The organism is Clostridioides sp. ES-S-0006-03, assembly GCF_020662275.1.
Lineage (GTDB): Bacteria > Bacillota > Clostridia > Peptostreptococcales > Peptostreptococcaceae > Clostridioides.
Genome location: NZ_JADGMM010000001.1, coordinates 115344 through 230686 on the forward strand (window position 1 = coordinate 115344; position 115343 = coordinate 230686).

Here is a 115343-nt window from a genome sequence, read left to right on the forward strand (position 1 = left end):
TAGATATAGATGTAGAATGGGATTTTACTGATTATTATAAAAAGCTAAAAAAAGAAGAAAATTTTAGTATAACAGGAAAGTTTAAAACAGAAACATTAAATAAAGAAAAAATTATAATAAATGATGATGTTGTTCCTATTTTGAATATATCTGTTATAGAGAAAAAACCAATAGATAATTTGGAATTGGAATTTCAAAATACAAGAAATGGATATGTAGCTGCTTTGTATTATGACATGCCATATAGTGCAAGTAAAGTTTTTGTTGAATATTCAAGTGACGGAATAAATTGGATATCTGAAGAACAGGAGGATATTAGAGACCAAGCTATACTTTTCTTTGAAGATTTTAAGCTGCGTTGTTTTAGAGTAAGAGTGGAAGGAGGATTAAAAGAAGGGTATTCAAATATAGTTTTTAAACCAGGATTTATAACGGGAGGTGGCGATAGCCAAGAGACACCAGATGATGAACGGGAAAATGATGATATTGATGGAGACCGTGGTGGTGGCGGTAGAGATGACCCAGATAGAGAAGATTCTGAGATTATTGGAGATACAAATGACAATAATGAGAATGAAGCTATTGATAAGCAAAGACCTGAAGATTCTAATAAAGATACAGAATCTAATGATGAAGAAAAAGACAATAAACTTCAGCAAGATGAAAAAAATGATAAGTCAGATGAAAAAGATATTAAGACAGAGAATGAAACAAACAAAAACATTAATAATCAAGACAAAAACTTTAAGAGTAATGATTTAATCATGAAAAATAAAATTGAAAGTAGTTTAAAGGAAATATTAACAGAAAGTCATAATGAAAATTATAAATCTCCTCAAAATACATTTAATGACGATAATGCCTTAAATCGAGAAGATACTTCTGAAGTAGGTAAGTTTAATGATAAATTAGACTCTCCTTCTCAATCACAGAATAAAACTCAAAATTTTAATAGTGGAATCATCATTGGAATTGGAATTGTAGTTTTAATCATGCTATGTTCAATAATAGCAGTAAATCCTGGTATCATAAAGTATATAAATAAATTTATAAAATTTAAATAGTAAAATAAGTAAAATTGTTTAAAATAACTCAATTTTATTTGATAAGAGAATTAGTAGGAGAAAAATATGAGCAAAACAAACAAAGCTTTTATTCTTATAAATTTGTTAATTATGATTTTTGCACTTTTCCCAAATAAGAGTTTTTCCCAAGAAAATAATTGTCTGAATGATTTTAAAAGTTGGATTTTGAAAAATGAATATAATAATAAAAAAATAGTTTACACTCTTTCTTGTGATATGGTAATAGATGGTTATTTTGAACTTAGTATTCCATATGGAACTAAGATTACAATAGATACCAATAAGTATAAAATACTCATAAAAGATAAAGGGAACTTTTTTATCAATGGGAATGAATTAAATATAATTGGAGAAGGTGAAACAGACGGTGTAATTCATGTAGAACGAGGAGGAAAGCTAAGGATAGGGATAGATAATATAACTGCTTTAAATGGAACTGCTTTGTATGCAGAAGAAGAAGCTGATTTAATTATAGATACATATTATGGTGAGGTTGGAAACATAAAAGCAAGTGGAGAAAACGCTATAGGAATTTATTCGGAAAATAATGTTAGAGTAGACTGTAAAACGATTGAAGTTGATGGAGAAAATGCTATAGGAATTTATTCTAAGGGAGAAGTCGAAATAGAGGATACTTCAGTAATTGTCAATGATGATAATAAACAGCAAAGTTTAGGGTTAAGAAGTAACAATAAAAAAGGACGGTCAATTGTATCAGAGATCAAGAATGTCTATATTATAGGAGAGCAAAATACAATAATGCCAGATATACCTCAAGATGATGATTATAATATTATAAGGTGTAATTGCAGAGGTATTGGAGTCTTTGAAGAGGAAATAATGATAACAAAAGAAGATAAAATAGAAGATTTAAAATTTCCTCAAACTGTAACTTTAAAAACTTCTAGTGGAAAGTTTAAAAGGTTAGATGTGGACTGGGATTTATCAAATTACTATACTGATTTAAATAAAAATGCAGAGTTCGTGATAAAAGGAAAATTTAAAGAAGAATATCTAAATGAAAATAATATAGTGCTAAATCATAATGTTGCGCCTATTTTATATGTTCATGTTACAAATAAAGGACCTATAAACGATTTAGAAGTATCTTTTATAAACTCAAAAAAGGGTTATTCAGCTATTTTAGATTACAGTATGCCATATAATGCCAAGAAGGTATTTGTAGAATATTCTGATGATGGTATAAATTGGGTAAGCAAAGAATTAAATTATATTAGTAACCAAACTATACTTGATTTTGAAGATTTTAAATTGAGATGTTTTAGAGTAAATGTAGAAGGTGGATTAAGGGACGGATATTCAAATATATTTTTAAAACCAGGATTTGTGATGGGTGGAGGCAATGGTCAGATGACACCAGAAGATGACCGAGACGTTATTATAGATGGAGGTGATCGTGGAGGTGGTGGTAGAGATGACCCAGATAGAGATGGCAGTAGTGAAAATGAGGGTAATAACAATAAAAATAAAGAAGAAGATAATAATGAAAATAAAGAAAATACTGACAATGGTAGTAATGAAAATAATGATTCTAATGGAGGAAAACCAAATGATTCAGAAGATAACATAGGACCAAGTGCTGGTGGTGTCGATAATAAAAATCATCAAAATAATAAAGAAAATACTGATATAAATGCTGATAAAGAAAATGATTATGAGTATAAAAATAAATTTAATAGTAAAAATTTAATGATAGAAGATGATAGCAATTATAATTTAAAACAGAAATCAGTATTTAGCAATAATAATCAATATTTCTCTTATGGAGAGGCTTTTGTAAACGGAAATAAAGAAATAAACAATGAAAAATCAGGAGTAAATAATTATGATGAAATAGCAAATGACAATGAGAATCTTAAATCTATATTTAAAAAATATAATTTAAATAGAGAGATTTTCTTTTTACTTTGTATATTAACTCCAACTATGATTGTTTCTATATTAGCTGTAAATCCAAGTGTAAGAAAAAATGTAATAGAATTCATACAAATAAAAAAATAATTTTTAAAAAGGTATTATTTAGTAAATTATAAAGCTACTAAGTAATGCCTTTCATTATTATGAAAACTATATATAACTATTAATAAAATGATATATAATATACAGTTTGGTTAAATAGTATAAAAATAATAGAATATTGAAAAAAAATTGACAAATGAATATATAGGTATTAAAATATATTAAATATATACATAAAAAGTGATTTACCAACAAATAAATGAAATATATGTTAGCAACTAGTTCAATTTGTAAAAATGTAAGATTTATAAAAAAATAAGGGAGGATATTATTATGAGAGCAATTTTAACAGTGATTGGAAAGGATAAACCAGGTATAGTAGCAGGAATTAGTGATGAGCTATACAAGCAAAATATTAATATAGTAGATATTTCACAAAAAATACTTCAAGAATATTTTACAATGATTATGGTAGTTGATTTAGAAAAAGCATTAAATTCTTTTGAGCAAACGGTTGAAGATTTAATTGAAAGAGGAAAGAAATTATCAGTAGATGTAAAAATTCAAAGAGAAGAAATCTTTAATTCAATGCATAATCTGTAGTAAATAGTAAGGGGAGGTGATAACAGTGAATGTAGGAAATATACTTGAAACAATCAAGATGATAGATGAAGAACAGTTAGATATAAGAACTATAACTATGGGGATTTCATTACTAGATTGTATAGACCCTGATGGAGATAAAGCGAGAGAAAAAATATATAATAAAATTATGAATTCTGCTAAAGACTTAGTAAAAGTTGGTAAGGATATAGAACGTGAATTTGGTATTCCAATTGTAAATAAAAGAGTATCAGTAACTCCAATATCCATTATTGCAGGTGCAACAGATGAAGAAGATTATGTGAAATTCGCACAGACATTAGATAAAGCAGCAGAGGATTTAGGAATAGACTTTATTGGTGGATTCTCAGCATTGGTTCAAAAGGGATATACAAAAGGTGATAAGATATTAATTAAATCAATTCCAAGAGCTTTGGCAAGTACTAATAAGGTATGTGCTTCAGTAAATGTAGGTTCTACACGATGTGGTATAAATATGGATGCAGTAAAAGAAATGGGAGAAATTATAAAAGAAACTGCAGAAATGACAAAAGATGCAAAAGGATTTGGTTGTGCAAAACTAGTAGTATTTTGTAATGCAGTAGAAGATAATCCATTTATGGCAGGAGCATTCCATGGTGTTGGTGAAGCAGATAGAATTATCAATGTTGGTGTAAGTGGTCCTGGTGTTGTTAAGAGAGCTTTAGAAAAGGTAAAAGGAGAGCCATTTGATGTTGTTGCAGAAACTGTTAAAAAGACAGCATTTAAAATTACAAGAGTTGGACAACTTGTAGCGAAAGAAGCTTCTAGTAGACTAGATGTTCCATTTGGAATAATAGACCTATCATTAGCCCCTACACCTGCAATTGGAGATTCAGTAGCAAATATATTAGAAGAGATGGGACTTGAAGTTGTTGGTACTCATGGTACTACAGCAGCACTAGCTCTTTTAAATGATGCAGTTAAAAAGGGTGGAGTTATGGCATGTTCACATGTTGGAGGACTCAGTGGAGCGTTTATACCAGTATCTGAAGATGCAGGTATGATTGATGCTGTTATTAAGGGTGCTTTAAGTATAGATAAACTTGAAGCTATGACTGCAATTTGTTCTGTAGGTCTTGATATGATAGCTGTGCCAGGAGATACTACAGCAGGTACACTTGGAGCTATGATAGCTGATGAAGCAGCAATAGGTATGATTAATAATAAGACTACAGCAGTTAGAATTATACCAGCACCAGGGTGTGATGTAGGTGATATGGTCGAGTTTGGAGGTCTTTTAGGACGAGCACCAGTAATGCCTATAAATAAAAATTCATCTGAACTGTTTACTCAAAGAGGAGGAAGAATTCCAGCTCCTATACATTCATTTAAAAACTAAGTACATTACATATAATAATATTCAAATAAAGATTTATATGACAGAATTAAAGTTGTCTATGTGAGTCTATATATTGAAAGATTATAATTAAAATAATAAATTTTAAAATTTTTGTTGAGATTGTGATAACAACAAAGCGATACATAGACTTTTTAAAAGGTCATGTATCGCTTTTATTTTTTAATATTATCTAATTATTAAATAGAACTTTTTATGTACCTTAAAAGTTATGATATCTAATAGTAATAAATTATACTAACATTTATTTTTAATACATCAACTAAATAAAAAACTAAATAAAAAGTAAATTAAAAAAATAAAAAACTATCTAAATATTTAACACACATAATAATCATAAATAAATATAAAAATAAAACGCTTGCAATTAATAAAATTGCCTACAATATAAAACTTTATCATTTAAAATATTAACTTAAAATATTAATTTATAAATCTTATTATTTTTAAGCAATTTCTTTTTCTACATCAGTACCACGTATTTCACCAGCAGTAAGAACTTTAAAAGTACTGAATATTTTCGAGCCTAAAAATCCTGCAGCTACATTAAATAAGGCACATAAGCCAGCTGTTATGAGTACTTGATTAACTGGATTATAGGCAAACATTATAGCAAATCCAGCTACAGGTGTAGCTGTACCTGGAGTCATATTTACAAGACCCATCAAAGCTACAATGATACCAGAAAAAGCACCTCCAAAGAAATTAGTACAATATATAGGTATTGGATTTGCCGAAATTATGTCTGATTGAGTCAATGGTTCAATAGCAACAGATATAATATCTTTTTTAGATCCTAACTTCAATCTTGCAAATAATGTTGAGTTCATAAAAGCTGAACCAAAAGCACCTAATGCTCCTATTGCCATAGGAAGACCAGTAAGACCAATTATAGACGTAAGCGCCATTGAACTAAGTGGAGATGTACCAACTACTGTTATTAAGCCTCCTAATATAATTCCCATTACTATAGGACTAATATTAGTAGCCTCTATTAAAACTTGTCCGATTTGTAGTAGTGTACTATTAACTAATGGGTCTACATTTGATGCTATAAGACGAGATAGTGGTGCACATAGAAGGATTACAACTACTAAATCCACTCCAGGTGGTACCTTTTTCTCTATAAACTTAATTAAGAAAGAAACAAAGTATCCAGCAACGAATCCAGATAATATAGAAAAATCTAAACATGATAATCCTATTAAAACAGCATAAACTGGAGATACACCAAGAGCTAATGGCACAAGTATAGCAGCAGCAACTCCACCAAGGCTACCATTAGCGGCTCCAACACTTCTAAAAAATTCCATACCTAAAACGTCGCCAAGTAAAGAAAGATTGAATGCCTCGACTAAGAAAGTAGCACAAGCAGCACTTGCAAGAGCTCCCATAGCTTTCATACCATATGGAGCTTTGTAACTAAAAATTGTGAAACAACATAGAACCAATAAAAGTAAACCTGTTCCTAATAAAATTTCTGACATAAGAAAATCCTCCTTGTATTTTTTTTAGGACATAAACTTTTGCTTATGATAACGTTATCCTAATGTGTAAATAATTAACTAATTAATGACAACAGAACAAAAGTAATTTTAAATTTTAATTGGTTTTATATTGTATCTAAAAATAAAAATAACTATAAAGGTATATAAAGCAAGTTTAAAATCTAAGTTAAACTTATACTTTACAATATAATTATATATAAATAATACAATCTTGTATAGGAAGATTGATAAAAAATAAATTTAATATGAAAAAAAACAATTATTATCATATAAAAAAGGAATAAACCTTTTTTAGAAGAAGTATTTATAATGAAAGAAATTATATAGGGGGAGAGTCTTTGAAAAAGGTTAAATATACCAGATTAGTGATACTTGGTATTCTTATATATTTAGTATTTAATATTTTAATAATGATTATTAGTAAGAATGTAGATACATTAGTATTAAAATCTGAAGTAGTCGATGCAAAAATTAGTACAGAAGGTACTCTAGAAAAAGACTTTAATGACCAGAGTAGTTATTTATCAATATATGTTGATAAAGAAGATTATAAAAGATTTGAAAAAAATCAAGATGTCGTAATTGAATATGACAAACAAAAAATAGATGCAAAAGTTTACAAAATATATAAAAATAATAATAAAATAATGGTAAAATTAAAAATAAGTAACCAAATTATTGGAAATCAGGATACAAGTGTCGAAGAATTTGATATAATATATAATCAGATGGAATGTTTAAAAATACCTAAAACTTCTATAAAAACAAAAGACAATAAACGTGGTGTATATGTAATTGATGAACAATCACAAAGTGTAAAATTTGTCATACTAGAAGGGATAACTTATGAAAATGAATCTTCTGTATTTGTGGATTATTATAAAAATGACATAAATGGAGTTAAAAGTGTTAATCTATATGACAAAATAATTTTAAGACCTAACAAAATAAACACAAATATAAGGATAAAGTAGGTGATAATAATGGGTTCTGTTAAAGAGAATTTATCTGAAATAAGAAGTAAAATTGATGAAGCTGCAAAAAAAGTAAATAGAGATAGTAAAGAAATCACTCTTTTAGCAGTTACTAAAACTGTTGATGTAGATTTAGTTAATGAAGCAATGGAAGAAGGAATTACTTCTGTTGGTGAAAATAAACCTCAAGAATTAGCTAGAAAGTATGATATTATAGGTGACAAACTAAATTGGCACTTAATAGGAACTTTGCAAACAAATAAAGTTAAGTACATAATAGATAAAGTTTGTATGATACATTCTTTAGATAGAGTTGCATTATGCGAGGAAATTCAAAAACGGGCTGAGCAAATAAATAGAGAAATAGATTGCTTAGTACAAGTGAATATATCTAAAGAAGAATCTAAACATGGACTTGATAAAGGAGAAGTTATAGATTTTGTCAAAGAAGTGTCAGAAAAATATAAAAATATAAAAATAAAAGGTCTAATGACAATGGCACCTTTTGTAGCAGATGAAGATGAAATAAGAGGTGTATTCAAAGGTCTTAAAGATTTATCAACACAAATAAAAGAATTAAACATATCTAATGTAGGTATGGATGTTTTATCAATGGGAATGAGTCACGATTATGAAATTGCTATAGAGGAAGGGGCTACCATTGTTAGAGTTGGAACATCAATCTTTGGAGAAAGAAATTACAATAAAAAATAATTACTCAAATCTGAATAAATTCTAAGGAGGAAGTTAATAATGTCAAATGGAATAATATCTAAATTTAAGAACTGGATAGTTGATGAAGATGAAGATTATGTTGAAGATGAATATGAAGGTGGTATGGAAGATATAGTTCAAGAGGAAGAAATAAATGGAGGATTTAGTGCTGCAAAAGCAAATAAAATTGTAAATTTACATACAACTTCTCAAATGAAAGTTGTAATAGTTGAACCTAAAGTTTATGATGAAGCTGCAACTATAGCAGACCATCTAAAACAAAGAAGGGCAGTTATAGTGAATTTGGAAGGATTGACTAATTCTGAAGTTCGTAAATCTATATTTAATTTTATGAATGGAGCGGTTTATGTTTTAGATGGAAGTATACAAAAGGTTTCTAAGTCAATATTTATACTAGCTCCTAATAATGTAGATATAGATGCAAATATGAAAAAAGAATTAGAAAGCAAAGCATTCTTCCCTTGGCAAAATAAATAGTAAAAAGGCGGTTAATGTATGGGAACAATAAGAATTGCACTATATTATCTTTTAGACATAATAGCATGGATGATAGTTATAAAAAGCTTGATGACTTGGTTTCCAAATGGAAGACAAAGCAAAATTTTTGAGATTTTAGAAAATCTTACAGAGCCAATAGAAGGTCCAATCAGGTCTATAATGTACAAATACACAAATGGGCCGATAGATTTTTCTCCTTTAATTGCAATAGTATTATTGATGTTCCTAAGACAATTAGTATTGGTTATATTCTAAGGTGATAACATGGACAAATTGAAATTGACAAATCACATAAAGGATGTAGACTTGAAAAATAAAATGTTTAAAGTAATAGACAAGGCTAATAGTTGTATAAAAAACTATAATGTTAAGTCTACTGAGTTTCTTAATCCATATGAAGTGAGAAATGCTGTAGATATATTAAATTCTACTAATGAAATAAAATACAGTGTGGATGGAGGTTATGAACAAGCTGAAAGAAGCACTGTATTTATTTATCCATTTTACATGGAATATGAGGATATAGAAGATACTCTTAGATTTTTACAAATAGAAGGAAATTTTAAATTTAAAAGTATATCTCATAAAGATTATTTAGGAGCAATTTTGAATCTAGGTATAAAAAGAGACAAAATTGGAGATATAATTATACATGATAGTTTTTGTCAAGTAGTTGTAAGTAGTGATATTTGTGATTTTATAATCATAAATTTAGAGAAAGTTTCAAGAAATAGTGTAATTGTAAAGGAAATTTCCAGAGAAAATATTGTTAATAGTTCTTCAAAATATAAAGAAGTATCATTTACAGTATCTTCAGATAGGTTAGATTGTATCATAAGTAGTCTTTACAATATATCTAGGCAAGATAGTGCAAAATACATAAATGGAGAAAAAGTCCATGTCAATTATGAAAAGATAACTTCAACTTCTAAAATAATTAAAAATGATGATTTAATTTCTATTAGAGGTAAAGGAAGAGCTAAAGTAACACAAATAGGAGATATTACTAAAAAAGGAAGAATAAAAGTTCAAGCAAAATTAATTGTATAAGGACTAATTAAAATTATAGCTGGGAGGAAATGTAATGCTAACTCCAATTGAGATAGAAAATAAAGAGTTTAAAAAAGGTTTAAGAGGTTATAGAGATGAAGAAGTTGATGAGTTTTTAGATATTATCAAAGAAGATTATGAATCTCTATGTAGAGAGAATACAGCTCTTAAAGAAAAATTAGGATTATATCAAGATCAAGTAAATAAATATGAAAATATTGAAGAAACACTAAAAGCTACTTTAATAACTGCTCAAAGTGCAGCAGAAGACACTTGTAGTGCAGCAAATAAAAAGGCTAAGATAATCGTTGAAGAAGCAGATTTAAAGGCTAGACAAATTATAGAACAAGCTAATAATCGTGTTATAGAGATAAGAAAAGAGTATGATGCTTTAGTTAAAGAATTTAAGATATTTAGAAATAAATTTAAATCATTGTTAGAAGATGAAATAAGAAGTGTCGATGAGATTTTTTATGATGTAGATGAAAAATGTGTAAATGCATTTGAAGGTACATCAGTGTATAATTATAGTAATGATGAAGCTGCTACAACTTTAGAATAAACAATAATTTTACTGGATTTTAGGTAGAATTATTGTTTAAGTTTGAGAATACTATAACAAAAACACAAAATAGGATAAATATGTAAGAAAAATATAAATTATTATATTTTTCAAAAATATATTGACTATTCAAATTATTTGTTATAGAATTTCATATAAACACAGATAAATTTTTAAAAGCGTTGATAGAGACAATTATCTTTAGATAATTTTACAGAGAATTGGGTATGCTGAGAACCAAGGAATTTATAAAGATGAAAATCACTCTTGAGCTGCAGGCTGAACGATTAAACTTTATTAAGCTGTGCCGGTTAGTGCCGTTATACTATTAGAGTGTTATATGTGACTATTGTTAAGTTCACATATAGAATTAGGGTGGTAACGCGATTGATAACTCGTCCCTTTGTTTAAAGGGGACGAGTTTTTTATTATTCAAATTTACGTAAAAGAATAAAAACTTTGGAATTATAATAACTGTAGGAAAGGGTGATTTACATGGCAAAATTTAAGCCATTGGTGGACAGTTCTGTGAAACAAGCAGAAGCACAAGTTTTTGACTATTGGAAAGACATAGATATACTTGAAAAAACTCTAGAAAAAGGTAAAGACGACCCAAGTTTTGTATTTTATGAAGGACCTCCAACAGCTAATGGAAATCCTGGAGTACATCACGTTTTATCTAGAACACTTAAAGATTCTGTTTGTAGATATAAAACAATGTCTGGTTATCAAGTAAAGAGAAAAGCTGGTTGGGATACACACGGATTGCCAGTTGAAATACAAGTAGAAAAAGAATTAGGTCTTACTAGCAAGCAACAAATAGAAGAATATGGAATAGCTGAATTTAACCAAAAATGTAGAGAGTCAGTTTTCTCATTTGAAAAACAATGGAGAATAATGACTGAGAGAATGGCTTATGAAGTTGACTTAGATAATCCATATATAACTTTAGATAATAACTATATAGAATCTGTATGGTGGATATTGAATAAGTTCAATAAAGAAGGATATATATATGAAGGGCATAAAATACTTCCTTATTGCCCAAGATGTGGAACTGGTCTTGCTAGTCATGAGGTTGCACAAGGATATAAAGAAGTAAAGACAAATACAGTTGTAGCTAAATTTAAGAAAAAAGATGCTGATGAATATTTCTTAGCATGGACAACTACTCCATGGACTTTACCATCAAATGTTTCATTAACAGTGAATGCTGATGTTGATTACTTAAAAGTTAAAAAAGGTGATGAGGTATATTATGTATCTAAACCTTTAGCTAATAAAGTACTAGGTGAAGACTATGAAGTTTTAGAAGAAATGAAAGGTAAAGATTTAGAAGGCTTAGAATATGAACAATTAATGCCTTTTGTAGAAGTTGATAAAAAAGCATTTTTCATTACAGTAGGAGATTATGTAACTACTGAAGATGGTACTGGAATAGTTCATACAGCACCAGCATTTGGTGAAGATGACTACAATACAGGTAAAAGATACGATTTACCAGTTGTACAGCCAGTAGATGAAACTGGTAAATTTACAACTACTCCTTGGGAAGGTAGATTTGTAATGGAAGATGGGCTAGATGTTGAAATAATAAAATGGCTAGCTTCTGAAAATAAACTATATAGTAAAGAAAAAGTAGTTCATAATTATCCACATTGTTGGAGATGCCAAACTCCACTTGTGTACTATGCAAAACCAAGCTGGTATATAGAAATGACTAAGCTTAAGGATAAATTAATAGAAAATAATAATGGTGTAAAATGGTTCCCAGGCTTTGTAGGTGAAAAGAGATTTGGAAACTGGTTAGAAAATCTAAATGACTGGGCAATATCAAGAACTAGATATTGGGGAACTCCACTTCCTATATGGAGATGTGAATGCGGTCATACAGATTCAGTTGGTTCAAGAGCAGAATTAGCTGAAAAAGCTATAGAAGATGTAAACCCAGAAACTGTAGAACTTCATAGACCATATGTAGATGATATACACTTGAAGTGTGAAAAATGTGGAAAACCAATGACAAGAGTAACAGAAGTTATAGACTGCTGGTTTGATAGTGGAGCTATGCCATTTGCACAACACCACTATCCATTTGAAAACAAAGAAAACTTTGATGAGCTATTCCCAGCTGATTATATATCAGAAGGTATAGACCAAACTAGAGGTTGGTTCTACTCATTACTTGCAGTATCAACATTTGTATTAGGAAAAGCACCGTATAAGAGTGTCTTAGTTCCAGACCTTGTACTTGATAAAGATGGAAAGAAAATGAGTAAATCAAGAGGAAATACAGTAAATCCTATGCAGTTGTTTGATCAATATGGAGCAGATGCGCTAAGATGGTATTTACTATATGTTTCTCCACCATGGACTCCAACTAAATTTGATATGGATGGATTAAAAGAAATCCAAAGTAAATTTATAGGTACTATGAAAAATGTATATAACTTCTTTACTTTATATGCAAATACAGATGATATAAATCCAACTGAATTCTTTGTAGAATACAAAGATAGACCAGAACTTGACAGATGGATACTATCTAAATTCAATAATTTAATGAAAGATGTAGAAGAAAATTTAGAGATATTTGAATTAAATAAAACTTTAAGAATGATACAAGATTTCATAAATGATGATTTATCTAACTGGTATATAAGACGTTCAAGAAGAAGATTCTGGGCAACTGAATTAACAGAAGATAAAAAAGCTGTATACAATACAACTTATGAATTATTACATGGACTTTGCAGAGCTATAGCACCATTTGCTCCATATATGTCAGAAGAAATGTATAGAAACCTAACTGGAGAAGTATCTGTTCATTTAGCTGAATATCCTAAGTTTAATGAGAGTTTAGTTGATACTAAATTAGAAGAAAAAATGGATTTAGCTAAGAATCTAGTTACTTTAGGTAGAGCTTCAAGAGAAGTTGAGAGAATAAAAGTTCGTCAACCATTACAAAAAGTATTAGTAGATGGTAAATTTGAAGACACAATAAGTGATGTAGTTGATTTAATAAAAGAAGAGCTTAATGTTAAAGAGGTAGTATTTGCTAAAGATTTAGATGAATATATGAACTTTAGCCTAAAACCAAACTTTAAAGAAGCTGGACCAATATTAGGCGCTAAGATGAACTTATTTGTAGGAGCATTAAACAAGTTAAATGCACATGAAACTGCTAATAAACTTGAAAATGGTGAAACTTTAACAGTTGATTTAAATGGAGAAGCATTTGAATTTAATAAAGACTTAGTATTAATAGGTATAACTGCTAAAGAAGGATTTAATGTATCTGTTGAAAATAATCTTTTTGTTATACTAGATACTAAATTAACTGATGAGTTAGTTGATGAAGGATATGCTAGAGAATTTATATCTAAAGTACAACAATTGAGAAAATCTAATAACTTTGAAGTACTAGACAACATAGTAATAGATTACTGTGGTGATGATGAGATTGCTAAAGCTGTTGAGCATTTTGATGAATACATCAAGTCTGAGACTTTAGCTTTAGAAATAAATAGAGTGGATGATAAATCTTTAGAAGAACAAAACTTAAATGACCATATGACAGGTATAAAAGTTACAAGAAAATAAAAAATAACAAGCTGTTAATTAAGAGCCCTATAGAAAATGATTTGTAAATTTCTATAGGGCTTTTTTTAAAAAGATAGCTTATTTCTTTATTTAATTAATTGTTTTTGTACTTCAATAATTAAATGTTTTAATATTCCAAAATTTACAACAAATAAATTTATATAAATCATATAAATTATTTATAGCATATGATAAAATGTTAATGAATAAACGTTTAAGTGAGGATGAATAATATTTTAGAGTGAACTACTTCTGGTAAATTTATTTTTAAATTTATTGTGTATTATGCAGGGTGGTTTATTTATTATGCAAAGGGGTGCGTTTTGATGTATGGTGAAAGCAAAAAACTAAGTATTGATAATAACATATTTTTGCAATATGGTCTTATTATATTGGGAATGATTTTATCAACCTTAGGAATAAATTTATATCTAGCGCCAGCCAAGTTGTTAAGTGGAGGAGTAGCTGGAATTTGTGTTATATTATATAAGTTATTTGGTATAAATCAGGGATTATCTAGTTTTTTGATGAATATACCAATATTTATTATAGCTAAGAAGTATTTTGATAATAAATTTTTGTTAATAAGTTTTGTAAATATGTTACTATTTTCTGTTGCACTTGGTTTAACACAAGATATTGCTAAATATTTTCCAATAAATGATACTATGCTACAATCTATTTATGGTGGTGTTTTAACTGGTATAGGTATGGGATTGACCTTTAAAGCAAGAGCTACTGCTGGAGGGCTTGATATAATAGCAGCTATAATGAAAAGAAAGTACGATATACCAATGAAAAATACATTTTTATTTATTAATTTCTTTGTAGTATGTGCAGGTGCATTTTTATTTGGAGCAAAATTGGTAATGTACACTCTAATTACTATGTATATAATTTCTTTTACAATGGATATAGCAAAAGATTGCTTTGATAGAAAAAAATCTATACTTTTAATATCAAATAGATATGAAGAAATATCAAAAGTAATAATGAATAAGATGGGTAGAGGAGTAACTTTTTTAGAAGCAGAAGGAGCATATACGCAGAATAAGAAAAAAATGATTTACTGTATCATATCTGCAAATGAAGTAGGTAAATTTAAGGATTTAATTTATGATATGGATAGTGAAGCTTTTATTTCTGTAAACAATGTAGAAGAAGTAAAAGGTGGAGGTTTTAAGGATAAATTTTTATAAGATATAAGTGTTAAAAAATACCATATATCTTGTTATTGTACCTAGTTAGATGTATACTGTAACTAATGGGGCACATGAAGTGCTCAATAATATACTAGGAGGTATAATAATATGTTAAGAGAGAGATTTGTAGTAAGAAATCATCATAATCCACATGCTAATGGATGCTGTGGAACTGGAGGAGAAGGATGCTGTGGGGGAGATAACCATCAACATTCACACGAGCATTCTCACAGTCATGGACATGAACATGAGCATGTAAATGGTGTAGGTCATGACCATAATCATGATGATGGATTTTCAGGAACTCATGAGCATGGGCATGAACATACACATATACATGGGCATGAACATTTAGATGGGCATACACATCAACATAAATAGAAGTATTTTAAATTAATAAAATGATTTTTATTTTGTTATTCCATGAAGGTTTAAATAAAAATTATTCATAGCAAATAAAAAAGTGAGCTGTTAAATTAAAAAACTTTAATAGTTCACTTTTATTAATTATTAAAATATCAAGTTTAAATCCAATGGTTAACTAAAAAAGAAGCGATATTTTCATAAGGCATTTTTTCTGTTTTTAACAAGCTTTGGACAACTAAACCATCAACTATAGACATAAGTAAAAAAGAAAAGGATTCAGCATCCTGTTCATTCTCATCACCACTATATTTTTCAAGAGATTCAATAATTTCAGATTTAAGGGTAGCTCGCCATTCAATATATTTCAATCTCATTCTTTCTTTTAAATCATCATTTGAAGTAATAGCTTCACAAATAAGATACATATGTACTCTACCACGACTTTCTATAGTAGATATTTTTTCTAGTATTAAGTTGACCATTTCTATTTGAGAATTTTTGGATTTGACATTTTTTACACAGTTTAATATAGCACTAGTTATAACTTCTAAATGAGTATCAGCAATGTCATATATAATATCATTTTTAGATGAGTAGTGATAATATAGTGTACCCTTACTTATATTCACATCTTTTGCAATATCAGCAAGACTGGTATTTTGAACTCCATTTTTGGCTATTAAATTAGTAGCAGATAATAAAATAGCTTGTTTCATATTATTTGTTTTCATAAAACCTACCTTTCTATGTATATTTATAACAAATTAATAACATTATAAGCTTATAGAAAATTATTGTCAATAAAGCAAGAATCTATATCTATTGACTTTTTTTCATCCAAAATATAAAATAATAATTAAATCGGTCGTACGACCGACTGAATAAACAAAAACAATATCTTATAGTGAGGTTAATATGGATAAAATAAAATTGATAGTAGACAGTGCATGTGACTTACCTAATCATATAATAGAGAAATACAATATTGAAGTTATTGGTTTAAATGTATCTTTTGGAGAAGAGAACTATATATCTGGGAAGGAAATAGATAATGAAACTTTCTACAGAAAAATGGATGAAAGTAAATTATTGCCAAAAACATCATGTCCTTCACCAGATAAGTTTTTAGAAGCATATCAATGCGAAGAGGAAAGTATATTAGTAATTAGCATAAGTTCAGGATTATCTGGAACTTATAATAGTGCACTTTTGGCAAAAGACATGTTCGAAAAAGAAGGAAATAATAAAAAAATTGAAATTATAGATTCACTTAGTGGGTCAATTGGCATAGGACAATTAGTATTAAAAGCGGCAATATTAATAAAAGAAGGAAAAGAACTTGAAGAAATTGTTTCAATAATAGATAGATATAAAGACAATCCACCATTTTATGGAACTCTAGAGACATTAGAAAATGCTATAAAAGGAGGTAGAATAAATCCAATAGCAGGAAAAATTATAAATACATTAAATTTAAAGGCTATAATACAAGTTGCAGATGGGATTGTAACTCCAATAGATAAGGCAAGGGGTGAAGGGAATAGCTTGAAAAAACTGATTCAGTTAGTAGAATCAAAAATTATAGATAAAGAAGAGAAGGTTTTATTTATAGGACATGCTAACTGCCCTGAAAAAGCTCAAAAAGTAAGAGAAGCTATGGAAAAAGATGTTAAATATAAAGACGTTGTAATCTGTGAAGTTGGTTCAGTAATGGGAACATATACTTCAAAAGGTGCAATTTTGATAACTGCAATATAAACAACAAACTAAAAAGTTAAAGCTGTATAAAAATGAATAAAATCATTTTTATACAGCTTATTTTGATGTTATTAAGTTAATCTTACAATTAACCAACCACACATATTTCTTTGTCATATTTGTTTAGTATTTCGCAACCATCTTCAGTAACTAGTACTAAATCTTCTATTCTAACTCCAAACTCTCCTGGTAAATATATACCTGGTTCTATAGAGAATATCATTCCTGGTTGTACAGTATCTGTATTTATAGAAGATACATCTCCCTTATCATGAACTTCAAGTCCTATAGAGTGACCAGTTCTATGAGTGAAGTATTGTCCATATCCTTTTTCAGTTATGTAATCACGAGCAGCTGCATCTATATCACAGAATCTAACTCCTGGTTTTACAATAGCTTCAGCTCTCTTATTGGCTTCAAGAACTATTTCAAATATTTCTCTACCTTTTTCAGGTATTTCTTTATAGAATACAGTTCTTGTCATATCAGCACAATAATTATCTTTTATGCAACCTATATCTAATATTATTGCATCACCAGGTTTTACAAGAGCATTTCCTGGTTCTCCATGTGGATTAGCTCCATTAGGACCAAATCCTATTATAGGGTCAAATGAAAATCCATCAGCACCTAAGTCTTCATATATTTTAGATAATTTACCAACAAGTTGTTTTTCTGTAAGTTCACCAGAAACAGTAGCTTTAAGTTGTTCCATACCTTTGTCATTTAATCTTGAAGCTATTCTCATTAATTCTTTTTCTTCTTCATCTTTACACATTCTTAAAGTATCTATTATATAAGATGAGTTTACAAATTTACTTCCTCCACCTGATTCTATTAAGCTTAATAAGAATCTAGCTGGCCAGTTTTTGTCAACACCCATAGTAGCATTTTTGTCTACATGTTCAGTTACTATTTCTATTGGATTTTGAGTATCATTAAACCAAACCATTTCAACACCTAAATCTTCTGCAACTGGGAATAATTCATTTATAAATAATTTATTATTACCATTTAAATTTAAGTATAAAGCTAACAGTCTTTCACCTGGGTGGATTAGTAATCCTGTTAAATAAAATATTGAAGTAGGATCACTTACCAACATTTGAGAAATATCATCTTTTTTCATTTGTTCAAGTACAGCATTTAATCTTTGAGTCTTCATAATAATTTCCTCCTAATCAAAATTCGATACAAATCAATTTTAGCACTATTAAACAAAAATTAGTATACTTTTCTTCTAGAAATATAAAAAAATTTTAACATATATTTTTTATATTAAATTTAATTCCCTATTTTACATTAAAAGAAAAGTAAAATAAGTTTATATTGTGAAAATTTTATAAAAATAATAACTTGAATAAGTAAAAATATATATTTGAGATAGTTATATAATTATGAAAATTAATAAAAAAATTTTTATATTAAAATAATATTGAAACAATTTTAATAATTTAGTATCATTAAAGAGAAAGTGATAGAACTTTCAAAATTTATCACTTTTAGTAAATTTTGATTTCAAAATATCTAAATTTGAGGTATAAATATTTTTATTTAAAGTATTTTATAGGTTAAATTGAAGTATTTTATAGGTTAAAGTTATTTTAACTGTTATGAAATCAATTTTTAATTAATAAAGAGAGGGGAAATTATAATAGGATGGAAAAGAAAAAAATAGGCCTATGGAGTTTGGTATTTATGAATGTATCAGCTTTATATGGTATAAGATGGATAGCTAAGTCGACAGCGTCAAGCTTCGGTTTAGGATTAGGTGCAATACCTATGTGGTTATTATTCTCATTTATATATTTCGTACCAGGAGCTTTAATTTGTGCTGAATTAGCTTCTACATATCAAAAAGGTGATGGAGGTTTATATGATTGGGTTAAGGAAGCCTTTGGAGAAAAATATGGCTTTTTAGTTTCTTGGTTAAACTGGACAGCTAAAATATTTTGGTATTCTTCATTCCTAACTTTTTTAGCAGTAAATGTTTCTTATACAATAGGAAATCCAGCACTTGCAGATAATAAGATATTTGTACTTATATTATCTTTAGTAATATTCTGGATATTATCTATTATAGCAACTAAAGGAATAAGCTTTACAAAAATATTTACTAATACAGGTGCATTAGGTTCAACAATACCAAGTGCTATACTTATAATATTTTCATTTTTAGCAGTATTAGTATTGAAAAAACATGATATGGCTTCAACATATACAATAGCTTCAATGACTCCAAAACTTAATATGGATGCATTTGTTGCTATATCAGCTATAATGTTTGGTTTAGCAGGAGCAGAAACTGCAGCTAACTTTATAACAGAGATAGATAAGCCTGAAAAGAACTTCCCTAAAGCTATATTAATATCAGCTGGAATAGTTGCTTCATTATATGTATTAGGTTCTATTGCAATAACAATGATAATACCACCAGACCAAATTACTGCTTCTAAAGGTGTGTTAGATGCGCTTGCAGCTGTTTGTGAATCTTTAGGAATAGGTTCTTGGTTAGTTCAATTGATAGCTTTTGGTATAGCTTTTTCAATATTAGGAGCAATAGTTCTTTATATAGCATCACCAATAAAAATGTTATTTGGTAGTGTTAAAAAAGGAGTATTTCCAGATAGTTTGGTAGAAGTAAATAAACACAAGATACCTTCGAAAGCAGTTATACTTCAAGCAATAATAGTTACTATAATATTATTAGTGACTACATTAATGCCTTCTGTTGATGCTATATACAATGTTCTTGTAACTATGACAGCATTAACTGCATTATTCCCATATGTATTGTTATATGCTTCTTATATTAAGCTAAGAAAAGAGAGACCAGATGAAATTAGACCATATACTATGGCAAAATCAACAGGTACTTGTATAGGTTTAGCGAAAATGGTTTTAACTGTAACTGTAGTTGGTATATTATTATCAGCAGCACCAGTTATGCCTACATTTGCTGAAAATATCATATATGAAATAGAAATGATTGGTGGAGGTCTTCTAGTTATCCTATCTGGTCTATGGTTATGGAATAGATATGAAAAGAGAACAGCTAAATAAAAATGTATTTTAAATATATATTTTGGATATTATTATATATATAGTTGACAATTTATATCATAAGGAATATTATAAAATAAAGAAATTAATAAATTAAATCCTGGGATAAGAAAGAGTAAATAAATAGACTTTTACACAGAGAATTAAGGGTGCTGAGAACTTAATAAAAAGTATTTATTGAATGGGTCTTTGAGGAGTAATGTGAAATGCAGTTTAAGACTGTAGATTATCTGATATCGTGTGTGCACGTTATAGCACATATTAAGATATATATATTCAGCTTTGAGTATATATAAATTTAGGTGGTACCACGGAAAATATATCCGTCCTATTGATTTAGGACGGATTTTTTAATATATAAAATTTAGGAGGAAAGATGAACGTAATAGGAATTATAGGTGCAATGGATGAAGAAGTAAGTATATTAGTGAATTTAATGGATATTAAAGAAATTGTAAAAAAAGCTAGCTTAGAATTTCATAAAGGAACTTTAGAAGGAAAAAATGTTGTTTTAGTAAAATGTGGTATAGGAAAAGTTAACTCTGCTCTTTGTGCACAAATATTAATAAGTGAATTTGAAGTTGATGCTATTGTCAATACAGGTGTTGCGGGGGCTTTAAATGAAAATCTTAATGTCAATGATATAGTAATTTCAACTGATGCGATACAATACGATATAGATACTACTGCATTTGGAGACCCTAAAGGTGTTATACCAAGAATGGAAACATCTGTATTTAAAGCAGATGAAAGACTCGTAGAAGCTGCTTATAAATCTTCTGTAGAAGAAACAAAAACGCATAAAGTATTAAAAGGAAGAGTAGTAACAGGAGATATATTTATAAACTCTAAAGAATTAAAAGAAGAGTTAGTAAATGATTTTGGCGGGTATTGTGGAGAGATGGAAGGTGGAGCTATAGCTCATGTATGTTACTTAAATAATGTTCCATTTGTCATAATAAGAGCAATGTCTGATAAAGCAGATGGAAGTGCTGGCGTTGCATATGAAGTATTTGTACATGAGGCCGCCAACAATTCTAAAGATATCGTATTAAGCATGTTAAAATCAATATAAATATATAAGGAGGTACAAATCATATGAGTGAAAAAAAGGTTATATTTAGTGGTGCACAACCATCAGGTAAGATGACTCTAGGAAACTATTTAGGAGCTATAAAAAACTGGACTGAACTTCAAGAAAATTATAATTGTTATTATAGTATTGTTGATTTACATGCAATAACAGTACCTCAAGACCCTAAAGTTTTGAGAGCTAATACTATAGAATTACTTGCTCAATATCTAGCTTGTGGATTAGATCCAGAAAAAAATACTATATTTATACAATCACATGTTAAAGAGCATGTTGAACTTATGTGGATATTAAATACAATGACTTATATGGGTGAATTAAGTAGAATGACTCAATTTAAAGATAAATCACAAAAGAGTGAAGCAAATCTAAATGCAGGATTATTTACGTATCCAGTTCTTATGGCTGCTGATATACTATTATATCAAGCTGATTTGGTTCCAGTTGGAGATGACCAAAAACAACATTTAGAGCTATCTCGTGATTTAGCAAATAGATTTAATAATAGATTTTCACCTACATTTGTAGTCCCAGAAGGATACTATCCAAAAGGTGGAGCAAGAGTAATGAGTTTACAAGAACCAACTAAGAAAATGAGTAAATCTGATTCAAATGACAACGCATTTATATTATTGGCAGATGATTCAGATACTATAAAGAGAAAGATTAAGAGAAGTGTTACTGATTCTTTAGGTGTTGTAAAGTATACTGATGAACAACCTGGTATTAAAAACTTACTTGATATATATTCTAATTTAAGTAAAAAGAGTGTAGAAGAAATTGTAAACATGTATGAAGGTAAAGGTTATGGAGTATTTAAAGAAGATGTAGCTGAAGTAGTATCAGAAGCTTTAAGACCAATAAGAGAAAAATACGTTGACCTTCTTAATAATAAAGATTATTTAGAAAAAATCTATACTATGGGAGCTGAAAAGGCTGAAAAGCAAGCTAGAAAAACTCTTAGAAAAGTTTATAAAAAGGTTGGGTTTATAGAGAGAAAATATTAATTATATTATATATCTTCTTTAGTAAATAAATATTTAAAGTTATTAAAAAAGTATATGATAGGAAATAGAGAGGATATTATTAAGATAATATCCTCTTTAGTTTTGTAATAAAAAAAGATGAGCTTTTGCTCATCTCAAAGGGGTTAGATTATTCTTACTTTGGGGAAAGTAGAATAAAGGTAAAAGTTAACTGACGTTAACTTTGTTCTTTTTTGCATATCACTACTGAGCATAAAAAAATCAGAAAACCAGAGCCTTCTGAACTAACCTTGAACATACATCCATTATACTTTATACTCAATATGTAATTTATGAATTAATTTTAACTCTTATAAAGAAAATTGTCAATAATATATCAAAAAAACGTTTTAAAAAAATTTATATATATAATTAAATGAGTTTGATTTTATGTTTAACTGATATGATACAATAATTAAGGCAATTATTTTTTATGTATTTAATAAGCCATAAAAATAATACCAATAACATATGTAAAAATTATTTTAAATAGGAAAAATAAGAGGAAAAAACATGAAAACATCAATTTTAATAGCATTAATAGAAAAAACAAGCCTTATTGTAGTATTATTTCTTCTAATAACAAAGCTAAAAACATTTAAACAAATATTTCAAAAAGAAGAATATAGCTTAAATGATTTGATTTGTATATCTTTAGTTTTTACTTTTCTAGCTATATTTGGTACTTACAATGGCATAAATTATATGGGGTCAATAGTAAATACTCGAATAATATCTATAGTATCAGGAGGCGTTTTATTTGGACCAATTGTAGGTATTACAGCAGGTTTGCTATCAGGTATACATAGGTATTTTATGGATATTGGAGGTATAACATCCATGCCATGCCTTTTATCAAGTATACTAGCAGGTGTGTTATCAGGATTTTTGTATAAGAAGATACCAAAGAAGCATAGAGTGATATATGGAATACTAGTAGGTATGATTTCTGAAAGTTTTACTATATTACTTATATATTTAATATCACAGCCTCATTCTCTGGCAATTCAAATAATTAATGGAATATACTTGCCTCTAATTGTCGGACAAATTGGTATAGGATTTGTTATATCTATAGTTGAGGGAATTGAAAAAGATAAAAAGGATATAGAAGCAAGAAATAAAGCAGAAATAAAAGCACTTCAAAGGCAAATTAATCCGCATTTTTTATTTAATTCTCTAAATACAATAGCATCCTTTATAAGATTTAATCCAGATAAAGCTAGAGAACTCATAATAAATTTATCAACTTACTTGAGATACAATCTTGAATATAGTGATAACTTGATAGACATAAATAAAGAGATTGAGCAAGTTAAATCTTTTGTAGAAATAGAAAAGGCTAGATTTGGAGATTTATTAACTATAATTTATGATATAGATGATGTAAATATAAAAATTCCAAGTTTAATTATACAACCAATAGTAGAGAATGCAATTATACATGGAGTTTTGGAAAGTGGAAGAGCTGGTGTGGTAAAAATATCTATAAAAAAATTACAACATTCATTAGAAAATACTATTAGAATATCGATTGAGGATAATGGTATAGGTATAAGTGAAGAAGTTATAAATAATGTATATCAAGATAATATGCCAGAAAATAAGATTGGACTTTATAATGTTCATTTAAGACTTAAGCTAATGTATGGAAGTGGTCTTAATATGAGAAGAACTGATAAAGGAACTTTAATTATGTTTTACGTAAAGGAGTAAGAATATGAAAGCAATAATAGTTGAGGATGAGTTTCCAGCAAGAAAAGAATTGAGATATTTTATTGAAAATAAAAGCGAGATTGAGGTAGTAAGTGAATTTACTAATGGCATAGAAGTACTAGATTTTATTCAAGAAAATAAAATAGATGTAATTTTTTTGGACATAAATATACCTCATCTTGATGGAATGTTACTTGCAAAAACATTAAATCAATTTAAAGCAAGACCTAAAATAGTATTTATAACAGCATATGAAAATTATGCAGTAGATGCTTTTTCATTAGGTGTATTTGACTATGTACTTAAGCCTTATTCTGAGGATAGGATTACATCAATGTTGGATAAGTTAGAGAAAAGTGAAACAAATAGTAGTGAAATATCTAGTGATAATAATTATATATCTAGTGATAAAAAATGTATAATAAATCAAAATATAGAGGAAATAACACATAAAATTAGCCTTTGGAAAGGTGATAAATTGGTTGTAATAGATATTGATGATATATATTACTGTGAGGCTAATGAAAGACAGACATTTATATATACTGAAAAGGAAACATTTATACTAAAAGAGGGTATATCAGAAGTAGAAAACATAATAAATGATAAAACTTTTTTTAGAACACACAGGTCTTACATAGTAAATTTAACTAAAGTAAAAGAAATTATCCCATGGTTTAATAACACATACATATTGAAGTTAAAAGATAGTGATTATGAAGTAACTGTAAGTAGAAGTAGAATAAAAGAATTTAGGCTATTAATGCACATATAAAGTCATTTCATGTATTTAAATATGCACTTAATGTGATTAACATTTATATTAGTACAAAAAAGTATTACTATTTGAACTGGAAATAGTTTTCTTAAACTTATAAAAATTTATAAAGCAATTATAAAAAAACTAAGGGGATGAATTTATGGTAAGTTTTTTAGGTTCAATGGTGGTACTTATAGTAGGTTATTTTATTTATGGTACTTTTGTAGAAAAGGTTTTTGGAATTAATGATAAAAATCAAACTCCAGCTATAGCTTGTAGAGATGGTGTAGATTATGTTCCAATGAAATGGAAAAGAATTTTCTTAATTCAATTCTTAAATATCGCAGGTTTAGGTCCTATATTTGGTGCTATACAAGGTGCATTATTTGGGCCATCAGCATTTTTATGGATAGTATTTGGGACAATTTTTGCAGGTGGTGTACATGACTTTGCTTCTGGATATTTATCTATGAAGAATAAAGGTACATCTGCATCAGAGTTAGTAGGTCTTTACTTAGGCAATAGTGCAAAAATAGCAATGAGAATATTTAGCGTTATTCTTTTGGTATTGGTTGGAGTTGTTTTTATAACAGGTCCAGCAGGATTACTAAAAACATTAACAGGAGTAAATACACAAATATGGGTTGGAGTAATAATTCTTTATTATATAATGGCTACTGTTTTGCCAATAGATAAGTTAATTGGAAAAATATATCCTTTATTTGGAGCAGCTTTATTAATTATGGCAGTAGGTGTAGCAGGAGGATTAATAATAAAGGGATATAACATACCAAATATAAATTTACAAAATATGAATCCAAATGGAACACCCCTATTCCCATATTTATTTATAACAATAGCATGTGGGGCAATATCAGGTTTTCATGCAACACAATCACCACTTATGGCAAGATGTGTTGAAAGAGAAAGTGAAGCAAGACCAGTATTTTATGGTTCAATGGTTGCAGAAGGAATAATAGCTTTAGTTTGGGCAGCAGCAGCTATGTCATACTTCCATGGTATACCTCAACTTAATGTAATATTTAATGATGGTGGAGCAGCTACTGTTGTTAATACAGTATCTGTTGGATTGATGGGGCCTATTGGAGGAGCTTTGGCTATACTTGGTGTTGTAGCATGTCCTATAACTTCAGGTGATACAGCATTTAGAAGTGCTAGATTAACAATAGCTGATGCAATGAACTACAATCAAGATGCAGTTAAAAATAGATTTTTAATAGCTTTACCACTATTTGCAGTAGGTGTTGCTCTTACATTTATAGATTTTAATATAATTTGGAGATACTTCTCTTGGGCAAATCAAACACTTGCTATGATAATGTTATGGACTGGTTCTGCATATTTGGTTAAAGCAAATAAAAACCACTACATAACTACATTGCCAGCGCTTTTTATGACTGTAGTAACATTTAGTTATATAATGCAGGCAAAAGAAGGTTTTAGACTACCAGTAAATATATCTAATGGAATAGGTGTTGCTGTTGCAATAATTCTTGGTATTTTATTCTTTAAAAAAGCTAAAGATATAAAAGAACAAAATACTCATAAATTAGCAAGTTAATATAATTATTATAAAAAATAAAAATATAACATTTAAATGTGTTTTAAAAATTTGTAGGTGAATTTAAAATTTGCCTACAATTTTTTTTGAAAAAATCAAATCTTACTTTTTATTGTATTTTTAATTTAGTTTTCCACATACTATTTTTATGATATAAATATTAAAATTAGAGGTGTTAAAAATGGATACTAAAAAATACAAAGATAAATTATTGAAAGAAAGAGCAAATTTGACTAATTTAGTGGGAGATATGAAAGACAATACTTTATTTGGAGATACAAATAAACATACCAGTGAAAAGTATTCATCAGGAGAGTTATCTAGTTATGATAATCATATAGGAGATATGGGAACAGATTTATATATGCAAAATATGCAAAATAGTTTAATAAATCATGAAGAAGGTAGATTGTATCAAATAGATATGGCATTATCTAAAATAGAAAATGGGACATACGGACTTTGTGATTTATGTCATAATAAAATAGATTTAGAAAGATTGGATATACTACCTGATACAAATTTATGCAATGAGTGTGCAAAAAAAGAAGAGGATTTATTAGGACACGCAAGTGAAACTCCTGAAGTGGAGGATTCTAATTTTTATTCAACAGACCTAACAAATTTAACTGATTTAAACAAAAACGGAACATTAAGAGATTAAAAAATTGACATCATATATTGTTAGAACGAATTAAGAAAAGAGGTAATGACATGAAAAAAGTAATGTGGGGTATATGTATATGTGTATTATCAATAGTAGGCGTATATACATATAGTCATAATACACATAATCAAAATAGCGTAAAAGAAGCTTATAGTCTAAATGACAATATAAAGAACGATTATGAAGATGTAATAATCAAGCAAGGAAATGAGGACGAAAAAATTTTAGCATTGACTTTTGATGATGGGCCAGATGAAGACTTTACACCACAAGTACTTGATATACTAAAGAAAAATAATGTAAAAGCAACTTTTTTTGTGGTTGGAGAAAAAGTTGCATATAACAAGGAATTACTAAAAAGACAGTATGAGGAAGGGCATGAGATAGGTAATCATACATTTACACATATAAATGTTGAAAAAAATAGTTATAATAAAGTAGAAAAAGAAATAACAGATACACAAAATGCTGTAAAGAGTGTAATTGGAGTAGAGCCCAAAATATTTAGACCTCCATATAGAGCTATGAGCAAAAGTGTATGTGATATTATAGTTTCTAAAGGTATGAATATAATTCTTTGGTCAAACTTGGACCCTAGAGATTGGTCAAATCCTGGCGTTGATAGTATTATTAATACCATTCTTACAAAAGTACAAAATGGAAATATAATACTTTTACATGATTATAATAATAAAAGAAACAATAAGTCACAGACTATACAGGCTTTGGAAGTAGTAATTCCCAAGTTAAAAGAAAAAGGGTATAAATTTGTAACAGTATCTGAACTTATACAACATTTAGATAAAAATCAACAAGTACAAAAATAAAAGATATTTGTTTAAAGACTAATGATGCTTGTAAATCTAAAATACAAGCATCATTAATCTTTAAGCTATAAAATACACAAAAAGTATTGAATAATAGAGTATTTTGAAATTTTTTATACATAATAATGTAATTTTAAATTTGTAGCAATTTATAATATAGAAGGGTTAATATTATTTTTGATTAGTTTTACTAAAAAATTCAATTTTAACAGAGTTGCTCTTTATAGTATTTTTTTTGTATAATGGTAATAGTGAATTTCAATCAAAATTGATTTTTAAATAATTTATAGGGGGAAAAATCATTGTTATATGTGTTAATAATAATTCTGCTTATAGGATTAGACCAATTGTCTAAACTATGGGTGTTAAATAATTTGGTGAATGTATCTACAATACCAATAATAAAGAATGTATTTCATCTAACTTATGTTGAAAATAGAGGTGCAGCATTTGGACTATTACAAAATAATCAATGGATATTTATAATAGTTGCACTAATTGCAACAGTATTTGGGTTATATTATCTCAATACAAGAAAAGTACATACATCTGGAAAGTTGGGAATCATATTAATAATATCTGGTGCATTAGGAAATCTAATTGATAGAGTTAGATTAGGGTTTGTAGTAGATTATTTTGACTTTAGGATTATATGGGAGTATGTATTTAATGTAGCTGATGTATTTGTAGTTGTAGGAACTGTATTTTTATGTATATATGTTTTATTTTTTGAAAGTAAAAGTAGGTGATTTGATGGAGAATGTAAGAGAGTTTTTAGTGCTTGAAGAGGAAGAAGAGGTTAGACTTGATGTTTATCTAGCAGAACAATTAGGAGATATGTCAAGAAGCTACATACAAAAAATTATAAAAGATGGTAAAGTAAAAGTTAATAATAAAGTAGAAAAAGCAAAATATTTAGTTAAAGAAGAAGATAAGATTATTATAGAAATACCAGAACCTAAAGTTCTAGAGGTTGTAGCTCAAAATATACCAATAGATATTGTATTTGAAGATGATGATATTTTAATAATTAACAAGTCTCAGGATATGGTTGTTCACCCTGCTCCTGGAAATTATGAAAATACATTGGTAAATGGAATTTTGTATCATTGTAAAGATAAGTTATCATCAATAAATGGTGTTATTAGACCTGGTATAGTTCATAGAATAGACAAAGATACTTCTGGTCTTCTTATGGTAGCTAAAAATAATTATGCACATAATTTTTTAGCAGAACAATTAAAAGAGCATTCTATAACTAGGGAGTATGAATTTATATGTTATGGTGTAGTTAAAGAAGATAAAATAACTGTAGACAAACCAATAGGAAGAAATCCTAAGGATAGATTAAAAATGGCTGTAGTAAAAGATGGAAGAAATGCAGTAACTCATTTTGAAGTGGTAGACAGATTTGATAAATTTACTCATATGAGAGCTAGACTTGAAACTGGTAGAACTCATCAAATAAGAGTTCATGCCTCATCTATAAATCATCCGCTTTTAGGTGATAGTGTATATGGACCTAAAGAAAATAAGTTTAAACTAAAGGGACAAACTTTACATGCTAAGAAATTGGGATTTATACATCCTACCACTAAGGAATATATTGAATTTGATTCAGAATTACCAGAATACTTTAAGGAAGTTCTTAGAAAAATTAAATAAAAGTTTGTATGATATTATAAATCATCTAATTAGATTTATACAAGTGATAAAATTAGTGAAGTTTAGCTAAAATATTTTATATTAAAGTATTTTGATTAAAAAAGCTTGAAAAATTTGAAATATAAATATATAATTTGAGTTAATGGAGTATAAAAATTATCTTTAAACGATACAGAGATATCGTAAGACAATTGCTGAATTAGACTATATATTTTTTTATATAAAAGCTTCTTGTCTTGTGATGAGAAGTTTTTTGTTGTTTAAATTGAAAATTTTAATAAAGTGGTTCTATAAAAATTTAAGAGAGAGGAGTAGATTTGTCAAAATAAAAGAGAATATATTTTTTTGACAATAGTTATGATATGGTAGAAAAAGCTCAATTAATGGATGAAAAGGCTATAGCAAGAGCAATTACTAGGATAAGTCATGAGATAATTGAAAGAAATAAAGGTGTAGAAAACCTAGTTTTAGTTGGAATAAAGACTAGAGGTGTACCAATCGCAAATAGAATATCTAAAAAAATAGAACAAATAGAAGGAACAAAAGTAGATACTGGTGATATTGATATAACACTTTATAGAGATGACTTAGAAAAAATTAATGTTGAACCAGTAGTCAAAGGAACATATCTAGATTTTAATGTAGATGATAAAACAGTAGTTTTAGTTGATGATGTGTTATATACAGGAAGAACTGTAAGAGCAGCACTTGATGCTATTATTGATATAGGAAGACCTAAATCAATACAATTAGCAGTATTAGTGGACAGAGGACATAGAGAATTGCCTATAAGAGCAGATTATGTAGGAAAAAATGTCCCTACTTCAAGACATGAAATTATATCTGTTAGTTTATTAGAAATTGATGGAGAAGATTCAGTTACAATCAAAGAATAGTGGTTTTTTAATATTATATAAAAGCTCAGCATTGTATAGTCATGGAGGAGGATAAAGCTTACATATATTGCACAAAATAAATAATACAAGTTTATTAATGTGTATATTAATGTAGTCTCTATTCTCCTTTATTTTGGTTTTCAATGTCGTAAAATGTAAAAAAATGATAGTTTGTACAGTAAGTATATAGAGATTAAAAAATAGAATCTAGGGAATTATAATTAATTAAAAGATATTAATTGAACAAAGGATTTATTCATATATAATAATTTTTGGAGGTTTTTATGAAAAAAACGATAATGTCTTTACAACATTTATTGGCCATGTTTGGAGCGACAGTATTAGTTCCCATTTTAACAGGCTTTAATCCATCAGTTGCAATTTTTTGCGCTGGTGTTGGTACATTGATATTTCATTTTTGTACAGAAGGAAAAGTACCTGCATTTTTAGGTTCAAGTTTTGCTTTTATTCCTGTTATACTAGCAGCTAAAGAAGCTTATGGAGGAGATTTGGCATATGCTCAGGGTGGTATAATAGTAGCAGGATTAATTTATATTATAATGTCAATTATAGTAAAATTAGTTGGGGTGGATAAAATTAAGTTATATTTTCCAGCACAAGTTACAGGAGCTATGATAGCAGTTATAGGTTTGAATTTATTACCAACGGCTTTTAATATGGCTTCAGCTAATTTTATAATAGCTTTTTTGACTTTAGCAATAGCAATTTTGACTAATAAGTTTGGTAGAGGATTTATAAAACAATTAGGTATATTAATAGCTGTTTTTTCTGGATATATAATATGTTTGGTACTAGGATTAGTAGATATAACTACAATTACAGAAGCAAGTTTACTTGCTATACCTGACTTTACAATTCCTAAATTTAGCTTAGGAGCAATTGTGATTATATCTCCAGTTGTTTTAGCTGTATTTATGGAGCATATAGGAGATATGACTACTAATGGTGCTGTTGTAGGAAAAAACTTTATAGAGAATCCAGGATTAAACAGAACATTACTTGGTGATGGATTTGCAACTATAGTAGCAGGATGCTTAGGTGGACCAGCTAACACTACTTATGGGGAAAACACAGCAGTACTGGCGATAACTAAAAACTATGACCCTTCAATACTTAGACGTACAGCAGTATTTGCTATATTGCTTGCATGTGTAGGGAAGTTTGGAGGATTTCTTCAAAGTATACCAGGTTCAGTTATGGGTGGAATCAGTATAATGTTATTTTCAATGATAACTTATGTTGGATTAAAAACTATAAAAGATAGTTCTTGTGTAGAAAGTAAAGTAAATATATTGATAATAGCAGTTATATTATTGATAGGTCTTGGAACAACTTACTTATCTAATAAAGGGATTTCTATAGGAATTCCTATAACAAGTACTGTAAAGATAACTGGTCTTAGTTTGGCTGCGATTGTAGGTATTGTACTAAATAGAATATTGAATAATCAAGATTTTAAAGTTGAAAAATAATAATTAATTAAGTATATATTATTTTAAATAATCAATTTTTTATAGACATTGGCAATCAATGTTGATATAATGATTAAAAATAAATAAAAGAAAGGGTAAGGTAACTGGGAAGATGAGAATATAATCTATTTTTTATAATTTAAAGTATTGTAAATTTTGAAAAGCCTATATTGGTGGCTTTATTTATAATGCTTAAATTAAGGAGAGTAGATTATAGTCTATACGTTTAGTTATTGTGCCTATTTATGTAAATCTCTCCTTATATTTAAGTATACCAGGGAGGGATTTTTTTATGATGTTAATAAAAGTAGAAAATTTAAAAAAATATTATGCTGATAAATTAATTTTGGATATAGATAAACTTGAAATATTAGAGAATGAGAGAATAGGTTTAGTGGGTTCAAATGGTCAGGGAAAAACAACTTTATTAAAAGCAATATTGGGTGAAATAGAAATTGATGAAGGTTGTGTTTATCTTACAGATAGCTATTCATATATAAGTCAGAGTGAAAATAATATTGAAAAATGTAATGATAGTAAAGAAAAAAGTCTTATTAAATGCGCCAGATAAATTTGAAGATTATTTATCTGGAGGAGAAAAAGTTAAGCTAAAGATAGCAGATGCACTGAATAATAAGAAAAATATAATAATAGCAGATGAACCAACTTCAAATTTAGATAAAAAGAGCATAGATATTTTGGAAAATATGTTTAAGAGACATAAAGGAGCATTATTATTAATATCTCATGACAGACGTTTTTTAGATGAATTATGTACAACTATATTGGAATTGGAAGGTGGGAAATTAAAAGTTTATAAAGGTAATTACACTGATTATTTAGAACAAAAGGATGCGGATGCAAAAAGAGCTGACTTTGAATATCATGAATATATAAATGAGAAAAAAAGATTGGAGAAAGCTCTTTTAGGCAAAAAAGCTTTAAGTGATGGTATAAGGAAGACTCCAAAACGAATGGGGAATTCAGAAGCTAGACTCCATAAAATGGGTGGTCAAACAAATAAGAAAAAAATAGATTCAAGTGTAAAAGCATTAAAAAGTAGAATTGAGAAATTGGAAGTAAAGGATAAGCCTAAAGTTTGTACAGATATGAATATTAAAATACAGGATGGTATGGAAATAATCAGCAAAAACTTAGTGGAATTAAAGGATTTAAGTTTAAATGTAGAAAATAAACTTTTATTGGATAATATCTCTTTCAAGGTAAAAAGAGGTAAGAAAATAGCTTTATTAGGCGATAATGGATGTGGAAAAAGTACTCTGATAAAAGAAATACTTAGTAATAAAAATGATTGTATAAGGATAAATAACAAAGTAAAGATAGGTTATTTTGACCAAAATCAAGATTTATTAGATGAGGAAAAGAGTATTTTGTACAATATCAAAGCAAATAGTTCATTTGCTGAGTCTTTTATAAGAATAAATTTAAATTTATTTGGATTTAAAGGTGATACTGTTTATAAAAAAGTTAAAGTTCTTAGTGGGGGTGAAAAAGTAAAGATAGCTCTATGCAAAATAATACTAGAAGATAATAATTTTTTAGTTTTTGATGAGCCAACTAATTACTTGGATATAAAATCTATGGAAGCATTGGAAAAAGCATTGATAAATACTGATAAAACTATGCTTATAGTATCTCATGATAGAGTATTTATATCTCATATTTGTGACTATTTTTTAGAAATAAAAGATAAGAATATAAAGGAGTTTGATTGTAACTATAGTGATTATATCATTAGTAGAAATAAAAAAACTTCTAGTAGAGAAAGTAAAGTTAAACAAGAAAATCTTTTAGTATTAGAAAATAGACTTACAAACATTATATCTATGCTGTCAATAGAAAAAGATAATGCAAAAAAAGAGTGTTATGAATTAGAATATAATGAGCTATTAGAAAAAATTAGACGTATAAAAAATAATGCTCAAAATTAAACTAATCGTTGTTTTTTTATAAAAATAGAAATTAATCAATTTAAATATAAGTATTGATTATTAAAAAACTAAAAATAAACAAATTTAAAAGTGGCATTCTTATACAATAAGAATGCCACTACTTTTAGTTAATATGATAAATATATTATTATTTACCAGTCAGAAATTTTTATATCTATGAGATATATTTTATTCGGATTTAATTTTAAGCTTAGCTACCATTTCTTCTTCAGGAGTAACATAAATAGTACTATTAGTTTCATAGATAACCATACCAGGTTTAGAACCACTAGGTTTCTTTACATTTTTTTTCTTTGTGTAGTCCACAGGTACTTGAGAAGAAATCTTTGATTTGCTAAAAAATGCAGCTAACATAGCTCCTTCAAATATAGTATTATCAGTAATTTCTTTACCAGCACATTTTATTATTACGTGAGAACCTGGAATATTTTTTGTATGCATCCATAAGTCATCATTATCAGCAAGCCTTAATGTAAGATAATCATTTTGTTTGTTGTTTTTTCCAACCAAGATTTTAAATCCATCAGAAGAAATAAATTCATGAGGTTTTGTAGAAGGAATAGTGTCTTTTTTACTACTTTTCTTTTGGGCTTTGATATATCCAACTTTACCAAGTTCTTCTTTTATATCTTGTAATTCAGCCAAATTTTCACAGTTTTCAATACTCAAAATTATGTTTTCTAAGTAATCTATTTCTTCTTTGTTTAATGAAATTTGGTGAGATATTTCAACTTTGGCATGTTTCATTTTAGTATACTTTTTAAAATATTTTTGAGCGTTTTCAGATGGAGTCAAATTTTTATTTAATTCTATTGTTACATTTTTACACTCTTCATCATAGAAGTTGGCAACATCAACACTTTCCATCCCTTTTTCTACCATATATATATAAGATGTAATTAGTTCACCCTTTACTTTATAAATATCTGCATTTTCAGACTCTAATAATTCTTCTTCTTGTTTTCTAAGTTTGTTATAAAGTCTATCCAGTTTAACAGATATGCTTTTCTTTAAGTCAGATGAACGTTGATTGATTCTATCTTTAATATCTTTAGTTCTGTAGAAATCCTCTAGTATATTAGAGATGCTTTCTTTATTGATATATGATAAATCATTAAACAATGTAAGATTGACACAACTGAAATCAACGACTTTATCTAATTTTTTATCTATAACAATACAAGGTGAAAACTTATTAGAATTTATATCATTAAATAAACTACAAAATTCTTTGTATAAAGAATCAAACTGTTGACTAGATATATCTTTGCTAATAGCGTTTTGATTTACATCTGCTCTATAACAAATTTCTTTGGCGATAGTAGGGCTTATACCTAAAAATTTAGAATATATAGACTTAAAAATAGGTCCATCAAATTCATTTAGATTGTTAATAAAAGAATCTTTAGATATGTTATCAAGAGGGTTAAGTTTATCTTGCTTTGGTGGCAATGAGTAACTATGTCCAGGTAAAACCTGACGAACTCTACTTATACTAAAAGGCACTCTTTTTATAGAATCTATAATTTTATCATCTTCATTATGAGTTACTATTATATTACTATGTCTTCCCATAATTTCAATTATAATATTTTTGATTGTCTTTTCTTTTAATTCATCTAAAGATTCAACACTGATTTTTATTATTCTTTCAAAACCAATTTGAGAAATTTCTATAATATTTCCACCTTGTATATATTTTCGAAGCAACATACAAAACATAGGCGCCTTTAGCGGATTTTCTTTTTTATAATTGCTTGTTAAATAAACCCTAGGATTTGAAGCACTTGCACTTAAAACCAATCTAAAATTTTCTTTGTTGTTTCTTATATTAAAAATTACTTCATCATCTTCAGGTTGATGAATCTTATCTATTTTTCCACCTGTAAGCTTTGATGATAATTCATCTACTATTGAATGTATAACTAATCCATCTAATGCCATGTATAGCACCCCTTTCTTTGACCAAAATAAGTCAGTAAATTAATTATACACATAATATATGCTCTATGACTAGGGGGAATTTAAACAACATGGATTAATGTGTAAATTTTATAATTATTTATACTTACAGGATATACTCACAAGAGAATAGGAAGTATATTTTTAAATTAATAATTTAAATTTGCTTAAATATAAAACAAATGTAGTATAATTAGTGTGTAAAGAATAACTTATAAAAGTATATAAACTTTACAAAGCTAAATAAATATTAAAGCTGTATAGTATATGAATATGAAAGAAGGTTGAAAAAATGAAATTTATTGATTTAAGAAGTGATACTGTTACTATGCCTACTGATGAAATGAGAGAAGCCATGGCAAAGGCTCCTGTTGGAGATTCAATCTTTAGAGATGACCCTACTGTAAATAAACTTGAAGAATTAGCAGCAGCTAAAGTTGGAAAAGAAGATGCTATTTTCCTTCCAAGTGGAACTTTTGGAAATCAGTTAGCTTTGTTTACTCACTGCCTAAGAGGTCAAGAAATCATTATTGGTAAAGGGTATCATATTGTGACTCATGAAGTTGGAGCACCTGCTGTAATAGCTGGAGTTCAACTTAGAACTATAGATGAAGATGAAAGTGGAGCTCTTAATCCTGAGCTTGTTGAGAAGGCTATTAGGAGAGATGATATACATGAACCACAAACAGGTCTTATATGTGTAGAAAATGCATATTCAGGTGGAACTGTTGTAAGCCTTGACAATTTAAAAGAAATTAAAAAAATAGCTGAAAAACACAATTTACCAGTGCATTTAGATGGAGCAAGATTATTCAATGCAGCATTAACTTTAGGTGTAGAAGCTAAAGAAATTGCACAATGTTGTGACAGTGTTATGTTCTGTGTATCAAAAGGTTTAGCTGCACCAATGGGTTCTATTCTTGCTGGAAGTAAAGAATTTATAGCAAAAGCTAGAAGAAAGCAAAAAGTTATGGGTGGAGGCATGAGACAAGTTGGTATAGTTGCAGCAGCTGGTATAATTGCCATTGAAAAAATGACACTGAGATTAAATGAGGACCATGATAATGCAAAATATTTAGCTTGTGAGTTGGATAAAATTGAAGGAATTGAAGTAAATAACACTAGTCCAGACCTGAGTATGGTATTCTTTAAAATGAGTGAAGATGTAATAAAAGAAGATGTTTTAATAAAAGAGTTTTTTGAAAGAAATATAAAAATCAATAAAATGGAAAATGGGGAGTATAGATTTGTAACTCATGTAGATATTACTAGAGAAGATTTAGATTATGTTTTAAAAACACTTAAAGAATTAATAGGTGTATGCTAATTAGGTATGTTCAAAAAACTAAATAGAAGATGCTAAATATTTTATTTAAAAAATTCATATACAGTTTAAATAAACTATACATAAAATTCATATAGAAATATTATTATATAAACATAGAAAGAACTAGCTTAAAAACATAATATAATTACCCTAATTGTAATGGCAACTCTCCCTCACATCCTCAAATTATAGTTGTCATTACAAAACTTTTCCCATAAATTATAAGTTTATGGGAATTTTTTTATGTTATAATAGTTTAAGTGTTAATTTACAAAGGAGCGATACTTATGAAATTTTGGAAACTACATGGAATAGGCAATGATTTTATTGCAATAGATGGAAGATTTGACCAAATAGATTCATCAAATTATACTGTTTTAGCAAAAAAAGTATGCCATAGAAGATTTTCTGTAGGTGCGGATGGGTTACTAGTTGTAAAAAATTCAGAAATTGCAGATGTAGAAATGGTGTATTATAATTCTGATGGTTCAAGAGCAGCTATGTGTGGAAATGGACTTAGATGTTTTTGTAAGTTTGTTTATGATAATGGCATAGTTAAAAAAGAAAACTTTACAGTAGATACACTAGATGGTGTAAAAAATATAAAAATAAACAATATAAATGGAGAAATAAATACTATAAAAGTTAATATGGGAAAAGGAAGTTTTTTAGCTAAAGATGTTCCTGTGTTAACTGACGAAGAACGTTTTGTGCAAGAAAATATAAAAGTTTTAGATAAAGAGTTTAAGATTACATCTATGTTGATGGGGGTTCCTCACACTGTGGTTATAGTGGATGAATTAAATGTAGATGAAGTTTGTAAATATGGAAAAGAGATTGAAAATAATAAAATATTTCCGAAAAAAACGAATGTAAATTTTGTAAAAGTAGAAGATAAGTATAATATACATGTCTATACTTGGGAAAGAGGTTGTGGATATACTTTAGGATGTGGAACAGGTATGACTGCATCAGCAATAGTATGTAATTTACTTGATATGGTAGAAAATAGTGTAAATGTGACTTCTCAAGGTGGAACAGTACGAATAGATATAGGAGAGTTTTCTTATATGACAGGTCCAGCAGTAAAAATATGTGAAGGTGTTTTGGAGGTTTAGGTAATGGCTATAAGTATGACTGGTTTTGGAAGAGGAGAATACAAAGACGACAACTATTATTTTTTAGTAGAATGTAAAACAATAAATCATAAATATTCAGATATAAATATACGTCTTCCAAGAAAAATTTCATTTTTAGAGGATAAAGTTAGAAATTTAGTAAAAAACTATGTAAAAAGAGGAAGAGTTGATTTATACATAAAATTTGACTTATTAGGCAAAGAAGATGTAAACTTAAATTTTGATGAAGGATTAGCATCTCAATATATAGATATCTTAAAGGAAATAAAAGACAAATTTGATATTATAGATGATATTAGTGTTATGAATGTTGCAAGATTTACTGATATTATAAAAATAGAAGAAAAAGATGAAGATGAAGATTTATTATGGTCGATGTTAAATCAAGCTGTAGAAGATGCAATGATAAAACTAAGAGAAATGAGAAGTGAAGAAGGTAAAAAATTAGCTGAAGATATTACCATGAGATGTGACTTATTAAAAAATCATATAGAAGAAATTGAAAAATATTCAAGTAGTGTTGTAGAAGACTATAGAGAAAAACTAAATTCAAGAATAAGTGAAATGCTAGAAGACCCAAGTATAATAGATGAAAATAGGTTAGCACAAGAAGTTGCAATATATGCAGATAAAAGTAGTATAACAGAAGAGATAGTTAGGTTTAAAAGTCATATTGGTCAGCTTAAAAAAACTATATTTAAAGACGATTCTATAGGTAGAAAAATTGATTTCTTAATACAGGAGATGAACAGAGAAACTAATACAATAGGTTCAAAATCATCTGATATAAATATAACTAATTTAGTAGTAGAAGTGAAAAGTGAGTTAGAAAAAATAAGAGAACAAATACAAAACATAGAGTAAGAATACAATATTAGAAGGGGAATATTTAAATGTTTACAAAAAAAGGATTATTGCTAGTTGTATCAGGTCCATCAGGTGCAGGAAAAGGTACTATTTGCAAAGAATTACTTAGAGAGAATGATACAATAAAACTTTCTGTATCAGCTACTACAAGAAAACCAAGAGCAGGAGAAGTTGATGGAGTAAATTATTTCTTCATAAGTAAAGAAAAGTTTGAAGATATGATAGGAAAAGGTGAGTTTTTGGAGTATGCTCAAATTTATGATAATTTTTATGGAACTCCAAAAGCAGCAATAATGGAATGTTTAGAAAAAGGACAGGATGTGCTACTAGAAATTGAAATGCAAGGAGCAAAACAAATAAAAGAGGTTTGTCCAGAAGGAGTATTTATATTTGTATTACCTCCATCACTTGAAGAGTTAAAAAATAGAATTGTTGGAAGAGGTACAGAGACAGAAGAAGAAATAGAAAAGAGATTTAGTTGTGCATATGAAGAAATAAAAATGATTAAGGATTATGATTATTTTATATTTAATGAAGATGTGAAAACATCTGCTAAAGAAATAGAAGGTATAATATCATCTGAAAAGAATAAAGTTAGCAGATATAAAAATATTATAATAGAGAAATTTAAGGAGGAATTATAATTATGTTAAAACCATCTATCAATGAGGTACTAGAAAAAATAGACAACAGATATTACTTAGTAGGGACTGTTTCAAAGAGAGCAAGAAAGTTAATTGATGGAGACGAACCATATGTTCCAAACAAAGCTAAGGAAAAACCTGTATGTGTAGCTACTAAGGAAGTTGCAAGTGGAAAAATAACATATAGATTATTGACAGAAGAAGAAATAGAGATAGAAGAAGCTAGACACTACGCTGAGCAACATCAACAAATTTCAGAAGAGGAGTAAGGTCATGCTAAAAAATAAGACTGTTGTAATTGGCATAAGCGGCGGAATAGCTGCATACAAGGCTTGTGATGTTGTAAGTAAATTAAAAAAATTAAATGCAAATATCCATGTTATAATGACAAAATCAGCAACAGAATTTGTTAGACCACTTACACTTCAATCACTAAGTCAAAATTATGTAGTAGAAGATATGTTTGAAGAACCAAAATCTTGGGAAGTTGAACATATATCATTAGCAAAAAAGGCAGATTTGTTTCTAATAGTACCAGCAAGTGCAAATGTTATAGGAAAAATTGCAAATGGTATAGCTGATGATATGTTAACAACTACTGTTATGGCAACAAAAGCACAAGTTTTAATAGCACCAGCTATGAATACTAATATGTATGAAAATCCAATTGTCCAAAAAAATATAAAAACTTTAGAGGAATTTGGATATAAATTTATAGAACCAGAAAGTGGAAGACTTGCATGTGGAGATATTGGAGCAGGAAAACTAGCTAAATCAGATTTAATAGTAGAGGCAGTTTTAGCCAATCTTACGAAAGAGCAAGATTTGAAAGGTCAAAGTATAATAGTTACAGCTGGACCAACTGTAGAAAGTATAGACCCAGTAAGATATTTAACTAATAGGTCTTCTGGTAAAATGGGATATTCTGTAGCTAAAGAGGCTATATCTAGAGGTGCTGATGTAACATTAATATCAGGTCCTACAAATCTCTCTATTCCACAAAACCTTAAAAAATTTGTACAAATAGAATCAGCACAAGATTTGTATGAGGCAGTAGTATCAAATTTAAAAGAAAATAAAATAGTAATTCAAAGTGCAGCAGTTGCAGATTATAAGCCAAAAACTTATTCTGACAAAAAAATTAAAAAGAATAATGATGATTTATCAATAGAATTAAGTAGGAATTATGACATTGCTTATGAAATAGGAAAAATAAAGGAAGATAGGATATTAGTTGGATTTGCTGCTGAAACTAATGACTTAATAGAACATGCCAAAGGAAAAATTGAAAAGAAAAATTTAGATTTTATTGTGGCAAATGATTTAACTAAAGAGGGAGCTGGCTTTAGAACTGATACTAATATTGTAAAAATAATAGATACAGAAGGAAATATTACTGAGTACCCTAAAATGAAAAAGGAAGAAGTAGCTAATGTTATATTAAATAAGATTAAAGTGTTACTTGAGAAATAAGAACTTTTTTAAATATGATATTTGTGTATTTTATCACAGCTAAAGTGGCTGAAAGCTGCAATTTACTTTTAGCGAGTAAAAACTCGCAAATGTCAGTTAAATTGTGGTTTTCAGCATTTATTTTGCTGTAAAGTATAAAATATGATTAATAGTTAATTATTAAGATATATCTAATATTAGTAATAACTTGAAACTTTTTAGATATGCTGAGATTTTTTTGATATGTTATGAAATGTGTTAAAATATGAGCAGTAGATTAATTTTAAGTAGGAGTTTTACAATGAAAAAATATGCAAAGGTAATAGTTAGAAGCAATACTATATACACAGACAATTTATTTACATATCAAATTCCTGTATTTTTAGAGGAAGTTATAAGTGTTGGGCATAGAATATTAGTGCCATTTGGAAGAGGTAATAAACCAACAGAAGCCTTTGTATTTCAACTTACAAATAATTTAGATGAAAAAATAAAGACTAAAGAAATCATAGATATATTAGATGAAAATCCAATATTTAGAGAAGAAGATTTAGAGTTGGTTTACTGGATGAAAAATAGATATTTGTGTACTTATATAGAGTGTATAAATTTGATATATCCAAAAGGATATAAACTAAATAATTACAAAGTAGTTTTACTAGGTGAAAAGCTAAATGGATTAAGTGAGACTGAATTATATGAAAAGATATCAAAGCTGAGTGATAAAAATAGAGAGATAGTAGAAAAAGTAGTTGGTAGTAAAGGAAAAATTAAGGTTGATAAGTTAAAATATATAGCGAATCTAAATAATTATCTATATACAATGAATAAAAATGGAATTATAAAATTATGTTGGGAATACAAAAATCATAAAAATGAGAAGAAAGTATGCTATGTATCTTTGAGTTTAGAAAATGATAAAATTGATGATTATATAGAACAAAATAAAATAAGCATAGGAAGCAAGCAAAAAGAGATATTAAATTTTCTTAAAAATAATGAAAATGTAGAGATAAATGATTTATTGGATTTATTAAATGCTTCAAAGCAGAGTATAAACTCTTTGAGTAAGAAAGAGTTAATAACTTTAGAATTTAAAGATTATTATAGAGAGCCAAAAAGTATTTACAAATCTATATCAAAAAGTATAAAATTAAACAATGAGCAACAACAAGCGGTTGATGAGATAAATTCAAGTATGTTTATAGATGATAAAAAGCCATATTTAATTCATGGTATAACTGGAAGTGGAAAGACTGAAGTTTATATGGAAATAATAGAATTTGCATTAAGCCAAGGTTTAGATAGTATATTTTTGGTTCCTGAGATAGCATTAACTCCCCAAACGATAGATAGATTAAAGAGTAGGTTTGGCGATTTAGTTGGAGTGTTTCACAGTAAACTATCTGAAGGAGAAAAACACGACGTTTATAAAGCTGTTAAAGCTGGCAAGATAAGAGTTTTAATTGGTGCTAGGTCAGCACTATTTGCTCCTTTTAATTCTTTAGGATTGATAATAATTGATGAATTTCATGAGTCATCATATAAGTCTGAAAAAAATCCTAAGTTTAACGCTATAGAAGTAGCTAGATTTATGGCATTAAAAAATAATCTAACTCTTATTTTAGGTTCAGCGACACCTTCAATTGAAGAGTATTATAGAGCAAAAACTGGTGAATATAAACTTATAAATATAAAAAATAGAGCAAACAATAAACCACTTCCAAATATTGAAGTTGTAGATATGAAAGATGAATTAGATATAGGTAATAGAAGTATATTTAGTTTAAAACTTCAAAGAGAAATTAGTTGTGCGATTGAAGAAAATAGTCAGGTAATACTATTTTTAAATAGAAGAGGTTATGCAAATTTTGTATCATGTAGAAAGTGTGGCTATGTGTTTCAATGTGAAAATTGCGATATATCTTTGACATATCATAAAAAAAGTAATATTGGAAGATGCCATTATTGTGGATATGAAAGAGAAATTCCAAAAGAATGCCCAGAATGTGGAAGTAATTATGTTAAGCCATTTGGAGTAGGAACTCAAAAAATTGAGGAAGAGTTAAAATGTATTTTTCCAAATATAAAAACTTTGAGAATGGATAAAGATACAACATCAAAAAAGGGTTCATTAGAGGAAATACTAAATAAGTTCAAAGATAAAGAAGCAGATGTATTGATAGGAACTCAGATGTTAAGTAAAGGATTGGATTTTGATAATGTAACTTTAGTAGGTATTTTGTCAGCAGACATGATACTAAATTTTCCTGATTTTAAAAGTTTTGAAACAACCTTTCAGTTGATAACTCAAGTTTCTGGAAGGGCAGGAAGAGCAGACAAAGAAGGTAAAGTAGTACTTCAAACATATGATACTGAGCATTATGCTATTAAGCATGCCATAGAGTATAATTATGAAGGTTTTTATGAAGATGAGATAAAGATAAGAAAGGCATTTGGATATTCTCCTTTTAATAACATGTTAAGCGTAGTTGTTAGTGGTGAAGATGAAAGATTAGTTATAAAAAATATAAAAAATATGCATGCATCTTTGATTTATTTATTAGAAAAAAGGGGTATAAACGACTTAGGGTTTATATTAGGACCCAATCCATGCTCAATATCAAAAATAAATCAAAATTATAGATGGCAAATACTCTTTAAAGATGAAAATATTGAAATTAATCTCTTAAAGGGTATAATAAAATATATATGTATAACAAAACGAGATTTGATATTTAATAAGAATATTAATGTATCTATAGATATTAATCCAAATAGTGTATTATAAATTTAGGAGGAAGTGTAATGGCTTTAAGACAAATAGTTCAAATAGGAGAACCAGTACTAAGAAAGAAATCAAAAAAAGTTGAAAAAATTGATGCAAAAATAATACAATTGTTAGACGATATGGCAGAAACTATGTATGATGCAGATGGTGTTGGACTAGCTGCACCTCAAGTTGGAATTTTAAAAAGAGTTGTAGTAATTGATATTGGAGAAGAACTTATAGAACTTATAAACCCAGAAATAATAGAAACATCTGGAGAACAAATAGATGATGAAGGTTGTTTAAGTGTTGTTGGAGAATCTGGAGAGGTTAAAAGACCAAACTATGTAAAAGTTAGAGCTTTAAATAGAAATGGAGAAACAATAGAGCTAGAAGGGGAAGAACTTTTAGCTAGAGCGTTTTGTCATGAAATAGACCATCTAGAGGGAATACTGTTTGTTGATAAAATAGAAAAATAGTAGGGGTTGATTTGATGAAAATAGTATTTATGGGAACTCCTGATATAGCAGTTCCTTGTTTACAAAAAATAATAGATGAAAAGTATGAAATACTAGGAGTTGTAACTCAGCCAGATAAACCAAAAGGAAGAGGTAAAAAACTTGGCATGAGTCCAGTAAAAGAACTTGCAATTGAAAATAATATACCTGTATATCAACCAATTAAAGCTAGAGACAAAGATTTTATAGATACAATGAAATCTTTAAAGCCAGATGTAATGGTAGTTGTAGCTTTTGGGCAAATACTTCCAAAAGAAATATTAGAAATTCCTAAGTTTGGATGTATAAATGTCCATGTTTCTTTACTTCCAAAATATAGAGGTGCGGCGCCTATAAATTGGGTAATAATCAATGGCGAAGAAAAAACTGGTGTTACAACTATGTATATGGATGAAGGGTTAGACACTGGAGATATGATATTAAAGACAGAAGTAAATCTTGATGAAAATATAACAGCAGGAGAACTTCATGATAAAATGATGAATATAGGAGCAGAAACTTTAAAAGAAACATTAAAGTTGATAGAAGCAGGAACTGCTCCAAGAGAAGTACAAAATCATGAGGAATTTTCTTATGCACCAATAATGAATAAATCACTAGGTAATATAGACTTTTCAAAAAATGCTAAGGAAATACACAATCTAGTTAGAGGTGTAAATCCATGGCCAAGTGCTTATACTACTTATAATGGTGTAACGATGAAAATCTGGAAAACTAAAGTATTAGAGGAAGAAAGTAACAAAGAAGCAGGTACAATAATTGAGGTAAATAAAGATGGCATAAAAGTAAGTACTAAAGATAAGGTGCTTTTAATTGAAGAAATTCAGATGCCAAATAAAAAGAGAATGCTAGTTGGAGAATATATAAAAGGAAATACTATAGAAATTGGTGTAGTATTGAGTTAGGTGAAAAGTATGACAGATATAAAAAAGTATTTAACAAGTGTTGGTATCTTAGTCTTAATATTAGGGATTTTAATGGGAGTTGCAAACTTTTTTATAATTAGTTTGACTCAAATATTTTCCTTAGGAATAAATGCTGTAGTAATATCACTAATACTTATAATACTATGCTCAACAATAGTTACGTATAGAGTAATTAAAGGAAAAAATGTTAACTCAAATATAATGAAAATAAATTTTAAAATTGTTAGTGTATTATTTCCCATTATATCTTTTATTGCATCATCATTTGGTATGTCAAAAAGTGAAATTAGAAGAATATATATAAAATTAAATAATGAATATATATACAGTAATAAATATAATTTTAATCCAGAGGATATAATAATTTTAATACCTCATTGTATTCAAGAGAATAGTTGCAAACTAAAAGTTACTAATGATATAGATAATTGTAAAAAATGTGGAAAATGCAATATAGGAGAATTAGCTGAGCTAAATAAAAGTGTTAAAGTAAAAGTATTTGTAGCTACAGGAGGGACTCTAGCTAGAAAAATTATAATTGACAATAAACCTAAAGCTGTTATAGCTGTTGCATGTGAGAGAGATTTAACATCTGGAATACAAGATATAAAAAAAATTCCTGTTTTAGGAGTATTTAATAAAAGACCTAATGGACCTTGTATAAATACTAATGTAGACATAGTAGATATTGAAAAAGCTATAAGCTTTTTAACAGGAAAAGAGATATTAGCTTGTAATTAAACTGTTTTTAAGTTATGTGAATATTAAAGAGGATGTATAATAAAAATATATTTTAGGAGAGTGTTATTTATGTACCCTGTATATGGCGGCTTTTGGGGATTTGACCCAACGATGATTATATTAATTCCAGCTATATTATTCACTGCATATGCTCAATTTAAAGTGAGCTCAACAACAAATAAGTATTTAAGAGTAAATACACGTAGAGGATATACTGGAGAACAGACAGCAAGAAGAGTACTTGATTCAAATGGTTTGTATGATGTAAGGATAGAAATGGTTAGAGGTCATTTAAGTGACCACTATGACCCAAGAAGAAAAACTGTAAGATTATCAGAAGATGTATATTATGGAACATCAATAACTTCTGTTGCAGTAGCTGCACATGAATGTGGTCATGCAATGCAACATGCTAAAGGTTATGCACCTCTTCAAATAAGAAGTAGTTTGGTGCCAGTAGTAAACTTTGCTTCAAGTATTTCTTGGTTTTTAATATTTCTAGGATTTATTATGGCTGGACCATTTCTAAAAATTGGGATACTATTGTTTTCAGCTTCAGTACTATTCCAAATAATAACATTGCCTGTAGAATTTAATGCTTCTAGTAGAGCAATTGTTCAACTTGGAAATCTAGGTATTATAGATGAGGGTGAGGTAAGACAAAGTAGAAAAGTGCTTTCAGCAGCAGCTTTAACATATGTTGCAGCAGCACTAGTTTCAATACTTCAATTACTTAGATTGTTACTAATAGCTCAAAGAAGAGATGACTAAAAATAAAGTGGGTTGTTTAGAAACAACCCTTTTTTATGTTTAATAAAAGGGAGAAATTTATATGGATGCAAGAGAAATTGGATTTAAAGTATTATGTGATATAGAGAAAAATAATAACTATTCAAATATTGCAATAAATAAGCATTTTAAAAACTTAGAAATAAGCGATATGGATAGAGGACTTGCAACAGAGTTAATCTATGGAGTAGTAGAAAATAAATATTACTTAGATTATATAATTAATAAACTTTCAAAAATAAAAGTAAAAAAAATGTCAACTTATGTTAAAATCTTTTTAAGAATGGGAACATATCAAATTTTATTTTTAAATAGTATATCAGATTATGCAGCAGTTAATGAAACTGTTAAGTTATCTAAAAAATATGATAAAAAATCTTCTGGTTTTATAAATGCTATTCTTAGAAATGAAATAAGAAATAAAGATACTATAATGGACATAACTGAGGAAGATAGTGTAAAATACTTATCTATAAAGTATTCTTATAACTCTTGGATTATAAAAAATTGGATAGAAAATTTTGGACAAGAATTTACTGAAGATTTATTAGAAGCAAACAATGAAAAACCTAGTATTTATATAAGAACAAATACACTTAAAATTAGCAGAGAAGAGCTTATTGAAAAATTAAATGAAAAGGGTATTATGTGTTTGAAAGTCCCTATGGTGGAAGAAGCTATAAAAGTCGAAAAATTAAAAAATATAGAAAATAATGAGTTATTTAAGGCTGGTTTATTTACAATTCAAGATATAAGTTCTATGATAGTAGGGAAAGTAATTAATCCAAAGGAAGATTCATTGATTTTGGATGTATGTAGTGCTCCTGGTGGAAAATCTACTCACTTAGCCACTTTAATGAATAATACAGGTCAAGTAATAGCTAGAGATATTTTTGAGCATAAACTAAAGCTTATAAAAGCTACTGTAAATAGACTTGGTCTAAAAAATGTATGTGTAGAAGGATTTGATGCTTCTGAAATTGATGAAAATAGCATAAATAAATTTGATTATGTTTTAGCAGATGTTCCTTGTTCTGGTCTTGGTATAATAAGACGTAAACCAGAAATTAAATATAAGAAAGAAGAAGAGTTGGAAGATATTACTTCTATACAAAAGAAAATATTAGAAAATGCATCAAAGTATGTTAAAATTGGAGGAACTTTAGTCTATAGTACATGTACAGTTCAAGATATGGAAAACATAAATATAATTACTTCTTTTATTGAAGAATATAATAATTTTGAATTGACTCCAATTGACACAGTAAACGTAGATTTAGACAATCAAGATAAAGGATATTTAAAAATATATCCTAATATTCATGGTATAGATGGGTTTTTTATAGCAAAATTAAAGAGAATAAGGTAGTGAATAGAATGGAAGAGAAAAAAATAGTATTAAAAAACTTTACTGAAGATGAACTCAAGGAATTTATGAAAACTATAGATGAAAAACCTTTTAGAGGGAGCCAAATATTTTCTTGGATATACAAAGGTGCAAAAACTTTTGATGACATGAATAATATACCAAAAAGTTTGAGAAATAAATTAGAAGAAGTTTCATGTATAGGTCATATAGATATAGAATTAAAGTTAGAATCTAAGGTAGATGGCACAAAAAAATATTTGTTTTTATTAGATGATGGAAATATAATAGAAACTGTGATGATGGATTATGACAGTAGGGTCACTGTTTGTGTTTCTAATCAAGTAGGTTGTAGAATGGGATGTAACTTCTGTGCATCTACAATGGATGGATTGATTAGAAACTTAGAACCATGGGAGATTTTAGACCAAGTTATTAAAATTCAAGAAGATACTGGAAAAAGAGTATCAAATCTTGTCTTAATGGGAAGTGGTGAGCCACTTGACAATTTTGAAAATACAAAACAATTTTTAAAAATAATTAATGAAAAAAATGGTCTTAATATAGGGTATAGACATATAACTCTTTCAACTTGTGGGATAGTGCCTAAAATGTACGAGTTGGCTGATTTGAAAATAGCTATAAATTTGGCTTTATCACTTCATTCACCATATGATGAAGAAAGAAGAAAGATTATGCCTGTAGCAAATGCATATTCTATTAAAGAAATACTAGATGCCTGTAGATATTATATAAAAAAGACAAATAGAAGGGTTACATTTGAATACTCTCTTATAAAGGGTGTAAATGACTCAGAAAATGAAGCAAAGGCATTAGCAAAGCTTTTAAAAGGTATGCTATGCCATGTAAATTTAATACCAATAAATAAGGTTGAAGAAAGAGAATATGAAAAGCCAGACAAGGCATTTATTTATAAGTTTAGAGATAGTTTAGAGAAAAATAATATACCTGCTACAGTTAGAATGTCTATGGGTTCTGATATTAGTGGAGCTTGTGGCCAATTGAGAAGAAAATACAAGTAATATGTAAGGAGGAAGTCGTATGGTTTATAGTTGTGCCTCCCATATAGGAAAAGTAAGAAAAAACAATGAAGACTATTGTGAGGGAGAAGTTATAGATACAGAACATGGTCCAATAGGAATATTTGCCATAGCTGATGGAATGGGTGGACATAAAAAGGGGGAAGTCGCCAGTAAGTTAGCAGTAGAAAATATAATTGATTTTCTAAAAGAAAACTTATTACAGCATGATAATGTAAAAATAGACTATATAGATGATATACTAAAACAGGCTTATAATAATGTAAACTCAATTGTGCACAAGAAATCTATGGAAGATATAGCATTTGAAGGAATGGGAACTACATTAGTTACAGCTATAGTGTATAATAATGTCTTATATGTGGCAAATGTTGGAGATAGCAGATGTTATTTGTTAACAGATGAAAAATTTGATAAAATAACTATAGACCATTCTGTGGTTGAAGAACTTATGATGGCTCATGTTATTACAGAAGAAGAAGCGAGAAGACATCCACAGAGAAATAGAATAACTAGAGCAATTGGAACAGATGATATGGTTGTTGTAGATATTTTTAAGAAGGAAATCAAAAAAAGTGATATAATACTTCTTGCAACAGATGGATTAACTGGGTTTATTTATGACGAAGATATAAGAAGTTTAATATTAGATTACGAATATGAGAGAATTAGTGATATAAGTGATGAATTGATAAGCATGGCCAATGATGTTTCTGGTAAAGATAATGTTTCGGTGATAGTAATAAAAGTATAATTAGGACGGTGATATTGTGGGAGATACAATTTTAGGAAATCGATATGAAATCATCAGGAAGATTGGTGATGGAGGAATGGCCTTTGTATATGAGGCTAAAGACAGATTATTAAACAGGACTGTTGCACTTAAAGTACTCAGACCTGAATTTGTAGATGACGATGAATTTTTAACAAAATTTAAAAGAGAAGCAGAAGCAGTAGCAAGCCTTTCACATCCAAATATAGTAAATGTATATGATGTTGGGGAAGATGGAAAAGTTCACTACATTGTAATGGAATTTGTAGATGGAAAAAATTTGAAGGAAATTATACAGGATGAAGGGATATTAGACGAATATACCGCACTGGATATAACAAAACAAATAGCTATGGCACTTAGTGCTGCACATAAAAAGGGGATTATACATAGAGATATAAAACCTCATAATATTCTCATATCCAATGAAGGAAGAGTAGTAAAAGTAGCTGATTTTGGTATAGCCAAAGCTGTCTCAAATTCAACTATGACTAATATTGGTAGTATAATAGGCTCAGTACACTATTTTTCACCAGAGCAAGCTAAAGGAAAGTTTGTAACTAATAATGCAGATTTGTATTCTTTAGGTATAGTTTTATATGAAATGCTGATAGGAAAAGTACCATTTAGAGGAGATAGCCCAATTTCTATAGCACTTCAACATATCAATGATGATATAGATTTTACATCAGAAGAAAAAGTTAGGATTCCTCAAAGTGTAAGAACTACAATAAAAAAGCTTACAGAAAAATCTAGTGCAGATAGATACCAAACTGCTGAAGAGTTAATAGAAGATATAGATTATATAGAAAAAAATATTGACTTAGATTTTATAAAGGAATACGATGATTTTGCAACGAAGAAAATTGATGAAAAAGAGATTAATAAAGCTGTAAATCCAGTACTTGCAAAGCCAGTTCCGGAAAAAGTAGTTAAACCTATAGAAGTTGCTGATTTAGATGAAGATGAAGATTATTATGATGATTTTTATGAAGAAGAAGATGAAGACGATGAAGATGAGGAAGAGATAATGAGAGCTAAAAAGAATCAAAAGCCTAAGAATACTCAAAGTAAGAGGGCTAAGAAAAAGAAGAAAAAACAAGAAAGTCCTAAAGCTAGAAAAAGACTAAAAGTAGTCGCGGCAGTTTTGATAGTAATCTTATGTGCACAAGTATTCTTAGCATATAAATTTTTATTTGCTGGAGGATTTGGTAGTAAAGATTTAACTGTTCCTAATCTTGTGAATATGACATTAGAGGAAGCACAGAGTGCAGTTGAAAAAGAAGGATTGTCCTTAAGTGTAAAAAGTGAAGAGTATAGCAGTGAGGTAGATAAAAATTGTATAATATCGCAGACACCTGAAGGTGGAAGTACAAATATTAAAAAAGGTGACACCATAAATGTCGTTGTAAGTAAAGGTGCAAACGAAGCTTCAGTTCCCAATGTAGTAGGTATTACTTTAACTAATGCAAAAAAAATTATAGAGGAAAATAAATTGAAAGTTGGAACTGTCAAGTATGAGTATAGTTCAGTATATAAAGAAGGTACAGTTTTAAGTCAGAGCCCTAGTTCTGGTTCATCAAGTGTTCAAGAAGGTGATGAAATAGACCTATATGTTAGCAAAGGCTCAGAGAAATCAAATACGCCAACACCAACAACACCAAATAAGACTCCAACAACACCAGATGAGAATGATACAACAACACCTGGTTCAAACTCAGGAAATAGTGGAGGAAGCTCAGGAGGTTCAAACTCAGGAAATAGTGGAGGAAGTTCAGGAGGTTCAAACTCAGGAACTAACGGAGGAAATTCAGGAAATAGTGGAGGAAACTCTGGAAATAGTGGAGATAATTCAGGAAATAGTGGAGGAAACTCCGGAAATAATGGAGATAATTCAGGAGACTCAAACTCCGGAAATAGTGGAGATAACTCAGGAGGTTCAAACTCAGGAAATACTGGAGAAACTCCATCAGGAACTGGTGGAAATATTGGTAAATCAGAATAAATAGTAGCTAAAAATAAAAAGCTGTCCTTTTATAGAAATTATTTTCTTTAAAGGGGCAGTTTGTTTTGTATAAAATATTAGATTAATTATAAGGGAGATAAATATTTATGAATAAAAACAATAAAACAGTTTTGGTAACAGGAGGCTCTAGAGGAATTGGAAGAGCAATATCTAAAATATTTGCAAAAGATGGGTATAATGTATTAATAAACTTTAATAAATCAGAAAATGAGGCTAAAGAATTATATACTGTATTAAACGAAAAGGGTTTTTCTGTAAAATTATTTAAAGCTAATATTTCAAATAGAGAAGAAGTCGAAAATATGATAGATTATTGTATAAAGGAGTTTGGAGGATTAGATGTACTTATAAATAATGCTGGTATAAGCCAAGATAAGTTATTTACAGATATAACTGATGAAGATTGGGATAATATGATGAATATTAACTTGAAAGGAAGTTTTTATTGTTCACAAATTGCTTTAAAATACATGATATCAGAAAAAAAAGGAAACATAATTAATATATCTTCAATTTGGGGTATATCAGGTGCTTCTTGTGAAGTACATTATTCTGTATCAAAAGCAGGTATAATAGGAATGACAAAGGCATTAGCTAAAGAAGTTGCTCCATCAAATATTCGAGTAAATAGCATAGCACCAGGAGTTATTAATACAGATATGTTATCTGAATATAATGAAGATGAGATAGATGTTCTTGTAGAGGAAACTCCTTTAATGAGATTAGGAACACCAGAAGATATAGCAAATTGTGCTATTTTTTTAGCATCTGATAAATCAAGTTTTATTACTGGTCAGGTAATTAGCCCAAACGGAGGATTTGTTATTTAAAAAAAATGTGGTATTATATAAAAATAGGAAAGAATAACACTATATACTACTCATAAACAGTATAGGTTTATATAATTTTATAAAGGGAGGTATTTGATGCTAGAAGGAAAAATTATAAAAGGGATTAGTGGATTTTATTATGTAGATACAGAAAAAGGTCTTTATGAATGTAAGGCTAGAGGTATATTTAGAAAGCAAAAAGTAACACCTTTAGTTGGTGACAGAGTTAAAATAAGTGTTGTTGATGAAGATGAAAAAAAGGGAATTGTGGAAGAAATAGATAGTAGAGACACAGAACTTATAAGACCACCTATAGCAAATGTAGATAAGGCACTAATAGTATTTGCAATAAAAAATCCTAAACCAAACTTATCTCTTTTAGATAGATTTATAGTTTTGGCAGAAAAAGAAAATTTAGAAACTGTAATAATCCTTACAAAAGCAGATTTAGATGATGATAACATATTAGAGCATGTTAAAAAGATATACGAGCTTAGTGGATATAAGGTTATTCCTGTAAGTAATGTCACTAAGTTAAATATAGATAAAGTAAAAGATGAATTAAAAGAAAATGTAGTAGTATTTGCAGGACCGTCTGGAGTTGGAAAATCGAGTTTATTAAATGAAATAGATGAAAATTTTCAACTGCAAACAGGTGTAGTAAGTGATAAAATAAAAAGAGGAAAACATACCACTCGTCATGCTGAACTTTTAAAGTTGGAGTTTGGTGGAATGGTTGCAGATACACCAGGTTTTAGTTCACTTGCACTTGAAGACATAGAAGAAGTTGAACTTAAAGATTATTTTATAGAATTTGATAAATTTAATGATTGTAAGTTTGGTTCAAAATGTATTCATGAAAATGAACCTAATTGTGCTATAAAAGAAGCTGTTGCAAATGGAGAAATATCTAAAGAAAGATATGATAGTTATATACAGCTACTAAATGAAATAAGACAAAATAACAGTAGGAGGTATTAGAAACATGATTAAATTAGCACCATCAATATTATCAGCAGATTTTGCAAAATTATTAGAGGATGTAAGAAAAGTGGAAAGTGCAGGATGTGAATATCTTCATATCGATGTAATGGATGGACATTTTGTACCAAATATCACACTAGGACCACTTGTAGTTAAAAGTTTAAAAAAAGAGAATATAAATATGGTATTTGATGCTCATCTAATGATAGAGAATCCAGACCAATATATTGAAGAGTTCGTAAAAGCAGGATGTGATATAATAACTGTTCATCAGGAAGCTTGTACACATCTACATAGAACTATACAAAATATAAAATCACATGGAATAAAGGCAGGTGTAGTGCTTAATCCAGCAACACCAATAGATACTATTAAACATGTACTATCTGATTTAGATATGGTGCTTTTAATGTCTGTTAATCCTGGATTTGGAGGACAATCATTCATACCTTGTGTGTTAGATAAAATTAAAGAATTAAAAACACTTATAGATAGTAAAGGATTAAATATTGATATAGAAGTTGATGGTGGTATAAGTCCTAAAAATGTGGCTGAAGTTGTGCAAGCAGGAGCTAACGTAATAGTAGCAGGCTCTGCAATATTTGGAAGTGATGACATTCAAGAAACAGTTAATTTATTTAGAAAGAATGCTTCTCTTGAAGAATTAGTTTAGACTTAGGTATGAAAATCTGTATTGTTTTAAATGGTGAAATTGAAGATTATAAAATTACAAGAGATATTATACTTAAAGAATGTTATGACTGCATAATATGTGCAGATGGAGGAGCAAATCACACCTACAAAATGGATATAATACCAGATTATATCTTGGGAGATTTAGATTCAGTAGAAGAAGACAAGATAAATTTCTATAGAAATCAAGGTGTTAAATTTGAAAAATTTCCATCTAAAAAGGATGAAACTGATACAGAACTATGTCTTTTTTTAGCTAAAACTCTTAAAGCTAACCATATTGATTTTTTTGGTGCTTTAGGTGGGAGAATTGACCATACCCTTGCAAATATAAAGCTATTATATTATTTAAAAGAAGATGGCATATATTCTAGGATACTCTCAGATAAAGAAGAGATGTATATAGTTGAAAATGAAGAATTTACCTTGTTTGGAAACAAAGGAGATACTATTTCTGTAATAGCTGTAAAAGGAGATGCTAAAGGAGTAACACTTACTGGCTTGGAATATCCTTTGGATGATTATTATATGAAGTATTCAGTACCTATTGGAATATCCAATGTTATGTTAGGGAATTCTTGTAAAATTAAAGTAGAGCAGGGATGTGTACTTGTAATTAGAAATTTATAAAAATGGACTTTAATAATTGATTTTATATTACAGAGCAGATACAATCAAGTAAAATATATTTATAATTGTATCTGCTTTTTAATATATAATTATAAATAAATAATAATTTTTGACGCAAGGGGGATTTTTTGTGATAGACAGTATTATTTTTGATTTAGATGGAACTCTATGGGATTCAACTGAAGGAGTATGTAAGGTATGGCAAGAGGTCTTAGATAAACGTGAGGATATAGGTTTAAATGTTACAGTAGAATTATTTAGAAGTGTTATGGGCCTTTCATTTGATGAAATAGCAAAGCGTTTCTTTCCAGATTTAGATGAAGAAGAAAGAATGAATATATTAGATGAATGTTCTGCAAGAGAATGTGATTACTTATCTGAATATGGAGGCAAATTATTTGAAGACATAGAAAATACTCTTGGAGAATTATCTAAAAAATATAAATTATTTATAGTAAGTAATTGTCAAAAAGGATATATAGAATCTTTTTTAAAAGCACATAAGCTAGAAAATTACTTTATAGATTTTGAGTGTCCTGGAAATACTGGATTGCATAAAGGTGAAAATAATAAACTCATAATTGATAGAAATAAACTAACTAATCCAATCTATATTGGAGATACTCAAGGGGATGCAAATAGTGCTAAATTTGCTGGGATTCCTTTTGTATATGCAAAATATGGTTTTGGAAATGTGGATGAGTATGATTATTCTATAGAGTCATTTAAAGATTTGTTAGAACATGATATATTAAAATAAGGGAAGTTTAAAGTTTGTTTTTAAATTAAAAAAATAATCTACAGGGGGACTTAAAAATGGAATTACAAGATACTATTTACAAAAGACAAAGTGTAAGAAAATTTAAAGAACAAGATGTTTTAGATGAAGATATTTTGAAAATGGTAAAAGCAGCAGGGGCAGCTCCATCAGGTAAAAACATTCAAAACTGGCATTTTGTAGTTATAAAGCGTCGTGATTTAATGGAAAAGATAGCAGATGTGATAACTAAAAAACAACAAGAAATACTTGTAGAGATGGACAAAGTATCAGTAGAAAAAGCTAATAGATTTAGAAAATTTGTGCCAAACTTTACTTTATTTTATTTAAAAGCTCCAGTTTTGGTATTAGTTTTTACAAAGGTATACAACCCATCAGGCTATTATGAGTTAGAACTTATAAATGCACCTAAAGAGACTATAGATAAGTTATTTATAAGAAATCCAGGCATGCAAAGTTTAGGAGCAGCAATTGAAAACTTTACATTATCAGCAATTGAACTTGGGTATGGTTCTTGTTGGTTGACAAGTCAAAACTATGCAGCAGATGAGATAGAATCTGTTTTAGAGGCAGAAACAGGGTTTGAAAAAGGCGAATACTTCTTAGGTGCAATGTTAGCACTTGGAGTACCAGAAGACAACTTAAGAAGTCCATCTAAAAAACCAGTGGAAGACATATGTACATTTATAAAATAAAAACAAGAATTTTTATAAAAAGTAAATAAACTAAAAATAAGTATGCAAAAACTAAAAAGTAGATTTTATTGATATTAAATTTATGTTTCAGGTTGTTGATTTAATTAATACAATAATGCCTACTTTTTTTGTGTATATTAAAACAAGTAAATTTAAATCTTTAGAAAATCTTTAGAAAAGTATATATAATATCTTAAGTTTTTAGCTTTAATATTAGATATATAAATAAAGTAAAACAGTATTGAAGTTAAATTAAAGGGAGGGTTCTAAAATGGACATCAAAGATAAATAATTAGAATAGACCACTATAAATTTATAAAAAAATGGAAAAACTTCTATCATATTGTATAATCATATATGTAAAGGTAGTTTATAAATTAATTGATATAAAGGAGATTAAAATGAATTCATATAATATTTTGGTGGTAGAAGATGAAAAGGAAATAGCAGATGCTATAGAAATATACCTTTTAAATCAAGGGTATAATGTTTTTAAAGGTTACAATGGATTGGAAGGTCTTAAAATTATAGAAAGCCAAGAAATACACTTAGCTATAGTTGATATAATGATGCCTCAAATGGATGGAATAACGCTTACAATGAAACTTAGAGAAAATCATAATTTTCCAGTGATAATGTTATCTGCAAAATCAGAAGAAGTTGATAAAATAATGGGGCTTAACATCGGAGCGGATGATTATGTAACAAAACCTTTTAAGCCATTAGAGTTATTGGCTAGAGTTAATTCGCAACTTAGAAGATATACTAAGTATCTAAATATGATAAAAAATAAAGAAGAAAGTTCAGAAAATAATGAAGGTATATTTGTAATAGGTGGATTAGAATTAAATGAAAATACAAAAGAAGTCAGTATTGATGGAAATTATATAAAAACAACTCCTATAGAATTTAAGATATTAAGTTTACTTATGAGAAATGCAGGAAGGGTTTTTTCTGCAGACGAAATATATGAAAGAGTTTGGAATGAAAATGCTGTAAACACAGATACAGTTATGGTACATGTTAGAAATATAAGGGAGAAGATAGAAATTGACCCAAAAAATCCAAAATATTTAAAGGTGGTGTGGGGTGTTGGATATAAAATCGAAAAAATTTAAGGAAAAATATATAATCAGTGTGATAGTCTTTATACTTATGTTATCAGCATCATTAGGTATGATTAGCCAATATTCGACTATACAGTCAGCTGCTAAAGGTGGAGCTAAAAATCCATTTGAGCAAGAAGGATTTGTAGATAGCATATATAAAGGAAGTTATGTTTTAGACCACAATATGAAAGAAGAACAAGAAGGTAAGATGATACAACCTTCGAAGCTTTTTTTAAGTGAAGAAACTATAAATTATATAAAAAATACTAGTAAAGAGAAAAGCGCATATGAAGGTTCAGAAACCTATTACACTGATGAGAGTATTAATGCAGATTTTAATGAAAAATTTGATGAATGGGAATCTTTTATTGATAATTCAAGTAAAAACTTAAAATACTATTTAGTTGATAAAGAAAATAACTTTGAGCTTTTTAATGAGAATAAAGAGTTAAAAGCACTGGATACAACAAAAAATGACACTTCAAAAGAGGAATCTGATAAAAAGCAGCCTCAAGAGACAACTATGAATGATGAGGAAAGACAAGAAAAGATTAAAAATATAAAAGCAAATTATAGGTTTTACCTTGTGATGAATTTTGATAAAGATGGAAAAGTAAATATTGTAGACTCTTATGGAGTAGACCAAAAGATTATCAGCCAAATGTTATTATCTAAATCTAGAGAAGATTTGATGGAGACAGATTTAGATGGAAATTCAATCTCATATAAATTATCTCCAATAAAAAATAAAACATTGGTATATGCGGTACCTAAAGTAATAAGCCAAGATAATTCATATAGCTCATATAATAATTATGGGATGATTTATAGTAGTGATGATATAAGTAGATATATAAATAATGTAGAGAATAATTCTTATTATGAAATTTCTGCAATGATTATAAAAATCATAATATCTATAGTTGTAATTGTAGCTGTAGCATTTCCATATAGAAAATCTAAAGAGTTATTAGGGTTTGAGATAATCACAAGAATACCGTTAGAGTTACTTTTTATTGCTATTGTTATTATACAGAGTATCGTAGCTTTATATCCTACTGATATAATAAGTAACACATTGAATGGAAATTATGTCGAGTATCTAATAAAAAATGATATAAGTGGTAAAATGGCAAATATATTAGTAAGCTCAATGAATTTAATTTATTGGTTTGTAATCTTCTCAATAATATTTGTATTTATAGTACTTTTAAAACATATTCTAAACGTTGGAATAAAAGAGTACTTTGTAAAAAATACTTTGACAGGGATGTTTTTAAAATGGTTTAAAAAATCAAGTAAAGTAGTTATTAATCAAGTTAGAATGACAAATTTAAAAGAAAAGCCAAATAAAACTATAGCTATAATTTTAGCAGTAAACTTATTAATTATAGTTATAATGTGTAGTATGTGGTTCTTTGGAATAATACTTGCATTAATTTACTCAATAGTTTTATTTAAGGTATTGTCAGATTACTCTAAGAAAACAATACGTGAATACAATCAACTTTTAGATGTTACAAAGAAAATTTCAGATGGAAATTTAGAAGCAAATATGGAAGATGATTTAGGGTTCTTTAATCCTATTAAAGATGAGCTTGGAAATATTCAATCTGGATTTAAAAAAGCTGTAGATGAAGAAGTTAAAAGTCAAAAAATGAAAACAGAGCTTATATCAAATGTGTCACATGACTTAAAAACACCTTTGACATCTATAATCACTTATATAGATTTACTAAAGGATGAAAATATAACAGATGAAAATCGTAAAATGTATATTGATACATTGGATAGAAAGTCACAAAGACTACAACACTTAATAGAAGATTTATTTGAAGTGAGCAAAGTAAATAGTGGAGATGTACACTTAAACATAGTAAATGTAGATATTATATCTCTAATGAAACAGACATTACTAGAATTAGATGATAAGATAGCAGAGTCATCACTGAAAATAAAAAATAATTTTTCTAGCGAAAAAATAATATTACCATTAGATAGTCAACGTACATTTAGAGTATTTGAGAATCTTATAATAAATATAAGTAAATATGCAATGCCAAATTCAAGAGTATATATTGATATTTTAGAAACAGATAGACAAGTAAATATCATGCTTAGAAACATGTCAGCAACTGAAATTGATTTTAGTGTAGATGATATTATGGAGAGATTTGTAAGAGGAGATAAGTCACGTAATACAGAAGGCTCTGGACTTGGTCTAGCAATAGCAAAAAGTTTTGTAGAGCTACAAGGTGGTAAAATGAAGATAGATATAGATGGAGATTTATTTAAAGTTACAATTACTTTTAATAAAAATTAAGTTAGATTTTTATCACAGATTATAACTATATAATTTGAAAAATAAAATTTTTTAAGAGTGCTATTTTAAAGTAGCACTCTTTTTATTACTTTAAATTGATTATTATCTTGTATAGAATACTATGGAATCTCTTAGAAACTTTGCTAGTCCAGGCTGTTCTTTATCATAATATGATGTAAAACGTTCATCATCTACATACATCTGTGCTAAAGCGGCATGAGCTTCCTTAGAGTAGGCATTCCAAGTGTAACTCAACCATTTATGATGTAATCTCGCAACTTCTTGAGAAAGTTCATTAGATGCATCACCAGTTTTAAAAGCTTTTTTGAGTTTACTAATTATCTCAGTACTTAAATCCTGTCAGTCCTCATAATCTTTTTTAGACATATTTTTAAATTTTCTATTTGATTGATTGATTACATCTTCACCATATTTTTCCCTAATTTCAGTTCCATAATTTTTTTCATTTTCATCAATCATCTTTTCTTTAAAACCTTCAAATTTTTCTAAATCTGTCATAATATATTTTCCCTCCTTCAATGCTATAGTTTTAGTTACATTTTCTATCAGTAAGTCAATTTGTTTTCTTTTAGCTAGTAATTTGCTATGATGTTCTTTTAATGCATTTAGACTGTCAAAAGTTGGTGAGTTTATAATGTTTTTTATATTTTCTAAGCTAATGCCTAACTCTCTATAAAAAAGTATTTGTTGTAGCTTATTAACTTCATTTTGACCATATATACGATAACCTGAGGAATTTATTTTAAGTGGCTTAAGAAGCTCGATTTCATCATAGTATCTAAGGGTTCTAGTACTTATACCAGCTATTTTACTTAATTTCTGAACTGTATATTCCATAAGTAATACCTCCTATAAATTAAATATACACTTTTACGCAACGTCAATGTCAATATATTAAAATATAAAAATTCATATCTTTTAATAAAAATATAAAAAAATATCTTTATTGGATATTTTAATCATAAGTGTCAATAATCACTAGTGAAAATTAAAAAATAAAATTTATAGATTATTTTTATCAAAAGATAGAGAATCTATAACCTGGGAGGAATTGTATGAATTTAAAAAGAAGCAAAGAAAAACGTGAAGAATATAGAAGGCTGTATTCAGATAAAGAAAGTTTTTTAAGTTTGATTCAAAATTTTACAAGCGTCTCAATAGCAAAGGAATTAACTCTTAAAAGTATAGAGTTAGAAACATCTTTTATATGTGAATATAAAGGAAAGGAAGTAGATATAATTTATAAAGTTTTTTCTAAAAATCGTAAAATTTCACACTATATAGTGTTGGAGTTTCAAACAGAAATGGATACTGAGATTGTACCAAGATTAAAATCATACAGAGAGCAAATTTGGAAAAGCTTTATAATGAAAAAGAGTCTTGAAGAAATAGAAAGCAAAGATTTTAAACTCCCAAAAGTTATACCAGTAGTTCTATATAGTGGACCTGAAAGGTTAAGTAAAAAAAGAGGTATTTTAGATATTATAGAATCTGCATCAGAAGATAGTAATAATTCCAGTATAAAAAATTAAAATTACATAATGTATTTATCGGTCTAAAATAGGAACTTATCGCATAAACTTAAATATGAAAATATTTGTAGATACAAGTTCTATGTGGAGGTGTTCCATGAGAAATAACAAGTCTAAGGTATTGCTAGGAATACTGTGTCTAGCAACAGGAATGGCAGTAATTTTATCTATGTTGCTTCCTGGCTGGATTTGGTCAGCACTTACCGCATTAATACTTATTGGATGTGGAGCATTATTATTTTTTTGTTAAAATAATTTTAACTATAAAGTGTGGGGTGAGTATTGATGAAAGTAGTAACAATAAAGTTACCAAAATGGATTTCAAACATAGTTTTAAAATTTATGAGAAAGAGTAAAAATGATTAAATTTAAAAAGCCTACTTTCGGAAGTAGGCTTTTAAACGTGGCTATTAAGCTCTTTCAATCTTACCAGAACGTAAACATCTAGTACAAACTTTTACTCTCTTAGGAGCTCCATCTATAATCGCTCTTACGCTTCTTAAATTAGCTGACCATGTTCTTTTATTATGTTTATTTGAGTGTGATACTTGGTTTCCAGAAACCTTACCTTTACCACATACGCTACATACTTTTGCCATCTACGCACACCTCCTTAAAATGATAACTATTTAAAGACTAAAAACATATTTATATTATCATAAATAACAAAAATTTGCAATAGAAATATATATTTGCCTTACATATATTGAAGAATTTCTCATTATCATATAAAATTATATATATAATTTTATATAAAGTAAATATATTTGAAAAATAATTATTATTTTTCTTTAAATATATAGACAGTACAAGAAATTTTATCCAAAAACTTTTCTAGGTTTAAATTATACCATATTTATAGTATGATATGATTATAATTTTATATAATAAATAAGTAAAAATAGTAAAAAATAAATTAAGAAACATTTTTAATAAAAAAAACTTAAGGGGGTCAACCATGAGTGCAAAGGTAATGAATCAATATGGAAGTATAGAAATAGATAATCAAGTAATAGCTCAAGTCACATATAGAGCTGCAATGGAAAGTTATGGTCTAGTAGGTTTAGCATCTAAATCTAAAGGAATAGTAGAATTATTAAAAGGTGAAAATGCTACTAAAGGTGTTAGAGTAGAAGAAGTAGAAGAAGATGCCATAGCAATAGAACTTTATGTTATAATACAATATGGTACAAATATATCTACAGTTGCAAATAACATAATAGATAGAGTTAAATATGTAGTTGAAAAGATGACTGGTGTAAGAGTCACTAAAATTGATATTAATGTACAAGGAATAAGAGTGAAGTAATTTTATAGGAGGAAAGAAATGATTCAGTATATAGATGGTAAAAGGTTAAGAGAGATGTTCATTTCAGGTGCAAACAATCTCCAAAACAATAAAGATTTAGTTGACAAATTAAATGTATTCCCTGTACCAGATGGAGATACAGGGACTAATATGTCCTTAACTATATCTTATGCCTTAAAAGAGTTAGCGAAAGTAGACAATGATAATATATCAGACATCGGAAAAGCACTATCTAAAGGTTCTTTAATGGGTGCAAGAGGAAACTCAGGAGTTATACTTTCACAAATAATTAGAGGTATAGCTAAGTCTATAGAGGGAAAAAGTAAATTATCAACAGATGATTTAGCAAAAGCTTTTAAAAATGGTTCTGATACAGCTTATAAAGCTGTAATAAAACCAATTGAAGGAACTATACTTACTGTAGTTAGAGAGAGCGGAGAGTTTGCAGTAAAAGCTGCTAAAAAAGAAAAAGATGTAGTAAAGTTTTTAAGTATGCTTGTAAAGGAATCAAATGCTTCACTAGAAAGAACTCCAGACCTTCTAAAAAATCTGAAGGATGCTGGTGTAGTTGATTCTGGAGGAAAAGGGCTTGTACTTATATATGAAGGTATGTTAGCTTCTATGAAAGGTAACAATATAGAAATAAAAAATACTAGCCTAGACACTAATATTGCAACAAATATAGACTTCCCAAAGAATAGTACTGGCACAGATGATATAAAATACTGTTATTGTACAGAATTTATACTAGAAAGTTCTAAAGTAGAAGATACGAAAATACGAGATATAATGATGGCTTATGGCGATAGTTTAGCAGTAGTTGGAGATGATGGAGTCATAAAGGTACATGTACACACTAATGACCCAGGAAACGTGCTTCAAGAAGCTCTAAAGTATGGTCAATTATTAACTATAAAAATAGAAAATATGAAGTTACAACATGAAAATACAATATTGGAAGTAGAAGAAAAAAAAGAAAATGATAGTGAGCCTTTAGAGGAAGAAAGAGAATTTGGATTCATAGCTACTTCTATGGGTGAAGGATTAGCAAATATATTTAAAGACTTTGGTGTTGACCATATAATAGAAGGTGGTCAAACTATGAATCCAAGTACTGAAGATTTTATGAATGCCATAAAGGATATAAATGCTAAAAATATATTTATTTTCCCAAATAACAGCAATATAATAATGGCTGCTAACCAAGCTAAAGAATTGAGTGATAAAAATATAATAGTTATACCTACAAAAAACACACCTCAAGGATTTGCTGCATTAGTAACATTTAATGGAGAATTAAGTGAAGATGAAAATGAAGAAGCTATGATGAATGCTTTAAATTCAGTTAAATCAGGTCAAGTAACTTTTGCTGTTAGGGATACAGTAATGAATGAAATTGATGTTAAAGAAGGTAATATAATTGGAATTGCAGAAGGTAAATTATTATCAGCAGGGGATTATGTAGATGAAGTAACATCAAATCTTATTGAAAAATTGGTTGATGAGGATACTGCTATAATAACTTTATTCTTTGGTGAAGATGTTACAGAATCTCAGGCAAATGAACTTCGTACTTCTTTAGAAGAAAAATTTGAAGATGTAGATGTGGAATTATATTATGGAGGACAACCTCTTTATTATTACTTAATTTCAGTTGAATAATGATTATAAGAACCTGTATGACCATGTAGCTTTTATAAAGTTGGTTGTACAGGATTTTTGTGTAGTAGGTGATATATTTGTTGGATTTATATAAAGATGTTCAATATGTTAAAGGGATAGGACCTAAAAAGGCATGTAAGCTAAATAAGCTGGGTATATTCACATTAAAAGATTTATTGTATTATTTTCCAAGGCAATTTGAAGATAGAAACAATCTTAAGAAAATAGCGCAGTTGGAGAATGATGAAAAAGCTACAATAAAAGCAGTAATATCAAATATAAATACATTTAGTCCAAAAGAAGGAATGACTTTAACAAAGATTGATGTAAAAGATGAAACTGGTTCGGCTAAACTAGTGTTTTTTAATAAAACTTATATAAAAAATACATTTAGACCTGGAGATTCAATATTGGTTTTTGGAAAAGTTAAGAAAAGATTTAATAACTTAGAACTTACATCGTGTGAATTAGAGTACCTTACTAATTCACCTAAAAATACATGTAGATTTATGCCAGTGTATCAACTTACATATGGTGTTACAAATAAAGAGATTATGAGCATAATTAAGACTGTACTTGAAGATAAGGAATTAATTATACAAGAATATATGCCACAAAGAATTATAGAAAAATATAGATTATGTAATATAGATTTTGCAGTTAGAAATATTCATTCACCAAGCAATAAGGAATCGTTAAAAATAGCTTTATATAGAATTGTATTTGAAGAATTACTTATATTACAGTTGGGACTGTTTGTATTTAAAAGTGGAAGAAATAAAGAAAACGGAATAAAATTTACAACAAGTGAAAGTTTAAAGAATATAATAAGTTCTTTACCATTTAAATTGACTAAAGCTCAGAATAGAGCATTAGATGAAATTATAAATGATATGAATTCTGATAAAATAATGAATAGATTAGTTCAAGGTGATGTAGGTAGTGGTAAAACAGTAGTTGCTCTCTTAGCACTTGCAAATTGTGTCTTAAATGGTTATCAAGGAGCTTTGATGGCACCTACAGAGATATTAGCAGGACAGCATTATATTTCACTTACTGAAACCTTAAAAGATTTTGGTATAAATGTAGGTCTATTAATAGGTAGTCTTACAAAAAAACAAAAAGATATGGTATTAGAACAAATTAAAAATAATGAAATTGATATATTGATAGGAACACATGCATTAATTGAAGATAAAGTTGAATTTAATAATATTGGTCTAGTTATAACAGATGAGCAGCATAGATTTGGAGTTATGCAAAGAAGTAGACTTTCATTAAAAGGAATAAATCCAGATATACTGGTAATGACAGCAACACCAATACCAAGAACATTAGCACTTATACTTTATGGAGATTTAGATATTTCTATTATAGATGAACTCCCCCCAGGTAGACAGCCAATAGAAACACTTGCTATTGAAAAGAGCAAGAGAGATAGAGCTTACAATAACCTAGTAAGAAGAGAAGTTGAATCGGGAAGGCAAGTATATATTGTATGTCCACTAGTTGAAGAAAGTGAATCAATAGAAGCTAAGTCAGCTGTTGAATTAGTAGAGGAATTAAGAGCTGAATACTTCTCAGATTTAAGACTTGGACTTCTTCATGGGAAAATGAAATCAAGTGAAAAAGATGAAGTAATGAGTAACTTTAAGAATAAAGAAATAGATATTTTGGTTTCAACAACAGTTATAGAAGTTGGTGTCAATGTGCCAAATGCAACTCTAATGATAATAGAGAATGCTGAAAGGTTTGGACTTGCACAATTACATCAGCTTAGAGGTAGAGTTGGGAGAGGAAGCCATAAGTCATATTGTGTGCTAATTTACGACTCTAAAACAGATGTATGCAGGCAGAGAATGTCTATAATGGAAGAAACAAATGATGGGTTTAGAATTTCAGAAAAGGATTTAGAAATAAGAGGACCTGGAGAGTTTTTTGGGACCAGACAACATGGACTTCCAGAATTAAAAGTAGCAAATTTGTTTAAGCATATAAAAATATTAAAATTAGCACAGCAGGAAGCTCGATATATATTAGGTGAAGATAATAATCTACAATTGAAAGAGAATATTCCACTTAAAAAGGAAATTATAGATAAATTTAAAGATACATTGGAAGAAATTTCATTAAATTGATTTTAATTTATGTTAAAATATTATTGATGTAAGAATGTGCTGAAGGGAGATTGTCATATTGAGAGTAATTTCAGGAAAAGCAAGAGGATTAAAATTAAATACTCCAAAAAATGAAGATGTAAGGCCAACAACGGATAGAGTAAAAGAGTCTTTATTTAATATAATAAATTCATATATAATGGAAAGTGAAGTTCTAGATTTATTTGCTGGAACTGGTTCTTTAGGGATAGAGTGTTTGTCAAGAGGTGCCAAAGAATGTACTTTTGTAGATATTAGTAAAGAAAGTATAGAAATTGTTAAATCTAATATAAAAAAAGCAAGGGTTGAAAATGAGAGTTTTATTTTAAACCTTGATTTTAAAACTGCTATAGATAAGCTTAAGTTACAAAATAGTAAATTTGACATAATTTTTATGGACCCTCCGTATTATAAAAATATGTTTATAGAAGCTATTGAAAAAATTGATAATTCCAATTTATTGAATGAAGATGGAATAATAGTTGTAGAACATGATACTAATGATTTATTTCCAGATAAAATATGTAAGTTAGAAAAAACTAAAGATAAAAAATATGGAAATACTACATTAACTTTTTATAAGATGGAGGCATAAAATGGAAAATAAACCTAGAAAAGCTATATTTGCAGGAAGCTTTGACCCAATCACTAATGGACATTTAGATATTATTTGCAGGGCTTCGAAGTTATTTGACGAATTACAAATAGGAGTCCTAAATAATCCTAATAAAAAAGGTCTATTTAGCTTTGATGAAAGAGTAGAACTTATAAAAAAAAGTACAAGCCATCTAGAGAATATAAAAGTTGTAACTTTTGATGGGCTATTAATAAGTTACTGTCAAGAAAATGGAATTGGAGCATTAGTTAGAGGTGTAAGAAGTGGTGCAGATGTTGATTATGAGCTTCAAATGGCTCATATGAATAGAGAGCTTAATCCAGATATAGAGACTATAATTTTACCAAGTTGTACAAAATATTCATTTATAAGTTCATCTTTAATAAAAGAGGTTTTGCTCTTTGATGCTGATATAAAAAATTTGGTTCCAAAAATTGTTTTGGAAGAATTAAAGAAAAAAACTACTGGGGGTAATTGATATATGAAGATAGATTTAGAAATGATTGAACTATTTGATCAGTTAGAGGAGATATTTAGAAGTGCTTCTACAATTCCGTTTTCTCATAAATGCACTGTAGATAAGGATGAAGTTTTAGCAATAGTTAATGATATAAGAACTTTAATACCAGAGGAAGTAACACAGGCAGTCTGGATAAATAAAGAAAGAAATAAAATAATAAGCCAAGCTAAACAAGATGCTACAAACATAGTTGAACAAGCACAAAAAGAAGCTGAAAGAATACAGCAAGAATATCAAGAAAATATAGAAGAATTAAAGAAAAATTCTGAAGATGTAGTAAAAGCCTATGTAGAGTCAAGTGAACCTGTTGTTCAAGCAGACCAAAGAGCTAAGGATATAGTTGATAGGGCTGAAAGAATAGCCAATGAGATAAGAATTGGTTCAATTGAATATGCAGAAGATGTGCTTTCTAGTGTTGAGTATAATTTAAAAGAAATATTAGAAGAAATAAAAAGAGATAAAGCTGAACTTAGACCTAAAAAATAAACTTTTTTAAGTAGATGAAAACAGACCATATAATTATATGGTCTATTTTTTGTGTTGTAATTTAATAAAAGAGACTTTCAAATTAAAAATTTCACTAAAAAATTCTAGTTTATTTTAACTATATTGATTGCCATAAAAAATAAAATTAAAAATGGCACTATAGAAAAAAACTATAATAAAAAAAAATATATAGAAAAAACTGATTAGACAAGAAATACATGCTTTGATAATATTTTAAATGGAGTAAAATTATGTAGAATTACAATGAAAAAAGAAAAACCAAACAAGATGGAGGGAATTAAGGTGAGTATGTTGAAAAAATTGTGTTCACTAGCTATGGTGGCAATTATGACTACAACACTTATAACAGGGTGTTCAAGTGGTAGTGGAAAAGATGCAAAAAAGGATGGGGAAAAAGAAAAGCTAGTTCTTTGGATGCCACCAGTAGAAGATAATATGAAGGAAGTTTGGGACCCTATTTTAGATAAATTTGAGGAAAAAAATAACTGTGAAGTAGATTTACAGATAATTCCTTGGGAAAATTATTCAGAAAAATTTGCAACAGCCATAAGTGCTGATGAAGGCCCTGATGTTGGATATATGTATGCAGAAATGTATCCTCAGTTTATACAAAGTGGAGCAGTAGAAGATTTAACTGACTATGCAACTAAAGAGGATAAAGAACAATCTATTTACATAAAAACATCTGAAATGATGGGTGGAATGTATGGAATGCCATTCCAAGCAGCAAATCCAGGTGTATTATACTACAACAAAGATATTCTAGATAAAATAGGAGAAAAACCTCCTAAAACATGGGAAGATTTTAAAAGAATCTGCCAAAAAGCAACAAAGGATACTGATGGCGATGGAAAAATAGACCAATGGGGATTAGCTCAAGGATGGGGAGCTAAAACTTTTGGTAACATGAACTGGAACTGGTATCCATATTTATGGCAAGCTGGTGGAGATATATTTAATGATGATTTAAAATCAGTTAAATTTAATGATAAGAGTGGTTTAGAAGCAGCTAATTTCTTAAAAGAATTACAAGCATATGTACCTGAAGATTCTTTATCTAAAGATAGCAATGAAATGATAGAAAGTGTATTTGGACCAGGGAAAGCAGCCTTTACTATAATGTTGTCTTCTGCTGCAACAAGTGTATTTGATAAGTCATTCCCAGATTTAAATTGGGGATTTGTGACTGGCTTAGAAGACAAGAAAGCTGCAACTTTTGGAGCAGTAGACCATTTATCTTTAATGTCATCAGCAAAAGATAAAAAACTTGCATATAAATTAATACAACATATGTTAAGTGTTGAATCAATGACAGAATTCCATAAAGCGATACCAAGAGCACCAATAACAAAAGGTGAACCATATCAAGGTGATGAAAGATTTAAAGCAATGGTTGAAAATGATAAGGATGTATATAGACCATTGGTAGTAGGACCACATGGTGTTGAAATATATGAATATTTATGGAAAGAACTTCAAACTATGATTTCAGGAGATAAAACTCCAAAACAAGCGTTAGATGATGCTGCAAAATATTCAAATGATTTATTAGCACAATAAAAGTTTAAGGCTGTAAGATGTTATAAAATACTTTACAGATTAAAATTAGCATTGTATTTATAAGTACAATGCTAATATTTATATTGGAGAGGATAAAAATGAATAACTTAGTTAGAGAGTTTGAAGAAAATTCAACAAGAAAAAAATTAAAATTAAATATTAAACCATATATATACATATTACCATTGGGCATAATTTTAGTGGCATTTTATGTATTACCAATAATAATGTCAATATACTTTAGTTTTACAAAGTACAATATTATTAGTCCAGCAACATTTATAGGCTTAGAAAATTATAAAAAATTATTTACAGATGAGACATTAAAAGTATCTATTATAAATACGATTAAATTTGCTATTATAGTAGTACCTTGCCAGACTATTTTATCGTTGATTTTGGCAGTTTGGATTACAGGAAAAGGAAATAGTAAAATAGCTTCATTTGCTAAAGGAGCTATATTTATACCTGTATTGTCGTCTATGGTTTTGATTGGTATGGTATGGAGAGCTTTATTAAATGGAGAAGGTTCAATTATATATCAATTGTTAGGTGCTTTTGGAATAGAATCATCTAAACTTTTGGGAGATAGTAAAACAGCACTTCCTACGCTTATGTTTATATCTATGTGGAAAAATATAGGATATTTTATGGTAATTTATATTTCAGCTATAATGAATTTACCAAAACATTGTTATGAGGTAGCAAAGGTTGATGGAGCTACAAAACTTCAAGAATTTATGAAAATAACAGTTCCACTACTAAAGCCAACTACAATAATGGTTGTGTTTTTAGGAACAATATGGTCGTTACAAGTATTTGACTTGGTTTATACTGTGACAGGTGGAGGTCCAGGGATATCTACTATGAGTATAGTTATGCATGCATTTAACTTAAACTTTAAAAACTTCAATTCTGGATATGCAATGACTGTAGCAAATGTATTATTTTTGTTGATAGCAGTAGTTTCAATTTTACAAAATAAACTTGTAAAACGAGACAGTTCAGATTTTTAGAAAGGTAGGTATAATATGAAAACAACAAAGAGATTATTGAGTGATGGGTTGCTATTATTTATAGCATGTGCAAGCTTAGTACCATTTATATACATGTTGATAATATCATTAAAGGTAACATATAATTCGTACAATTTGGATATATCTTTTTCAACAGTAACACTTCAAAACTATATAGATATATTTACTAAAAAAGGATTTACGCAATATTTTTTAAACACAGCCATAGTATCTTTTTCAGGAGTACTGTTAAACTTAGTATTTAGTACATTAGCAGGGTATTCTTTTGCGAAGATGGATTTTAAAGGTAGTGATAAGTTATTTTTATTTATGATAATGACTTTAATTATACCATCTCAGGTTACAATGATACCACTTTATATAATAATGAAACACTTAGGATGGATAAATAGTTATTTGGCTCTTATTATGCCAATACCAACTGCATTTGGTGTATTTATAATGAGACAAGCTATTTTAGGAGTACCAAAAGAACTCTTAGAATCAGCAAAAATAGATGGTTGTTCAGACCTTAGAATTTTAGTACAAATAGTGTTACCTCTAATCAAACCAGCATTAATTACACTAGCTATATTTACTTTCATGGGAGCATGGAATGAGTTTATGTGGCCTCTTATAGCAACAACTAAAGATGCAATGAGGACATTAACAGTAGGGTTATCCACTCTTAAGACATTCCAGATAACAAATTATGGACAAATGATGGCAGGAGCAACAATAACATTTTTACCTCCATTTATTTTCTATTTAATTTTACAAAGTAAATTTGTTGAGGGTGTATCTTTATCTGGTATAAAAGGTTAAATAGTCTAATTTAAAAATACAAAATAAAACTATAGATGCGGAGGAAATCAAAACATGGAAATTTCATATATATTGAAAGATTGCACATTTAAACACAATAAATACTCAGTTATAGAAGCTGAAACTTGGGAACATAAGGATTTAAATATTGTAGTAGCTAAAGGTGAAAAATTTGCATTTCAAATTATGCTGAAAGCTACAGAAGAATTTAATTGCACAATTGATGGTAGTAGTGCTATATCATGGAAAGGCTTGGGAAATAGAGTAAGATTAGGTCTAAATGTGCCTGATGGATTAGAAAATAATTTTAGTATAAATATATTAGGGTACGTTCAAGATGATACAAAAGCATTTGTAAATGATGCTATTTTGAGAGATAAAGATGTACTAGTGGAACAATATTTGCCTCAAACGTTTTGGATTGAAGGGCAAGTACCTGAGGATTTTTTAGGAAATAAGTTTAATATAAGTATTGATATATTCAAAAGTTTTGGTTATGAAGATGAAGAAAAAGTTTTTACAGTTGATGTGCCTATAGAAGTAAAAAATGTTGTGTTAAAGCCTTTGGACGAAAGTAAATTCTTTTTAGATTTATGGCAACATCCAAGTTGTCTAGCTAGAATGTATAAAGTTGAATTGTGGTCTGATATACATTTTGAGATAATAGATAATTATCTCAAAGAACTAGCATCTTTAGGAGAAAAAGTTGCAACAGTTATAGTTTCAGATTATCCATGGGCAGGTCAAAGTTGTTATAAAGTCTATAAAAATCCATCAAATTTATATGAATACAACATGGTAGGTGTCTCAAAAGATTTAGATGGAAATATCAAGTGTAATTTTGAAAGCATGGACAAGTATATAAGTATAGCTAGTAAGTACAAAATGGCTCAGGAGATAGATTTATTTGGTCTGTTAGGTAATTGGTGTGCTGGAGAGTTTGGAAACCCTATAGAGGGCTATAAAGACCCTATAAGAGTAAGATACTTTGATGAAAAAGACAAAGTGTTTAAATTCATAAATAATACAGATGATTTAAAAGAGTATATAGGATTAGTATTAAATCATTTAATAGAATGTGGTCTATGGGATAGCATCAGAATTATAGCCGATGAACCAAATAATCCAGAGGTTGTAAAAGAGTGTATCAAATTTATAAACTCTACTGTAAGTACTCATCAAGTTAAATATAAATCAGCAACTCATGACCAAAACTTTTTAGATAGAGCTAAAGATGAAGTTGATGACATGTCAATAAATTTAAAACTTACTATTCAAAATTATAAAGATATAGAAAATCTAAAGAAAAAAATGCATGATAAAGGTGGAATATTGACTTGGTTTGTTTGCTGTTTCCCAGAAAAACCAAATAGTTTTATAAGTTCTCCTTTTGTAGAAAATAGAATAATAGGGTGGTACACTTATTATTTTGGTCTTGATGGATTTTTAAGATGGGATTATAATTTATGGACAGAAGACCCTTGGAAAGACGCAAGTTACAAATTCCCTATTTGGAAAGCTGGAGATATGTTCTTTGTTTATCCTGGAAAAGATTTAAAGCCTGTTAGAAGTGTTAGAATGGAAAACTTAAGATTTGGCATACAAGATTTTGAGTTATTTACTATGTTAGAAAAAGAAAAGGGAAGAGAATATATAGAAGTTGAGCTTATGCAAACTCTATTAAATAAAAAAGAAAATGCTGAAATTAAAGGTTTCGGAAATATAGAGCTTGGATATTCACTAGATAATTTTGGATATGATAAGGTCAAAAAACAAGTTTTAGATTTGTTAGATAAGTTATAAAAAATATAAGGCATTATATCGAGAAATAATCAAAGTTATTTTAAGATATACTGCCTTATATTTTTTTAAAAGTATATTTAGAATAAAATTTATAAAGAAGCATAATTAGAGATAACATGATATAATTTAATTTGTTATAATAGGGTACTAATGATATTAAAGCTTCTATAAGATAGACTAAAACTAGTAAAGTAATATTATACAAAAAATAAGTTAGGGGGAGAGGAACATAAAAAGAATAGGTATTAGTATAGCAGCCTTTTTGAGTATAGCTTTTATTGGATTTTATTTTATAATAAGAGGAGATAGTGATAAAGTTACAATGCAACGAGGAATAAACATAGGTAATGCGTTAGAATCACCAAAAAATTTTCCTTGGGATGTTAAAATGTCAGATAAGTATTTTGATGATATAAAAATGGCAGGTTTTGATACAGTCCGTATACCAGTAAGATTTTCTGATTACACCTCAGATTCTAATGATTATAAAATTGATGAAGAATTCTTCAAAAAGATTGATGGGCATATAAAGTATGCTTTGGATAAAGAGTTAGTAGTTGTGTTAGATTTACATCACTTTGAAGACATTATGAAAGAACCACAAATTAATAAAGAGAAGTTTTTAAAAATATGGCAACAAATAGCTAATAGATATCAAAAATATGATAAAAAATTGGTTTTTGAATTATTAAATGAGCCTAAAGAAAGCCTATCTCCACAGTTACTAAATGAATACTTTAAAGAAGCTATAAATATAATTAGAAAAACTAATCCTAAAAGGACAATTATAGTGGGTCCATACAATTACTACCAAATTGATTATTTAAAGGGTTTAAATATTCCTAAAAACTCTAATATAGTAGTTTCATTTCACTATTATGAACCAAATGATTTTGCATTCCAAGGAAATATCTATCATAAAGGGTTTGAGAACTTAAGCAATATTACTTGGGAAGGAACAAATGAACAACTTGAGTATCTAAAGAAAAGATTTGATACAGTAGAGAAATGGGCTAATAAAAATAATGTAAAAGTTTTATTGGGAGAGTTTGGAATAACAAAAGAGGCACCAGAAGCTTCAAGAGTAGCTTGGATAAAAGCAGTAAGAGAAGAGGCTGAAAAACGAAATTTTTCATGGGCTTACTGGGAACTTGCCTCTGGATTTGGAATATATAATCAAGTTGAAGGTACTTGGGATGAAGAGATATTGAATGCACTAGTAGGAAAGAGGTGATTTGATGAAGAAAAATTCAAAAAAGGTACTTATAACCTTAACTATTATTACTAATATTATATATATATTGTGGAGAATTTTTTATACAATACCTAAAGAAGAAGGGATGTTTGCATTAATTTGTGCGATAATACTACTTTCAGTGGAGTTAATAGGGATGATGGAAATGTTTGTACATTATTATGGAATGTCTAATATTGAGTATCCTGAAAAGCCAATTATAAGTGAAGAACTTTATCCACCTGTGGATGTATTTATTGCAACATATAATGAGTCTGTTGACTTGGTAAGAAAAACAATAAATGGATGTCTTCATATGCAATATCCTGATAAGAAAAAGGTACATATATATATATGTGATGATGGTAATCGTGAAGAAATGCGTCTTCTGTCAGAAAAAATGGGTGTCAATTATATAACTCGAACAGAAAGAGAAGGAGCCAAAGCTGGAAACCTAAATAATGCAATGCAGCATACAAACTCTCCTTTGATTGCTACATTTGATGCAGATATGATACCAATGCATGATTTTTTAATTGATACAGTACCATACTTTTTAAAAAATGAACAGGCTAAAAAAGATGGAGAAAAAGAACAATACGAAAAGATTGGTTTTGTGCAAACACCACAAAGTTTCTATAATCCAGATTTATTCCAATTTAATTTACACTCTGAAGGTAGAATTCCAAATGAACAAGATTATTTTTATAGAGATATTCAATTAGCTAGAAATAAAACCAATTCTGTAATTTATGGTGGTAGTAATACAGTTATTTCAAGAGAAGCTTTAGATGAAGTTGGAGGATTTTATACTTTTTCTATCACAGAAGATTTTGCAACAGGGATTTTAATTCAAAGTAAAGGATATAGATGCTATGCTATTCCAGAAGTACATGCATCAGGATTATCTCCAATAGATTTAAAAAGCCTTATTAAACAACGTGAAAGATGGGCACGTGGATGCATACAGACAGGTAGACGATTGAATATTTTGTTTAGAAAAGGTTTAGGATTTTGGCAGAAAATAAGTTATATTTCTTCAATTACTTATTGGTATGCAAGTATAAAACGCTTTACTTATATAATGGCTCCCATTTTATTTTCAGTCTTTAATGTAATTGTTGTAAAATGCACATTACTTCAAGTATTGATATTTTGGTTACCTATGTATATTTTAAGTAGTTTATCCCTTAAAATATTTTCTCAAAATATAAGAAACACAAGATGGACTAATATATATGAAACTATAATGTTTCAGTCTTTAATGCCAGCAGTAATACTTGAAACATTTGCAATATCTAAGAATAAATTTTCAGTGACCAATAAGAGTAAAGCAGAAGAAAAAAGAATATATAAGGTTTTGCAAGGAGCACCATATTTTATATACATAGTGCTATCTATAATAGGAATCTTAAAGATGTTTATATCAATATTTAAAATGAATTCAATGACATACTCAGTCGTACTGTTTTGGTTAATTGGAAATCTTTTTAATCTTGTTATGGCCATGCTGTTTATATCAGGAAGACAACAATTAAGAAAATCTGAGCGTTATGTTGCTGAAATTGATTTTAAACTAAAGCAAAATTCGTACATTCTTTCTTCAAAAACAATTGATATATCAGAAAATGGATTTGCGTTTTTGTTGGAAAATCCAGAGTATATTTCTCCAGAAGAATTTGAGGTAGAGTTTAAAGAAAAATCAGGAAATGAAATATATATAGCCAGTATGAAGGCAAAGATAGTTAATGTTGTGGAAATAAACTCAAAGTGGAAGTATGCATGTTACATTACACACATTGAAGATAATCAATTTGATAATTGGATGTGTATTGTTCATGATAGGGTGCCGACTTTGCCAATGACAATATCTAATCAATTAGGTTTTTTTGATGACTTGCAAATTAATGTAAAAAAACGTATTGAAAAATCTAAAACTTTATCGAGAAGAAGTCCAAGAATTAATACAGATTTCCAAAGTGATATAGAAAATATAGGTAAGGTAAAACTGGTAAATTTTAATTATCAGTATGTATTACTAGGTTTTGAAAATAAAGATATTTATCCTCAAAAAATAGAAATAGAACTTAATGAAAATATTATACTTGAGTGTGATTTATGTGAAGGTAAAGCTGATATGAGGGGTGTTTTATACAAAGTAAATAATATTGATAGTATAATGCAAAATTTATTTTTAAGGGAGGAAATGATGGAGTGGATATTACAACATAAAACAATTATAATTTCAAAACCTAATGAAAAGAAAGACGAATGCACAGATGAGTTTGAGCCAATGAAATATATTTAGGAGAGATAAAATGAAAATTTTAAAAGTGTTTTTGTGTTATTTAAAATATTTTATTTTAGTGTTTATTTTTTTTATAAACAGTACTTTTACAAGTTCAGGAATAAGTAATAAAAATTTAGATTTATCTTTTAAAAAGGTGGAAAGTAATTTAAGTGCTAACATTATACATGAAAATACAAGTATAAAAATAGAGACAGATAGTTCTAAAAATAATAAAGAACGTTATCTATATATTTATAAAAATATAAAAGATGACTGGAATGTATTCCATAATTTTTATATTGAGATTCAAAATAAGAATAAAAGTCCTCAGCGAATTAATTTAAACATACAAAGTAAGGATACGCTTGACTTTAAGTTAAAAGAAGGTAGCGAAATATTTATTGAAAATCAAAATATAATATATTCAGATAAAATAAAAGATGGATGCATAGATATACCAGGTGAGTTTGAGGGAAAAATTTATGTGAATTTTAGCAGTTTTATAAATGATAAAAATAATGTCATGTTAGATTCAGATGTTCTATCAGATATTAACGGGTGGGGAATCACATTTATTCCATCTAGTGAAGAACATAATGTTATTAATATAAGAAAAGTATCTTTACTTTTAGAGGAGCAACTTGAATCCTTGCATAATATTAAAATAATTGGTGATGAAGAAGTACAAATACCTGTATTGGGTCAAAGTATAAGTCAATATAAAGTGTCAGGACTGGAACAGAGTTCAAAAATTAAGTACTCATTTGTAGAAAAACAAAACAATGTAAATATATCTCAGGAAGGTAAATTAACATTAAATAATGAAGTACAACCTGGAGAAATTATTTTAAAAGTTAATGTTGATGACAAGTTTAAAGTTGGAAAGAAGATAGTATTGACTCAGTCTTGGAGTATTAATCAAAAAGATAAAGATGGTGTTCCGTATACCTTAGTATCACCTAAACAATCACCAACCGTACAAAATATGAAAACAGTAAATGCTATGAATAATAGTGTAAATTTTATTCGCATTTTATTTATATCCTTATTAGCAATATGCTTAGGGATATACTTATATTGGAAAAAACACTTAAAAACTGAGTAAAGAGAGGAGGTATAGCATGTTATTTTCAAGTTTGATTTTTTTATTTTATTTTTTGCCAATAACTTTGGTATTATATTATTTATTTAGATTTAATCGGACAATCCAAAATATGATATTACTTATTGTTAGTTTATTTTTTTATGCCTGGGGAGAGCCGAAATTTGTTGTTATTATGATAGCTTCTATAATAATGAATTATATATTTGGTTTGATAGTAGACAGATATAGAAAAAGTAAAGTAAAAGTAAAGATTATTTTGATTTTGATGTGTATATATAATATAGGTGTTCTATTTATATTTAAATATCTAGCTTTTGCACTAAGAAATATTAGTTCGCTTATTAACACAGAACTTGCGATTCCAAGCATTGTTTTACCTATAGGTATTTCATTTTTTACCTTTCAAGGAATGTCTTATGTTATAGATGTTTATCGTGGACATGGAGAAGTTCAAAAGAATCCTTTTTATGTAGGATTATATATAGCTTTTTTCCCACAATTAATAGCAGGGCCTATAGTTAGATATGAAAGTGTTGCAGAACAAATTCATAACAGAAAAGAAACATGGAATAAATTTTCTATTGGAACATGTAGGTTTATAACTGGTTTAGGTAAAAAAATATTAATTTCTAATAATATGGCAATAGTAGCAGATTATATTTACACTATGAATAGTCAAGGTTCAATAGCTACATCGTTGGCTTGGCTTGGTTCAATAGCTTATACTTTACAAATATTTTTTGACTTTTCTGCGTATTCAGATATGGCCATAGGTTTAGGTCTTATGTTTGGTTTTAAATTTGAAGAAAACTTTAATTACCCATATATTTCAAAATCAATTTCTGAGTTTTGGAGAAGATGGCATATTTCTTTAGGAATGTGGTTTAAGAGTTATATATACTTTCCACTTGGTGGTTCTAGAGTTTTAAATAAAGACATTATGATTAGAAATATGTTTATAGTATGGTTATTTACTGGAATATGGCATGGTGCAGAATGGACATTTGTGATTTGGGGGATTTTGAATTTTGTTTTTTTAATTATAGAGAGATTTATAATGTTTGAAAAGATTGAAAATCATAATCTCATAAAACATATTTATACTTTACTAGTAGTAAACTTTGGATGGGTACTGTTTAGAGCTCCAAATTTAAATGAAGCATATAACTATTTTAAAGCTATGTTTGGTGCAAGTGGAGTTATGTGGAGTGACTATACATATATGTTCTTGAAAGAATATTTGATTTTCTTTATATTTGCATTTATTTTTAGTGTACCTATTGCAAAAAAAGTTAATAAATTTGTTGTTGAACAAGCTAAATACAGTACATTATTTAATTTATTTTATCCAATTTGTTCTATTTTATTGTTCTTTATTTCTGTGACATATTTAGTAACTGGAAGTTATAATCCATTTATTTACTTTAATTTTTAGCTGAGGAGGAAAAGTATGAATAGATTTTTTAAAGTAAGGCTAATAACTACAATTATATTCTTAGTTGTTTTATTCACCTTCTCTATCTCTAATATCTGTTATTCTGGAAAAGATATGATACAAGAAATAAAAAAATCAATTAATGATAAGAATAGTTTAAAGGATACTATATCGTCTATTGATAATACAGTAAATGACAAAGTGATATATAAAAATACTTTTATTGAAACTTATGGATATTTGCAAAAACTAATGGGTAAAAATGAATTTTCAAAGTTTAGTGTTGTGAAAGATACTTCTGGCAAAATGCATTACACATATTTTGCTAAATCTCCAAATCAAGTTGATGTATTGTCAGACAGAGTAAGTAAGTTCTCTAAGGAAATGGATAAACAAAATACTAAATTAGTTTATTTAATGACTCCAGATAAATATATAAAAGGAGTAACACAGTTTCCTAAAGGCATACCTTATTCCTATAGTAATGAGACAGCAGATAATTTTTTAAATGAACTAAAAAATGATAATGTTGACTATATAGATTTTAGAAAAAATATTTTAAAAAGTGGTATTTCAAAAGATGAGTTATTCTTTAAAACAGACCACCATTGGAAAGTAGAGACTTCTTTTTGGGCATTTGGAGAATTGATTGAACAGCTTAATAAAAAATATAACATGAAATTAGATGAAAATTATTATTATAGAGATAAAGAAAACTATAATTCGATTGTATATCCTAGGTCATTTCTTGGTTCTATGGGAAGGAAGACGGGAATTTTATATGGTGGAATAGATGATTTTACACTAATTTATCCTAAATTTAAGACGAATTATACATACTATACAGATTCTAAATCTCAAAAATTTGAATTAAAAGGAAGGTTTGAAGAGAGTTTGATATTATCATACCCTTTTAATGCTGACCTTAATTTAATGGATGGACAATCAGATAAATATTTTACATACTTATTGGGGAATCGTCCACTAGTTAAAATTAAAAATATAGAAAATCCAGAAGGATTAAAAGTGTTATTTGTTAAGGACTCATTAATTGTACCAACAGCAGCATTCTTTTCTTCTGTTTGTTCAACTATGGATATGATAGACCCTAGATACTATGATGGAGATATATTAGAATATGCAAAGTCTCAAGATTATGACTTTGTTTTTATATCTGTATATCCTCAAAACCTTACAAAAGAATTTTTTCCATTTTGTAAATAAAATAAAAAATAAATGGCTAACTTTGTACTATGTTAGCCATTTATTTTTATAATATTTTTTAAGAAATGTTTTTCTTATTGAATACTTCTTTATCAACTTTTCCAAGTGACTTACCTACAGTAATTGAAGATACCATAGCACCATTGACATTTATCATTGTACGTCCCATATCTAGTATAGGGTCTATTGCAAGTATTCCACCAACTAGTGGGAAATAAGAGCCAAGACCTACTCCAGAAATAACAACTGAAACAGCTATTGTAGCAGTTCCTGGAAGACCTGCTATTCCAAGTGAACTAATTGTTATAACAATTAACAGCATAACATAAAAACTAATATCCATATTTACTCCAGCCATATTAGCAAGAGTAACAGCCATTAAAGCAGGATATATGCCAGCACAACCATTCATACCCATGTTTGCACCTAAACTTGCTGTAAAGCTTGATACACCCTCATCAACTCCGTGATTTTGTACTAAACTTTCTATCGTAACAGGTAATGTTCCCAAACTAGAACGTGAAGTAAATGCTAGAAGTAGAGCTTCAGTTGAATTTTTTATATAAGTAATAGGATTTAGACCATTTAAAGTTATAAAAATTAAATGTATAACAAATAATATTGCAACTGATATATAAAGAGCTAATATAAAATATAAAACAGAAATTATTGAACTAATACCTTGTGAAGTTATTGTATTAGCAAGTAGTGCAACTACAGCATAAGGCATAAATTTGATAACAGTCATAGATACACTAACAATTATCTTGTAAGATGCTTCTATAAAATCTATAAATGGATTTATAGTTTCAAAATGTTTTTTACTTAATCTCTTTACTGAGGTACCTATAAATGTAGCAAATATTATTGTAGCTACAATATTTCCATTTGCCATAGCCATTACAGGATTTGATGGTAATAATCCTCTTAAAGTATCTACAAGAGAGTTTATTTCCTTAAGCTCTTGATTTCCACCTAAACTGGATAAATCAGCTCCTACTCCTAATCTCATCGTGTTTGCAACAACAATTCCAACAATTGCTGCTATAGCCGTAGTAATAAGGAGCATTCCTAAAGATTTAAATGTCAAAGTTCCAAGGTTATTATCTTTCATGTTAATAATTACTTTTATAATTGATAAGAAAACCAAAGGTATTACTAACATTTTTAATAAGTCCATAAATCCAGAACCAAATAAACTATACCATTTGCTTACTTCTTGTAACCAAGTAATTTGAGTTGTATCAGTAGGAAAACCAGCAAAAGCTTGAATAATAATTCCCAATATAAGACCAATTATTGTAGCATATATTGTTCTCAATGAAAATTTGATTTTTTTCTTTTCAAATTGTCTAACAATAAAAAATATACCTATAAGTAATAATATGAAAAAAATCGTTTTAAAATCTGTAATCATAAGAAATTGTGATAAGAATGAGTTTTCCAATATTTTTTCTCCTTTGTCTAAAAATAAATTTTTCTAAGCTTAAATGATATCAATATATTAAAAAAATGTCAATATTATATCACAATTTACCGAGATAGAATAAAATAATTTAATTTATCAAAATATGATTAAATAGATGAAAAGGGGGTATAATATATGTTTAAAGACTTTGAATTAGATTAATGGATGTAAGAACAACTTTTATAAAATTTGATTTCAAATAAAAAGATGTTAAAAAAATAACTAAAATTATCATGAAAATATATACATAGAATAGATATTAAATGAAAAGTTTAAACTAAGTAGAGAAATTAATTAGACGTCTAAGGAGAGATAAAATGAGAGTAATAATAATTGGTGGTGTTGCAGCTGGTATGAGTGCTGCAGCGAAATTAAAAAGAATTAAACCTGAATACGAGGTTGTAGTTTATGAAAAAACTGAAATAGTGTCTTTTGGAGCTTGTGGGTTGCCATATTTTGTAGGTGGTTTTTTTGATGATGCTAATGATTTATTGGCCAGAACACCTGAAAAACTTAGAGAATCGGGCATTGATTTAAATATATTTAGAGAGGTTGTTGCAGTTGATACTAAGTCTAAGAAAATAAAAATAAAAAATGTAAAAACAGATGAGATATACGAAGATTACTATGATAAATTGATGATAGCAACTGGGGCAAGAAGCATTCTGCCTCCTATAAAAAATATAGATTTAAAAAATGTTTCTACACTAAAAAGCCTATATGATGGAGAATATCTAAAAAAATTATTAAGTGGAAAAGAAATAAAAAAAGTAACAATAATAGGTGCTGGATTTATAGGATTAGAAGCAGTTGAAGCATGCAAAAAATTAGGTAAAGATGTACATGTAGTTCAATTGGAAGAGAGAGTATTACCACAAGTATTTGATAAGGAAATTACAGATGTCTTAGAGGATGAAATAAGAAATCACGATGTAAAATTGCATTTGGATGAGATAGTTGTAGAATTGTCTGGAAAAGATAAAGTGGAAAAAGTAATAACAAATAAAGGCACAATAGATACAGATGTTGTGATAATTGCTACTGGTGTAAAACCTAACACGGAATTTTTACAAAATACAAATATAAAAACATTAAAAAATGGAGCTATAGTAGTTGATGAATATGGCAGGACTTCTGTTGAAGATATATATTCTGCTGGTGATTGTGCAACTATAAAGAATATAGTGAGTAATGAAAATGCATATATACCTTTAGCAACTGGAGCAAATAAATTAGGTAGGATAGTAGGAGAAAACTTAGCAGGTAAAGAAGTTTCTTATCAAGGTTCTCTATCCTCAAGTTGTATAAAGGTTATGGATATGGAGGCTGCCTCAACTGGAATTACAGAGAAACAAGCTAGTGATTTGGGATTAAACTTCAAATCCAAATTTATTTCTGATTATAATCAAACTCACTATTATCCTGGAAGAAATAAAATATATGTAAAACTTATTTACGATGCAGAGACAAAAGTTATTTTAGGTGGACAAGTAGCTGGTTTTAAAGATGCTGTTCAAAGAACTAATGTGTTGGCAGCTGCTATCTTTGGAAAAATGACCACAAGTCAACTTGGGATGTTAGATTTATGTTATGCTCCACCATTTGCAAGAACCTGGGATGTATTAAATGTAGCTGGAAATGTATCTAAATAATTTTATCTAAATAACTATTAATAATTAAGTAACTATTAATAAATTAAATAACAGTAATAAATATTAAAGGAATGAGTTTACCCTAAAATAATTTTATCTAAGGTAAGTTCATTCCTAAATTTTTATTAAGTATAATTTTTACTAAAGCTGTAAAATTAATTATTCATCAAAATTTAAGTGTAAGCTAAGTCTATCTTCACCAATAATCGTATTTTCAAAAACATTAGTAGCATTTTCTAAGTACATGTTAGGCATATCTAATGATGGGCTAAAGTGTGTCAATAAAAGTTGCTTAACATTTCCTAGTTTTGCAAGGTTTGCAGCTTCTCTAAAAGTCATATGCTTATTTTTGACAGCTTTTGAAATATCTAAATCATCACCATACATAGCTTCACATATAAATAAATCGCTATCTTTTATAAAGTTAGGTATTGAGTCTATAGGTCTTGTATCTGTTGTAAGACTTACTTTAACTCCTTTTCTTGGTTCTCCTAAAACCATGTCTGGAGTGTATTTTTTTGAATTTAAAACTACACTTTGACCATCCTGAAGATTTTTCCATATTGTTTTAGGAACTTTATTTTGAGTTGCTTTATTTATATCAAATTTAGGATTTCGTTTAAAATTAAAACTGTATCCTATACACTCTATAGAGTGTTCTAAATGGATTGTTGAAATCTCTATGTTTTTCAAATACTCATTATCTAAAGAAAAACTACCTTGAGGATTTTCTATAATTTTTAAAGTATAGGGTATGTATTCTACTAAATTTCTCATAGAACGAATACAATCAATTATTCCAATAGGACCAACTATAGTTAAATCACTTGTACGACCGCTATTTCCAATCGTTGATAGAAGCCCTAAAAGTCCAAATATATGGTCACCATGTAAATGTGTTATACAAATCAAGTCTATATCTTTAAAGCCACATTTTTTCAACTTCATAGATACTTGAGTGCCTTCACCACAATCAATTAGTATTTTTCTGCCTTTATAATTCATGAATACAGAAGACAAAAATCTATGTGGCATGGGTACATTTCCACCACATCCAAGTAAAGTTAAATCTATCATTTTTTCCCCTTTCTAAAATTAACACAAATCTGTTGTTTGTTTTTATTATGATATCCTATTATAATTATTTTAACATTAAATACAACAATAAATGTGCATTTGAGTCAAGAAATATTAGTAAATAGAAATTTTGTATAATAGTATACAAGAACTCTATAAGTGTAACTTTGCATTTATTTTTGAAAAATTTATAGGAGGTAAATCTAATGAAACTGTCAAAGAAAATTACTATTTTATCATTGATGATGTTGACTTTAGTTGGATGCAGTAATGGGGAAAGTAAAAAAACAGTTGAAGGTTCTAACCATATTCAAAATTCTAAAAAAGAAGAGCAATCTATCGTAGTACATAAAGATGAAAATATATTAAAAGATAGGTATGAGCCACCAAAAGGATTTAAAAGGGTTGATGTAGAAAAAGGTAGCTTCGAAAGTTTTTTGAGGAATACTAAGTTGAAAAATTATGGTGAGAAAGTTAAGTATTACGATGGTAGAACTAAGGAATCAAAAGGTATCTATGATAGTGTATTCGATGTCAATATTGGTGATAGAGATTTGCATCAATGTGCAGATGCAATTATGCTTATGAGAGCAGAATACCTGTATCAGAATAAGAGATATGATGAAATAAGCTTTGACTTTGTGGATGGTTTTAAGGCTAAGTATTCAAAATGGGCAGAAGGATATAGGATTTCAGTAAAAGATAGTGGTTCAAGTTGGTATAAAGCAAGTGAATATTCAACATCATATGATAGTTTTAGAAAATTTATGGATATAGTATTTGCTTATTCAGGCACTTTATCACTTGAAAAAGAATTAAAACCTGTGCAACTTGATGATATGAAAATAGGGGATGTTTTTATAGTTGGAGGCAGTCCAGGACATGCAAGTATAATTATGGATATGGCAGAAAATGAAAAAACCGGAGAAAAGGTCTTTATGATAGCTCAAAGTTATATGCCTGCTCAACAAACTCAGCTTCTTATTAATCGTAAACAACCAAATTTAAGTCCTTGGTATAACTTGAATTTTGAGGGGGATTTAACAGTTCCTCAATGGACTTTTAAAAGAGACCAGCTAAAAAGGTTCTAAAAAATACATATAAAATAAATGAAAATATAAGTGTGAAAAAATGTAACTAGATTAAAACTTGTTGGATATGGACAAAATTAAATTGATAGATAAATATTAAAATCGAAATGATTAACTTCATATATTCTAATATTTATCTAAAAAGCTTTATCTTAAAATAAGAGTCTTATTTTAAAGCTGAAACTAATTTTAGGAGGATAACTTATATTGAAAATTAGAAGATATTTAATTTTAGTAATTATAATTCTAATTACAACAGGCCAGAGTTTTATTTCTTATGGACTAGAGAGTTTTGAAGAAAGTTATAAAAGTGTAGAACAATTAAATAACTTTAAGCACAAAATAGAAAACTCATCTAAAGAAATAACCATTTTTCACACTAATGACATACATGGAAGATATGCTGAAGGTGATGAATATATACAAATAGGTAATCTAGCTACATTAAAAAAGGAAACTCCAAATTCAATTTTAGTAGATGCAGGAGATTGCTTACATGGGTTACCAATAGTAAATATGAATAAAGGTGAAGATGCAATTAAATTAATTAAAAGTGTTGGATATGACTATATTACTCCAGGAAATCATGACTTCAATTATGGAAAGGATAGATTATTAGAGCTATCTAAAATTGCTAATTCAGGAGATAAAACTTTAAAATTTTTAGCATCAAATATATTTGAAGATGATAAGAACATATTTGACAGTAATGATATAAAAGAAATAGATGGTATAAAAATAGGATTTTTTGGGCTTACAACCCAAGAAACAAAAAGTAAGACAGGCTCTAAAAATGTAGAAGTATTAGAGTTTAGAAATCCTATAGAAAGTGCAAAAGAGCAAGTAAATGAATTAAAAAGAAAAGGTTCTGATGTAATAGTTGCAATATCACATATTGGAACTAATAGTTTAAGTAAGCCAAATAGTATAGATATAGCAAATAAAGTTAATGGTATTGATTTAATTATTGATGGTCATAGCCATACTAAGTTTGAAAATGGTAAACAGGTTGGTGATACACTGATTGTAAGCACAGGGCAATATCTAGAACATATTGGTGAAGTAAAGTTAACATTGGATACTAATGATACAGAACATATAAAAATAGAAAATAAATCAGCAAGATTAATTGAAAAAGAAGAAGCATTAGAGTATAAGCTTGATTCTAACATAAGTGAAAAGATTGGTGAAATAAAGAAACAGCAGGAACAAGTTTTAGATAAAGTGATAGGAGTAACAAAAAATACTCTAGATGGCTCATATGAAAATGTAAGGACAAAAGAAACGAATCTAGGAAATTTAATAGGTGATATCTTATTAGATAAAACTAAAGCAGATATTTCGCTATTTAATGGGGGGAATATAAGAGATACAATTGAAAAAGGGGATATAACAATAGGAAGTATTGCAGATGTATTCCCTTTTAGCAATACTATAGTTACTAAAAAACTTACAGGAGAACAAATTAAAAGTGTTTTAGAACATGGAGTAAAACTGTATCCAGAAAAAAATTCAGCCTTTTTACAAGTGGGTGGAATCTCATACTATTTTGACCCAAAGCAGAAAGAAGGAGAAAAAATAACTGGTATTATGAAAGATGGAAAATCACTTGACATGAATAAAGAGTATACAGTTGCAACCAATGATTATATAGCACTAGGTGGAGATGAATTTCCTTGCTTATCAAAAGAACCAATGTTAGAAGATTTTGGAAGTTTAGAAAGCGCAGTAATTGAGTATATAGAGTATAAAAAAGAAATCTGCAAGAGTGTAGATGGAAGAATTAGCATTAAAACTAAGGAAGAATTGATAATTAAAAGTAATGAGAGTAACTTAGTATTAAATGGTGATGAAGATAATTTAAATGATAGTGAAGACAGTGCAAATAATGAGGATACTAAAAACTCAAATGAGAATAAACGTAAAAATTTAGATAAAATGAAAGCTAGAGAAAGTTCTAATATAAAAGCATCTAAAGCAGAAATTAAAGAAAAATCTCCTAAAACAGGCGATTTAGGTATCAAAGATAGTATGTTTATATTTGTAGCTTCGAGTGTTTTAATTTACTTATTAAATAATAATCAGATAAATTTAAAAAATAAAAAAGTAAAATGAAATTAGTAATAAAATCAATAATAAAATAGAATTAATAATTATTTATTGATAAATAGGTATTGATTATTATATAAAATACAAACCTAAGCAAAGGTAATTGGATGTTTAAATACTGGATTACCTTTGTTTTTTTATTTATGTATAGTAATATCGAATCAATAATTGTACCCTTGATTAAAAACAAATATATTATTAACTTATCATTGGTATGTTTATTTTATTATCTAAGTGTGTAAAATCTTCTTGATGATTAAAAAATATTTATAAATTGTCAAATAAAATGGCTTAGTTAGTATGATATAATTTAGCTAGTATACATAATAATGGAGGAGAAAAACATGAATAATATATTACTTTTAGAAGATGATAAATCTTTAAATAGAGGGATTAGCTTTAAATTAAAAAAAGAGGGATACAATGTTTTTAATACATTTAGTATAGAAGAGGCAAGAGGTATTTTTTTTAAAGAGGATATAAATTTAATTATTTCTGATATAGGTTTACCAGATGGAAGTGGGTTTGATTTTTGTGAGGAGATTAGAAAGAAAAGTGATGTTTATATAATAATGCTTACAGCACTTGATGAAGAAGTGGATATTGTTACAGGTTATGATTTAGGTGCAGATGATTATATTACAAAGCCATTTAGTTTGATGGTATTAATCTCAAAAGTAAATGCATTTATGAAAAGGGTAAATACAGTAAAAAATTACACTTTACTGGTTTGTGATGATTTGTTTTTTTATTATATAGAAAATAAACTGATTATAAAAAATGATGACAAGGAAGAAGAAATAATTTTAAGTAAAACAGAGACTAAACTATTAAGATATTTGATGGAAAATTCAATGCAAGCTTTGACCAAAGAACAACTATTAGAATCTTTATGGGATAGTAGTGGTAATTTTGTAGATGATAATACAGTTGCAGTAAATATAAGAAGACTTAGACAAAAAGTAGAAAAGAATCCTTCTGAACCTAAGTATATAAAAACAGTAAGAGGAGTTGGATATATATGGGGTGAAAGGAGTATAAAAAAATGTTAAAAGATATAAATACCAAAGAAAATTTTAGTATTAAAGAGGACTATATAATGAAAAAGGCTGTTATATATTCTATTTTATCCATGCTTGTGGTAACACTTGCATTTATATTTTTTGAATATAATAGACTATATGTTTTATATGAACATCAAATAAAAAATACTCAAAGTATGGCAGGTATGTTGATTGAAAAATATCCAGATGATGAGGTAGATATAGTAAAGTCTATTTATAATTTTGACTATAGTAATGCAGAGGTTGGAGAAAAAGCACTTGAAAAATTTGGATATGGGCTAGAAAATAAAATGTCAAATGATAAAAACTTTGGCATATATTTAAAATCTTTTTTTAAAGAATCAATTTTTGTTTTTTTAATAATGTTTATAGCCGTTACAGGAATAATATATTATTTTATAAGATACATAAACAAAAGATTAAGCAAGATTTATTTTATAGTGGAGCAAATGGCACAAGAAAATTATTTAAAAGAAGGTAGCAAGTTAGATAATTCTGGTTATTTGGTAGAATATAATGAGTATTTTAAAGAGGGTACATTTAGTAAGATTAACAATTGCCTGTATGAGTTAAATAGAAGTTTAAAGATAAAATTTATTAAATTAGAAAAAGAAAAGGAAAGTGTAAAATCATTAGTAACAGACATTTCTCATCAATTAAAAACTCCCTTAGCATCATTAAAATTATATAATACATTACTTATAGAAGAAGACTTAGACGAAGATGAAGCACATGAGTTTTTATTAACTAATAAAAATTCTATAAATAAATTGGAAAATTTAATAAATTCTTTAGTTAACATATCAAGACTAGAGATTAGTATGATAAGCATAAAAAAAGAAGATAATGACATAAAAAGTACTATTTTAAATGCTATAGAAAGTATAACTCCTAAAGCGAGAATTAAAAATATAACATTAAAAATAAATGAATTTAATAGTAGAATTATACCTCACGATAAAAAATGGACTGAGGAAAGTATTTTTAATGTATTAGACAATGCTGTTAAGTATACAGAAAGAAATGGAGAAGTAAATATATCCATAGAAGAGACTGTAAACTATTTTAAAATCATAATAGAGGATAATGGTAGAGGAATTGCAAAAAATGAATTTAATAACATATTTAAACGTTTTTATAGAGGAACAGATGAAGAAATTGAATCTATAGAAGGTAGTGGTGTAGGATTGTATTTAAGTAGAAAAATTTTGGAAGAACAAGGTGGTAATATCATGGTATCTTCTAATCTAGGAAAAGGAAGTAAGTTTTCTTTGTTTCTTACAACTATGTAATGTTTACTGAAAGGAGAATGTAATCCTCTACATATATTATATAAGTATAAACAGCTCCACAAATTAGAAGTAGATGATTAAGGAGCAACATAACTTAGAGTGAGGGGATAATTTTATGAAAATACTATATACTGAAAGTTTATCAAAACATTATGGAGAAGGAGAAAGTTTAGTAAAAGCTTTAGATGATGTAAATTTAGAAATAAATGAAGGTGAATTTGTAGCTATAATAGGTAAATCTGGTTCTGGAAAAAGTACATTGTTACATATGATAGGTGGTCTCGATATACCTACATCTGGCAAGGTATACATTGATAATAAAAACATATTTACATTGAAAGAAGAAGAACTTGCCGTATTTAGAAGAAGAAAAATAGGCTTTATATTTCAAAGCTACAATCTAATTCCATCTCTTAATGTATGGGAAAATGTAGTATTACCAATCGGTCTAGATGGTAGAACTGTGGATGAACAATTTATAAAAGACCTTTTAAAATCTTTGGGGCTTGAAAATAAACACGATGTTTTACCAAATACATTATCAGGAGGTCAACAACAAAGAGTAGCAATAGCAAGAGCTTTGGCAACAAGACCAGCCATAATACTTGCTGATGAGCCAACTGGAAACTTGGATTCCAAAACATCAGATGAAGTTATGAGTATACTAAAGTCTATGTCTAAGAAATATAGTCAAACTTTGGTTATGATAACTCATGATGATAGTATAGCTCAAATGGCTGATAGAGTTATATTTATAGAGGATGGTAAGGTGTCAAAGGTTGGTGACAAAAATGATTAATACTACTAAAATAGCAAAAAGTAATGTAAAACAAAATAAATCAAAAAGTATATTAATAATAATAACTATAATACTTTCAACATTGATGCTTTCATCTATAGGTATTTATATTGTCGATACAAGAGAATATCAAAAGGAAAATACAATAAAGTATTCAGGCAATTATCAAGGAGTATTAGCAAATGTAAATGAAAAACAAGCTGAAATATTAAGTAATCATGCAGATATTGAACTAGCTGGAAAAATGAATGGAGTGGGTGTTGAGAAGCTAGAAGATGATACAACCATTTCATTATCATATATGAATGAAGAGGGTTTAAAATTAAATAATTTTGAATTTATAAAAGGAAAATTACCAACAAAAGAAAATGAAATAGTACTAGATAGTGGAGCTTTAAAAGCATTAGGTCATGGTCAAAAATTAGGTGAAAAAATAAAAGTACCTTATGATGATTATAAAAGCGACAAAAGAATAGAAAAAGAATTTATAATAACTGGAATCTTAGAAACTAGTGAAATATATGAAGCAGGAAAGAATTATTCTGCTATTATATCAGAAACATATATGAAAAATACTAGAGATATGTCACAAGAAGATTTCAATATATATGTTAAATTAAAAGATAAGAGTGATTTATCTATAGAACAGGCAAAAGAAAAATTAAATAAGATTGCAAATGATATAGGATTAGATACTAATAATATACTTGTAAATGAAAATTATATAAATGCTTTAAAACCAGATAGTGAAACAATGATAGGAGGAGTTCTTATAGGCTTAGTAATTGTATTGTCTAGTATATTGGTAATATACAATATATTCTACATCTCAATAGTTACTAAAGTACAAGAATTTGGAAAACTTAGAGCAATTGGTGCAACTAAAAAACAAGTAAAAGCAATAGTGTTTAAGGAAGGCTTTATATTAGCAGGAATAGCAATACCAGTAGGAACAATTTTAGGTTATGCACTTGCAAATATTATAATAAAATCATTTATGGGTGTAGATGTAAAATCATCACAATTACCAGTGCTATTATTGGTTGTGGTAATAAGTTTTATATCTGTTGTTTTATCACTTTTGAAACCAATGAAAGTAGCTTCAAAGGTATCTATAGTTGATGCAGTAAGATATACTGGAAATGAAATAAGTGGTAAAAATGATAGAAAAGGACATAAAAATATAAATTTAAAGAATTTATCAAAAGCAAATTTAGAAAGAAATAAAAAGCGTACTTATATGACACTGATATCTCTTATGTTAAGTGGAACTATATTTATAACAGTATCTACTGCTTTAGAAAGTTTTAATGCTGAGAAGATGGCTAGAGAGCATTTTCCTTATGATATAGAAGTTAGATTTACTGGATATGAAATGGATAGCGACAAGAATCCTGAAAGTAATTTGAATATTCTACAAATGAATAATCCATTAGGTAAAGACTTTTTAAACCAAGTAAAGAGTATAGAAGGAGTCAAAAAAACTGAATTAGGAAATTCTGTAAAAATTGGGATGGAGGATTATAATGTTGAGTTTAAACATGACCTTTTACAGAGCATAAATGAAAATGATGTGAAGGATTTAAATAAAAACCTAATAGATGGAAAAATAAATTTTGAAGGGTTACAAACAGGAAACGAAATAGTCATTACTCACCTTGATACAGCAAAAGAAATGGGTGTAAAGGCTGGAGATAAAATAAAATTAACTCTATATGATGGAGATAAAGAGATAAAAAAAGAATTTAAAGTTCAAGCAATAGCTATGGGAACTCCAAGTTTTGGTATAGGAAAAGATTTTATAGACAGAGCTTTGAAATATGATACAACAAGTACCATTGGAATATATACTGAAGAAGGAAAATATCAAGAAGTTAAAGATGCTATAAAGAAAATTGCTAAATCTAATGGATATTTAGAAGCGGATTTTTTAGATAGTAGAATAGAATCAAATAAGATGATGATTTCATTTATAAAAATAATGGGCTATACTTTAACTGGTATAATAGGTGTTATTGGATTTATGAATCTTGTAAATACAATGATAACTAGTATAGTTACTAGAAAAAAAGAACTTGGTATGCTTCAAGCAATTGGACTTACTAATAGACAATTAGTAAAAATGCTTAATTCAGAAGCTATATATTATACTTCTAGAATGATGATAGGAAGTATTGTCTTTGGAGGTATATTAGGATACATTGCAGTTGTATTTTTAAGAAAAACTGGATTATCTTATGCAACATATGCATTACCAATAGTACCAATTTTATTTATGGTTGTATTTATCCTTATAGCTCAATTTATAACAACTTATTTAATAGGAAGAAGCTTTAACAAAGAATCTCTTATTGATAGAGTAAGATATAGTGAATAAAAATATATAAAAAGCTATATTTAATTTTTAAACAGGATTATAGAAGATATAAAAATAGAGTTAAATAGGTTAATAATATACAAATACAGGGCAAGTGGCTTAAATGTTCATATGTCCTGTATTTTGTTGTTTTTACTGTTATAAAATTCTTATTAATATAACTTATCAATTTAAGTTGTAAGTGATAGTATGTTTAATGTTCAGAAGATTGTTATCAGAAAAAAATGTATTGGTACAATTCTAAAAAAATATAAAATTGTACCATGAAAAATGAAAATTTTGTATAATAATCGTATAGAAAATAAAAAGGAGCTGATATATATGAATAATAAAATTAATTATGCACCAGGACCAACAGAAACTAGAGAAAATGTAAGGTTAATAAGAGCAGAGAAAACAACTAACCCAGATATAGATGTTGATTTTGTTGAGTTTTATAAGAAGACATGTGAAAAGTTTGGAAATATAGTTGGTACAAAGAATGATATTTACATATTAAGTGGTGAAGGAATATTGGGACTTGAAGCAGCTTGTGCTTCACTGACAGAGAAGGGTGATAGAGTTCTTGTAATTGACAATGGTATATATGGAGAAGGATTTAAAGACTTTGTAAAAATGTATGGTGGAGAGTATGTGCTTTTTTCAAGTCAATATACAAAAAGTATAGATGTTGATGAGTTAAGAAAGTTTTTAGAAAAGGATAATAACTTTAAATATGCAACAGTGGTTCATTGTGATACTCCAACAGGTGTATTAAATGATGTAAGTGAGATATGTCCGCTATTGAAGGAATATGGAATCTTAACTGTAGTGGATTCTGTGGCAGGTATGGTGGGTGAAAGGTTAAATGTAGATGAATCTAAAATAGATGTAATATTAGGCGGTTCTCAAAAAGCTATTTCTGCACCTGCGGGTCTTACTATAGTTGGTATAAGTCAAGATGCAAAAAATTGTATAAAAAATAGAAAAACAGACATAGTAGGTTTTTATTGTAATTTAAGTATATGGGAAGGATATTACGAAAAAAAATATTTCCCTTATACAATGCCAATAAGTGACATAATGGGTCTTGATAGAGCCTTAGACAATATACTAGAAGAGGGTGTGGAAAAGGTATTAAGTAGACATGAGAAAATAGCTTCTAGTGTAAGACAAGCTGTTGAAGAATATGGTTTAGAATTGTTTTTAGAAGAAGGATATTCTAATACAGTGACAGCAATAAAAATACCTGAAAGTATAGGAGCATTAAAACTTACTGATTATATGCTTAAAAATTACAATACACTTGTTGCAACATCATTAAATCAATATATGGATGCTATTTTGAGAATAGGTCATATGGGGGAAAATGCTAGTCTTGATAAAATAGTTCACATATTAAATGTATTGGATAAAAGTTTAAAAGCATTAGAATTTAATACAAATGGAAGTTTAGTAGATTTATTTAATAAATATTATTTTTAGTCACAATATAAAAGGAGGATGTGGCATGGAAGCTACAGCTAAACAGAAATTTACAACAAAAGATTTGGTAGAAACTTCACTATTAATAGCGTTAGTATTTGTTGCAACCAAGTTTATAAATATAAGATTGCCAATATCTATAAATGGAGGTCTTGTACATTTAGGAACAGCAATGTTATTTATATCAGCAATAGTATTTGGAAGTAAAAAAGGTGCGTTATCAGGTGCTATTGGGATGGCTCTTTTTGATTTGATATCTGGGTGGACTCTATGGGCTCCATTTACATTTATAGTTAGAGGTATTATGGGGTATTTACTTGGAAAGATTGTATGGGCAAATGGCAAGAATGGAGAAAATTTTTTGATTAATGTAATAGGAGTAGTAGTTTCATCAATTTGGATGTTGTTTGGATATTATGTAACAGAGGTTATACTTTATGGTAATTTTATAATTCCACTTACTTCAATACCAGGCAATTTAATGCAGGTGTTAATAGGTCTTATAATAGCACTTCCTATTTCTAAAGCATTAAAAAAATGTATAAGATAGATATGGAATAGATTAAGTTTTTGATAGGATAAATTATATTGTATAATATAAAGATAAAGTATATAATGATAAAAAAATTTAGGATAGAGGTTAATTACAATGTTATCAGTTACAAGGTATGCAGTTAGAAATGTTCGTTTAAAACCCTGGGTAAAGTTTATTTGGTATCTTGAAACAAAATCAAATATATTGCTAAATAATAAGTTATTACCTACAGATAGTATAGATATTATCATTAATCTTTCTGATGTTATGGAATATAAGATTGAAAATCAAAATTATAATGCAAGTAATATACATTTTAATGGAATAAGAGATAAGCATGGATTTGTTATTCAACGTGGAAATATACGTGTTATGGGTATTTCTTTTTATCCATTTGGGCTCTATCCATTTTTAAAGATACCAATTTCAGAGTTTAAGGGTCAACTTGTTGACTTAAAACAAGTATCAAAAGGTTTTGTTGGGAAATTGGAAAGTACATTAAATCAAATATTATCAATAGAAGATATAGTTTTACATTTAGAAAAAATATTAGTATCTGTATTAGATGAAAATTTGGTTATAAATAAGATGATAAATCTCCTAGATTTATTTATATACAATAATCAATATAGCACTATAAAATTGTTTTGTGATGAGATGAACATAAATATTAAAACTTTAGAAAGAGCTTGTTTAAAATATACTGGGTATACACCTAAAATACTAAGGAAAATATATAGATTTAAAATGGTAAGTAATCAGCTTATTTATAGCTCTAAAAATAATAACTTTCTTGACTTAATTTATGAAAATGAATATTATGACCAAGCTCATTTTATTAAAGAATTTAAACAGTTTTCAGGAGTATCGCCAATTAAATTTATTAAAGAGAATAAAACTATTAAAGAAAACACAACGTACAACTATTTATAATTATATTGTCGATTTTTTACAATACCTTTAATTTACTTCTTGTTATGATGTAAGAAAGATAAATAGGAGGGTTTGTATATGAAAATTATTACAGAAATAGTAGAATTTAATGTGGAAGAGAATTTATCAAAAGATGCATTTGTAGAGATTGTAAATGATTTAGAAATAAATTTTCACTCTGTTCAATCGGGCTTTATTGATACTGAGCTTTTATATGATGAAAAAACTCAAAAATGGATTATGATACAACACTGGGATTCTATAGAAAATCTTAAAAGTGCTTCTAGTAAAATGTTTAAAAATACATCTACTGAAAAATTTAGAAATGCTCTAAAGGCACAGACTGTTAAGATGAATATAATTCCACAAATTAAAAGTTGGAAGTTATAATGTCAGATATAAAAAATAATTAATTAGCAAGAAAATAAATCAGCCAAATAACATTTTGTATTAAAATCAAAATTGTTATTTGGCTTTTAGTAGTTATTTATATCTAGATAATATTATTTAAAAGTACTATTGCTGTGAGAGATGCAATAGGTATTTTAGAAGATGGAGGAGTAGAAGTAAAATAGATATCGTAGTCTATTAAGTTTTCTGGTCTTGTTTTTCCTCCAAACTCTATCATATCAGTACTTAATACTGTCTTGTATTTTTTGTCTTGGAATTTTGATATGTCTACTGATTGCATCAGATTAGGATGGAAATTAAATATAAATAAATATTTACCCTTACTGTATACTAAAAGTTTTTTATCATTATCTATATGTATAAGTTCATAACTATTCTGTGCAAAAATATCACTGTATTTTGTAAGTTCAAGCATAGATTTATCAAAGTTCAATAGTTGTTTATATTTTAAGTTATCATTTTCTGAAAGACTCCATTGTCTTCTAGCATATTTATAACTCCAATTGTTTCCTTCACGTGGAAAGTCAATCCACTCAGGGTGTCCAAATTCATTTCCCATAAAATTTAGGTATCCTTCACCAGCTAGAGAAAATGTTGCTAATTTAATTAATTTGTTTAGAGACATGGCTCTATCAATAATATGATTATTTGAGTTTATTTCCATATTCCAATACATTTCTTTATCTGCTAACCAAAATATAATTGTCTTATCACCAACTAATGCTTGGTCATGAGATTCACAATATCCAATGTTTTTTTCACCAGGACGTCTAGTAGTAAGCTCGTACCACATTTTGCCTAAATCCCAATTTTCATCAGAAGATTTTGAGATAGTTTTTATCCAAAAATCAGGTACTCCCATTGCTAATCTATAGTCAAAGCCAATTCCACCATCTCTTATAGGTATACACATTCCAGGCATTCCACTCATATCTTCTGCAATGCTTATTGAATTAGGTTTGATTTCTTTTATTAATTCATTTGCAAATTGAAGATATGTTATAGCTTCCATATCCGTGTTTGCACTGAAATACTTTTTATAACTATCAAATGAAACTCCAAGACCGTGGTTATGATATAGCATTGAGGTTACGCCATCAAATCTAAAACCATCAAAATGATACTCATTTAGCCAAAATTTTATATTTGAAAGTAAAAAATGAATTACCTCAGGCTTACCATAGTTAAAGAGTTTTGTTCCCCAAGCAGGGTGATTACCTTTTGAACCTGAATGAAAAAATTGATGTTCACTTCCATCAAATTCATTTATTCCCTCTAAAGTATTTTTTACAGCATGAGAGTGAACTAAGTCTAATAAAACAGCAATTCCCATTGAATGAGCTGTATTTATAAGGTTTTTTAAGTCTTCAGGAGTACCAAATCTAGATGAAATTGCATAAAAGTTTGAAACTTGGTATCCAAAAGAAGCATAATATGGATGTTCCATGATAGCCATAAGTTGAATAGTATTGTATCCAGCTTTCTTTATCCTAGGAAGTATATTTTCAGTAAATTCATTATAAGTTCCAATAGATTCTTTTTCAGTAGCCATACCTATATGACATTCGTAGATTAAAGGGAAAGTTATGTTTTTTAAATCAAATTCATTATCAGTCCAATTAAATGGAGTTTTTGGTTGCCATATCTGCCCATTAAAGCTACCAGAATCCTTTTGGATTACCCTCTTTATGTATAATGGTATGCGGTCAAATGTTTCCCCATTTGTAGTGACTTGTACCTTTACCTCAGATTTATGAGGTAAGCTGTTTTTATCAGGTATAAAAATTTCCCAATTACCAGAATCTATTTTTTTTAGAGGATGGGATTTTCTATTCCAATTATTAAAGTCACCAATTAATGATAAACTATCTGCATTTGGAGCCCACTCTCTATAAAACCATCCATCATTTGTTTGATGGAATCCATAATAAAGATGACCATTTGCAAAAGAATTAAAATCTTCACAGCTAGTTAATATTTTTGCTTTTACATCTTCATAGTGTTTCATCCTTTTTTTTATGTCAGACTCAAATGGTTGTAGATAAACATCAACGTCTAAAATTTTAAATCTTTCTTGACTTTTCATTTGATTTTCCCTCCATAATAAGTATTATATTTTAATAAAATAATACTTATCTCATACTATCTTCTCTATATAATTGATATATATTATATAATCCTAATAAAAAGCTTAAACCACCAATAATTAGTTTCATAATTTACCTCCTTAGTATATTTAAAAATATACTTATATATCAGATTCATCAAAATTTAAAAGTTTATTTAAAACTCTTTTAATAATATCATAATCAAAGCCTTTATAGGAAAGATGTTGAGAAATTTTTTGATATATTTTCTTTTTATCTTCTTTTTTTACCCTTTCATATCTTTTTTTTGCTAGATACATGGCATTTTCAAATTCAGTATCTTTGTCTAATTCTGATACTGCTTCATCAATTGCACTTCTTTCAATACCTTTATTATATAAATTTTGTTTAATTCTGTTTTTGCCACATTTGTTTAAATTAACATTGGTATTAACTATTTTCTGAGCCAATATATTGTCATTTACCAGATTATAATTTTTAAGAAAATCTATAACTCTATCAATTGTATCCTCTTCAAAATCTGCTGATAGTTTTTCTTTCATTTTTTTTTCAGACTGGTCAGCACGAGACAAAATATTTAATGCTTTATTTTTAGCTTTTATATACATCTCATCATCTAAAATGGATTTTAATTCCTCTTCATTTACTTCATTTCCTTTTTTTAAATTAAATGTATAAACAAGTTCTTTAAATATAGCAATAAAAAATTTATCATCTACATAAATATTTACTCTATCATCATTTCTTTTTTGTTGTTCTATTTTTGTAATTATACTCATAATTGCTCCTTTTTTATATGTAATTATATTAACAAAAGTAACTAATAAAATTTAATAAAAAACTTATAATTATACGTTATATTTAATCTAAATTAAGACAAAATAATAAAAAGTTATTTTTATTAAAAAGTTAAGTGAAACTATGTTAAATAATTATTTTTTAAAGTGTTTTTTACCATATAAATATGATTATATACCAAAAAAAATAATTTATAAGCTTTAAGAAATAAAAAATAATGGTACAATAGTATTATAACATTAAAAGGAGACAAAATATGAGAAGTAAAAATCTAGTTCAGAAGGCAGAATTGAAAAATACTGAAAAACTAGAGAAATTTAATCGCCATAAAGGCAAAATCAAAATAGGTATATTAGGAGGTACTTTTGACCCTATACACTATGCTCATTTAGCAACAGCAGAGTTTATTAGAGATAAGTATGAGATTGACAAAATTATCTTTATACCATCAGGAAATCCACCACATAAACTAGGTATCACTACAAATAAGTATGATAGATACAATATGACACTTCTAGCAACTGAAAGCAATGAAGATTTTTTAGTTTCAAAAGTAGAAATCGAAAGAAATAAAAGGACTTATACAATCGATACATTAAAATATTTAAAGAAAAAATACAAAAATGCTGATATTTACTTTATAACAGGGGCAGATGCTATTTGTAGTGTTGAAGAGTGGAAAGATGTAAAGAAAAACTTTGAGTTAGCTACTTTTATAGCTGCAACTAGACCAGGTATTAGCTTATTAAGGTCACAAGAAACTATAGAGAAACTGACTAAAAAATATAATGCTGACATTATAACAGTTTACGTTCCATCATTGGATATATCATCCACATATATAAGGGAACAGCTAAATGAAGGAAAGTCTATACGTTACTTAGTACCCGAAAATGTAGAAAATTATTTGTATGAAAATAAACTATATCAATATGGAGATGATTAAATGAACTTAGAGAATATTAACCAGAGATTAAATCAAATGCTACCAGTAGGAAGGCTTAGCCATTCAAAAAATGTTGCAGAATGTGCTGTAAAATTGTGTGAAATTTATGGATGTGACAAAGAAAAAGCCTATATAGCGGGAATGATTCATGATTGTGCGAAATACTTAAGTGATAAAGAAGTAGAGGATTATGTTAATAAGTATGAAATATACTTAGACCCAATAGAAGATGGAAACCGCTCTCTATCACATAGTGTGATAGGGTCATACATATGTGAATATGAGTTTGGTATAGAAGATGAAGATATTATAAATGCAATTAAATACCATACAACAGGAAGAGAAGATATGTCTCTTTTAGAAAAAATAATTTACATAGCAGATTTAATTGAAGAAGGAAGAAAATTTCCAGTTGTAGATACATTGAGAGAATTAGCCTATGAAGGTAAGCTTGACGAAGCACTTTTAACTTCATTTAATAATACTTTAATGTTTGTTATTAATAAAAAAGAAGAAATACATCCAAGAACTGTTATGGCAAGAAACTACCTAATTAAAGAAAAGTTATTATAAAAATCTTATATAAAGGCAAACATATTAATAAAATTAAAGTTGACTATGTTACAAAATCGTATTAATATGTTAGAATAACTAAGTGTATTTAAATTAGGAAAGTGAGGAAATTTTATATGACAGTGGAACAAATGACAAAAATAGCATATGATGCCATAGAAGATAAGCTGGGTCAAGATACAGTTATAATAAATATAGGAAAAGTTTCTAGTTTATGTGATTATTTTGTTATTACTACAGCATCTTCTCAAAGACAAGTAAAAGCTATAGCTGATAATGTTGAAGATGAATTAGCAAAACTAGGATTAGAACCAAGAGGAAAAGAAGGACAAGGAACTCAAACTTGGGTACTTCTTGACTATGGGGATATAATGGTTCACGTATTTAATGAGGAAAATAGAGGATTTTATAATTTAGAAAAATTATGGAAAGATGCACCTTATATAGATATTGACACATTAGCATAAACATGATAATATATGTTATTATAGTTAGAAAATTTCAAAAATTGTATTGAATTGAATAGACTAGAGCAGTAAAAGATTATATTTTTTCAGAGAGTTAGTGGAAGGTGAGAACTAATATTATATAACTTTGAACTTACTAGATTAAAACCTATTCTCCATGGCTGGATTAAAAGCTATCTAAGAGAGTCTATAAAAGTAGGCTAATTAGGGTGGTACCGCGAAGATTTATCCTCGTCCCTAAACGCAAGTTTAGTGACGAGGATTTTTTATTTTCAAAGAATTATTTGGAAATTATAAGTAAATAATATTAAACAAAGTAGTTGAACACAACTAAAAACAGGAGGCAAAATATGAGCGTATATAATTTTAAACAAGTAGAATCGAAATGGCAAAAAATTTGGAAAGATAATGACCAATACAAAATGGATACAGCACAAACTGAAAAACCTAATTATTACACATTAGAAATGTTCCCTTATCCATCTGGAAAGATACACATGGGACATGTTAGAAATTATTCTATAGGCGATGTTGTCGCAAGATTCAAAAAAATGGAAGGTTATAACGTACTTCATCCAATGGGATGGGATTCTTTTGGTTTACCAGCTGAAAATGCAGCTATAAAACATGGAATACATCCACATAAATGGACAATGGAAAATATAGAAGAAATGAAAGAACAATTAAATTTATTAGGGCTTAGCTATGATTGGGATAAAGAAGTAGCAACTTCAACTCCAGAATACTATAGATTTACTCAAGAAATATTTTTGAAATTTTTAGAACATGGACTTGCATATAAGAAAAAATCTTATGTTAACTGGTGTCCTTCTTGTGAGACTGTTCTTGCAAATGAACAAGTTGTTCAAGGAGCATGTGAAAGATGTAAATCAACAGTATTAAAGAAAGACTTAGAACAATGGTATTTTAAAACTACTGAATTTGCAGAAGAATTACTTAATGATTTAGATACATTAGATGGATGGCCAGAAAAAGTTAAAATAATGCAAAGAAACTGGATAGGAAAAAGTACAGGAGCAGATTTAGTATTTGATATAGATGGAACTGACAAATCTATGACAGTATTTACAACTAGACCAGATACAACTTATGGAGTTACTTATATGGTACTTGCTCCAGAACATGAACTAGTTAAAGAATTGGTTGCTGGTACTGAGTATGAAGCAGATGTTGAAGCTTTTGTTCAAAAAATGCACACTATGACAGAAATAGAGAGAACAGCAGCTGATGTAGAAAAAGAAGGTATGTTTATAGGTAGATATGTTATAAATCCTTTAAATGGAAAAAAAGTTCCTCTATGGATAGCAAACTATGTATTAGTTGAATATGGAACAGGTGCTATAATGGCAGTTCCTGCACATGATGAAAGAGACAGAGATTTTGCTGAAAAATATAATCTAGATATAATAGATGTAATAACAGAAGATAATAAAATGATAAATTCAGAAGAATTTGATGGATTAGATGCTTCAGAAGGATTTGAAGGAATAATAAATAAATTAGAAAAAGAAGGTAGAGGAAAGAGAACAATTAATTATAGATTAAGAGACTGGTTAGTTTCAAGACAAAGATATTGGGGTTGTCCTATACCTGTAGTTTATTGTGATGAGTGTGGAATAGTTCCAGTTAAGAAAGAAGATTTACCAGTTCTTTTACCAACAGATGTTGAATTTACTGGAAAAGGTGAGTCTCCACTTACTACTTCAAAACAGTTTATGTCAGCAACTTGTCCTCACTGTGGAAAACCAGCGAGAAGAGAAGTTGACACTATGGATACATTTGTTGATTCTTCTTGGTATTTCTTAAGATATGTAGACAATAAAAATGAAGATGAACCATTTAGTAAAGACTTAGTTAACAGATGGCATCCAGTAGACCAATATATAGGTGGAGTAGAGCATGCTATAATGCATTTACTTTATGCTAGATGGTTTGTAAAAGCATTTAAGAGTATGGGCATGGTAGACTTTGATGAACCATTTAAAAACTTACTTACTCAAGGTATGGTTCTTATGGATGGTTCTAAAATGAGTAAGTCTAAAGGGAATACAGTATCTCCTATGGATATAATTGATGAATATGGAGCAGATACTGCAAGACTTTTCGTATTATTTGCAGCACCACCAGAAAGAGATTTAGACTGGTCAGAACAAGGTGTTGATGGATGCTTTAGATTCTTAAATAGAGTATATAGATTAGTTGATGAGTTAGCAGATGTCTTCAAAAAAGATGTTGAGTTTGGCGAGTTAAGTTCTCAAGATAAAGATATGAGATATACTATACATTCTACACTTAAAAAAGTTACTGTAGATTTAAGTGAGAAATTTGGATTTAACACTGCTATATCAGCTCTGATGGAATTAATAAATGATATGTACAAATATAAGGAGCTAGATAATATCAATGAAGCAGTTATAAAAGAAGGTGTACAAACAATCGTAACTATAATTTCACCATTTGCACCTCATTTAGGTGAAGAATTATGGACTATGATAGGTCAAGAAGGAAGTGTATTTGATATAGATTGGCCTAAATATGATGAAAAAGCTTTAGTAAAAGATGAAATAGAAGTTGTTGTACAAGTTAATGGAAAGGTTAGAGGAAAGTTAACTGTTAGCTCAAATATATCTAAAGAAGATATGGAAAAAGTGGCTTTAGAAGATGAAAAAATTAAAGCTCTAGTTGAAGATAAAACTATAGTTAAAGTTGTTGCAGTTCCTAAGAAATTAGTTAATATAGTTGTGAAATAAAAAAGTTGTGGAATAAATAAAAAAAGAGAGCTATAAAATAAAATCCCCTTATTGCAATATAAGTAAAAGATTGCAGTAGGGGGATGTTTTATTTTAAACTCTATGATATAATTTATTTTAAATTCTAAACTCTATAATATAATTAACAATAGATTCCTTTTTCAAAGAAGTCTTTGATTTCATCAATATTATTAGTCTTTCCAAGAGCTAAAATAAGTTTTATTCTAGCTTTTTGACCTGGAAGGTCTCCACCAAATATACATCCTATATTTTTTAAGTCTCTACCAGAACCAAAGTAACCATAACTATCAAATACTCTACCTGAATGGCATCTAGAAACTATAACAACAGGAAGTCCTTTTTCCCTTGCATATTCAACACCAGAAAGCATTAGAGGAGGAATATTGCCTCTACCCATAGCTTCAATAACTATACCTTTATATCCACTATCAACAGCAAATCTTATAAAATCTGCATCTTCTCCAACATATGCTTTAAATAGTGCAACTTTAGATTCTACTTTATCAGTATCTATAATGGTTCTATTTACAATATCTCTCGTAAGAACAAGTTCGTTACAGTCGATTATTCCCAATGGACCACTAGTTAAAGATTTAAATGTATTTAAAGAAAGTGTATTTGTTTTAGTAGCTTCAGAAGCCAATAGCACTTCGTTGTTTAAAACTACAAGAACTCCTTTACCCATAGCATCTTTAGATACAGCAGTACAAACTGATGCAGATAAATTGCTTGAACCATCATAGCCAAGTTCAGAGCTACTTCTCATAGCACCTGTAACTATTACAGGCTTAATATTATCAATTGTAAGGTCTAGAAAATAAGCAGTTTCTTCTAAACTATCAGTACCATGTGTTATTACAACTCCTGTGATATCTTTTCTTGCTAATAAATCATTTACATAATTTTTTAATTCCATCATTCTACAAGGTGTTATGTGAGGTCCTGGAATTTCATCAAAATTAAAAACTTCAACATCTGCAACTTTATCAATATTAGTGACCATAGATAATATTTGTTCCCCAGATAAAGTTGGTATAGCAGCACCTACTTTATCATCTACTGTCATAGATATAGTTCCACCAGTAAAGACTATGGCAACTTTTTTCTTAATACTCATAATATTCTCTGCCTTTCACAAATAAAATTTATAATTCCGATAGGATTATATCAAAAAAAATTATTTAGGTCTATATAAATCCTTTTATTCACATAATTTAGACATTTCAGTGTAATAGGATTATTTTTTTGTTTTTTCCCATTCAGCAATATAGCTATTCAATATTTCTCTTATTGCTTTCCCTATTTTAGTGTAGGCTTCATCATATAGATTTGCTAAAGATATTCTAATTGACCATTCAGGTCCATAGAATCCATTTCCACTAAGTAAGACTACTGAATAATCATTAGCCAATCTATAAAGTATATCTACTGGAGAGGCATTCTTACTTATAAATTTGAATAAATCTTCTCCATAGTTTATTTTAGCCCATTCTTCAATATCAAATTGAGTATAATATGCAGCATTATTTTTACTTTTATTAACTGGAAGCTCTAAAGCTTCAAACAATAGTTTTTGACGTCTATGACATATACTCATATTAAGTTTTTTGTAAGCATCAACTTTATCAATTAATGCAAAGGCAGAGAAAAATGACATTTGAACTTGTTGTGGAGTTGAAAGACCAGCAGTATGATTAAGAGCAACAAGTCTACTATCAGCAACAACTCTTTCCATAAATGAAAGACTAGAAGGATTAAGACTCATATCACTGTAACGCTTATCTACTGATTTCTTCAATTCTCCAGTTAAATCATTTATTTTTTTATCAAAAACATTCTTTTTATGAAGAGCGAATGTACCAAGTCTCCATCCTGTAACTCCAAAATATTTTGAATAAGAATAAACTCCAACAGTGTTATAAGGAAGTTTTGACATTAATGATGAGAAATCTTCTACAAAAGTCCCATATACATCATCTGATATTATCATTAAATCCTTATTATAATTTTCAATTACATCTATTAGATTATTACAAGATGTCTCATCCATAGCTATAGATGCAGGGTTGTTAGGATTAACAACAAATAAAGCCTTAATAGAATTGTCACGAAGCTTTTCTAATTCTTTTTTAGTATACTGCCATGTATGAGCACCTTTTTCATCAACTGCATTTGCGTTTATGTTTACAACTTTAAAATCATAGCGAGGAAGATTAGGTATCTCAAGATAAGGTGTAAATATAGGAGTCATTAAAGCTACTGTATCACCTTTTTTTAAAAGTTCATTTGCCATTAATGAATCAAATATATAACACATAGCAGCTGTAGCACCTTCAACAGCGAATATTTCTACATCACCATATTTACCTGATATATCATATTTCATTTCTTGAACTAAATAATCATGCACTATTTTTTCCATATGAGGCAACATTCTATCTGGAAGTGGATAATTATCACCAATAATCCCATCAGCTAGTTCATGAACAAATTCATCGCCATCAAATCCAAGTTCATTTATACCAAAATTTATAATATCTCTAGCTAAGTATGCTCCAGGCATATCTATATTTTCATTTATATATTTAAAGAATCTTTCTTTAATGCCCTTTTTTTGAGGCATACCAGCTAAATGTCCTAAATCCCAATTAGAACGTGTTTCAGTAATCGCAAAATGACCAAAAGTGAAAAAAGCTTCTCTAGCAGTTGAACAAGTCCAATTTGGATTTCCACGACCTGCATCAAGCAGTTCTCTATGATTTTCATTTGCAGTATGTTTCGCAATATCTATTAATTTGTCCTTAAATTCAAAAGGACTTATTTTTCCATATATGTTTTTGATTTCTTTATAAGTATTATTTTTCATGTTTAATTCCTCCTTATGTAATAAGTTTCACATTTTTATAATAAAATAAACAAGTTCCTAAAATGATTATACTTTAATTATAATAGGTTTATAGAAAAAGTAAAGTATAAAATTAAAATAATAACTCTATTTAGCTTTATAAAATGTATGTTAAAAGATAAAATACCTTTTAATAAAAAATGATTACTATATAAAATAAAACTCTAATTTAACTTGCATTTTATTTTTTTTGTTATATTTGTTATAAAAGGTACAGTTTTATTATTATGAAAATGTGTAAAATAAAACTTTTTTTATTTAATGTTGTTTATAAAAATATTTTAGGTTATATGTGGTAATATTAATGTTATTAAAGAGAATAAAAAAACAATTTTTAATTAAGTAAAATAATATAAATATAAATTTTAATAAAAATAATAAAGAATAAACTGTTATTTTGATAAAAATGTAAAAATTATTTTAATATTATCATTTAGCGTAATCTAACTTAATTGAATAGATGTGTTTATTGTATTCAATTGTTGTATTTTTAGTTTTTTTGTGATTAATTAAAAAATTATAAAAATCGTTTACATGTTGATTTTTAAAAAAAAAAGATATAGAATTATATAGAAAGTAATAAATAAAAATTGGATTTACGGGAGTGGAATAAAATGATAAATGTTACCTTAACAGATGTGAAAGAAGCTAGAGAGACCATTAAAGACATAGTTAAAAAAACTGATTTACTTGAAAGCGTTAAACTTAGCGAAAAAACAGGAGCGAATGTTTTCTATAAATGTGAAAACCTTCAAAAAACAGGGTCTTTTAAATTAAGAGGAGCTTGTAATAAAATAGCAAGTTTAACCGATGAAGAAAAAGCAAGTGGAGTAATAGCTTCAAGTGCAGGAAATCATGCACAAGGTGTCGCATTAGGCGCAAAAATGACTGGTATAAAATCTACAATAGTAATGCCAGCAACGGCACCATTGGCAAAAGTTAGTGCAACTAAAGGTTATGGAGCAGAAGTAGTTTTAAATGGTGCAGTTTATGATGATGCATATGCAAAAGCTGTTGAAATACAAAAAGAAACAGGAGCAACTTTCTTACATCCATTCAATGATAAATATGTTATAGCAGGGCAAGGAACTATATCTCTTGAAATTTTCGAACAATTAAATAATAAGGTTGATACTATACTATGCCCAGTTGGTGGTGGAGGAATAATATCTGGTGTTGCTGTTGCAGCAAAGGCATTAAATCCTAATGTAAAAATAGTTGGTGTTCAAACTGCAAATATACCTTCAATGAAAGAGTCAATTAAAAACGGAAAAGTAACAACAGCATTTAATGATAGTACAATAGCTGATGGTATAGCTGTTAAAACTCCTGGAGACTTAACTTTTGAAATAATAAATGAATTAGTTGATGAAATAGTAGTAGTTGAAGAAATAGAAATAGCTGAATCAATATTATTTATGATGGAAAGTCAAAAGATAGTTTCAGAAGGTGCAGGGGCTGTGTGTACAGCTGCAATATTAAGTGGTAAATATGCACCAGCAAAAGATGAAAACGTAGTGTGTATAATATCTGGTGGTAATATAGATATAAATACATTATATAGAATAATAGGTGTTGCTCTAGCTAAAGAAGGAAGAAGATATTCATTTAGTACAATTATGGAAGATAAGCCAGGAAACTTTGCTGAATTAACTAGAATAATAAGTGAGAATGGTGGAAATATTTTAAGTGCTAATCAAGGTAAATTATCAGCAGGTGAAGCTCTAGGAAAACAAAGTGCGGAATTTATATTAGAAACAATAGATTATGACCATATAGCAAAAATAAAGAACGCAATAGAAGAAAAAGGTTTTAAAATTATAGAATTATAATAAAAGTGTATATAATATACAAGAAAAATAGTATAATAGTGTATGAAGATACATTTTATGTATAGTAGATTAACCAATTAGGAGGATTTTAATATGAAACATGAAGTATTACATACTAATGATGCACCAGCAGCGTTAGGACCATATTCTCAAGCTATAAAAGCTGGAAACTTATTATTTGTATCTGGACAAGTTCCACTTGTGCCAGAAACTATGGAAGTAGTTGAAGGAGATGTACAAGCTCAAACTGCTCAATCTCTAAAAAATCTTAAAGCAATATTAGCTGAAAGTGGAGCTGATTTTTCAAATGTAGTTAAAACTACAGTATTTATAAAAGATATGAATGAATTTGGGGCTATAAACGAAGTTTATGCTGAGTATTTTGGAGAAAATAAACCAGCAAGAGCTTGTGTAGAAGTTGCTAGATTACCAAAAGACGTTAAAGTTGAAATAGAAGTAATAGCTGTATTATAAGATTACAATATTTTTCAAACTGAAAAAAAGAGATGTTTTAAGATTTTAATCTTAAAACATCTCTTTTTTTATTTTAACTTCTAACAGTTTGTCGCTCTTTTATAAAACATATTGATACAATTAATCCAATAAATGCAAGTGTAGCTGCTATTGAAAATGCTACATCTATTCCATGGATATTAGACAGGATAGCTGAACTCATGTGAGCTTTTTTAGTAGCAGTTGTCATTATAGTAATAAGTACAGCAGAGCCTATAGCACCAGATATTTGACGAAGTGTACTATTAATTGCTGTAGCATGAGATATAAGTTCTCTATCTAGTGTTTTAATTCCCCATGTAGTTAATGGCATTAGAACCATTGAAATACCAATCATACGAATACAATACATTAATGATATATGAATTAAAGATGTATCTTTGCCTAAAAACGCAAAAGATAAAGTTCCTAAAAATAAGCATCCAGTTCCTAATATTGATAGAGCGTGAGGACCATATTTATCTAGGTGACGTCCTGCAACTGGATTTAATGCAACCATTAGTATAGCACCAGGCATCATTAAAGAACCTGAAGCAAGTGCAGAGAATCCCCTTACAGATTGAATATATAGAGGTATCATTAATGTAGCAGACATCATTGAAGCATATACAATCATAATTAATAATGTAGAAATAAGAAATGGTTTATTTTTAAAAACTCTTAGTTCTAAGAATGGTTCTTTAGATTTTAATTGACGCCATGTAAACAAAATTAATGATACAATTCCTAATATTATTGGTAGATATGTTGCACTATTAGTCCAGCCATAATTACCTTGATTAGTAAACCCAATCAATAAACCACCAAAACCTAAAGAAGATAGTATTATTGAAGGTATATCCAGTTTTAGTTTCTGAGCTTCTCCAACATTTTTTAATAATATAAATGAAAGTATAACATCTAATATAGCTATAGGTGAAAGAAGCAAAAATAAACTATGCCAACCAAATGAATCTACTAACCATCCAGATAAAGTTGGTCCTATTGCTGGAGCAAATCCCACTGTAATACCAACTAGACTCATAGCTGTACCACGTTTTTCTATAGGACATAAATATAATATAATAACTTGTAAAAGTGGCATTAAAGAGCCAGAACCTACTGCTTGTAACACACGAGCAATCAACATAGTTGAAAAATCACGAGAGAAAAGCGCAATAACACATCCTAAAGAAAAGATAGTCATTGATGTAATAAATAATTTTCGAGTACTAAATCTATTTATCAAGTAAGCTGTTGTAGGAATAATGATACCTGCGATAAGTAGATAAATTGTAGTTAACCACTGACCAACATCAGCAGTAATTTTAAAATCTGACATTATATTGGGAAGTGCAGTTGCCAGTAATGTTTGACTAAGAGAGCTTATAAAAGCACCAGTCATTACGATTGCTATTATCAAATTTCCTTTTTTATTGTTTTTGCTATTACTTTGTATTTCCATAGTTTATAACGTCTCCTTTTTTAATTGATTTTTAATACTATTCAATAAAAGTACTTTTGGTCTCAAAATGTCTTCTTTTTCTAGATATGTAATCATTGCATCCATAATTAAAGAATCATATAGTTGATTTTTTCCTTCTTCATATAATTTTTTTGATGCTTCTAGTAACTTAGGGTTTTCAACAAGAGAAGTGTTTGTTTTGATTAGCTCTTCTATATCCTCTATTGTTTTAAAAAATAATGATTTACTATAAAGAGAAGAATAAGCTTCATCTTCTTGTTCATATAAAAACATTGATTTTTCAATTAAAGGATTTAGGTTATCCGCATTTTCTACAACTAAATCAAGCATTTGTATAGTAAATTCAGCAATAAAGTATACATTTATTTCTCTTTTTTGTATATGAATAATATATGTAAACTGGTGAATTAGAGCATCTAGTAAGAAAACTAAATCAAATAGAATGTTTTCTATTTTGTCGCCATAATTATCAAATAAACTCAGCTTATATTCATTTAATAAATTAGCTCGAGATTTTTTTTGTAACTTACTTGTCGTTTTACGTTGCACTTCAGAAAAATTTTCCCTAACATAAGTATTTATAGTAGTTCTAGAAAAAATATTTCCCCATACAGCTATTATTTTTCTTTTTAATTTTTCAGATGGATGAATATCATTGTTTTCATTAATAGAATGTATAATTTCTAAAAATTTTTCGTCATAATAATTAATTATTTCACAGATAAAACTTTCTTTAGTTTCAAAATGTTTGTAAAAAGTAGCTTTAGACATTTTACATTCTTTTACAATATCTAGTATTGAAGTATTTTGAAAACCTTTTTGGTCAAAGATTCTTTGAGCAATAGTTATAATAAATTTTTGTTTGTCAGTCAATTGGCTATCTCCTTTCATGTAAAAACGATAAGTACTAAGTAGTACTTTAAAGTTTCCATAAATACATTATACATCATTTGGAAAAAAAATCAATATCTGGACCTGTGATATAAAAAAATTGAAAAAATATTGTTAGTTTTAGTAACATAAAGAAGAATTTAAGAGTTTCTTAAGAATTGTTTAAAGAATTTGCAATAAATTAATGATATGATTATACTATGAAGTAAAATGTCTTTAAATTTTTTAGATATTAAATCTAAATTATGGGGGTGCAGTATATGAAAAAGAAAAGAGGCTTGATTATAGTTTTTGCATTTTTTCTAGTTTTCGCAAAAATGTTTATTAATATATCTAGTGGAGAAAATAAAATCATGGCATATGAAATAAGTAAGTATAGAAAAGGTGTGAACGTTTTATCAATAAATAATATTGTAGTAGCAAACAAAAAGTATAGCTTACCTGAAGACTATTCTCCACAAGAAAGTAATGAAGCAAAAGATGCTTTTTATAAAATGAATAAAGAGGCTCAAAAAGCAGGATTAAATCTAAAAGCCTTCAGTACATATAGAAGTTATAAATATCAAGAAAATTTATTCAACACATATGCAGAGAAACATGGTGAGAAGGAAGCAAACAGATTTTCAGCTAAGCCAGGAGAAAGTGAACATCAAACTGGACTTGCATTTGATATTGGAGGAGACGACCAATCTTGTTGGGCAAATAAAAAATTTAATAATACAAAAGAAGCTAAGTGGCTGTACGAAAATGCATATAAGTATGGATTTATACTTAGATATCCAGAGGGAAAAGAAAGCATAACAGGATACATGTATGAATCATGGCACTATAGATATGTTGGAACTGAACACAGTAAAAACTTTGCAATGAACAATCTAACACTAGAAGAATATTTACATATAGATTAAGCCATAATTTGTTAAATTTAGGTTAAAATAAAAAATAATCTAGACTATTAATTATGTAAGGTGTTATAATGTAAATACAATTAAAGATAACTACTCGAAGGGGAGTAGCTTACACGAAAGTGGTAATTAATCGTCAGGACAGTAGAGATACTCGGTTAATTAACAAGGAATTCCTTGATAGCAAGACCTTCAAAATAAGCATTAAGTATGTTTGTTTTGGGGTCTTTTTTTATTCAAGGAATTTTTTATTTAAAAAATTTAAAATTTCAAGTATACATAAGAGTCCCCAAACATAAAATAAATTTATTAAAGAGGAGGGCAACAAATGTCTTACAAAAGTACTTATCAAGAAATAATTAAAAATTTAGACTCAAGCTTAAATGGTTTGAGCAAGGAAAGAGCAGAAGAGCTATTAGAAAAAAATGGAACTAATGAATTAAAGGAAGCAGATAAGGTTCCTACGTATAAGCTTTTCTTAGAAAGTTTTAAAGACCCACTGGTAATAATTCTATTGATAGCTGCTTTAGTACAAATATTTTTAGGTGAAACTGTAGAGTCAATAATAATTTTTGCAGTTATTATTATCAACTCTGTTTTAGGAGTTGTACAAACAAAAAAAGCAGAAAGTTCATTAGAAAGTTTGAAAAATTTATCTGCACCAAATGCAAAGGTAATAAGAGATAATAAGAAAATGACAATTCCAGCAAAAAATTTAGTAGTTGGAGATATTGTATTTTTAGAAGCTGGTGATTACATACCAGCAGATGGAAGACTTATAGAAGCACAATCATTAAAGGTTGTAGAAGGGATGTTAACTGGTGAATCAGAACCAGTTCTAAAACATACAGAAAAAATAAGCGAAGATGTAAGTTTAGGTGACCAAAAAAACATGGTATTTAGTGGTGCTGTAGTCGTTTATGGTAGAGGTTCATTTGTAGTAACTGGAACAGGTATGAATACTGAAATGGGTAAAATAGCTGGTCTTTTAGAAACTGCGGAAAATAAGTTGACACCATTACAACAAAAAATAGAAGCTTTTAGTAAAAAGCTTGGTGTAGGTATTGTAGTACTTGCACTCTTAATATTTATAATTCAGGTAGCAAGAAATTATATGATGGCTGGAAATGGAGAAATGACACAAATTATTCTCGATTCATTCATGTTTTCTGTAGCAGTAGCAGTAGCAGCAATACCAGAAGCTTTATCATCAATAGTTACTATAGTGTTGGCTGTTGGAACAAACAGTATGGCAAAGAAACAAGCTATAATAAGAAAATTACCAGCTGTCGAGACTTTAGGTTCAACAAGTGTCATATGTACTGATAAAACAGGTACTCTTACACAAAATAAAATGACAGTTGTGGACTGTTATATGTATGGAACTAACAATGATGAGCTTAATAAAGAAAATATAAATTATTCTTATCATGCTAAATTGTTGACTATGGTTTCTACATTATGTAATGATTCTCATATAACTAGTGATGGAAAAGAAGTAGGTGACCCAACAGAAGTTGCACTAATAAATTATTCAAGCAAAAATGATTTAGATTATGATAGATTAAGAAGTAAA

At 28.2% G+C, this 115343-nt stretch carries 100 protein-coding genes, 1 pseudogene and 2 other annotated features (2 of these 103 cut by a window edge); of the genes and pseudogenes, 87 read left to right on the forward strand and 14 right to left on the reverse strand.

The features are described from left to right. From IR151_RS00500 to IR151_RS00515, 4 genes are all read left to right on the forward strand, one after another. Window positions 1-1064, forward strand: partial view of a hypothetical protein gene (locus IR151_RS00500; RefSeq protein ID WP_227432438.1) — the 3' portion only. It extends 868 nt beyond the left edge of the window; 1064 of the gene's 1932 nt are visible here — the last part of the coding sequence; its start codon lies beyond the left edge, outside the window; the stop codon is at window positions 1062-1064. Between the two features lie 66 nt (window positions 1065-1130). Further along, on the forward strand, window positions 1131-3107 hold the full coding sequence (locus IR151_RS00505; protein ID WP_227432439.1) for an Ig-like domain-containing protein: 1977 nt from the start codon (window positions 1131-1133) through the stop codon (window positions 3105-3107). A gap of 291 nt (window positions 3108-3398) precedes the next feature. After that, entirely contained in the window at window positions 3399-3668 is a 270-nt protein-coding gene (locus IR151_RS00510; protein WP_227432440.1) for an ACT domain-containing protein, read from the forward strand. Between the two features lie 25 nt (window positions 3669-3693). Continuing rightward, on the forward strand, window positions 3694-5049 hold the full coding sequence (locus tag IR151_RS00515) for a PFL family protein (RefSeq protein ID WP_227432441.1): 1356 nt from the start codon (window positions 3694-3696) through the stop codon (window positions 5047-5049). Between the two features lie 464 nt (window positions 5050-5513). Here the strand turns inward: IR151_RS00515 and IR151_RS00520 are convergent, their stop codons facing one another. Then, window positions 5514-6554 (reverse strand): PTS sugar transporter subunit IIC, encoded by a 1041-nt coding sequence (locus IR151_RS00520; protein WP_227432442.1) that lies wholly within the window; start codon window positions 6552-6554, stop codon window positions 5514-5516. Between the two features lie 359 nt (window positions 6555-6913). Between IR151_RS00520 and IR151_RS00525 the strand changes: the two genes are divergently transcribed. The 9 genes from IR151_RS00525 to IR151_RS00565 all read left to right on the forward strand — a co-directional run bounded on the left by IR151_RS00525 (window position 6914) and on the right by IR151_RS00565 (window position 15580). Then, window positions 6914-7549 (forward strand): HlyD family efflux transporter periplasmic adaptor subunit, encoded by a 636-nt coding sequence (locus tag IR151_RS00525; RefSeq protein WP_227432443.1) that lies wholly within the window; start codon window positions 6914-6916, stop codon window positions 7547-7549. A gap of 9 nt (window positions 7550-7558) precedes the next feature. After that, window positions 7559-8263, forward strand: coding sequence for a YggS family pyridoxal phosphate-dependent enzyme (locus tag IR151_RS00530; RefSeq protein ID WP_227432444.1), 705 nt, complete (start codon window positions 7559-7561; stop codon window positions 8261-8263). A 39-nt stretch (window positions 8264-8302) separates the two neighbouring features. After that, window positions 8303-8761: a cell division protein SepF gene (locus tag IR151_RS00535; RefSeq protein ID WP_227432445.1), complete on the forward strand. Its 459-nt coding sequence runs from the start codon at window positions 8303-8305 to the stop codon at window positions 8759-8761. Window positions 8762-8779: 18 nt separating this feature from the next. Next, window positions 8780-9037 (forward strand): YggT family protein, encoded by a 258-nt coding sequence (locus IR151_RS00540; protein WP_054274603.1) that lies wholly within the window; start codon window positions 8780-8782, stop codon window positions 9035-9037. Between the two features lie 9 nt (window positions 9038-9046). Next, entirely contained in the window at window positions 9047-9832 is a 786-nt protein-coding gene (locus tag IR151_RS00545; RefSeq protein ID WP_227432446.1) for a YlmH/Sll1252 family protein, read from the forward strand. A 34-nt stretch (window positions 9833-9866) separates the two neighbouring features. Then, window positions 9867-10394: a DivIVA domain-containing protein gene (locus IR151_RS00550; protein ID WP_227432447.1), complete on the forward strand. Its 528-nt coding sequence runs from the start codon at window positions 9867-9869 to the stop codon at window positions 10392-10394. Window positions 10395-10567: 173 nt separating this feature from the next. Continuing rightward, window positions 10568-10800: a binding site (T-box leader), on the forward strand. Between the two features lie 89 nt (window positions 10801-10889). Continuing rightward, window positions 10890-13997: an isoleucine--tRNA ligase gene (gene ileS, locus IR151_RS00555; RefSeq protein WP_227432448.1), complete on the forward strand. Its 3108-nt coding sequence runs from the start codon at window positions 10890-10892 to the stop codon at window positions 13995-13997. Window positions 13998-14323: 326 nt separating this feature from the next. Beyond that, entirely contained in the window at window positions 14324-15196 is an 873-nt protein-coding gene (locus IR151_RS00560; protein ID WP_227432449.1) for a YitT family protein, read from the forward strand. 111 nt (window positions 15197-15307) lie between these two features. Beyond that, window positions 15308-15580 carry a hypothetical protein gene (locus IR151_RS00565; protein WP_227432450.1) on the forward strand — a complete coding sequence of 91 codons (273 nt, stop codon included), beginning with the start codon at window positions 15308-15310 and terminating at the stop codon, window positions 15578-15580. A 143-nt stretch (window positions 15581-15723) separates the two neighbouring features. On the opposite strand, the gene IR151_RS00570 is transcribed toward IR151_RS00565, so the two are convergent. Then, window positions 15724-16296, reverse strand: a complete 573-nt coding sequence (locus tag IR151_RS00570) for a TetR/AcrR family transcriptional regulator (RefSeq protein ID WP_227432451.1) — start codon at window positions 16294-16296, stop codon at window positions 15724-15726. 184 nt (window positions 16297-16480) lie between these two features. Here IR151_RS00570 and IR151_RS00575 point away from each other — a divergent pair, with 184 nt between their 5' ends. Next, window positions 16481-17323 carry a DegV family protein gene (locus IR151_RS00575; RefSeq protein WP_227432452.1) on the forward strand — a complete coding sequence of 281 codons (843 nt, stop codon included), beginning with the start codon at window positions 16481-16483 and terminating at the stop codon, window positions 17321-17323. A gap of 88 nt (window positions 17324-17411) precedes the next feature. Here the strand turns inward: IR151_RS00575 and IR151_RS00580 are convergent, their stop codons facing one another. Next, on the reverse strand, window positions 17412-18488 hold the full coding sequence (locus IR151_RS00580) for a M24 family metallopeptidase (RefSeq protein WP_227432453.1): 1077 nt from the start codon (window positions 18486-18488) through the stop codon (window positions 17412-17414). A 494-nt stretch (window positions 18489-18982) separates the two neighbouring features. On the opposite strand from IR151_RS00580, the gene IR151_RS00585 reads away from it, so the two are divergent. From IR151_RS00585 to abc-f, 14 genes are all read left to right on the forward strand, one after another. Beyond that, complete coding sequence (locus tag IR151_RS00585; RefSeq protein WP_227432454.1) at window positions 18983-20386, forward strand: APC family permease; 1404 nt, start codon at window positions 18983-18985, stop codon at window positions 20384-20386. Window positions 20387-20479: 93 nt separating this feature from the next. Continuing rightward, window positions 20480-20720, forward strand: a binding site (T-box leader). 42 nt (window positions 20721-20762) lie between these two features. Further along, the gene (locus tag IR151_RS00590; protein WP_227432455.1) at window positions 20763-21461 is read left to right on the forward strand and encodes a 5'-methylthioadenosine/adenosylhomocysteine nucleosidase; all 699 of its coding nucleotides are present in this window, start codon (window positions 20763-20765) and stop codon (window positions 21459-21461) included. A gap of 23 nt (window positions 21462-21484) precedes the next feature. Further along, complete coding sequence (trpS, locus tag IR151_RS00595; protein ID WP_227432456.1) at window positions 21485-22486, forward strand: tryptophan--tRNA ligase; 1002 nt, start codon at window positions 21485-21487, stop codon at window positions 22484-22486. A 531-nt stretch (window positions 22487-23017) separates the two neighbouring features. Continuing rightward, the gene (locus IR151_RS00600) at window positions 23018-24220 is read left to right on the forward strand and encodes a sensor histidine kinase (RefSeq protein WP_227432457.1); all 1203 of its coding nucleotides are present in this window, start codon (window positions 23018-23020) and stop codon (window positions 24218-24220) included. 4 nt (window positions 24221-24224) lie between these two features. Then, complete coding sequence (locus IR151_RS00605) at window positions 24225-24995, forward strand: LytR/AlgR family response regulator transcription factor (protein ID WP_227432458.1); 771 nt, start codon at window positions 24225-24227, stop codon at window positions 24993-24995. Window positions 24996-25140: 145 nt separating this feature from the next. After that, the gene (locus tag IR151_RS00610) at window positions 25141-26562 is read left to right on the forward strand and encodes a carbon starvation protein A (RefSeq protein ID WP_227432459.1); all 1422 of its coding nucleotides are present in this window, start codon (window positions 25141-25143) and stop codon (window positions 26560-26562) included. A gap of 181 nt (window positions 26563-26743) precedes the next feature. Beyond that, entirely contained in the window at window positions 26744-27226 is a 483-nt protein-coding gene (locus IR151_RS00615; RefSeq protein ID WP_227432460.1) for a TraR/DksA C4-type zinc finger protein, read from the forward strand. 50 nt (window positions 27227-27276) lie between these two features. Beyond that, entirely contained in the window at window positions 27277-28056 is a 780-nt protein-coding gene (locus tag IR151_RS00620; protein ID WP_227432461.1) for a polysaccharide deacetylase family protein, read from the forward strand. A 302-nt stretch (window positions 28057-28358) separates the two neighbouring features. Next, complete coding sequence (gene lspA, locus IR151_RS00625; protein ID WP_227432462.1) at window positions 28359-28805, forward strand: signal peptidase II; 447 nt, start codon at window positions 28359-28361, stop codon at window positions 28803-28805. After that, window positions 28774-29721, forward strand: coding sequence for an RluA family pseudouridine synthase (locus IR151_RS00630; RefSeq protein WP_413927244.1), 948 nt, complete (start codon window positions 28774-28776; stop codon window positions 29719-29721). Before lspA ends, IR151_RS00630 begins: the two co-directional genes overlap by 32 nt. A 362-nt stretch (window positions 29722-30083) precedes the next feature. After that, window positions 30084-30617, forward strand: a complete 534-nt coding sequence (gene pyrR, locus IR151_RS00635) for a bifunctional pyr operon transcriptional regulator/uracil phosphoribosyltransferase PyrR (protein WP_227432464.1) — start codon at window positions 30084-30086, stop codon at window positions 30615-30617. 284 nt (window positions 30618-30901) lie between these two features. Continuing rightward, window positions 30902-32110, forward strand: a complete 1209-nt coding sequence (locus tag IR151_RS00640) for a uracil-xanthine permease family protein (protein ID WP_227432465.1) — start codon at window positions 30902-30904, stop codon at window positions 32108-32110. Between the two features lie 292 nt (window positions 32111-32402). Beyond that, a complete protein-coding gene (locus IR151_RS20330) occupies window positions 32403-32681 on the forward strand; it encodes an ATP-binding cassette domain-containing protein (protein WP_413927341.1) in 279 nt (92 codons plus the stop codon). Then, the gene (gene abc-f, locus IR151_RS00645; RefSeq protein ID WP_413927342.1) at window positions 32629-34062 is read left to right on the forward strand and encodes a ribosomal protection-like ABC-F family protein; all 1434 of its coding nucleotides are present in this window, start codon (window positions 32629-32631) and stop codon (window positions 34060-34062) included. Before IR151_RS20330 ends, abc-f begins: the two co-directional genes overlap by 53 nt. A gap of 189 nt (window positions 34063-34251) precedes the next feature. Here abc-f and IR151_RS00650 read toward each other — a convergent pair whose 3' ends face one another. Continuing rightward, entirely contained in the window at window positions 34252-36027 is a 1776-nt protein-coding gene (locus IR151_RS00650; RefSeq protein WP_227432466.1) for an NFACT family protein, read from the reverse strand. Between the two features lie 310 nt (window positions 36028-36337). Here IR151_RS00650 and ltaE point away from each other — a divergent pair, with 310 nt between their 5' ends. From ltaE to IR151_RS00765, 23 genes are all read left to right on the forward strand, one after another. Beyond that, entirely contained in the window at window positions 36338-37372 is a 1035-nt protein-coding gene (ltaE, locus tag IR151_RS00655; protein WP_227432467.1) for a low-specificity L-threonine aldolase, read from the forward strand. Window positions 37373-37659: 287 nt separating this feature from the next. Next, window positions 37660-38490: a diaminopimelate epimerase gene (gene dapF / locus IR151_RS00660; RefSeq protein WP_227432468.1), complete on the forward strand. Its 831-nt coding sequence runs from the start codon at window positions 37660-37662 to the stop codon at window positions 38488-38490. Between the two features lie 3 nt (window positions 38491-38493). Further along, window positions 38494-39375, forward strand: coding sequence for a YicC/YloC family endoribonuclease (locus tag IR151_RS00665; RefSeq protein ID WP_227432469.1), 882 nt, complete (start codon window positions 38494-38496; stop codon window positions 39373-39375). A gap of 29 nt (window positions 39376-39404) precedes the next feature. Next, window positions 39405-40022 (forward strand): guanylate kinase, encoded by a 618-nt coding sequence (gmk, locus tag IR151_RS00670; protein WP_227432470.1) that lies wholly within the window; start codon window positions 39405-39407, stop codon window positions 40020-40022. A 2-nt stretch (window positions 40023-40024) separates the two neighbouring features. After that, window positions 40025-40291, forward strand: a complete 267-nt coding sequence (gene rpoZ, locus IR151_RS00675; protein WP_227432471.1) for a DNA-directed RNA polymerase subunit omega — start codon at window positions 40025-40027, stop codon at window positions 40289-40291. A 4-nt stretch (window positions 40292-40295) separates the two neighbouring features. Next, window positions 40296-41495, forward strand: coding sequence for a bifunctional phosphopantothenoylcysteine decarboxylase/phosphopantothenate--cysteine ligase CoaBC (gene coaBC, locus IR151_RS00680; protein WP_227432472.1), 1200 nt, complete (start codon window positions 40296-40298; stop codon window positions 41493-41495). 280 nt (window positions 41496-41775) lie between these two features. Next, the gene (gene priA, locus IR151_RS00685; RefSeq protein WP_227432473.1) at window positions 41776-44265 is read left to right on the forward strand and encodes a primosomal protein N'; all 2490 of its coding nucleotides are present in this window, start codon (window positions 41776-41778) and stop codon (window positions 44263-44265) included. Between the two features lie 17 nt (window positions 44266-44282). Beyond that, the gene (def, locus tag IR151_RS00690; protein WP_227432474.1) at window positions 44283-44723 is read left to right on the forward strand and encodes a peptide deformylase; all 441 of its coding nucleotides are present in this window, start codon (window positions 44283-44285) and stop codon (window positions 44721-44723) included. 14 nt (window positions 44724-44737) lie between these two features. After that, window positions 44738-45667, forward strand: coding sequence for a methionyl-tRNA formyltransferase (fmt, locus tag IR151_RS00695; protein WP_227432475.1), 930 nt, complete (start codon window positions 44738-44740; stop codon window positions 45665-45667). Between the two features lie 9 nt (window positions 45668-45676). Continuing rightward, the gene (locus tag IR151_RS00700; protein ID WP_227432476.1) at window positions 45677-46429 is read left to right on the forward strand and encodes a DUF116 domain-containing protein; all 753 of its coding nucleotides are present in this window, start codon (window positions 45677-45679) and stop codon (window positions 46427-46429) included. A 69-nt stretch (window positions 46430-46498) separates the two neighbouring features. Further along, entirely contained in the window at window positions 46499-47200 is a 702-nt protein-coding gene (locus tag IR151_RS00705) for a zinc metallopeptidase (protein WP_227432477.1), read from the forward strand. A 61-nt stretch (window positions 47201-47261) separates the two neighbouring features. Continuing rightward, the gene (gene rsmB, locus IR151_RS00710) at window positions 47262-48587 is read left to right on the forward strand and encodes a 16S rRNA (cytosine(967)-C(5))-methyltransferase RsmB (protein ID WP_227432478.1); all 1326 of its coding nucleotides are present in this window, start codon (window positions 47262-47264) and stop codon (window positions 48585-48587) included. 8 nt (window positions 48588-48595) lie between these two features. Then, window positions 48596-49627, forward strand: a complete 1032-nt coding sequence (gene rlmN, locus IR151_RS00715) for a 23S rRNA (adenine(2503)-C(2))-methyltransferase RlmN (RefSeq protein ID WP_227432479.1) — start codon at window positions 48596-48598, stop codon at window positions 49625-49627. A gap of 19 nt (window positions 49628-49646) precedes the next feature. Then, on the forward strand, window positions 49647-50399 hold the full coding sequence (locus IR151_RS00720; protein ID WP_227432480.1) for a Stp1/IreP family PP2C-type Ser/Thr phosphatase: 753 nt from the start codon (window positions 49647-49649) through the stop codon (window positions 50397-50399). Window positions 50400-50415: 16 nt separating this feature from the next. After that, window positions 50416-52422: a Stk1 family PASTA domain-containing Ser/Thr kinase gene (gene pknB / locus IR151_RS00725; RefSeq protein WP_227432481.1), complete on the forward strand. Its 2007-nt coding sequence runs from the start codon at window positions 50416-50418 to the stop codon at window positions 52420-52422. A gap of 107 nt (window positions 52423-52529) precedes the next feature. Then, window positions 52530-53273 carry an elongation factor P 5-aminopentanone reductase gene (gene ymfI / locus IR151_RS00730; protein WP_227432482.1) on the forward strand — a complete coding sequence of 248 codons (744 nt, stop codon included), beginning with the start codon at window positions 52530-52532 and terminating at the stop codon, window positions 53271-53273. A 96-nt stretch (window positions 53274-53369) separates the two neighbouring features. Further along, window positions 53370-54254, forward strand: coding sequence for a ribosome small subunit-dependent GTPase A (gene rsgA / locus IR151_RS00735; RefSeq protein ID WP_227432483.1), 885 nt, complete (start codon window positions 53370-53372; stop codon window positions 54252-54254). A 4-nt stretch (window positions 54255-54258) separates the two neighbouring features. Next, window positions 54259-54930: a ribulose-phosphate 3-epimerase gene (rpe, locus tag IR151_RS00740; RefSeq protein WP_227432484.1), complete on the forward strand. Its 672-nt coding sequence runs from the start codon at window positions 54259-54261 to the stop codon at window positions 54928-54930. An 8-nt stretch (window positions 54931-54938) separates the two neighbouring features. Further along, window positions 54939-55580: a thiamine diphosphokinase gene (locus tag IR151_RS00745; protein ID WP_227432485.1), complete on the forward strand. Its 642-nt coding sequence runs from the start codon at window positions 54939-54941 to the stop codon at window positions 55578-55580. 130 nt (window positions 55581-55710) lie between these two features. After that, the gene (locus IR151_RS00750; RefSeq protein ID WP_227432486.1) at window positions 55711-56340 is read left to right on the forward strand and encodes an HAD family hydrolase; all 630 of its coding nucleotides are present in this window, start codon (window positions 55711-55713) and stop codon (window positions 56338-56340) included. A 56-nt stretch (window positions 56341-56396) separates the two neighbouring features. Continuing rightward, entirely contained in the window at window positions 56397-57053 is a 657-nt protein-coding gene (locus IR151_RS00755) for a nitroreductase family protein (RefSeq protein WP_227432487.1), read from the forward strand. A 401-nt stretch (window positions 57054-57454) separates the two neighbouring features. Further along, window positions 57455-58171, forward strand: a complete 717-nt coding sequence (locus IR151_RS00760; RefSeq protein ID WP_227432488.1) for a response regulator transcription factor — start codon at window positions 57455-57457, stop codon at window positions 58169-58171. Beyond that, window positions 58143-60485, forward strand: coding sequence for a sensor histidine kinase (locus IR151_RS00765; protein WP_227432489.1), 2343 nt, complete (start codon window positions 58143-58145; stop codon window positions 60483-60485). The genes IR151_RS00760 and IR151_RS00765 overlap by 29 nt, the downstream gene beginning before the upstream one ends. A 102-nt stretch (window positions 60486-60587) precedes the next feature. On the opposite strand, the pseudogene IR151_RS00770 reads toward IR151_RS00765, so the two are convergent. Further along, window positions 60588-61343 (reverse strand): annotated as a pseudogene (locus IR151_RS00770) (MerR family transcriptional regulator). A gap of 218 nt (window positions 61344-61561) precedes the next feature. Between IR151_RS00770 and IR151_RS00775 the strand changes: the two are divergent. Together IR151_RS00775 and IR151_RS00780 are read left to right on the forward strand one after the other, a co-directional pair. Then, window positions 61562-62038: an Rpn family recombination-promoting nuclease/putative transposase gene (locus IR151_RS00775; protein ID WP_227432490.1), complete on the forward strand. Its 477-nt coding sequence runs from the start codon at window positions 61562-61564 to the stop codon at window positions 62036-62038. 97 nt (window positions 62039-62135) lie between these two features. Continuing rightward, window positions 62136-62288 (forward strand): hypothetical protein, encoded by a 153-nt coding sequence (locus IR151_RS00780; protein WP_009893656.1) that lies wholly within the window; start codon window positions 62136-62138, stop codon window positions 62286-62288. A 160-nt stretch (window positions 62289-62448) separates the two neighbouring features. Here the strand turns inward: IR151_RS00780 and rpmB are convergent, their stop codons facing one another. After that, the gene (gene rpmB / locus IR151_RS00785; RefSeq protein WP_003416297.1) at window positions 62449-62637 is read right to left on the reverse strand and encodes a 50S ribosomal protein L28; all 189 of its coding nucleotides are present in this window, start codon (window positions 62635-62637) and stop codon (window positions 62449-62451) included. A 359-nt stretch (window positions 62638-62996) separates the two neighbouring features. Between rpmB and IR151_RS00790 the strand changes: the two genes are divergently transcribed. From IR151_RS00790 to IR151_RS00860, 15 genes are all read left to right on the forward strand, one after another. Then, complete coding sequence (locus IR151_RS00790) at window positions 62997-63347, forward strand: Asp23/Gls24 family envelope stress response protein (RefSeq protein ID WP_227432491.1); 351 nt, start codon at window positions 62997-62999, stop codon at window positions 63345-63347. Window positions 63348-63365: 18 nt separating this feature from the next. Further along, on the forward strand, window positions 63366-65009 hold the full coding sequence (locus IR151_RS00795; RefSeq protein WP_227432492.1) for a DAK2 domain-containing protein: 1644 nt from the start codon (window positions 63366-63368) through the stop codon (window positions 65007-65009). Window positions 65010-65089: 80 nt separating this feature from the next. Then, window positions 65090-67147, forward strand: a complete 2058-nt coding sequence (gene recG / locus IR151_RS00800; RefSeq protein WP_227432493.1) for an ATP-dependent DNA helicase RecG — start codon at window positions 65090-65092, stop codon at window positions 67145-67147. Window positions 67148-67205: 58 nt separating this feature from the next. Further along, a complete protein-coding gene (gene rsmD, locus IR151_RS00805) occupies window positions 67206-67760 on the forward strand; it encodes a 16S rRNA (guanine(966)-N(2))-methyltransferase RsmD (RefSeq protein ID WP_227432494.1) in 555 nt (184 codons plus the stop codon). Window position 67761: 1 nt separating this feature from the next. Beyond that, the gene (coaD, locus tag IR151_RS00810; RefSeq protein WP_227432495.1) at window positions 67762-68259 is read left to right on the forward strand and encodes a pantetheine-phosphate adenylyltransferase; all 498 of its coding nucleotides are present in this window, start codon (window positions 67762-67764) and stop codon (window positions 68257-68259) included. Between the two features lie 3 nt (window positions 68260-68262). Further along, window positions 68263-68787, forward strand: coding sequence for a hypothetical protein (locus tag IR151_RS00815; RefSeq protein WP_227432496.1), 525 nt, complete (start codon window positions 68263-68265; stop codon window positions 68785-68787). Window positions 68788-69051: 264 nt separating this feature from the next. Next, window positions 69052-70368, forward strand: a complete 1317-nt coding sequence (locus IR151_RS00820) for an ABC transporter substrate-binding protein (protein WP_227845603.1) — start codon at window positions 69052-69054, stop codon at window positions 70366-70368. Window positions 70369-70466: 98 nt separating this feature from the next. After that, window positions 70467-71384, forward strand: a complete 918-nt coding sequence (locus IR151_RS00825) for a carbohydrate ABC transporter permease (RefSeq protein WP_227432497.1) — start codon at window positions 70467-70469, stop codon at window positions 71382-71384. A 15-nt stretch (window positions 71385-71399) separates the two neighbouring features. After that, a complete protein-coding gene (locus tag IR151_RS00830; protein ID WP_227432498.1) occupies window positions 71400-72209 on the forward strand; it encodes a carbohydrate ABC transporter permease in 810 nt (269 codons plus the stop codon). Window positions 72210-72263: 54 nt separating this feature from the next. Beyond that, window positions 72264-74012 (forward strand): DUF4091 domain-containing protein, encoded by a 1749-nt coding sequence (locus IR151_RS00835; RefSeq protein WP_227432499.1) that lies wholly within the window; start codon window positions 72264-72266, stop codon window positions 74010-74012. A gap of 262 nt (window positions 74013-74274) precedes the next feature. Then, the gene (locus IR151_RS00840) at window positions 74275-75246 is read left to right on the forward strand and encodes a glycoside hydrolase family 5 protein (protein ID WP_227432500.1); all 972 of its coding nucleotides are present in this window, start codon (window positions 74275-74277) and stop codon (window positions 75244-75246) included. Window positions 75247-75250: 4 nt separating this feature from the next. Then, window positions 75251-77554, forward strand: a complete 2304-nt coding sequence (locus IR151_RS00845; RefSeq protein ID WP_227432501.1) for a glycosyltransferase — start codon at window positions 75251-75253, stop codon at window positions 77552-77554. 10 nt (window positions 77555-77564) lie between these two features. Further along, window positions 77565-78641 (forward strand): hypothetical protein, encoded by a 1077-nt coding sequence (locus IR151_RS00850; RefSeq protein WP_227432502.1) that lies wholly within the window; start codon window positions 77565-77567, stop codon window positions 78639-78641. A gap of 16 nt (window positions 78642-78657) precedes the next feature. Further along, a complete protein-coding gene (locus IR151_RS00855) occupies window positions 78658-80076 on the forward strand; it encodes an MBOAT family O-acyltransferase (protein ID WP_227432503.1) in 1419 nt (472 codons plus the stop codon). Between the two features lie 15 nt (window positions 80077-80091). Next, window positions 80092-81300 (forward strand): alginate O-acetyltransferase AlgX-related protein, encoded by a 1209-nt coding sequence (locus tag IR151_RS00860; protein ID WP_227432504.1) that lies wholly within the window; start codon window positions 80092-80094, stop codon window positions 81298-81300. 58 nt (window positions 81301-81358) lie between these two features. Here the strand turns inward: IR151_RS00860 and IR151_RS00865 are convergent, their stop codons facing one another. Beyond that, window positions 81359-82747 (reverse strand): cation:dicarboxylate symporter family transporter, encoded by a 1389-nt coding sequence (locus IR151_RS00865; RefSeq protein WP_227432505.1) that lies wholly within the window; start codon window positions 82745-82747, stop codon window positions 81359-81361. Between the two features lie 338 nt (window positions 82748-83085). Here IR151_RS00865 and IR151_RS00870 point away from each other — a divergent pair, with 338 nt between their 5' ends. Next, window positions 83086-84420, forward strand: a complete 1335-nt coding sequence (locus IR151_RS00870; RefSeq protein ID WP_227432506.1) for a CoA-disulfide reductase — start codon at window positions 83086-83088, stop codon at window positions 84418-84420. Between the two features lie 159 nt (window positions 84421-84579). Here the strand turns inward: IR151_RS00870 and IR151_RS00875 are convergent, their stop codons facing one another. Continuing rightward, window positions 84580-85497 carry a ribonuclease Z gene (locus tag IR151_RS00875; RefSeq protein WP_227432507.1) on the reverse strand — a complete coding sequence of 306 codons (918 nt, stop codon included), beginning with the start codon at window positions 85495-85497 and terminating at the stop codon, window positions 84580-84582. A gap of 206 nt (window positions 85498-85703) precedes the next feature. Between IR151_RS00875 and IR151_RS00880 the strand changes: the two genes are divergently transcribed. The 10 genes from IR151_RS00880 (at window position 85704) to IR151_RS00925 (ending at window position 97551) form a co-directional block, all read left to right on the forward strand. Beyond that, entirely contained in the window at window positions 85704-86588 is an 885-nt protein-coding gene (locus tag IR151_RS00880; RefSeq protein ID WP_227432508.1) for a DUF4846 domain-containing protein, read from the forward strand. A 207-nt stretch (window positions 86589-86795) separates the two neighbouring features. Continuing rightward, entirely contained in the window at window positions 86796-88703 is a 1908-nt protein-coding gene (locus IR151_RS00885; RefSeq protein WP_227432509.1) for a bifunctional metallophosphatase/5'-nucleotidase, read from the forward strand. Between the two features lie 338 nt (window positions 88704-89041). Then, window positions 89042-89749 (forward strand): response regulator transcription factor, encoded by a 708-nt coding sequence (locus tag IR151_RS00890; protein ID WP_227432510.1) that lies wholly within the window; start codon window positions 89042-89044, stop codon window positions 89747-89749. Then, complete coding sequence (locus IR151_RS00895) at window positions 89743-91053, forward strand: sensor histidine kinase (protein ID WP_227432511.1); 1311 nt, start codon at window positions 89743-89745, stop codon at window positions 91051-91053. The genes IR151_RS00890 and IR151_RS00895 overlap by 7 nt, the downstream gene beginning before the upstream one ends. A gap of 115 nt (window positions 91054-91168) precedes the next feature. After that, on the forward strand, window positions 91169-91852 hold the full coding sequence (locus IR151_RS00900; protein WP_227432512.1) for an ABC transporter ATP-binding protein: 684 nt from the start codon (window positions 91169-91171) through the stop codon (window positions 91850-91852). After that, window positions 91845-94229 (forward strand): ABC transporter permease, encoded by a 2385-nt coding sequence (locus tag IR151_RS00905; RefSeq protein WP_227432513.1) that lies wholly within the window; start codon window positions 91845-91847, stop codon window positions 94227-94229. Before IR151_RS00900 ends, IR151_RS00905 begins: the two co-directional genes overlap by 8 nt. A 321-nt stretch (window positions 94230-94550) precedes the next feature. Then, window positions 94551-95693: a pyridoxal-phosphate-dependent aminotransferase family protein gene (locus IR151_RS00910; RefSeq protein ID WP_227432514.1), complete on the forward strand. Its 1143-nt coding sequence runs from the start codon at window positions 94551-94553 to the stop codon at window positions 95691-95693. A gap of 25 nt (window positions 95694-95718) precedes the next feature. After that, on the forward strand, window positions 95719-96243 hold the full coding sequence (locus IR151_RS00915) for an ECF transporter S component (protein ID WP_227432515.1): 525 nt from the start codon (window positions 95719-95721) through the stop codon (window positions 96241-96243). Between the two features lie 99 nt (window positions 96244-96342). Further along, the gene (locus tag IR151_RS00920) at window positions 96343-97161 is read left to right on the forward strand and encodes a helix-turn-helix domain-containing protein (protein WP_227432516.1); all 819 of its coding nucleotides are present in this window, start codon (window positions 96343-96345) and stop codon (window positions 97159-97161) included. A 78-nt stretch (window positions 97162-97239) separates the two neighbouring features. Continuing rightward, a complete protein-coding gene (locus tag IR151_RS00925) occupies window positions 97240-97551 on the forward strand; it encodes an antibiotic biosynthesis monooxygenase (RefSeq protein ID WP_227432517.1) in 312 nt (103 codons plus the stop codon). A gap of 103 nt (window positions 97552-97654) precedes the next feature. Here IR151_RS00925 and IR151_RS00930 read toward each other — a convergent pair whose 3' ends face one another. After that, window positions 97655-99658, reverse strand: a complete 2004-nt coding sequence (locus tag IR151_RS00930) for an alpha-amylase family glycosyl hydrolase (protein WP_227432518.1) — start codon at window positions 99656-99658, stop codon at window positions 97655-97657. Window positions 99659-99820: 162 nt separating this feature from the next. After that, window positions 99821-100459, reverse strand: coding sequence for a recombination regulator RecX (gene recX / locus IR151_RS00935; protein ID WP_227432519.1), 639 nt, complete (start codon window positions 100457-100459; stop codon window positions 99821-99823). A gap of 275 nt (window positions 100460-100734) precedes the next feature. On the opposite strand from recX, the gene nadD reads away from it, so the two are divergent. From nadD to leuS, 4 genes are all read left to right on the forward strand, one after another. After that, complete coding sequence (nadD, locus tag IR151_RS00940; protein ID WP_227432520.1) at window positions 100735-101424, forward strand: nicotinate-nucleotide adenylyltransferase; 690 nt, start codon at window positions 100735-100737, stop codon at window positions 101422-101424. Continuing rightward, window positions 101425-101997 (forward strand): bis(5'-nucleosyl)-tetraphosphatase (symmetrical) YqeK, encoded by a 573-nt coding sequence (gene yqeK, locus IR151_RS00945; protein WP_227432521.1) that lies wholly within the window; start codon window positions 101425-101427, stop codon window positions 101995-101997. Window positions 101998-102113: 116 nt separating this feature from the next. Continuing rightward, window positions 102114-102464 (forward strand): ribosome silencing factor, encoded by a 351-nt coding sequence (gene rsfS, locus IR151_RS00950; RefSeq protein WP_227432522.1) that lies wholly within the window; start codon window positions 102114-102116, stop codon window positions 102462-102464. Between the two features lie 350 nt (window positions 102465-102814). Continuing rightward, on the forward strand, window positions 102815-105235 hold the full coding sequence (leuS, locus tag IR151_RS00955) for a leucine--tRNA ligase (RefSeq protein ID WP_227432523.1): 2421 nt from the start codon (window positions 102815-102817) through the stop codon (window positions 105233-105235). A gap of 142 nt (window positions 105236-105377) precedes the next feature. Here the strand turns inward: leuS and IR151_RS00960 are convergent, their stop codons facing one another. Both IR151_RS00960 and aspD read right to left on the reverse strand, forming a co-directional pair. Next, a complete protein-coding gene (locus tag IR151_RS00960; protein WP_227432524.1) occupies window positions 105378-106373 on the reverse strand; it encodes an asparaginase in 996 nt (331 codons plus the stop codon). A gap of 120 nt (window positions 106374-106493) precedes the next feature. Next, window positions 106494-108122 carry an aspartate 4-decarboxylase gene (gene aspD / locus IR151_RS00965; RefSeq protein ID WP_227432525.1) on the reverse strand — a complete coding sequence of 543 codons (1629 nt, stop codon included), beginning with the start codon at window positions 108120-108122 and terminating at the stop codon, window positions 106494-106496. Window positions 108123-108775: 653 nt separating this feature from the next. Here aspD and ilvA point away from each other — a divergent pair. Continuing rightward, window positions 108776-109993, forward strand: coding sequence for a threonine ammonia-lyase (gene ilvA, locus IR151_RS00970; RefSeq protein WP_227432526.1), 1218 nt, complete (start codon window positions 108776-108778; stop codon window positions 109991-109993). 93 nt (window positions 109994-110086) lie between these two features. Beyond that, window positions 110087-110467, forward strand: a complete 381-nt coding sequence (locus tag IR151_RS00975) for a RidA family protein (protein WP_227432527.1) — start codon at window positions 110087-110089, stop codon at window positions 110465-110467. 73 nt (window positions 110468-110540) lie between these two features. Here IR151_RS00975 and IR151_RS00980 read toward each other — a convergent pair whose 3' ends face one another. Beyond that, complete coding sequence (locus IR151_RS00980; RefSeq protein WP_227432528.1) at window positions 110541-111950, reverse strand: MDR family MFS transporter; 1410 nt, start codon at window positions 111948-111950, stop codon at window positions 110541-110543. A gap of 3 nt (window positions 111951-111953) precedes the next feature. Continuing rightward, window positions 111954-112844, reverse strand: coding sequence for a TetR/AcrR family transcriptional regulator (locus tag IR151_RS00985; RefSeq protein WP_227432529.1), 891 nt, complete (start codon window positions 112842-112844; stop codon window positions 111954-111956). A 278-nt stretch (window positions 112845-113122) separates the two neighbouring features. On the opposite strand from IR151_RS00985, the gene IR151_RS00990 reads away from it, so the two are divergent. Then, window positions 113123-113770, forward strand: coding sequence for a D-alanyl-D-alanine carboxypeptidase family protein (locus tag IR151_RS00990; protein WP_227432530.1), 648 nt, complete (start codon window positions 113123-113125; stop codon window positions 113768-113770). A 325-nt stretch (window positions 113771-114095) separates the two neighbouring features. Continuing rightward, window positions 114096-115343: the 5' portion of a cation-translocating P-type ATPase gene (locus tag IR151_RS00995; protein ID WP_227432531.1), read on the forward strand. Its footprint extends 1392 nt past the window's final position; only the first 1248 of its 2640 coding nucleotides appear in the window; the start codon lies at window positions 114096-114098; its stop codon lies off the right edge, out of view.

What these genes read in the sequence shown, in the direction of transcription:
- gmk (WP_227432470.1), top strand. Translation starts at nt 39,405, where the DNA reads ATGTTTACAAAAAAAGGATTATTGCTAGTTGTATCAGGTCCATCAGGT.
- priA (WP_227432473.1), top strand. Translation starts at nt 41,776, where the DNA reads ATGAAAAAATATGCAAAGGTAATAGTTAGAAGCAATACTATATACACA.
- dapF (WP_227432468.1), top strand. Translation starts at nt 37,660, where the DNA reads ATGAAATTTTGGAAACTACATGGAATAGGCAATGATTTTATTGCAATA.
- IR151_RS00585 (WP_227432454.1), top strand. Translation starts at nt 18,983, where the DNA reads ATGGAAAAGAAAAAAATAGGCCTATGGAGTTTGGTATTTATGAATGTA.
- rlmN (WP_227432479.1), top strand. Translation starts at nt 48,596, where the DNA reads ATGGAAGAGAAAAAAATAGTATTAAAAAACTTTACTGAAGATGAACTC.
- IR151_RS00990 (WP_227432530.1), top strand. Translation starts at nt 113,123, where the DNA reads ATGAAAAAGAAAAGAGGCTTGATTATAGTTTTTGCATTTTTTCTAGTT.
- coaBC (WP_227432472.1), top strand. Translation starts at nt 40,296, where the DNA reads ATGCTAAAAAATAAGACTGTTGTAATTGGCATAAGCGGCGGAATAGCT.
- IR151_RS00880 (WP_227432508.1), top strand. Translation starts at nt 85,704, where the DNA reads ATGAAACTGTCAAAGAAAATTACTATTTTATCATTGATGATGTTGACT.
- IR151_RS00615 (WP_227432460.1), top strand. Translation starts at nt 26,744, where the DNA reads ATGGATACTAAAAAATACAAAGATAAATTATTGAAAGAAAGAGCAAAT.
- IR151_RS00975 (WP_227432527.1), top strand. Translation starts at nt 110,087, where the DNA reads ATGAAACATGAAGTATTACATACTAATGATGCACCAGCAGCGTTAGGA.
- IR151_RS00915 (WP_227432515.1), top strand. Translation starts at nt 95,719, where the DNA reads ATGGAAGCTACAGCTAAACAGAAATTTACAACAAAAGATTTGGTAGAA.
- leuS (WP_227432523.1), top strand. Translation starts at nt 102,815, where the DNA reads ATGAGCGTATATAATTTTAAACAAGTAGAATCGAAATGGCAAAAAATT.
- IR151_RS00930 (WP_227432518.1), bottom strand. Translation starts at nt 99,658, where the DNA reads ATGAAAAGTCAAGAAAGATTTAAAATTTTAGACGTTGATGTTTATCTA.
- fmt (WP_227432475.1), top strand. Translation starts at nt 44,738, where the DNA reads ATGAAAATAGTATTTATGGGAACTCCTGATATAGCAGTTCCTTGTTTA.
- IR151_RS00705 (WP_227432477.1), top strand. Translation starts at nt 46,499, where the DNA reads ATGTACCCTGTATATGGCGGCTTTTGGGGATTTGACCCAACGATGATT.
- IR151_RS00825 (WP_227432497.1), top strand. Translation starts at nt 70,467, where the DNA reads ATGAATAACTTAGTTAGAGAGTTTGAAGAAAATTCAACAAGAAAAAAA.
- IR151_RS00530 (WP_227432444.1), top strand. Translation starts at nt 7,559, where the DNA reads ATGGGTTCTGTTAAAGAGAATTTATCTGAAATAAGAAGTAAAATTGAT.
- rpe (WP_227432484.1), top strand. Translation starts at nt 54,259, where the DNA reads ATGATTAAATTAGCACCATCAATATTATCAGCAGATTTTGCAAAATTA.
- IR151_RS00835 (WP_227432499.1), top strand. Translation starts at nt 72,264, where the DNA reads ATGGAAATTTCATATATATTGAAAGATTGCACATTTAAACACAATAAA.
- IR151_RS00510 (WP_227432440.1), top strand. Translation starts at nt 3,399, where the DNA reads ATGAGAGCAATTTTAACAGTGATTGGAAAGGATAAACCAGGTATAGTA.
- IR151_RS00545 (WP_227432446.1), top strand. Translation starts at nt 9,047, where the DNA reads ATGGACAAATTGAAATTGACAAATCACATAAAGGATGTAGACTTGAAA.
- IR151_RS00895 (WP_227432511.1), top strand. Translation starts at nt 89,743, where the DNA reads ATGTTAAAAGATATAAATACCAAAGAAAATTTTAGTATTAAAGAGGAC.
- IR151_RS00960 (WP_227432524.1), bottom strand. Translation starts at nt 106,373, where the DNA reads ATGAGTATTAAGAAAAAAGTTGCCATAGTCTTTACTGGTGGAACTATA.
- IR151_RS00535 (WP_227432445.1), top strand. Translation starts at nt 8,303, where the DNA reads ATGTCAAATGGAATAATATCTAAATTTAAGAACTGGATAGTTGATGAA.
- rsgA (WP_227432483.1), top strand. Translation starts at nt 53,370, where the DNA reads ATGCTAGAAGGAAAAATTATAAAAGGGATTAGTGGATTTTATTATGTA.
- yqeK (WP_227432521.1), top strand. Translation starts at nt 101,425, where the DNA reads ATGAACTTAGAGAATATTAACCAGAGATTAAATCAAATGCTACCAGTA.
- IR151_RS00665 (WP_227432469.1), top strand. Translation starts at nt 38,494, where the DNA reads ATGGCTATAAGTATGACTGGTTTTGGAAGAGGAGAATACAAAGACGAC.
- ilvA (WP_227432526.1), top strand. Translation starts at nt 108,776, where the DNA reads ATGATAAATGTTACCTTAACAGATGTGAAAGAAGCTAGAGAGACCATT.
- IR151_RS00700 (WP_227432476.1), top strand. Translation starts at nt 45,677, where the DNA reads ATGACAGATATAAAAAAGTATTTAACAAGTGTTGGTATCTTAGTCTTA.
- IR151_RS00520 (WP_227432442.1), bottom strand. Translation starts at nt 6,554, where the DNA reads ATGTCAGAAATTTTATTAGGAACAGGTTTACTTTTATTGGTTCTATGT.
- nadD (WP_227432520.1), top strand. Translation starts at nt 100,735, where the DNA reads ATGAGAAGTAAAAATCTAGTTCAGAAGGCAGAATTGAAAAATACTGAA.
- rpoZ (WP_227432471.1), top strand. Translation starts at nt 40,025, where the DNA reads ATGTTAAAACCATCTATCAATGAGGTACTAGAAAAAATAGACAACAGA.
- IR151_RS00760 (WP_227432488.1), top strand. Translation starts at nt 57,455, where the DNA reads ATGAATTCATATAATATTTTGGTGGTAGAAGATGAAAAGGAAATAGCA.
- IR151_RS00650 (WP_227432466.1), bottom strand. Translation starts at nt 36,027, where the DNA reads ATGGCATTAGATGGATTAGTTATACATTCAATAGTAGATGAATTATCA.
- aspD (WP_227432525.1), bottom strand. Translation starts at nt 108,122, where the DNA reads ATGAAAAATAATACTTATAAAGAAATCAAAAACATATATGGAAAAATA.
- IR151_RS20330 (WP_413927341.1), top strand. Translation starts at nt 32,403, where the DNA reads ATGATGTTAATAAAAGTAGAAAATTTAAAAAAATATTATGCTGATAAA.
- IR151_RS00795 (WP_227432492.1), top strand. Translation starts at nt 63,366, where the DNA reads ATGATTCAGTATATAGATGGTAAAAGGTTAAGAGAGATGTTCATTTCA.
- IR151_RS00630 (WP_413927244.1), top strand. Translation starts at nt 28,774, where the DNA reads ATGTTTTATTTTTTGAAAGTAAAAGTAGGTGATTTGATGGAGAATGTA.
- IR151_RS00775 (WP_227432490.1), top strand. Translation starts at nt 61,562, where the DNA reads ATGAATTTAAAAAGAAGCAAAGAAAAACGTGAAGAATATAGAAGGCTG.
- rpmB (WP_003416297.1), bottom strand. Translation starts at nt 62,637, where the DNA reads ATGGCAAAAGTATGTAGCGTATGTGGTAAAGGTAAGGTTTCTGGAAAC.
- ileS (WP_227432448.1), top strand. Translation starts at nt 10,890, where the DNA reads ATGGCAAAATTTAAGCCATTGGTGGACAGTTCTGTGAAACAAGCAGAA.
- IR151_RS00755 (WP_227432487.1), top strand. Translation starts at nt 56,397, where the DNA reads ATGGAATTACAAGATACTATTTACAAAAGACAAAGTGTAAGAAAATTT.
- IR151_RS00565 (WP_227432450.1), top strand. Translation starts at nt 15,308, where the DNA reads ATGTTAAGAGAGAGATTTGTAGTAAGAAATCATCATAATCCACATGCT.
- IR151_RS00620 (WP_227432461.1), top strand. Translation starts at nt 27,277, where the DNA reads ATGAAAAAAGTAATGTGGGGTATATGTATATGTGTATTATCAATAGTA.
- IR151_RS00910 (WP_227432514.1), top strand. Translation starts at nt 94,551, where the DNA reads ATGAATAATAAAATTAATTATGCACCAGGACCAACAGAAACTAGAGAA.
- rsmB (WP_227432478.1), top strand. Translation starts at nt 47,262, where the DNA reads ATGGATGCAAGAGAAATTGGATTTAAAGTATTATGTGATATAGAGAAA.
- IR151_RS00905 (WP_227432513.1), top strand. Translation starts at nt 91,845, where the DNA reads ATGATTAATACTACTAAAATAGCAAAAAGTAATGTAAAACAAAATAAA.
- IR151_RS00560 (WP_227432449.1), top strand. Translation starts at nt 14,324, where the DNA reads ATGTATGGTGAAAGCAAAAAACTAAGTATTGATAATAACATATTTTTG.
- IR151_RS00575 (WP_227432452.1), top strand. Translation starts at nt 16,481, where the DNA reads ATGGATAAAATAAAATTGATAGTAGACAGTGCATGTGACTTACCTAAT.
- def (WP_227432474.1), top strand. Translation starts at nt 44,283, where the DNA reads ATGGCTTTAAGACAAATAGTTCAAATAGGAGAACCAGTACTAAGAAAG.
- IR151_RS00550 (WP_227432447.1), top strand. Translation starts at nt 9,867, where the DNA reads ATGCTAACTCCAATTGAGATAGAAAATAAAGAGTTTAAAAAAGGTTTA.
- IR151_RS00870 (WP_227432506.1), top strand. Translation starts at nt 83,086, where the DNA reads ATGAGAGTAATAATAATTGGTGGTGTTGCAGCTGGTATGAGTGCTGCA.
- IR151_RS00875 (WP_227432507.1), bottom strand. Translation starts at nt 85,497, where the DNA reads ATGATAGATTTAACTTTACTTGGATGTGGTGGAAATGTACCCATGCCA.
- IR151_RS00605 (WP_227432458.1), top strand. Translation starts at nt 24,225, where the DNA reads ATGAAAGCAATAATAGTTGAGGATGAGTTTCCAGCAAGAAAAGAATTG.
- IR151_RS00780 (WP_009893656.1), top strand. Translation starts at nt 62,136, where the DNA reads ATGAGAAATAACAAGTCTAAGGTATTGCTAGGAATACTGTGTCTAGCA.
- IR151_RS00850 (WP_227432502.1), top strand. Translation starts at nt 77,565, where the DNA reads ATGAAAATTTTAAAAGTGTTTTTGTGTTATTTAAAATATTTTATTTTA.
- trpS (WP_227432456.1), top strand. Translation starts at nt 21,485, where the DNA reads ATGAGTGAAAAAAAGGTTATATTTAGTGGTGCACAACCATCAGGTAAG.
- IR151_RS00855 (WP_227432503.1), top strand. Translation starts at nt 78,658, where the DNA reads ATGTTATTTTCAAGTTTGATTTTTTTATTTTATTTTTTGCCAATAACT.
- IR151_RS00505 (WP_227432439.1), top strand. Translation starts at nt 1,131, where the DNA reads ATGAGCAAAACAAACAAAGCTTTTATTCTTATAAATTTGTTAATTATG.
- IR151_RS00570 (WP_227432451.1), bottom strand. Translation starts at nt 16,296, where the DNA reads ATGAAAACAAATAATATGAAACAAGCTATTTTATTATCTGCTACTAAT.
- IR151_RS00600 (WP_227432457.1), top strand. Translation starts at nt 23,018, where the DNA reads ATGAAAACATCAATTTTAATAGCATTAATAGAAAAAACAAGCCTTATT.
- IR151_RS00790 (WP_227432491.1), top strand. Translation starts at nt 62,997, where the DNA reads ATGAGTGCAAAGGTAATGAATCAATATGGAAGTATAGAAATAGATAAT.
- IR151_RS00720 (WP_227432480.1), top strand. Translation starts at nt 49,647, where the DNA reads ATGGTTTATAGTTGTGCCTCCCATATAGGAAAAGTAAGAAAAAACAAT.
- IR151_RS00890 (WP_227432510.1), top strand. Translation starts at nt 89,042, where the DNA reads ATGAATAATATATTACTTTTAGAAGATGATAAATCTTTAAATAGAGGG.
- IR151_RS00540 (WP_054274603.1), top strand. Translation starts at nt 8,780, where the DNA reads ATGGGAACAATAAGAATTGCACTATATTATCTTTTAGACATAATAGCA.
- IR151_RS00640 (WP_227432465.1), top strand. Translation starts at nt 30,902, where the DNA reads ATGAAAAAAACGATAATGTCTTTACAACATTTATTGGCCATGTTTGGA.
- IR151_RS00820 (WP_227845603.1), top strand. Translation starts at nt 69,052, where the DNA reads ATGAAAAAAGAAAAACCAAACAAGATGGAGGGAATTAAGGTGAGTATG.
- IR151_RS00830 (WP_227432498.1), top strand. Translation starts at nt 71,400, where the DNA reads ATGAAAACAACAAAGAGATTATTGAGTGATGGGTTGCTATTATTTATA.
- pyrR (WP_227432464.1), top strand. Translation starts at nt 30,084, where the DNA reads ATGGTAGAAAAAGCTCAATTAATGGATGAAAAGGCTATAGCAAGAGCA.
- IR151_RS00860 (WP_227432504.1), top strand. Translation starts at nt 80,092, where the DNA reads ATGAATAGATTTTTTAAAGTAAGGCTAATAACTACAATTATATTCTTA.
- IR151_RS00925 (WP_227432517.1), top strand. Translation starts at nt 97,240, where the DNA reads ATGAAAATTATTACAGAAATAGTAGAATTTAATGTGGAAGAGAATTTA.
- IR151_RS00580 (WP_227432453.1), bottom strand. Translation starts at nt 18,488, where the DNA reads ATGAAGACTCAAAGATTAAATGCTGTACTTGAACAAATGAAAAAAGAT.
- IR151_RS00845 (WP_227432501.1), top strand. Translation starts at nt 75,251, where the DNA reads ATGAAGAAAAATTCAAAAAAGGTACTTATAACCTTAACTATTATTACT.
- IR151_RS00815 (WP_227432496.1), top strand. Translation starts at nt 68,263, where the DNA reads ATGAAGATAGATTTAGAAATGATTGAACTATTTGATCAGTTAGAGGAG.
- IR151_RS00590 (WP_227432455.1), top strand. Translation starts at nt 20,763, where the DNA reads ATGAACGTAATAGGAATTATAGGTGCAATGGATGAAGAAGTAAGTATA.
- ymfI (WP_227432482.1), top strand. Translation starts at nt 52,530, where the DNA reads ATGAATAAAAACAATAAAACAGTTTTGGTAACAGGAGGCTCTAGAGGA.
- IR151_RS00920 (WP_227432516.1), top strand. Translation starts at nt 96,343, where the DNA reads ATGTTATCAGTTACAAGGTATGCAGTTAGAAATGTTCGTTTAAAACCC.
- IR151_RS00745 (WP_227432485.1), top strand. Translation starts at nt 54,939, where the DNA reads ATGAAAATCTGTATTGTTTTAAATGGTGAAATTGAAGATTATAAAATT.
- coaD (WP_227432495.1), top strand. Translation starts at nt 67,762, where the DNA reads ATGGAAAATAAACCTAGAAAAGCTATATTTGCAGGAAGCTTTGACCCA.
- IR151_RS00610 (WP_227432459.1), top strand. Translation starts at nt 25,141, where the DNA reads ATGGTAAGTTTTTTAGGTTCAATGGTGGTACTTATAGTAGGTTATTTT.
- ltaE (WP_227432467.1), top strand. Translation starts at nt 36,338, where the DNA reads ATGAAATTTATTGATTTAAGAAGTGATACTGTTACTATGCCTACTGAT.
- IR151_RS00900 (WP_227432512.1), top strand. Translation starts at nt 91,169, where the DNA reads ATGAAAATACTATATACTGAAAGTTTATCAAAACATTATGGAGAAGGA.
- rsfS (WP_227432522.1), top strand. Translation starts at nt 102,114, where the DNA reads ATGACAGTGGAACAAATGACAAAAATAGCATATGATGCCATAGAAGAT.
- recX (WP_227432519.1), bottom strand. Translation starts at nt 100,459, where the DNA reads ATGAGTATAATTACAAAAATAGAACAACAAAAAAGAAATGATGATAGA.
- IR151_RS00980 (WP_227432528.1), bottom strand. Translation starts at nt 111,950, where the DNA reads ATGGAAATACAAAGTAATAGCAAAAACAATAAAAAAGGAAATTTGATA.